This window comes from Vibrio sp., assembly GCF_038138445.1.
GTDB lineage: Bacteria > Pseudomonadota > Gammaproteobacteria > Enterobacterales > Vibrionaceae > Vibrio.
The window spans coordinates 1-90,926 of sequence record NZ_JAYQDQ010000007.1 but is presented as its reverse complement, the minus strand read 5'-3'; the positions used below and the strand labels follow the sequence as shown (position 1 = coordinate 90,926).

At 41.7% G+C, this 90,926-nt stretch carries 67 protein-coding genes and 1 pseudogene; 49 read left to right on the top strand and 19 right to left on the bottom strand.

Annotation, left to right across the window (positions count from 1 at the left end):
• Nucleotides 1–184 precede the first annotated feature (184 nt).
• The 3 genes from AAFM34_RS04085 to AAFM34_RS04075 all read right to left on the bottom strand — a co-directional run bounded on the left by AAFM34_RS04085 (nucleotide 185) and on the right by AAFM34_RS04075 (nucleotide 6,587).
• The gene (locus AAFM34_RS04085; RefSeq protein WP_341660231.1) at nucleotides 185–2,506 is read right to left on the bottom strand and encodes a BspA family leucine-rich repeat surface protein; all 2,322 of its coding nucleotides are present in this window, start codon (nucleotides 2,504–2,506) and stop codon (nucleotides 185–187) included.
• A gap of 330 nt (nucleotides 2,507–2,836) precedes the next feature.
• The gene (locus AAFM34_RS04080; RefSeq protein ID WP_341660229.1) at nucleotides 2,837–5,158 is read right to left on the bottom strand and encodes a BspA family leucine-rich repeat surface protein; all 2,322 of its coding nucleotides are present in this window, start codon (nucleotides 5,156–5,158) and stop codon (nucleotides 2,837–2,839) included.
• A 241-nt stretch (nucleotides 5,159–5,399) separates the two neighbouring features.
• The gene (locus tag AAFM34_RS04075) at nucleotides 5,400–6,587 is read right to left on the bottom strand and encodes a BspA family leucine-rich repeat surface protein (protein WP_341660227.1); all 1,188 of its coding nucleotides are present in this window, start codon (nucleotides 6,585–6,587) and stop codon (nucleotides 5,400–5,402) included.
• Nucleotides 6,588–7,236: 649 nt separating this feature from the next.
• Here AAFM34_RS04075 and AAFM34_RS04070 point away from each other — a divergent pair.
• The 7 genes from AAFM34_RS04070 to AAFM34_RS04040 all read left to right on the top strand — a co-directional run bounded on the left by AAFM34_RS04070 (nucleotide 7,237) and on the right by AAFM34_RS04040 (nucleotide 18,377).
• On the top strand, nucleotides 7,237–8,919 hold the full coding sequence (locus AAFM34_RS04070; RefSeq protein WP_341660225.1) for a hypothetical protein: 1,683 nt from the start codon (nucleotides 7,237–7,239) through the stop codon (nucleotides 8,917–8,919).
• On the top strand, nucleotides 8,916–9,539 hold the full coding sequence (locus AAFM34_RS04065) for a hypothetical protein (RefSeq protein WP_341660223.1): 624 nt from the start codon (nucleotides 8,916–8,918) through the stop codon (nucleotides 9,537–9,539). The genes AAFM34_RS04070 and AAFM34_RS04065 overlap by 4 nt, the downstream gene beginning before the upstream one ends.
• Nucleotides 9,540–9,588: 49 nt before the next feature.
• On the top strand, nucleotides 9,589–11,331 hold the full coding sequence (locus tag AAFM34_RS04060; protein WP_341660221.1) for a hypothetical protein: 1,743 nt from the start codon (nucleotides 9,589–9,591) through the stop codon (nucleotides 11,329–11,331).
• A 45-nt stretch (nucleotides 11,332–11,376) separates the two neighbouring features.
• The gene (locus AAFM34_RS04055; RefSeq protein ID WP_341660219.1) at nucleotides 11,377–13,098 is read left to right on the top strand and encodes a hypothetical protein; all 1,722 of its coding nucleotides are present in this window, start codon (nucleotides 11,377–11,379) and stop codon (nucleotides 13,096–13,098) included.
• A 143-nt stretch (nucleotides 13,099–13,241) separates the two neighbouring features.
• On the top strand, nucleotides 13,242–15,272 hold the full coding sequence (locus AAFM34_RS04050) for a calcium-binding protein (protein ID WP_341660217.1): 2,031 nt from the start codon (nucleotides 13,242–13,244) through the stop codon (nucleotides 15,270–15,272).
• Nucleotides 15,273–15,388: 116 nt separating this feature from the next.
• On the top strand, nucleotides 15,389–17,890 hold the full coding sequence (locus AAFM34_RS04045; RefSeq protein ID WP_341660215.1) for a calcium-binding protein: 2,502 nt from the start codon (nucleotides 15,389–15,391) through the stop codon (nucleotides 17,888–17,890).
• A gap of 160 nt (nucleotides 17,891–18,050) precedes the next feature.
• Nucleotides 18,051–18,377 carry a hypothetical protein gene (locus tag AAFM34_RS04040; protein ID WP_341660213.1) on the top strand — a complete coding sequence of 109 codons (327 nt, stop codon included), beginning with the start codon at nucleotides 18,051–18,053 and terminating at the stop codon, nucleotides 18,375–18,377.
• 195 nt (nucleotides 18,378–18,572) lie between these two features.
• On the opposite strand, the gene AAFM34_RS04035 is transcribed toward AAFM34_RS04040, so the two are convergent.
• Nucleotides 18,573–19,613 carry an alkene reductase gene (locus tag AAFM34_RS04035; RefSeq protein ID WP_371833248.1) on the bottom strand — a complete coding sequence of 347 codons (1,041 nt, stop codon included), beginning with the start codon at nucleotides 19,611–19,613 and terminating at the stop codon, nucleotides 18,573–18,575.
• Between the two features lie 133 nt (nucleotides 19,614–19,746).
• Between AAFM34_RS04035 and AAFM34_RS04030 the strand changes: the two genes are divergently transcribed.
• Complete coding sequence (locus AAFM34_RS04030) at nucleotides 19,747–20,325, top strand: TetR/AcrR family transcriptional regulator (RefSeq protein ID WP_341660235.1); 579 nt, start codon at nucleotides 19,747–19,749, stop codon at nucleotides 20,323–20,325.
• Here the strand turns inward: AAFM34_RS04030 and AAFM34_RS04025 are convergent.
• Nucleotides 20,322–21,404 carry a PQQ-dependent sugar dehydrogenase gene (locus AAFM34_RS04025; protein ID WP_341660212.1) on the bottom strand — a complete coding sequence of 361 codons (1,083 nt, stop codon included), beginning with the start codon at nucleotides 21,402–21,404 and terminating at the stop codon, nucleotides 20,322–20,324. The genes AAFM34_RS04030 and AAFM34_RS04025 overlap by 4 nt on opposite strands.
• A 310-nt stretch (nucleotides 21,405–21,714) precedes the next feature.
• On the opposite strand from AAFM34_RS04025, the gene pheS reads away from it, so the two are divergent.
• The 5 genes from pheS (at nucleotide 21,715) to AAFM34_RS04000 (ending at nucleotide 31,307) form a co-directional block, all read left to right on the top strand.
• Nucleotides 21,715–22,698, top strand: a complete 984-nt coding sequence (gene pheS / locus AAFM34_RS04020; RefSeq protein WP_114785531.1) for a phenylalanine--tRNA ligase subunit alpha — start codon at nucleotides 21,715–21,717, stop codon at nucleotides 22,696–22,698.
• Between the two features lie 18 nt (nucleotides 22,699–22,716).
• On the top strand, nucleotides 22,717–25,104 hold the full coding sequence (pheT, locus tag AAFM34_RS04015) for a phenylalanine--tRNA ligase subunit beta (RefSeq protein WP_341660208.1): 2,388 nt from the start codon (nucleotides 22,717–22,719) through the stop codon (nucleotides 25,102–25,104).
• Between the two features lie 574 nt (nucleotides 25,105–25,678).
• Nucleotides 25,679–26,872, top strand: coding sequence for an alpha-xenorhabdolysin family binary toxin subunit A (locus AAFM34_RS04010; RefSeq protein ID WP_341660206.1), 1,194 nt, complete (start codon nucleotides 25,679–25,681; stop codon nucleotides 26,870–26,872).
• Nucleotides 26,873–26,939: 67 nt separating this feature from the next.
• Entirely contained in the window at nucleotides 26,940–29,309 is a 2,370-nt protein-coding gene (locus tag AAFM34_RS04005) for a hypothetical protein (protein ID WP_341660204.1), read from the top strand.
• Nucleotides 29,310–29,399: 90 nt separating this feature from the next.
• Nucleotides 29,400–31,307, top strand: a complete 1,908-nt coding sequence (locus tag AAFM34_RS04000) for an alpha-xenorhabdolysin family binary toxin subunit A (RefSeq protein ID WP_341660202.1) — start codon at nucleotides 29,400–29,402, stop codon at nucleotides 31,305–31,307.
• A gap of 79 nt (nucleotides 31,308–31,386) precedes the next feature.
• On the opposite strand, the gene AAFM34_RS03995 is transcribed toward AAFM34_RS04000, so the two are convergent.
• Genes AAFM34_RS03995 through AAFM34_RS03985 form a run of 3 tightly spaced genes read right to left on the bottom strand, consistent with a single transcriptional unit; the run spans nucleotide 31,387 to nucleotide 32,830 of the window.
• Nucleotides 31,387–32,013 (bottom strand): queuosine precursor transporter, encoded by a 627-nt coding sequence (locus AAFM34_RS03995; RefSeq protein ID WP_341660200.1) that lies wholly within the window; start codon nucleotides 32,011–32,013, stop codon nucleotides 31,387–31,389.
• 3 nt (nucleotides 32,014–32,016) lie between these two features.
• Nucleotides 32,017–32,337, bottom strand: a complete 321-nt coding sequence (locus AAFM34_RS03990; protein ID WP_341660198.1) for a hypothetical protein — start codon at nucleotides 32,335–32,337, stop codon at nucleotides 32,017–32,019.
• Nucleotides 32,324–32,830: an XRE family transcriptional regulator gene (locus tag AAFM34_RS03985; RefSeq protein ID WP_341660196.1), complete on the bottom strand. Its 507-nt coding sequence runs from the start codon at nucleotides 32,828–32,830 to the stop codon at nucleotides 32,324–32,326. The genes AAFM34_RS03990 and AAFM34_RS03985 overlap by 14 nt, the downstream gene beginning before the upstream one ends.
• Nucleotides 32,831–33,200: 370 nt before the next feature.
• Between AAFM34_RS03985 and AAFM34_RS03980 the strand changes: the two genes are divergently transcribed.
• Nucleotides 33,201–33,650, top strand: a complete 450-nt coding sequence (locus tag AAFM34_RS03980; RefSeq protein WP_341660194.1) for a GyrI-like domain-containing protein — start codon at nucleotides 33,201–33,203, stop codon at nucleotides 33,648–33,650.
• 28 nt (nucleotides 33,651–33,678) lie between these two features.
• On the opposite strand, the gene AAFM34_RS03975 is transcribed toward AAFM34_RS03980, so the two are convergent.
• Nucleotides 33,679–34,131 carry a hypothetical protein gene (locus AAFM34_RS03975; RefSeq protein ID WP_341660192.1) on the bottom strand — a complete coding sequence of 151 codons (453 nt, stop codon included), beginning with the start codon at nucleotides 34,129–34,131 and terminating at the stop codon, nucleotides 33,679–33,681.
• Between the two features lie 21 nt (nucleotides 34,132–34,152).
• Nucleotides 34,153–35,502, bottom strand: a complete 1,350-nt coding sequence (locus AAFM34_RS03970; protein ID WP_341660190.1) for an MATE family efflux transporter — start codon at nucleotides 35,500–35,502, stop codon at nucleotides 34,153–34,155.
• A gap of 103 nt (nucleotides 35,503–35,605) precedes the next feature.
• Between AAFM34_RS03970 and AAFM34_RS03965 the strand changes: the two genes are divergently transcribed.
• Nucleotides 35,606–36,562, top strand: a complete 957-nt coding sequence (locus AAFM34_RS03965) for a LysR family transcriptional regulator (RefSeq protein ID WP_341660188.1) — start codon at nucleotides 35,606–35,608, stop codon at nucleotides 36,560–36,562.
• 2 nt (nucleotides 36,563–36,564) lie between these two features.
• Here the strand turns inward: AAFM34_RS03965 and dld are convergent, their stop codons facing one another.
• Nucleotides 36,565–38,268 carry a D-lactate dehydrogenase gene (gene dld / locus AAFM34_RS03960; protein WP_341660186.1) on the bottom strand — a complete coding sequence of 568 codons (1,704 nt, stop codon included), beginning with the start codon at nucleotides 38,266–38,268 and terminating at the stop codon, nucleotides 36,565–36,567.
• Between the two features lie 431 nt (nucleotides 38,269–38,699).
• On the opposite strand from dld, the gene AAFM34_RS03955 reads away from it, so the two are divergent.
• Nucleotides 38,700–39,323, top strand: a complete 624-nt coding sequence (locus AAFM34_RS03955; protein ID WP_341660184.1) for a bifunctional 4-hydroxy-2-oxoglutarate aldolase/2-dehydro-3-deoxy-phosphogluconate aldolase — start codon at nucleotides 38,700–38,702, stop codon at nucleotides 39,321–39,323.
• A 25-nt stretch (nucleotides 39,324–39,348) separates the two neighbouring features.
• Here AAFM34_RS03955 and AAFM34_RS03950 read toward each other — a convergent pair whose 3' ends face one another.
• Entirely contained in the window at nucleotides 39,349–40,239 is an 891-nt protein-coding gene (locus tag AAFM34_RS03950; protein WP_341660182.1) for a LysR substrate-binding domain-containing protein, read from the bottom strand.
• Between the two features lie 153 nt (nucleotides 40,240–40,392).
• On the opposite strand from AAFM34_RS03950, the gene AAFM34_RS03945 reads away from it, so the two are divergent.
• From AAFM34_RS03945 to AAFM34_RS03920, 6 genes are all read left to right on the top strand, one after another.
• On the top strand, nucleotides 40,393–40,809 hold the full coding sequence (locus AAFM34_RS03945; RefSeq protein ID WP_341660179.1) for a RidA family protein: 417 nt from the start codon (nucleotides 40,393–40,395) through the stop codon (nucleotides 40,807–40,809).
• A 39-nt stretch (nucleotides 40,810–40,848) separates the two neighbouring features.
• Complete coding sequence (locus tag AAFM34_RS03940; protein WP_341660177.1) at nucleotides 40,849–42,309, top strand: aldehyde dehydrogenase family protein; 1,461 nt, start codon at nucleotides 40,849–40,851, stop codon at nucleotides 42,307–42,309.
• A 68-nt stretch (nucleotides 42,310–42,377) separates the two neighbouring features.
• Nucleotides 42,378–43,367 (top strand): membrane dipeptidase, encoded by a 990-nt coding sequence (locus AAFM34_RS03935; protein WP_341660175.1) that lies wholly within the window; start codon nucleotides 42,378–42,380, stop codon nucleotides 43,365–43,367.
• 93 nt (nucleotides 43,368–43,460) lie between these two features.
• On the top strand, nucleotides 43,461–45,038 hold the full coding sequence (locus AAFM34_RS03930) for a BCCT family transporter (protein WP_371833247.1): 1,578 nt from the start codon (nucleotides 43,461–43,463) through the stop codon (nucleotides 45,036–45,038).
• A gap of 59 nt (nucleotides 45,039–45,097) precedes the next feature.
• On the top strand, nucleotides 45,098–46,807 hold the full coding sequence (locus AAFM34_RS03925; protein ID WP_341660173.1) for a hypothetical protein: 1,710 nt from the start codon (nucleotides 45,098–45,100) through the stop codon (nucleotides 46,805–46,807).
• Complete coding sequence (locus AAFM34_RS03920) at nucleotides 46,804–47,556, top strand: DUF3726 domain-containing protein (protein ID WP_341660171.1); 753 nt, start codon at nucleotides 46,804–46,806, stop codon at nucleotides 47,554–47,556. Before AAFM34_RS03925 ends, AAFM34_RS03920 begins: the two co-directional genes overlap by 4 nt.
• A 49-nt stretch (nucleotides 47,557–47,605) precedes the next feature.
• Here AAFM34_RS03920 and AAFM34_RS03915 read toward each other — a convergent pair whose 3' ends face one another.
• Nucleotides 47,606–48,841 (bottom strand): hypothetical protein, encoded by a 1,236-nt coding sequence (locus AAFM34_RS03915; protein WP_341660170.1) that lies wholly within the window; start codon nucleotides 48,839–48,841, stop codon nucleotides 47,606–47,608.
• Between the two features lie 203 nt (nucleotides 48,842–49,044).
• Entirely contained in the window at nucleotides 49,045–49,614 is a 570-nt protein-coding gene (locus tag AAFM34_RS03910) for a hypothetical protein (protein WP_341660168.1), read from the bottom strand.
• A 172-nt stretch (nucleotides 49,615–49,786) separates the two neighbouring features.
• Here AAFM34_RS03910 and AAFM34_RS03905 point away from each other — a divergent pair, with 172 nt between their 5' ends.
• From AAFM34_RS03905 to AAFM34_RS03885, 5 genes are all read left to right on the top strand, one after another.
• Nucleotides 49,787–50,212 (top strand): type III secretion system chaperone, encoded by a 426-nt coding sequence (locus AAFM34_RS03905; RefSeq protein WP_341660166.1) that lies wholly within the window; start codon nucleotides 49,787–49,789, stop codon nucleotides 50,210–50,212.
• Between the two features lie 36 nt (nucleotides 50,213–50,248).
• Nucleotides 50,249–52,156: an ADP-ribosyltransferase domain-containing protein gene (locus AAFM34_RS03900; protein ID WP_341660164.1), complete on the top strand. Its 1,908-nt coding sequence runs from the start codon at nucleotides 50,249–50,251 to the stop codon at nucleotides 52,154–52,156.
• A 194-nt stretch (nucleotides 52,157–52,350) separates the two neighbouring features.
• Nucleotides 52,351–52,797 (top strand): GNAT family N-acetyltransferase, encoded by a 447-nt coding sequence (locus AAFM34_RS03895; protein ID WP_341660162.1) that lies wholly within the window; start codon nucleotides 52,351–52,353, stop codon nucleotides 52,795–52,797.
• 320 nt (nucleotides 52,798–53,117) lie between these two features.
• A complete protein-coding gene (locus AAFM34_RS03890; RefSeq protein WP_341660161.1) occupies nucleotides 53,118–53,774 on the top strand; it encodes a hypothetical protein in 657 nt (218 codons plus the stop codon).
• A gap of 17 nt (nucleotides 53,775–53,791) precedes the next feature.
• The gene (locus AAFM34_RS03885) at nucleotides 53,792–54,172 is read left to right on the top strand and encodes a hypothetical protein (RefSeq protein WP_341660159.1); all 381 of its coding nucleotides are present in this window, start codon (nucleotides 53,792–53,794) and stop codon (nucleotides 54,170–54,172) included.
• Nucleotides 54,173–54,223: 51 nt separating this feature from the next.
• On the opposite strand, the pseudogene AAFM34_RS03880 reads toward AAFM34_RS03885, so the two are convergent.
• Nucleotides 54,224–54,493, bottom strand: a pseudogene (locus AAFM34_RS03880) (carboxypeptidase M32); the annotation flags it as partial.
• A 93-nt stretch (nucleotides 54,494–54,586) separates the two neighbouring features.
• Between AAFM34_RS03880 and AAFM34_RS03875 the strand changes: the two are divergent.
• The 7 genes from AAFM34_RS03875 (at nucleotide 54,587) to AAFM34_RS03845 (ending at nucleotide 61,439) form a co-directional block, all read left to right on the top strand.
• Nucleotides 54,587–56,452, top strand: coding sequence for a recombinase family protein (locus AAFM34_RS03875; protein WP_341660157.1), 1,866 nt, complete (start codon nucleotides 54,587–54,589; stop codon nucleotides 56,450–56,452).
• A 321-nt stretch (nucleotides 56,453–56,773) separates the two neighbouring features.
• Nucleotides 56,774–57,253 (top strand): hypothetical protein, encoded by a 480-nt coding sequence (locus AAFM34_RS03870; protein ID WP_341660155.1) that lies wholly within the window; start codon nucleotides 56,774–56,776, stop codon nucleotides 57,251–57,253.
• 210 nt (nucleotides 57,254–57,463) lie between these two features.
• Entirely contained in the window at nucleotides 57,464–58,387 is a 924-nt protein-coding gene (locus tag AAFM34_RS03865) for a hypothetical protein (RefSeq protein WP_341660153.1), read from the top strand.
• 112 nt (nucleotides 58,388–58,499) lie between these two features.
• Nucleotides 58,500–58,958: a hypothetical protein gene (locus AAFM34_RS03860; protein ID WP_341660151.1), complete on the top strand. Its 459-nt coding sequence runs from the start codon at nucleotides 58,500–58,502 to the stop codon at nucleotides 58,956–58,958.
• Nucleotides 58,959–58,961: 3 nt separating this feature from the next.
• Nucleotides 58,962–59,780: an ADP-ribosylglycohydrolase family protein gene (locus tag AAFM34_RS03855; protein WP_341660149.1), complete on the top strand. Its 819-nt coding sequence runs from the start codon at nucleotides 58,962–58,964 to the stop codon at nucleotides 59,778–59,780.
• A gap of 31 nt (nucleotides 59,781–59,811) precedes the next feature.
• Complete coding sequence (locus AAFM34_RS03850; RefSeq protein ID WP_341660147.1) at nucleotides 59,812–61,140, top strand: hypothetical protein; 1,329 nt, start codon at nucleotides 59,812–59,814, stop codon at nucleotides 61,138–61,140.
• 38 nt (nucleotides 61,141–61,178) lie between these two features.
• The gene (locus AAFM34_RS03845) at nucleotides 61,179–61,439 is read left to right on the top strand and encodes a hypothetical protein (RefSeq protein ID WP_341660145.1); all 261 of its coding nucleotides are present in this window, start codon (nucleotides 61,179–61,181) and stop codon (nucleotides 61,437–61,439) included.
• Nucleotides 61,440–61,591: 152 nt separating this feature from the next.
• Here the strand turns inward: AAFM34_RS03845 and AAFM34_RS03840 are convergent, their stop codons facing one another.
• Nucleotides 61,592–63,979: an AAA family ATPase gene (locus AAFM34_RS03840; protein WP_341660143.1), complete on the bottom strand. Its 2,388-nt coding sequence runs from the start codon at nucleotides 63,977–63,979 to the stop codon at nucleotides 61,592–61,594.
• A gap of 627 nt (nucleotides 63,980–64,606) precedes the next feature.
• On the opposite strand from AAFM34_RS03840, the gene AAFM34_RS03835 reads away from it, so the two are divergent.
• The 15 genes from AAFM34_RS03835 to AAFM34_RS03765 all read left to right on the top strand — a co-directional run bounded on the left by AAFM34_RS03835 (nucleotide 64,607) and on the right by AAFM34_RS03765 (nucleotide 85,817).
• Nucleotides 64,607–67,336, top strand: coding sequence for a DEAD/DEAH box helicase (locus AAFM34_RS03835; protein ID WP_341660141.1), 2,730 nt, complete (start codon nucleotides 64,607–64,609; stop codon nucleotides 67,334–67,336).
• Entirely contained in the window at nucleotides 67,333–67,764 is a 432-nt protein-coding gene (locus AAFM34_RS03830) for a hypothetical protein (RefSeq protein ID WP_341660140.1), read from the top strand. Before AAFM34_RS03835 ends, AAFM34_RS03830 begins: the two co-directional genes overlap by 4 nt.
• Nucleotides 67,765–67,782: 18 nt before the next feature.
• Nucleotides 67,783–68,442 (top strand): hypothetical protein, encoded by a 660-nt coding sequence (locus tag AAFM34_RS03825; protein ID WP_341660138.1) that lies wholly within the window; start codon nucleotides 67,783–67,785, stop codon nucleotides 68,440–68,442.
• A 12-nt stretch (nucleotides 68,443–68,454) separates the two neighbouring features.
• Nucleotides 68,455–69,987 (top strand): phosphatidylserine/phosphatidylglycerophosphate/cardiolipin synthase family protein, encoded by a 1,533-nt coding sequence (locus AAFM34_RS03820; protein WP_236110290.1) that lies wholly within the window; start codon nucleotides 68,455–68,457, stop codon nucleotides 69,985–69,987.
• 2 nt (nucleotides 69,988–69,989) lie between these two features.
• On the top strand, nucleotides 69,990–71,435 hold the full coding sequence (locus AAFM34_RS03815) for a sigma 54-interacting transcriptional regulator (RefSeq protein ID WP_236110291.1): 1,446 nt from the start codon (nucleotides 69,990–69,992) through the stop codon (nucleotides 71,433–71,435).
• Nucleotides 71,436–71,849: 414 nt separating this feature from the next.
• Nucleotides 71,850–72,737: a YafY family protein gene (locus AAFM34_RS03810; protein ID WP_236110292.1), complete on the top strand. Its 888-nt coding sequence runs from the start codon at nucleotides 71,850–71,852 to the stop codon at nucleotides 72,735–72,737.
• A complete protein-coding gene (locus AAFM34_RS03805; protein ID WP_341660133.1) occupies nucleotides 72,730–73,509 on the top strand; it encodes a hypothetical protein in 780 nt (259 codons plus the stop codon). The genes AAFM34_RS03810 and AAFM34_RS03805 overlap by 8 nt, the downstream gene beginning before the upstream one ends.
• A complete protein-coding gene (locus tag AAFM34_RS03800; protein ID WP_341660131.1) occupies nucleotides 73,506–74,054 on the top strand; it encodes a BREX protein BrxB domain-containing protein in 549 nt (182 codons plus the stop codon). The genes AAFM34_RS03805 and AAFM34_RS03800 overlap by 4 nt, the downstream gene beginning before the upstream one ends.
• Before the next feature lie 12 nt (nucleotides 74,055–74,066).
• Complete coding sequence (gene brxC / locus AAFM34_RS03795) at nucleotides 74,067–77,540, top strand: BREX system P-loop protein BrxC (protein ID WP_341660129.1); 3,474 nt, start codon at nucleotides 74,067–74,069, stop codon at nucleotides 77,538–77,540.
• 153 nt (nucleotides 77,541–77,693) lie between these two features.
• Nucleotides 77,694–78,416: a hypothetical protein gene (locus tag AAFM34_RS03790; protein ID WP_341660127.1), complete on the top strand. Its 723-nt coding sequence runs from the start codon at nucleotides 77,694–77,696 to the stop codon at nucleotides 78,414–78,416.
• The gene (locus AAFM34_RS03785; protein ID WP_341660233.1) at nucleotides 78,416–81,082 is read left to right on the top strand and encodes an Eco57I restriction-modification methylase domain-containing protein; all 2,667 of its coding nucleotides are present in this window, start codon (nucleotides 78,416–78,418) and stop codon (nucleotides 81,080–81,082) included. The genes AAFM34_RS03790 and AAFM34_RS03785 overlap by 1 nt, the downstream gene beginning before the upstream one ends.
• Complete coding sequence (locus AAFM34_RS03780; protein ID WP_341660125.1) at nucleotides 81,075–82,880, top strand: DUF262 domain-containing protein; 1,806 nt, start codon at nucleotides 81,075–81,077, stop codon at nucleotides 82,878–82,880. Before AAFM34_RS03785 ends, AAFM34_RS03780 begins: the two co-directional genes overlap by 8 nt.
• Nucleotides 82,880–84,922: a BREX-1 system phosphatase PglZ type B gene (gene pglZ / locus AAFM34_RS03775; RefSeq protein ID WP_341660123.1), complete on the top strand. Its 2,043-nt coding sequence runs from the start codon at nucleotides 82,880–82,882 to the stop codon at nucleotides 84,920–84,922. The genes AAFM34_RS03780 and pglZ overlap by 1 nt, the downstream gene beginning before the upstream one ends.
• On the top strand, nucleotides 84,922–85,638 hold the full coding sequence (locus tag AAFM34_RS03770) for a zeta toxin family protein (protein ID WP_236110298.1): 717 nt from the start codon (nucleotides 84,922–84,924) through the stop codon (nucleotides 85,636–85,638). Before pglZ ends, AAFM34_RS03770 begins: the two co-directional genes overlap by 1 nt.
• An 11-nt stretch (nucleotides 85,639–85,649) precedes the next feature.
• Nucleotides 85,650–85,817 (top strand): hypothetical protein, encoded by a 168-nt coding sequence (locus tag AAFM34_RS03765; protein WP_005376180.1) that lies wholly within the window; start codon nucleotides 85,650–85,652, stop codon nucleotides 85,815–85,817.
• Between the two features lie 58 nt (nucleotides 85,818–85,875).
• On the opposite strand, the gene AAFM34_RS03760 is transcribed toward AAFM34_RS03765, so the two are convergent.
• The 3 genes from AAFM34_RS03760 to AAFM34_RS03750 all read right to left on the bottom strand — a co-directional run bounded on the left by AAFM34_RS03760 (nucleotide 85,876) and on the right by AAFM34_RS03750 (nucleotide 90,563).
• Complete coding sequence (locus tag AAFM34_RS03760; RefSeq protein WP_341660118.1) at nucleotides 85,876–87,735, bottom strand: DEAD/DEAH box helicase family protein; 1,860 nt, start codon at nucleotides 87,733–87,735, stop codon at nucleotides 85,876–85,878.
• 44 nt (nucleotides 87,736–87,779) lie between these two features.
• The gene (locus AAFM34_RS03755; protein ID WP_341660116.1) at nucleotides 87,780–89,777 is read right to left on the bottom strand and encodes a glutathione synthase; all 1,998 of its coding nucleotides are present in this window, start codon (nucleotides 89,775–89,777) and stop codon (nucleotides 87,780–87,782) included.
• 279 nt (nucleotides 89,778–90,056) lie between these two features.
• Nucleotides 90,057–90,563, bottom strand: a complete 507-nt coding sequence (locus tag AAFM34_RS03750) for a hypothetical protein (protein ID WP_341660114.1) — start codon at nucleotides 90,561–90,563, stop codon at nucleotides 90,057–90,059.
• Nucleotides 90,564–90,926 lie beyond the last annotated feature (363 nt).

The window sequence follows — 90,926 nt, the reverse complement described above, 5'->3', positions numbered from 1 at the left end:
GCGCAACCTTGCCAAGGTTGAGGTCACGAGTTCGAACCTCGTGTGTCGCTCCAAAATCAACCGCCTTGAAGGCGGTTTTTTTATGTCTGATTTTTCTCCCCGGAGTGTACATAGAATCACTTAGGTCGCTGCTACCGCTTTTGTATCAATGGCCAGCAAAGGCTGGCCATTATTCAATAATGGTTTAATTTCTGAAACGAGGAAGCTGTGCTGGGGTCAGAGCGCTGCCATTGCTAAAATAAGCGGTATCTATTTCAATGTTTCGCACGTCCCATTTGCTAAGGTTTTGACTAAAGGTCCTAGCTCCATTGAACATCGCAGACATGCTAGTGACATTTGAGGTGTCCCAGTTACCAATATTCTGATTGAAAGCCGTGGCATTTCTAAACATCCAATCCATGTTAGTGGCATTTGAGGTGTCCCACCCTCCAACGTCTTGGTTAAATCGGTAAGTTTGCTGGAACATAAACCCCATACTAGTGACATTTGAGGTATTCCAGTTACCAATATTTTGGTTAAAGCGCTCCGACCTCCAGAACATACCGTACATGTTAGTGACATTAGAGGTATCCCAGTTACCGATGTCACGGTTGAACTGGACAGCCCGATTGAACATCGTAGCCATATTAGTGACATTTGAGGTGTCCCAGTTACCGATGTCTTGGTTGAAGATGGTGTTTCCTTGGAACATCGCAGCCATGTTAGTGACATTTGAGGTGTCCCAGTTACCGATGTCTTGGTTGAATGCTCTTGCTTCGTTAAACATATAGCTCATATCAGTGACATTAGAGGTATCCCAGTTACCGATATTTTGATTGAATGCTGTTGCTCTGTTAAACATAAGTCTGATATCAGTGACATTAGAGGTATCCCAGTTACCGATATTTTGATTGAAAGCTGTGGCATTTGAAAACATAAGGCTCATATCAGTGATATTAGAGGTGTCCCAAGTGCCGATATTCTGGTTAAAGCGCGTCGCCCCCCAAAACATTCCTTTCATATTGGTTACACTTGATGTGTTCCACGCACTTATATCTACATTAAAGTTAGATCCAAACTCATGTTTAGGGCAATAGTTGTCCTTATGTCCGCGGGAATGATTAAACATGTAAGACATATCGGTTACTTGTGACGTGTCCCACTTACTTATATCTTGGCTAAACCTAGAGGCATATTGGAACATATGACTCATATTGGTCACCTTGGATGTATCCCAGCTGCCAATGGCTTGGTTAAAATTTTCCGCACAATGAAACATGCCCTTCATATTAGTCACATTTGAGGTGTCCCAGTTGCTGAGATCTGTAGTAAATTTCTGACTTCTCCTAAACATTTCTTGCATATTAGTCACTTTTGATGTGTTCCAATGACTAATATTTTGGTTAAAGTCCCATAAAAACATGAACATCCGGCTCATATCAGTGACATTGGCTGTATCCCACCGAGTAAGGTTTTGGTTAAAGAAGTAAGCTCCCATAAACATGTCACTCATATCGGTTACTTGGGAAGTATCCCAATTTCCAATATATTGATTAAACTTATAGGGATACATTAAATAAAAAGAGAGCGGTTCCTGATTACTATAAGAAAACATTCCTCTCGTGCTGGTGACATTTGAGGTGTTCCAATGACCAATGTTTTGATTAAATGACACTGCGTAGCGAAACATCTCACTCATATCGGTTACGTTGGCCGTATCCCAGCGTCCGATAGCCTGGTTAAATAGATAAGCGCCTTTAAACATTTCACTCATATCGGTTACGCGATGGGTATCCCATTGACTGATATCCTGGTTAAATGAATGAAAATCCTCGCCCCAAGGTTTGTGGTTTGATCCGATATCTTTGTAGCGATGAATTGGGTTATCGGGCTTGCTGATAGGCACTGAGAACATGGCTTTCATGCTAGTGACGTTAGAAGTGTTCCAACGGCCGATATCTTGATTAAAAGCTTTAGCGTCGGCGAACATGTAGCTCATATCAGTCACGTTAGCCGTATCCCAATTTCCAATATCTTGGCTAAAGGGCGTACCCAAAAACATTTCACGCATATTGGTGACGTTAGCGGTATTCCAGCTGCCAATATCCTGATTAAACGCACTGGCACCTGCAAATAGCCATGCCATGTTGGTAACCTTGCTGGTGTCCCACTGGCCGATATCTTGATTAAATTTCTCAGCGCGGTTGAACATGCCAATCATGGTGGTGACATTTTTCGTGTCCCAGTCACTAATATCAGCGTTAAAGTAAATTTCATCGGCAAATAAGACGCTCATATCGGTAACCTGAGTGGTACAAAACCTGATTGTGCCACCTTGCAGTTGGTTAAGCAGCGTTTCATCTCTGATCAGGACGTCATCGACGACGAGGTAATTAACGCCATTGGCGCTAATGTATGAATTAGGCTCGCTATTGGGGCAAGTGACGGTGCTAGCATAGGCTAAATGAGAGAAGCAGAGTAGTAAGCCACCAAAGGTCGCTTTACTAAGGTAATGTCCGGGTATCATAGAATTTTATCCAGGTTTAAAGTGGGAATCGCTATCAACTATCGGTAAGTCCGAAGCCTAAAATAAGGTGCCCTTTGTTTAGGAGAAAGCAAGGGATCTATCAATATATTGATAACACTAGTTCTAGTTAATAATATATATAACAATGACTTATGAATACACATGGCAGTGTGTAGTTTATCTCTATGTCTTAATATGAGAGCTAGGCTTGGAATTACTCAATACATAATGATTTATATGTCAATTTGGTTGGGTGGAGGAGAAGGCCAGCGCTCGCTGGCCGTTGGTTAGAATGTGTTACCGTTTAAGGTTGAAGAGTGGAGAGATGCTTCAATAATTGAAATGGGGGTGCTGGGCAGAAGTAAGGGCGCTTTGATAGCCGAATAAAAACAGCATATGAGTCGCGTCTACTTTATCTACATTCCAGCCGCTAAGGTTTTGACTGAAGTTTCTAGCGCTCGCGAACATTTGAAACATATTTACCACGTTTGAAGTATCCCAGCGACTAATATCCTGGTTAAAGCGATAAGCTTCAGAAAACATTTCATTCATATTGGTGACGTTTGATGTATCCCAGCTGCCTATATCTTGGTTGAAATTTTTGGCCACAAAAAACATGGAACCCAAATTTGTAACTCTTGACGTGTCCCATCTTCCTATGTCTCTATTAAAGGCCTTTGCTTGTTTAAACATTACTGCCATATTAGTGACACTAGAGGTATTCCACCTGCCTATATCTTGGTTAAACGCGCCAGCATTCCAAAACATTTTACTCATATCTGTTACACTAGAAGTGTCCCAGTTGCTTATATCCCCATTGAAGTTAGATTCGTAATAAGTTGCACTACCCCACATGAAAGGGGGTTTTGCTGCTTGAAACATTCCATGCATAGTTGTGACATTGGCGGTATTCCAATTATTAAGGTTTTGGTTAAACTTGCTCGCACGGTAAAACATCTTACTCATATCAGTGACTTGACCGGTATTCCAATCTCCTATGCTCTGATTGAAGACTTTGGCACCAGAGAACATCTCGCTCATATTAGTAACATTAGCCGTATTCCAGTTGCCGATATTTTGGTTAAAGGATTCGGCATCGTAGAACATCTTGCTCATATCAGTAATGTTATCTGTATTCCAATTCCCTATTGCTCCGTTGAACTTTGCCGCGTACGCAAATATTTCGAGCATATTGCTTACGTTACTGGTGTCCCAGTTGTTGAGGTTTTGGTTAAATTTTTTTGCGAAAAGGAACATTTCCTCCATGTTTGTGACACTAGATGTATCCCAGCCCCCGATAGGTCGGTTAAAAGCCTTAGTTCGTGAAAACATACTCTCCATGTTCGTGACACTAGAGGTATCCCATTCACCAATTTGGCCGTTAAATTTCTCGGCGGAATGAAACATCCTACTCATATCAGTGACCTTTGACGTGTTCCACTTATTTAGGTTGTGATTAAATCTACATGTGTTTTCGAACATATAGCTCATATTCGTAACATTAGAGGTATCCCAATCGCTGATATTCTGATTAAACGAGTTTGGAAGTTCTTGACAGTTATTTCCCACATATACCGTACGTGAATAAAACCCCCCGCCGTATGAATATGAATGCCTTGCAAACATTCCTTTCATATTGCTAACGCTTGATGTAATCCAATCGCCTATGGGCTGGTTAAAGTTAAAGGCGCTTCTGAACATATAACTCATGTCAGTGACATTAGCGGTATCCCAGCTACTAATATTTTGGTTAAATTTCTCAGCATACGAAAACATGTGGGACATATCGGTGACTTTTGAAGTGTCCCATCTCGTTATATTTTGGTTGAATTTTTTTGCGCCAGAGAACATGTGCGACATGTCGGTAACACTACTGGTGTTCCAATTGGCAATATTACTATTAAAAGTATGTCCGTACCTTCGAGATGTAGACTTAAACATTCCTTTCATACTCATAACATTTGAAGTATTCCAATTGCCGATATCTTGGTTAAATTTATAGGCATTAAGAAACATATAGCTCATATCGGTTACATTGGATGTATCCCATTGACTAATATCCTGATTAAATGAATTCATATTAGGAAATTCCAAAAAATTAGTATTGGCAAACATATAACTCGTATCAGTCACTTTAGCCGTATTCCAATTGCCAATATTTTGGTTAAAGGGCGCACCAAAAAACATTTCACGCATATTGGTGACGTTAGCGGTATTCCAGTTACCAATATCCTGATTAAAGGCTTTGGCACCAGCAAATAGCCATGCCATGTTGGTAACCTTGCTGGTGTCCCACTGACCGATATCTTGATTAAACTTTTCAGCGCGGTTGAACATGCCAATCATGGTGGTGACATTTTGCGTGTCCCAGCCACTAATATCAGCGTTAAAGTCAATTTCATCGGCAAATAAGACGCTCATATCGGTAACTTGAGTGGTACAAAACCTGATTTCACCATCTTGTAGTTGGTTAAGCAGCGTTTGATCTCTAATCAGGACGTCATCGACGACCAGGTAATCAGCGCCATTGGCGCTAATGTATGAATTAGGCTCGTTATTGGGGCAAGTGACCGTGCTGGCAAAAGTTAAATGAGAGGAGCAAAGTAGCAAGCCACCAAAGGTCGCTTTACTAAGGTAATGTCTGGGTATCATAGAGTTTTATCCAAATTTTGGAGGGTAAATATTAAAAATATAAAGCTTGGCAAGCTATTAATAAAAGCTCACTACAGGCAATAATAGGGTTGATTTAATTAAATGCATCGTTGTGATTATTTAATTAGTTTTGCGTGATAGCCTATGTTGGCTTTATTCTTTCCGATTGTTAGATGTCTTTTCTGCTATTGATAAATACTAAAATGATGGCCAGCTAATATCTGGCCACTTTCTTACATATTTAGTGATTAAATTGGGGGGCTCTTTTAGCGGATAGAAGACTCATTTCAGAGAAATTATCAAATGACTCTACTTGGTTAACATTCCACTGGCTAATATCCTGATTAAACCCCCAAGCAATAACCATTGGCATACCTGCGTCTACAATTAAGCTCAAAGTATTATTGAACATTTTGCTCATACTTCTTACTTGAGCAGTATCCCAATCACCAATATCTTGATTAAAATTTCGAGCATCGTTAAACATGTCGCTCATGTCTTTTACACTTGATGTATTCCAGTTACCAATATTTTGGTTAAAGCTGGCAGCATTTTTGAACATGGCCTGCATGTTTTTCACCCTAAAGGTGCTCCAGTCCCCAATGTCTTGGTTAAACTTTTTTGCACCGCTAAACATTTTGTGCATGTCTGTAACATTTGAGGTATCCCAGCGACCAATGTTCTGGTTGAACTTATCGGCATTTCTGAACATCATACTCATGTTTTTCACTCGGGATGTATTCCAATTACTAATGTCTTGGTCAAATGCCATGGTATTATCTTGTTCGTCCATAAAGCTATCTGTAATGCCAAACATCGCCTTCATGCTGCGGACTCTTGATGTATTCCAGTCCCCAATATCTTGGTTAAATGCCCTTGCGTTGGCAAACATATAACTCATATCTGTTACTCTGGAAGTAAACCAATTGCCAATATCTTGGTTAAATGGTGTGGCAAAAAACATTTCACGCATATTGGTAACATTGGCAGTATTCCAGCGCCCAATGTCTTGGTTAAAATTGCTCGCTCCTGCAAACATCCATGACATATTGGTGACTTTTCGTGTATCCCAACGACTGATGTCTTGGTTAAATTTCTTTGCACCGTTGAACATACCTATCATGGTTGTTACATTTTGCGTGTCCCAATCACTAATATCGGTGTTAAAGTCTCTTCTATCCGCAAATAGAACGCTCATGTCGGTAACGTGAGTGGTACAAAACTTTATGGTGCCATCTTGTAATTGGTTAAGCAGCTTTTGTTCTCTGACTAGCGTATTATCGACGACCATATACTTGCGATTGCCCTCGATTATCAGTGATTTGGGTTTGGCATCGGAGCACGTGTAGGTCGACGCTAACGCTAGGTTACTACTGGTTAATAAAAGTGTGGCAAGTGCGGTTTTGCAATAGTGTTTTGCAGAATTCATTGTAGTTATTTTCCCCTAGGTAAAGGTCAAGAAAAAATTAGAGAGTCAAATGCATGCTCAACCCTATTCAGCAATAATGGAGACTATTAGTGAGCTAATCTTTGATGGGTTATAGCTGTCTTTATCACTGTTTATTATAAAAATAAAAACAAAATATAATCAGTAGATATTTCTACGATTATATTTTCTAAGCATAAATCCGTGATGCCCGATGCATTAATTTAACTTTTTAATGATTTTTTTATTTTTAATAATATTGGTATTTAATGATAAATGGCAATGGTTTCCTATATATAAGATTTTATAACTAAAAATAATCTTTTTCTTGACCTTAATGATTTTCTATTAAATGAATTACCTGTTTCAATTAAATGAGCTTCAATAAATATATTTATATTAATTTCATGTCAAAAATATTTGCGATGCTTATTTTTTGTTCTTTTTGATTGAATTAATTTTTAGTGATTAATTAAATGTGATTTGGGTTTGTTTATTAATTATTTAGATGAATATAATTATCAGCTAAATTATATGCTAGTTATATAAACACTTAATGTGATGGCTAACCATGAAATAGTGTTGACCACATAAATCACCAACGATTTCAATATTTAGCCGGTTTCTTTTATCTATATATTAAGGTAATTAAATGAGGTTTTACCCAAAGACATTGGCATTACTTACTATTCCTAGTTGGGCTGTGTTTGCAACGCCCAGTTTAAATGACTGTAATCACCTAAACATTCTTCCTGAAGATGGGACTGTATATTTTAACCAGTCTTGTTCAACAGCATATGTACTACCCAAAGATACAGGTGTTTCAACCGAAGGTGTGTTTACGCCAAACTCATATGGGAGGAATGTATGTGGCCATTACCAGTCAACGGAAGATGCCATTGTTCGTGTAACTAATGAAATCAATGGCGTTTATAAAAATGCAGGTCAGTTTATAGAGAGAAAGGCCTCTATATTAAGTAGAATCAATAGTTTAAAATCAGAAGTCTACGCTGTTCGTGACCAGTATGCTGAAGAAGTTTTTCATTATGAGATGGCAAAAGAATATGCGGACCAATGGATGGAGGAATACAGAGTCGCTAGCCGTGCATTATCAGATTGCCGACAGTCATCAAGTCAATGCCAAAGTGAGCAGGACAAAGTTGCAGAAGTGAGAGCTGAGTTGACCTTCGCCACTAAGGAACTCAGTGAAGCGAGAATTGGCTACCGACCGGTCAAGGGTATTACTGACCAAGCACACAGGGCGATTTTAAGTGCGGAGGAAGAACTTTCTCTGCTTACCTACAGAAACAAAGCGCACCTCGATGCCATGAAGAGTTTAGAAGATTCTCTGAGCGAAATGTTAGCTAAATATGCGGTCACAGAAGCAGGAGACGCGGTATTTACTTTTGATATACGCCATCAGGCACATGTGGATGCATTAGCAAATAAATATGCGCATTTAGGTTTAGATTGGCAAAAGATGCCAGCGATGCAAACCGATATCTCAGTATTGTCTCCATTTGACAATATGGATAGTGCTGAAAGAGTTCAATATCAGCTTCCCGTTCTAGGTAGCTATATTGTTGGTAATTCTCAGCAATCACAAGTGGGCTTGAATCAATCGGGTAATACGATTCCACCTCAAGAACAGCCGCTGTCCAGTGATATGTTGACATCATCGTTAAATAATAGAGAAAGCTTTCAAGCTGGAATAAAGCTCAATGCAATTGGAGCATGTCAAGTTCAATCCAGTAGTAACCTAAACGGCTTGGTTGCCACGGTTGCTCCTTCACTCTTTTTTAAATACGGCGTAGAAGTTCCGTTTGGTTATACCGCAAGAGTGGATCGCACTGCTGTTATTGAACATCTGGAAATTCACCGCTCCAAAGGTAGTTGGTTCTGGAAGAAAAAATGGACGGAAATCAGGGATCATCGCAATTTTAGTCACTTGATTGATATTCGTTTTGATGCGGGATCATCTGATGTGGCTGTTTTGTCGCCAGAAATGAAAACTAAGGTGATCCGTTCGATTCTAGACCGCACCGCACTTCACTACATGGACAGTTTAGGAAAGCGTTTGCCCACACCCCCTCAAGCTGCGTTTGATATTGCTGCTGGTAGTGGTGGCTCAGGTATGAGTGCAGGCTATGAAGGTTCATTTGACTCACCAGGCCTGTCTTTTACATGGCAAAGATTTAGTCACAATGCCAAAGATGATTTTGTTTCACGTGGTAATAGTTACAGAAGAGACGTAGCTCAATATTACACAGAGAGTGTCAGCGGCTCTTATCTTGTTCCGCAGGCAAAATTGATCGCATTCGAGGTGGAAAGATGAAAAAGCCATTAGTTGCAATTGTTATTGCGGGTGGGTTAGGCCTAGCTGGGTATCAATGGTTCAGTTCCAACTCTGATATGTCTGAATCGCAGAGTACCAGCACTAATGAACAAACATCGCCAGTAGTACTATCTGAAAAAAGCGTTGAGCAAGAAGCGATCCCGGACGATGTAAATGCACAAAACACATCATCAGTGACCTTGGCGAAAATAGAAGCACAAGATATACAGCAAGCACCTGAGCTTATTGACCAAGCTCAGACATTTTTCAGCGCAGGCACCATGCCGAAAGATTTATCGGACAAAGAACTTGCGGCAGAATTTTCAGCAATTTCTGAGTTTATTGATTCTAGTGGGCTGATTTCTCGCATCAACGAAGAAGCCTTCGATGAATCGCAACTGGAAGTCGTTAAGCAGATTTTTGAACGTCACGATAGCTTGGGTATTGAGCAAGCCCAGCGACAATTTCGAGAGTTAGCTAAATTGTATCCACCAGAGGAATTGGAGCGACTAAATAGCGAGCTGGATGACTTGGAAGCCATGATAAAAGAAGCGGAAGCCCTTATGGCAGAGATTGATAATGAGGAGAAGTTAAACATAGACAATAAATCGCAAAGTTAACAATAACAAATAAAACATACCTCTTTAGGACAAAAGGAAAAATTAACTAATGTTAAGAAAAACAGCAGTGGCATTAGGCATTGCCATGGTAAGTAGTAGCGCATTGGCAGTACCGAGTGTATTTAAGTGTAACGATCAAGTTGGACTACACGATAATATATTTTTTAATGAGGAATGTACTGAAGCATATGTCGGTTTTCCACCGTTTGGTGAAGCAACAGTAGACAACTATTCAAAAACCAATGAGCGCTTATGTGATGCTTACGATAGTGCGATAGAATCGTACGTAGATACTCAGAAAACCTATGAGTATCTAATCGCTCAAAGTAATACTCTTGCAAAACAAGCCCTTGATATGACTCAAAGCATGGATGATAAGCGTTTGGAGCTCAATGTGCTAAAAGCGAATCTTGAGGTCGCTAATACTCACATCATGGAGCTTTCAGAGCAGCAAGCGGTTGCTGATCAAAAATACGTAGATGCTCGAGACACGCTTCTTGAATGTAAAGCAATTGCAATAGACTACAGAGCAGATTGTGCAGATGAAATTACTGAGTTTACTTCGGCAGCCCGAGAGAGGAGAGCAATCAAATCTGATGTCGCTGCAGCAAAAACGGAGCAACGTGCAATCAACCGTAAAATGGTTGTTCTACAGTCTACGCTAGATACGTTGAAGAGTAACTATGACAGCGCAGTAGCACAAATACTGAGTATCAAGACCTCAGTTGCTGGTGCTATGGCCACTTCTTTCGATTTGCTAGACAAATACGCAAAAACTGATGGTGGCAACGCAACCTTGCTGTTTGAAACAAAATATGCCGAATACGTGCGTCAAAAGAAGCAAGAGTTTGAAGGTAAATATGACAATATGACATGGCGAGATATCCGTCCTCGTGAGGCGGGTATCGGCTTTATTGTTCCTTCAGATGAAGTTGCAAAGCGTGAACTTACTGCGCTATTGAGTCCGGTGATTGTGGTGGGTACCCCTGATTTTCCAGTATTTGAGTCAAGTCAAACTGATTATAGCGCCAATACTGATACTCCAAGAGAGCCGGTGCCAATTGCCAAAGCAACGTATTCTGACAATGAGTTTGATAACTTAAGTAAACCATTCCCAGATTCTTTCCCATCAACAGTAAAACTCAGCCTACATGGTGCATGTCCAGTATCACAAGCAGATAAGAAGCAGTTGCTTACTCATATTTCGCCTTATGTTTCGGTTGCGTATGAGCTTAAAGGTAAAGTGTCGTATGAAGCAGTGGTCAATCGAGAGGCGGTGGTCTCTTTCGTTCAAAAGACGACCAATGTCGGAATAGTAGGCCTTAGCTATGTGAAAGATAAAATTCGCGCAGAGCAAGATATTGATGTTTATGTATCAATTAAATTCACTTCTTCAACTTATGAAGGAACTTTGGAACAGCAGCAAGTGAAAAGAACGCTTCAAGAAAACTTACTTGAGCGTGCGACCATTGCGGTTCTTGACACTATTGCTGTTCGTAAAACCGTCGATCCTGCCACGTCGGGCATATTGAATGGTACAGAAACTCCTTCGGAGCAACCTACACCACCGCTTCAGGTTCAGTCAAACTTTGAAAATAATACTGGCGTGTCAAATTCACTGTGTTCAACAGGAAGTGGCTTCGATTGTGCAGTTGGTTGGGTAATTGATAACCTTAGTATCGGTGTGAAAATCACCGACTATAAGCAGAAGATTTCCCATAGATATGAAGAAACTGTAACTGAAGATTTTTATATTCCAATGAATAAAACATTTGGCTTTAAAGCTAAATAACCTTCCATGCCTCCCATTCGGGAGGCTATTTTAAAGGAAATCGTGATGTCTATTCGAACTTTAGGGCTAGTGTTGAGTATGACTAGCTTGAGTGCTTTTGCTATTCCCAGTTTACAAAGTTGTGGTGTACCCAATGCCATAGCAAATAATATGTATTTCGATGAAACATGTTCTACTGCCTATGTAGGCCTGCCTGATATTGGTCAAGTGAAAGTAGACAGTTTATATCGAGCAAATTCAAATTTTTGCGATAATTATCATAGCTCAATGGATGGGTACTCAGGCATTGCAGAGGCAATGCAGCGAGTAAATCAAGAAAGGAATAAATTAGCACGCCAGTCAGTAGAGTTAGAACAAAATTTTGCCGATTTACGGCTTACGCTTAATTCGAAAAAGGCACTAATACCTTTAGCTATGCGTGAATTAGCCGAAGAGCAAGCCGAGTATGAGGTACTTGAAAGCCAATTCTCTTCTGCACAGCAAATATTGCACAGCTGTTTAGACATTGCTTCAGAGGAAGACTGTACGATAGAGCGTCAAAGTGTTGTGACATTGTCCTCCGAAAAAAATGCGTTACGCAGACAAATAAGTCGAATCCAATCTCGAGTAGGTTATCTAAATAGGCAAGTGGATCTAGTGGAGACTCGTATCGTTGACCTAAACATCTCTATGCAAAGAAATAGTGATGAAATAAGTCAGATGGCTATTGAAGTTGACGATTATTTTTCAACCATAGAGCAACGCTTGCTTAAATATACAGAGACTTTTGGTGGTACAGCAAAGTTACTATTTAAAGTGGATCAATCATCTTATTTAGCTGAAAAGAGAGCCAATGCTGAAGATGTGCTAGCAAGTATGCAATGGCGTAGCATCGATCCTAAGCGTTCTGAGATTCAATTTGTTGCTAATTTCCAGTCACCGGACATTAATGATATTCAGCGTATGATGCTGCCAGTAATGTCTATTACCACCCCACAGTTTGAGCGTTATGGTACTTCTACGGTGAATACCGATAAGTCCGAACCAGAACCAAAGTCGATAGACCAACTTACTTCCTCGAGTATCGCGCAATATCGAGAATCGCACTCTGCTTTCCCTGCTGCATTTAACTCTCAAATCAATTTAAACCTGCACGGGGCTTGTTTAATTAACAGTGATAACAAGCAGCAGTTGGCAAGTTATGTTGCTCCATTTTTGTCATACAGTTATGAAATTAAGGGTAGAGCGGGGTACAAAGCTAAAGTACATCAACGAGCCATGATTGAGTTTTTGAAAAAGAGTAAAGGTGGTCGATTTATGAGCTTTAGTTACGTTAAAACTAAAATTCGTGAGCGCCAAGAATATGATACTTTGGTTGAAATTACGCTTACCTCAGACAGCAAGGAAGGTGAAGCAATTACCCAACAGTTCAAACGTGAAATAGCCATCAATGTTCTTGAAAGAGCGGCGGTTGCAATAATGGATTCTATTGCCACACGAAGGATGCCAAGTTTTGCGTTTGAACCTCAAGCATCAGCTAATGATAACCGTAATCTCAGTCACCATATCGCAACATTAGGATCTGGTCTTAATATGACCAGTATGATGTGTAGCTCTGCGGGCTCATTCGCATGTTCAATGGGTTGGGATCTTGACTCTTTTAGCTTTGGCCGACGAGGACTTCATTATATAGGCACGGTAGGTGCAACTTATGAAGAACAAATTGATGATTACTACTTTGTGCCAATGAATCGTGGTATGACTTTTAAGGTTAGTCAAGATAACTAATCTCTATAGAGGTAAACGATAACAAGGCATCAAAACTTTACCTAATCATCTATTTATAAATGTTAAAACTCTAACAGTCATCGTGTTTAATTTTTTAAATGCGGTGACTAGCTATTATTAATAAGAATATATTGGGCATTTAAATGACGAATGTAATTACTGGTACTCCTAACGACGATACATTATTTGGTGATGAGCGAGACGATACAATTGAGGCAGGTCGCGGTAACGACACGGTTTGGGCTGGAGAAGGAAATGATCAGGTTTATGGCGGCACAGGTGACGATAGGCTAGAAGGAGAGAACGGAAACGACATCATTTTTGCGGGTGAAGGAAACGACATCTTAAATGGTGGAGATGGCCAAGATATTCTTCAAGGTGATGAAGGGGATGATCGCCTTGAAGGAGGAGACGGTGACGACCGACTAGCGGGAGGTCACGGACAAGACATTCTTGATGGTGGCAATGGTGATGATATTTTGGTGGGTGGCCAGGGCCGCGATGAACTAAATGGTGGTCATGGCGATGATACCGTGCTTGGCGGTGATGGAAATGACACTATATTTACTGACAATCAATCGGGTATTGGTAACGATAAGGCTGAAGGCGGCGCTGGCGATGATAAAATTTATGGTTTAGGCGGCAATGATAAACTAAGTGGCAATGAAGGCAACGATACCCTCAAAGGAGGAGCAGGGAACGATACACTTGCAGGTGATGAAGGACACGATAACCTCTTTGGTGGAGAGGGTGATGATCTTCTTGATGGGGGTAGTGGTAATGATGTCCTAAGAGGTGAGGATGGAAACGACCAGATAAAAGGTGGGCTTGGTGATGATAAGCTCCATGGAGGCGCAGGCAACGATATTCTCACTGGTGGACATGGAGAAAACGCATTATTTGGAGATCAAGGTGATGACCTGTTCTACGTTGATGAAAATGATGTCGTGGTTGGCGGCTCAGGCAAGGATGTGGCTGACTTTTCACAGGTTACTGAAAGTACGATAACCTTGAAGCATTTCTATGATGGTGTTGAGGAGCTTCGCTTTGGCGATCGAGATAATACCGTTATTGGTACGCAGCATAACGAACGACTATTTGGTGAAGCTGGCAATGATCGTCTGTCAGGTAACAAAGGTGATGACCATCTTTATGGCGGTTCCGGAGATGATGTCCTACATGGTGGAGAAGGTAATGATGTCTTGCATGGTGAACAGGGCTCAGACACGCTAATAGGAGGCGATGGCGATGACGCCTTCTACTTTGATAGTCAGGATACGTTAGATGGTGGAAGCGGATTTGATCAAGCTTACCTCTCCGCCAATAGAGCTGAATTTAACGATAAAAATGCCATTAAAGATATCGAAGTAATTCATGGAACAAGAGCAAACGATACCATACATAGTGTTGTTGATAATGTCACATTTAAAACAGGTCATGGCTCTGATCATTTAGAAGTCAAATTTGGTGAGTATCAGCAGGTTGGGTATCAAGGCGGGGAAGGTAACGATACCGCTGCAGTCAACGGAAGATACAAAAACCTTGTGGTATCTGGTGATAATGGTAATGACACCATCAATGCTGATAAATGGCTATGGATGGACAGTGGCAGTTTATCGGCTGAAAAAATTAACGGCAGTCGGCACCACGATAGAATTATATTTGATGCTTCAGTTCAAGGCGCCACTGTTAATACTGGTAAAGGAAATGACTATATTTTGGCGCAGTCATTAACTGACAATGGTAATGCTGCTAAAGTTTATGGTGGTGAAGGGGTAGATAACCTCTTTATAGCGGACAGCGATATAAAAACAGTTAATGTCTACGAATCTACGGATAATTTTCGTGTCACGGTAACGTTTAACGATAATACGCAGGGCTATCTAGAAACAGGTAAAGATATTGAATTTATTTCATGGGAATGTTTTACACCTGCTTATGCTACTATGTATAGGCTTAATACTAGAACTATGACTACTTCTTTACTTTCGAGTCGCAATTTAAATGGGAGAAATCCTCTTGAAAATCCCATCTTAGGTTCACATTATGAAATTACCGCTCGCTTGGCTCAAGCCATGGCTTCTTTTGACACGGGTGAAGGTATTTCTGCAGAATCGAATAGTGTTCAGCCTCAGGAAAATTCAATTCTAGTGACGTCACCATTGAATCACTAATCTACTTTTTTAATCGATAAGGCCATAAATCTATTATGGCCTTTGCATCCTTACGTTTGGTCCAAATTAAAAATAAATAATTATCTAACACAATTTTTATTCTAAGGAAGAATATTATGACAGTGGAAATTAATGGTACTCCAAATGATGACACATTATTTGGTGATGAAAATAATAATGTTATCGACGGTGGTAGAGGAAACGACTTTATTCTCGCGGGTGAAGGTGATGATAGGGTATTAGGTGGCACAGGTGATGATGAAGTGGAAGGCCAAAATGGTAATGACACTTTATTTGGTGGCGACGGAAATGACCTTTTAAATGGCGGCGATGGTGATGACACCTTGCAAGGCGATAATGGCGATGACTCTTTAAATGGTAACGATGGCGACGACAAATTAGCCGGAGGCCATGGTCAAGATAAGTTAAATGGCGGTAATGGCAATGACATCCTTGTTGGTGGTCAAGGTCATGATGAGCTTAATGGTGGTCATGGTGACGACCACCTGTTTGGCGGTGATGGTAATGATGTTATTTACGCGGATAACGAGTCTAGCAGTGGTAACGATACCGTAGACGGCGGTGCGGGTAACGATGAAATACATGGTCTGAACGGCAATGATAAGCTGAGCGGTAAAGCGGGCAATGACATCCTTAATGGTGGCGATGGTGAAGACGAATTAAGTGGCGGTGATGGCGCAGATATTCTCTCTGGCGGTCGCGACAATGACATCCTAGTTGGTGGTCGTGATAACGACAAGCTTGATGGAGGTGATGGTGATGACAGCCTAGATGGTGAAAGTGGTGATGACACACTTGCCGGTGGTCAAGGTAATGATACTTTAACAGGCGGTTTGGGTACCGATGCCCTTGATGGTGGTGAAGGGAACGACACGTTAAAAGGTGGCAAGGGTAACGATACACTTATTGGTCAAAGTGGCGATGACAGTTTAGCAGGCGAAGCCGGTAATGATGTGCTGGATGGCGGTCAAGGCGACGATACACTTGATGGTGGAGAAGGCAGAGACGAGTTATCCGGCGGTTTAGGTAACGATAAGCTAACTGGTGGCACAGAGAATGACCTTCTCGCAGGCGGTGAGGGTGACGATAAACTCTACGGCGAAGAAGGTGACGATACGCTCACGGGTTTAGAAGGTCGAAACCATCTTGATGGTGGTGCGGGTAACGATATTTTCCATATTGATGGTGATGACAGCGTGGTTGGTGGTGAAGGACATGATATTGCGCATTATCAGGGGGCAACAAGTGAACCGTTAACCTTAACTCAGAATTACCACGGCGTGGAAGAAGTCCATTTTGGCGACCTACACAATACCATTATCGGTAGTGAGAATAGCGATCATATCTATGGTGATGGGGGCAACGACAAACTATCGGGTGGCTTGGGTGATGATGTACTGAGTGGCGGCCTAGGTGACGATGAATTAAGAGGTGGCGCTGGTGCCGATACCCTGCTTGGTGGTCAAGGTAATGACAAGCTCCATTTTGACGCCCAAGATACGATTGATGGTGGTGAAGGGTATGATCAGGCTTACATGACAGAGTCGATGGAACTTAAGTTAACCAGTCAAAGTGCGATTAAAAACGTGGAGCGCATCTATGGCTCAGAAGGTAATGATACCATTACTAGTAGCATCGATGAGATTGCATTTTCTGCGGGGACAGGGAATGACCATTTACATGTTCTCAGTGGTAAAAAGGTACGTTACAGCGGCGGTAGTAGCGGGGATGACACCATGATTGTCGAGCGCGGCAACTACGAAGAGCTTAAATTTACGGGTGGTAACGGCACTAATATGATGGAGTACAAAGGTGGCTATACCAAAAGGTTAGAGTATCAGGGAAGAGATGGCCAAGATACCTTACAAGTGAATGGTCGTTTTAGAACCTTGAATTTTGACGGGGATAAAGGTTATGACAGGGTTGTGTCAACGACAGGTCTCTGGATGACAAGGAAAATGGGCTGGGGAGGATATATCGACGCCGACAACATTCAAGGGAGTAATAATCAAGACCGAATTCTTTTCAAACGGACGAGACAAGATAGTTTAACCGTTAACGCTGGAGGCGGTAATGATTTTCTCTACAATGGCAGGCTTGCAAGTGATCCAGGGAAAATAACGGTTTATGGCGGTGCTGGAGTGGATAAACTCCACATAGGTGATGGTTTGCAATGGACCGACCGCACGGCTGGAGTGAATGAATTCTCAAGAATTACCCGTCAAGATATGGGAAATAAGATACGCTTTACACGAATGGCAAGGTTTGCTGATACCAGCCGAGGCAATAATCCAGTCATCTATGACACAAAGAGCTATATCGATGTGGGTAAGGATGTCGAGTTTGTTTCATGGGGAGGCGGGAATCGTTCGGGAAATAACCCTTTATATACCTATAATATGCGAACAGGAGCTATCCAAACAACGAGATATCATGATGAGATGGATGATCCTTTGTTGGGTGGCCGCTATGAAACTTCTGCTCGTCTGGCTCAAGCCATGGCTTCTTTTGATATGGGTGAAGGTATTTCTGCAGAATCGAATAGTGTTCAGCCTCAGGAAAATTCAATTCTAGTGACGTCACCATTGAATCAATAACTTATTTACCTTAATCGCATAGGCCATAAAATACATTATGGCCTTTGCGTTCCTACGTTAGGTCCTAATTAAAATAAATCATTATCCAAGACAATTATTAGCCATATGTAGAAATATCAATATTTTTACAAGTGCTAGTTATCAAACTTTAAGGAATATCATGAATTATATAAAATGTTCTTTGTTATTTTTATTGACTTTTTCTTGTGCTGTAAATGCAGGCCCTTGGTCAGGTGAAGCAAAGATTCGAAGCTTATATCCAGCCACGGGGGGACTTATTTTTTTCACAGATTATAAAGATGAATCTATAAGCAGTTGCGACGGAGGAACAAGGTTTGTCATTTCAAAGGACCACCCAAATTATCAAGTCATGGTCAGCTCAATGATGGCAGCGTTTGTAGCGGATTTAAAAATAAAATTTTTTATAGAACCCGGCCAAACTAGAAAGTGTGAACCAATTGTCACTCTCCTCCAAGTCTATAAGTAATCGGATACTAATGGTAAGCTGATTTACTTTTAATACTGTCTGATATTTATAAAAAATTATTGGGCGATAATTCTATATGACTGAGCGCATTTTTGCTTTTTTTTGAGTGTCGCCTTTGTCCTAAATTTCGCTATTGCTATGTGGATATGTAGTGGTCAATATTCTTGACCACTACAGTTAGACAATAATGGATGCCTAGACAAGCTGTGCGAGCATATCATCTGAGTAGTCGGTAAGTTCCTCACCGGCTTTGACTTTTGCAACATAGTCTGGATTAGCAATTAGTGGGCGCCCTATGGCTAATAAATCAAATTTCCCAGCGGCTAAAGCAGCATTGCCCGATTCTGGGGTAAAGCCACCAACCCCCATTAGGGTGTTGCTGTAATGAGCACGCATGTAGTCAGATACCTTTCCACCTAAGTAATCAAAAGTCATATTATCGTCGAATATACCCACATGCAGATAGCATAATTCTCTGCTTTCTAAAGCTCGTAGTAAGTAGTCAAAAACCTGTTTGTCCCTTGGGTCAGATTCCATATTGAAATACGCTCCAGGTGAGAGACGAAGCGCAGTTCTTTGTGAACCAATCGCTTCGGATACTGCGTCAACCACTTGTAAGGCAAATCGAGCCATATTTTCGGCATTTCCGCCAAACTCATCCTCGCGCTGATTACTGGCAAAGTGTAAGAATTGATCAATTAAATAGCCATTGGCTCCATGGACTTCTACGCCATCAAATCCAGCTTCAAGCGCATTGATGGCTGCCTGACGATAATCTTCAACCAGCTCTTGAACCTCTTCTCGGCTTGCGGGCTTTGGTGTGATGTATTCAAGTTCTCGCATGCGTGGAACCGTGCCATCAACACCGATTGCTGAAGGAGCAAGTACATAATCACCGTCATAGAAGTGTGGGTGTGCGACTCGACCTGTGTGCCATAACTGAAGGAAAATTTTGCCACCATTTTGGTGAACAGCATCAGTCACTTTGCGCCATCCTAATATTTGTTCTTGAGTGTAGATGCCAGGAGTATTGGGATAGCCTTGCGCATCAGGTCGTATGATGGTTGCTTCACTGATGATAAGCCCTGTATCAGCGCGGCGTGCATAATACTTCACCATGTCATCAGTGGGGACAAGATTGGCATCAGCCATGCAGCGGGTCAAGGGTGCCATAATAATGCGATTATTTAGGGTAATAGCGTCGTTAAGTGTTATTGGTTCAAATAAATGTTGCATGATTTTTCCTTGGTGATTTCTTGAATGTTCATTCAAGTTAGTCTAATTTGAATGAACATTCAACATGTTTTTTGAATGTCTGTTCAAAATCCGTTAAAGTAGGGTGTTGTTGATAATTTAAATATGAGTGATGATGCGCAGCGCAGAATTTGATCGTGAAACAGTGCTACGTTCTGCAATGGAAGCCTTTGTAAATAAAGGGTATTCAAAAACCAGCATGCAGGACCTAAAAGCCGCAACAGGACTACATCCTGGCTCAATTTATTGCGCGTTTGAAAACAAGCGTGGACTCTTGGTCGCAGCGCTTGGCCAGTATCGTGATGATAAATCTCGTGAGTTTGAAGCCTTGTTCAAAGAGCAAGAAAACGTTTTCTATGGTTTAAATCGTTACCTAGATTCTGTGGTTGAAGAGTGTGAGAAAGAGGCAATCAAAGATTGTTTATTGCAAAAGTCCTTGAGTGAATTAGCGCAGCAAGATGCGGAAGTCGAGCAGCTCATTAGCTCTATGCTGCAAGACTGGCATCGCTCGATTGAGAAAAAAATTTCTCAGGCTCAAGATGCAGGATACGTAAATAAGCATAAATCTGCCGGACAACTGACCCAGTTTGTCGTTATGGGTATTTACGGGATGCGCACCCTTTCTCATACCCAACCTAAACCGGGTGTGTTGAAAGAGTTAAAGCAAGAATTGATTCATTATCTTACTAGTTAGTTGCCTTTTACAAGGCGATATATATTGCCTTGATCGGTACTAAAGATAATCTCATCTTTTGGGCTCACAATAACATGTCTGATCCGCTCTTTGAGATGCTCAATAATGCGAGTTTCTTCAATTGCAGATTGAGTATTATCGAGAGTGATAACATTGATATGCGTGAGCTTTAGCGCTGGGGCGAGAAGTTTTCCATTCAACTCAGGGTAGTGGGTACCTCTATAAAGTAGCAGGCTTGCAGGCGCAATTGATGGAATGTAAACCTTAATTGGTGACTCTATTCCTTCTTTTTCTGTGGCATCAGCAACATTAATCGGTCCCCAATATTCCTTACCGTGTGAGGTTATTGGCCAACCATAGTTAGCACCTCTCTTGATAATATTGAGCTCATCACCCCCCCTTGGTCCATGTTCAATTGACCAAAGGGTTTGTGACTTACCATCATAATACAAACCTTGTGGGTTTCTGTGGCCAATGCTCCACAGTGCTTTTTGCGCATTGGGAATTGAGATAAATGGATTGTTCTTTGCTGGGCTGCCATCTGGATTAAGCCTTAAGATAGAACCAGCATGAGTGCCAAAATCTTGCCCGTTTGGCCTTTCTCCTCTGTCACCAACACTCATAAACACATGATCTTTATCAAAAGCTAAGCGACTTCCGTAATGTCGGCTTGTGTCGGAATTAGAGGTTGAGGTAAAAATGGTTTCGAATTGAGAAAGTTTTCCAGATTGATAGAGAAAACTTGCTAATGCAGTGTCTGATCCGGTTTGAGTTTTCTGGCTATACGTGACATAGAAATTATTTTTTTCAAATGGAGATGACGTAATGTCCAGCCAGCCACCTTGGCCTACTGAATACAGGTCAGATGGGTTCTCCATCAGTTTAGATGTCTCTCCCGTTATGATATTAAGGGCAAGTATATGGCCATTTCTTTCAGTGACAAGCAATGTATTAGCATCAAAAAATGCCATGCCCCAAGGTACTTTAAGGCCTGATGCAATTTTCTGAGTTTGGTAACCTTGGCTATGAGCAAAGCTTATCCATGCGGTTAACACCAAGCATAATGCTGTTCTTATCACTGGTAACTCCTCCCTATTGACTCTGAGTATGAACCTCTAACCCAACTCTAGACAGCTTTTTATTTTATACAACGTGTTGCTCTTATGGAGGATGAAATATTGCTCTCAGAAACCTGTTTTTCTGCTGCTAGTATATGTCGTAATGCCAGAGCTTGGTCCATAAGGCAAAAACTTGGACTAAATTACCGTTCAGTGCGTATTTCAGATTGGATTTATACAGCGGTTTCGTTACTATGTAGGGCTATTTACGAAGCCTGAAATCCCTATCGGGAAACCTTATGGAAACTACCAATAGGTAGATGAGGAAACGATGCAACATCTAGAAGAGATTATTGCTAATGCGAACGCTGCTATTGACGCAGCAGATTCATTAGTCGCACTCGACGAAGTGCGAGTTCAGTATTTGGGTAAAAAAGGTGAGCTAACAGCTCAGCTTCAAAGCCTAGGTAAATTGCCACCAGAAGAGCGCCGTAGTGCAGGTCAAGAGATCAACAAAGCGAAAGGTGTTGTCCAGCAAGCGATCGCTGCTCGTAAAGACGCATTGCAGCGTGCAGAGCTTGAAGCCAAATTGGCAGCAGAGACAATTGATGTGACTCTACCTGGTCGCCGCATAGAAAATGGCGGTTTGCACCCAGTAACTCGTACTGTTGAGCGTATTGAACAGTTTTTTGGTGAACTCGGTTTTAATACCGAATCAGGCCCTGAGATTGAAGACGCATTTCACAACTTTGATGCGCTGAATATTGCAGAGGATCACCCTGCGCGCACTGACCATGATACTTTCTTCTTTAATCCAGATCTTATGCTGCGTACGCACACTTCAGGTGTCCAGATCCGCACAATGGAAAATGGACAACCACCGTTTCGCTTCATTGCTCCTGGGCGTGTATATCGTAATGATTACGACCAAACACACACACCCATGTTCCACCAAGTTGAAGGTATGCTGGTTGATGAAAACGTTAACTTTGCCCAGCTTAAAGGGATTCTCCATGACTTCCTGTGTAACTTCTTTGAAGAAGAAGTCGAAGTTCGTTTTCGCCCTTCATACTTCCCATTCACAGAGCCTTCAGCAGAAGTCGATGTGAAAGGTAAGAATGGCAAATGGTTAGAAGTATTAGGTTGTGGCATGGTCCACCCAAATGTTCTTCGCAGTGTAGGCATTGATGCTGAAAAATACTCTGGCTTTGCATTTGGTATGGGCGTAGAGCGTTTAACTATGCTTCGCTATGGCGTAAACGATTTAAGAGCGTTCTTTGAGAACGATCTGCGTTTCTTAAAACAGTTCAAGTAATCTAGGGGAACCATCACTATGAAATTTAGCGAAACTTGGCTTCGTGAGTGGGTAAACCCTTCGGTTTCAACAGATGAGTTGACTCACCAAATTACTATGGCAGGCCTTGAAGTTGATGATGTTCTGCCTGTCGCTGGCTCTTTTACTGGCGTTAAAGTTGGTCATGTTGTTGAATGTGGTCAACACCCTGATGCAGACAAACTGCGAGTAACTAAAGTTGATGTAGGCGAAGCTGACTTACTTGATATTGTCTGCGGCGCCCCAAACTGCCGTGAGGGCCTAAAAGTTGCTGTTGCAACTGTCGGTGCAGTGCTACCGGGCGACTTTAAAATTAAGAAAGCTAAACTACGTGGTCAACCGTCTCATGGTATGCTTTGTTCATTTACAGAGCTTGGTATTGATGTTGAATCAGATGGCATCATGGAGCTTGCTGAAGACGCCGTTGTCGGTACAGACTTTCGTCAATTCTTGGGCCTAGATGATGTTACTGTTGATGTCGATCTAACGGCAAACCGTGCTGATTGTTTTAGCATTCGTGGTCTTGCTCGTGAAGTTGGTGTACTTAACCGTGCAGACGTCACTGAGCCAGCAATAAACCCAGTGGCTCCTGCTATTGACGATACGGTTTCTATTGACGTTAAAGCACCAGCAGCATGTCCTCGCTACCTTGGCCGCGTGGTTAAAAATGTCAACGTCAAAGCCCAAACGCCGCTTTGGATGCAAGAGAAACTGCGTCGCTGTGGTATTCGTTCTATTGATCCAGTGGTTGATATTACAAACTACATCTTGCTAGAGCAAGGCCAACCAATGCATGCTTTCGATCTGAACAAAATCGACGGTGGTATCGTGGTTCGTATGGCAGAGCAGGGTGAAAAACTGACACTTCTCGATGGCAGTGAAGCGGAATTAAATGCTGACACATTGGTTATTGCAGATCATAATAAAGCACTCGGAATTGCGGGAATTTTTGGTGGTCAAGATTCTGGTGTAACATCTGAAACCCAAGATGTGTTGCTAGAGTGTGCCTTCTTCGCGCCTGATCATATTCGTGGTCGTGCTCGCAGTTACGGTTTACACACAGACTCATCAATGCGCTTTGAACGTGGTGTCGATTACGCACTACAAGCAAGTGCGATGGAGCGAGCAACCGAGTTGCTGGTTGAAATCTGTGGCGGTGAAGTGGCTCCTGTGGTTGCTGTTGAATCAGCCAGCGATTTGCCAACACCGAATACTGTCGCGTTGCGCCGCACTAAACTCGACCGCCTACTTGGCCATCATATAGCGGATGCAGATGTGGTTGAGATTTTAGAGCGTTTGGGTATGCAGGTTGCGACAACCGAAACAGGCTGGACAGCGACTGCACCAACGTGGCGCTTTGATATTGCCATTGAGCAAGACTTGATCGAAGAAGTGGGTCGTATTTATGGGTATGACAATATTCCAAATCAGAGCCCAGCTGCTGATCTAAAAATGCACGATCATGTAGAAGCGAATATTCCACTGAAACGTGTTCGTAACTTGCTTGTAGACCGTGGCTTCCAAGAAGCTATTACCTATAGCTTTGTTGAGCCAGAGCAGCAAAAACTCATTGTTCCAGATGTTGAGCCTCTGATCTTACCTTTCCCAATTTCTGCCGATATGTCAGCGATGCGTCTGGGTTTGATTCAAGGTCTTCTCAACACTGTTGTTCACAATCAAAAGCGTCAGCAGCCGCGTGTTCGTTTATTCGAGTATGGCCTGCGTTTTATCCCTTGTGAGTCTGCAGAAAACGGCATGCGCCAAGAACCTATGTTAGCTGGTGTGATAGCAGGCGCTCGCAGTGAAGAGCATTGGGATATAGAAACCAACACGGTTGATTTCTTCGACTTGAAAGGCGATCTTGAAGCCATTCTTGAACTGTCTGCGAATGAAAAAGCTTACTCTTTTGCTGCGGCAAAGCATCCTGCATTGCACCCAGGCCAATCGGCGGCAATCATGGTTGATGGAAAAGAAGTCGGCGTAATTGGTACCGTTCACCCAGAGCTTGAGCGTAAATTTGGCTTAAACGGTCGCACCATTGTGTTTGAAATCGAGTGGTCTGCCATCAACATTAAGGTGATCCCAGAAGCGGTACAACTTTCTAAGTTCCCTTCAAACCGTCGTGATATTGCACTGGTTGTTGAAGAGGAAATTGCATCTGGCGATATCGTTGCAGCGTGTCTCGAAAAAGGAGGAGAATTCCTCACAGATGCTCGCTTGTTTGATGTTTACCTTGGTAAAGGAGTTGAGGAAGGCAAGAAGAGCCTTGCCATTGCCCTAAGTTTACAGTCAGTAGAACGTACGTTGGAAGACTCGGATATTGCAGGCGCAGTTGACGCAATCGTTGCTCATGTTTCCGAAAAGTTTGGTGCTTCTCTTAGAGATTAACCAACCTTATTCCTTATAATAAAAACCTGCCACAAGGCAGGTTTTTTTATTATTACATATTTAAAAATAAGACTAACTTTCCTTTAAAATCACCATGCTTATTAAGCCTTAGGCACCAAACATCCCTCCAGATATACTGTGACGACTCATAAATTTTTATGATGAAATATACAAATACATAATAATTATAGATGACATTATTCTTGACATTAAATAAAGTCATTCGAAAATTTAATTTTAAATTATTAATGATTAAATTTATGAATATAAAGATATATCCATAATCCTCAAAGTATTAATAATAAAGAATAAATTACCTAATTCATCATTCATGTTTATTATTTATATAATAATCTTTCACATTGTTTTAGCTTAAAAATTGATTAATTTACGATCAAAAACACATAAATTTTACGTTTTATGAACATTTATTAAACCGATATCTCATAGTGATATTATTTTTATTTATTTTGCTAAATTGATGAAGAAGTATTTTGAATGATATTTGAACACATAATCTTTTGTTAAATAATCCAATCTATTCAGTAAGAAAACGATCTGATGAGGTATAAATATGAAATTCAAAAGAACTGCTCTCGCAACATTATTGGCTTGTGGTTTTGCTGCAAATGTTCTGGCAGAAAAAATTGGTGATGCTCCAGAAGATTTTACCTACATAAGTGAAGAAGCAAATGAAGAAAGGTTTGTTTTAAGTACAGATGAATGGGCTGCCATTCAAATTTTTGCTGCGACAGCTAGGGCACTCCCTATTACTGAAGATGACATGCGCAACGAGTTTTTATTAGGTTCACTGGATTTTGGCAGTAACTATCAAGAACTTTTGAGAAGTTATCAAAGCGTGCATGATATTTCTGGGCAGTGGCTTAATGCAGGAGGCTATAGAGATCAAATGGTCGGCTTAGCCACAGATATTGTTATTTACTCGGACGATGTGCTGACCGGCAGTGAAAATATATCTTATTTTGTTGATAAATTATATTCAGCTATTAATGACAATAACCTTGCGGTTGGAGATTCGTATCTAACCATCATTCGTAGACTGCTAGATAACATGCTAACCGATACTCAAGAATATTATAATAAGGCAGACGATCTTGGTACAAAACTTACAGAGTTTGTTAATACGTTAGATGCAGAAGATCAAGAACTACAAGAAGTTCAGTCGGCAAATGCGGATATTCTTGAAAATGATGGTTCAGCGACAAAAGATGAGATAGACGCCCTACAAGATAGAATTGAAGAGGTAAATAGGGAATACAGTAAGTGGGTAAAAGTAGCAGCAACGTCTCCCGTCTATTCTACGGTTGCTTTTCCTTTTGGCTTAATCGCGTCGATTGGCGCTGCCTCTGGCGGGACAGCGCAAGCTATTGCATTGAAAAATGAAATCAACTTTATCAAAGAAGATATTGATAGCCTGACCAAACGCCTTAGGACAGAGGAGCTGACTTACGCTTCATGGCAGCTTGCCAATAGCAGTATTACTAACACGCGAGATCAACTATCAGAAGCACTTAATGCGCTAGAGAAACTCAAAGGGGCTTGGGTACTCGTTGTTGCTCAGCTTCAAGCGGCGCTTGACGGAATACAATCAGCAAATAGTGAAGATGTTATCGATAACCCTGATTTGCTTATTGCCATTGCATTAACTGCGACAGAACTTCAAGAGTTAGAAACTCGCTGGGGAGAAATTAAAGAGACAACAGAAGAGTGGGTACGTAATGCTTACGTGACTCAAAGCGACGAATAGCAGCACTAAGGCAGCCACAGATTGGGCTGCCTTTATTTTTCCCGACCAAGTTGATGGAGTAACGCTTATGTTTTTTAAAAAGAGCAAAATTCTTACTGGGTTGCTGCTAGCAAGTTTTGGCGTGGCAGCGAATCCATGGTCTGATTTCTATGATGTTTCTGTACCAAGTTATATGCCTGGTCAAACAAAAGAAGTGACGGACGTTAGTAGCCGAAAAGTGGTTAGACAAGCTATGTTGCTTGATGGAGCAGAGCTCAACAGAACCTTTGAGCAATATCCAGACAGAGGGCGATATATTTTTATTGCCGATACATTATTGCTTGATGAAGTGGTTTCGCAAAATGTCCAAGGTAAGCATATTGTGATACTGGCTCGTTCTATTCAAGGTGAAGGCCTGATTGGTTTTAGTCAATTAGAGGATGCCAATACATCGGTTACTATTATTGCGGATAAGATTGAATCAGGAATACTGATTACCTCACACACAGGAACCGTTACACGAGTTGAAGACCAAGGTGAGAATTTTAAGTTTACCTATAGAAACTTACTTGGTAGGGAATCCGTTAGTTATGATAGCGAAAGTATTGAAAGTATTATTGTACAGTTAAACGAAGATAGAGATTATATTTTTAATCTTGCTTATGATTATGGTTTGTCTACGTATGACAGTAAACCCCAGCTTAGTATTGATATACTAGAATGGTATGCGAATTTGTTAGCAAGCAGTGATGCTCTGATTAATGAGGAAAATGCTTGGAATTTTGACGATACTTTTCGTGCTCTAAAAAGCTTGAGCTTATTTTATTCATCTTCTCAAAAAGATCAGAATTTTGTTCCAGTACTTGATTTAAATTTATATTCCAATAGCTACAGCCAAATTTTGGACGCAATGGAAGCGTTCCAGAGTGAATATGATCAATTTGAAAACCATCAAAATGATATCCAAGCAAGAAAAGACAGTGCACGTTTGATGTTGGATAAGTTGGATAATGCATTGAGTGCCCAGCACGCGATTATTGAAAACCAAGAAAGGCAGATTGCATCTTTCCAAAATAGTATCGAGAACAAAATTGAAGGATTTAAGGAGCAAGAGGGTGTCGTCGAAGTTGCAAAGCAGAACTTCAGACAAGGCATTATTGACTACCAGCGTAAGTTTATCGCTGGTATCGCTATTGAAGTGTTTAGCTCATTGGCCGATCTAGGCTCGTCGGTGATCTCTGCCTTTACGATTGGCCCTGCTGGAATAGAAAGCGCAGCTCAAGCGATAGGTGATGCAGCTCAAGATGCTCAGCAAGCCGTGACGATTTCAAAACGTTTAGAGCAGCTGAGTAAAGATATTAAGAAGATTAAAGATCTCAGTGCCAATCTAGAGACCATATTGAAGCTAATAAAAAGCAATCAACTGACTGCGGAGCTTAATGGACTGATGAGGGAAACAGAGATCGATATCCCTGATCTCGGTTCGTCCAGTACTGGTTGGGAGCTTGCTAGAATCGATATTGATACTGCACTGGGCGCAGCTCAAGAGTTGGGTGTCTTAGGCACAAGAGAGTATAAGAATGAGCTGAATAAACTTATGACTTGGGGAGCGAGTGTTTCAGGTCTGCAAGTCAAAGCTGTGATAGCAACCTATAGATTAACCGAGCTTCAGTTAGCCAAAGAAGCGATTGAAAAAGACTATGATAGCGTTGTCCAATACATAAACGACTTGGATACGGATGAGCAAGCTCTGCAGGAAGTCGAACAGTATCTGTTTAGAGCATACAGTTTGTTTAAACGCCCTCTTTATGGCGCAATGCTCAACTATAACGCGGCATATAAGTATCATACATTCGAAGATAGTACGGTTACTCCGCGTATTAACGCCAGCTATTTAGAATACAACCAAAACTTGGTCTCTATGGATGAACAGCTCACTCATGCTATCGAGGGCTTTTATGAAAATCCACCTCAGAGTTTTTCAATCGATGCAGACATTAATGATCAAGCTATTCTGGATCAATTAAAAGAGACTGGTGAATTCAGCTTTATTATTAATGAGCAAAACCATGAAACCTTTGGTAATGGTATTTTTAATAATAAAGAAAGGGTACGTCTAGACAGTATTGGTGTTGAGATCTTTGGACCTGAGCTAGCAGATGGTAGATATGAGTTTCAATTAACCCATACTGGTGAATTTAGGGACTTTTTTAAAAATCAACCATATATATTCAATACTAAGGAATCTCATCGTATATATTCCTATGACAAAGAGGGAGATGAATATAAGGTTATTACTCCCGGTGATATATCAGAGAACTTTGGGAAGTTCATTTTCAAACCTACGCCATTTTCTACTTGGACGGTCAAATTATTCGAGCATGAAAAAGTCGACTTAAGCAAAGTTGAGAATATTAAGCTTTCCTTCTCTGGAGAGTGGGTAACGCCCGAATTTTAGATTTCAATTTTTATTCTTGCGCTATACAGCAGCGTTATAGCGAAATCTCAACCTCGATATTATTACAACCTTAGATCTTAAGAGGCAACTATGGATTGGTGTAAAGCAGTGTTAGCAGCGTCATGTATGTTGGCAGTACACAACGTATCATTGGCAGAAAACTATAATGGGTTAGGCAATTTGGATGTATTCACATCTGAAAGCGATGACTTCCTATTGAGCGAAGAAGAATGGATTAAATTGAATATGTTGGCTCGCAGCGCGAGTACACTACCGGTTACTCAAGAGAGCATGCGTAAGCGTTTTTATATGAGTAATTACGTGGCCTTCGATGGAGTCTATCAAGATTTGCTGTCTAACTATCAAAATATCAATCATATATCGAGCGATTGGTTAGGAGACTCTGGCTATCGCGATAAGATGATTACTTTGGTTGAAAACTTGATTGAGTACTCTCATGAGGTGAATGATTCCTCTACAGGGATGTTACAGCAAACACAGCTTATTGTTGAAGCGGCGGAGAACGCAGATTATGTCGCGTTTGAACGGGCAAAAGCTGATTTACTCGCAATTTTAGAGGCAATGCTTGAAGATGCGACTAGGTATTACCAAGATGCAGATTCACTCGGTCATGGCTTAACCGACTTTATCAATTCTCTCGATGGTCAGGTACAAGACCTCGATCGGTTGCAAAGTTCAAATCAAGGTATTCTTGGAAATGACGGAAGTGAGGCCAGTAGAGAAATTGATGCACTAAAACAAAGAATCGATGAACTTAATAGTGAATATCGTAAGTGGGTAACTGTCGCTGCAACAACGCCTACCTATGCATGGATCTTTCCTTTTGGAACGATTGCAGCAATAAGCACTGCAGTTGCCGGCTCTGCGAAAGCAGTGGCTTTGAAAAATGAGATTCAGTCTATCCGTGAAGATGTCATCGCTTTGAGAGAGGAGATGGCACACGATCAAGCCGTTTATTTATCTTGGAATATCGCTACAGATAGCATAAAAAGCATACTAGAGAGCACACGTTCTGCGTTGGCGGCGCAGCAAAGGTTGAGAGGCGGTTGGGCACTAATTTCCAGCCAACTGGAAAGTGTCATTAAAGGAATTAATGACATAAACAGTGATGATGTTCTTCATGATCCAGATAACTTTATTGCAGCTTACTTAACTGAACTAGAGGTCCAAAAACTACAATCTCGATGGGAAAATCTCGGCACTGAGGGAGAGCTGTGGCTGGCGAATTCTGATGTGACAGGCATATCTTCAACACAGTTTAGTGTGCCAATTCGAAGCGATCTGGCCGATGAACTGGGCATTTCATACTCAACTGAAATCACAGAATACGCAACGGGCTTATCCTGGCCTACCTATGATTTTCAACAAGCGACTGACCTATGTATAAATCAAGGTATGCGTCTGCCAACCAAATTTGAACTAGAGGAACTACAAGCTTGGTTTAAACAATATGAAGATATTGACCCTAATGTATGGCCAGTAGCCAGCCATTATTGGTCAGCGACGATTGACCCTCAAGGACGTTACTATACGGTTGGCGTAGATGGTGGAGGATCAAAACTCTATCCACACGGCCATCAATACGTTGCTTGTACTAGTGGTGAAATGCTAAATGCACCTGTTCCGCCTCCGCCAGAAGTGTCCAATGAATTTTCGTTGCCTTTAACAAAGGAAGAAGCCGACAGAGAAGGGTACACTTATACTGGCTATAAATCTGAGATAGATTTTGGGCCTAAATGGGTAACCTTTACTTATGAACAAGCGAAGAATATGTGTCAGATCAGAGGTATGCGCTTACCCAATGCTGACGAGCTAAGCGTTTTCTCACAACAAGGGGCTGTGGGCTGGCCAACTCACAGGGTGTATTGGACTGAGAATAACCCCGCAGACTATAACTGGGATTACACCATGTATATCAGTGATGCGAATCCGATTGTATCTATGAAATCTTGGACAGGATACGTTTCCTGTAAGTAATGAGCCCCGTCTTAATCGATTGATTATGAGATAGTAATTGTTAAGCAGTTAGCTTCAAATAAGAGGTTAACTGCTCATTTCAGAAATAGCACTCATCTCTGTCTCTAATGGTATTGATGATGAAAATTGCTGGTGGAAGTAAAACTAACTGTGCAACTAGTTTAGTGATACTGGACCAAAACATAATACTGAGCAGTAGATCATTGTCCTTCACCCCGAAGTAAGCTAACGCAAGAAACAATTTCACATCAACCAAAGAGACAATAATCGTCGATATTGAGATCCTAATACTGATGCTATTAATCTTTAATGACGAGAATATCACGCCAAACATAAACGTAGAGACAAAGTAGGCACAAAGAGATGCTAAATAGACCCGATAATTACTCAAGCTATAGATCAAGTTGAAGCTTTGACTGTAGTTTGAATCAGGACCTGATTCGGGAGTAATTGATGCTAGGTACATCATGCTTATAAAAGCTAGGTACCCAAGGTAAGCCAAGGTTATGCATCTAAAATATGTCTTGGGTGAACGAGTTGCGATAATAATCGAAGAAAAAAAATAAACAAAGGGATAGGTAAAGAAGCCAGCGGTTAAGTGAATACCCAAAGCCTGTATTGCTTTGGTGGAAGCCAAGTTCGATGCTGTAAGGAAACAAAAAAGGCCAAGAGTCGCTGTTATAGTTGAAGTTTCTATCAGCCTCAAAGATTAACACTCCATGATGTGGTAAATGGCGATAAAATTTTCATTGCTTATCTTGAGCTTTCTTCTGACTGAAGGAGCGAGTAAGCTTTTCATCGAGATGATGACTGGAATATCAGATATTTCCATTTCGACGGTTTTATCTTTTACATTGATAGCGCGAATTCTGTCATCAGAAATACAATATTGCCCGCTATGAAGCTTGACGTCATGCCTATCAATATAGGCATGCTCAAACATTTCTTTACCAATAAAACCTACTAACCCATCAATAGAATATAAATTGGATTGTTTTTTTCTTATCTTAAATAAGTTAAATTTTGACATTTTTAAGTTGCATTATTGGATAGTTATCTTCGTGAATTATCCTATTGGAAGATATGAAAATGAACTTATTGTCTTCTTCAATGACTTTCCTAAGAACAACTTCCCCTGATGGTGTGGTACAAATGTAGTGATTTTTGTTTTTCAAAGGAGGAGAGAATTTTTCGAATATCAGTTGACTACTTTTAGGTAACGTGTCTATAAGTGCGTTGTTTTTTATGTATATGTTTGTGTTATTTTGTTCAGATAATGGGATTATATCAGAACCAAGTCGGTCAAAGTGGTATGGGGGAGCTGCATCATCGGATAAGTCGGAGAAAGTAATGTTATAATAGTCACATATTTTCCCTACTGTTTCTATCGTTGGGTTACTATTTTTACCGGAATACAAACTATACAAAGTACTATACTTAATGCCCATTTCTTGAGCGAGAAATTTAACGCCGCCGGTATCATGTTTACTGTCAGTTATAAGTCTTATTATTTTATTTATCATTTTAAGCTAGCCAAAGTGTGATTACATTCATGTTTAGTGTCGATTTAATAGTTATTAATCTATTTTTGACACTTCTATCTTTTTATTTTTAATTAATTCTAATGTTTTCATATAAATTATCCAGTATTAATTTATTCTAAAATGAATATTAAAAATAGAAATTTACTACTTAACTATCAGAAAATAAATTTATGTTATAAAGTAACGTTAAATATAGTTTCAGGTTAAAAACTAAGCTTGTAGTACATATAACAATATTTATTGGATAACGCCTTTGTAGACCTCATTAAATATGATACTGTAAATAAACACAGTGCATGAACGAGGTACTGTATGTTGGTTCGAACACAGAGTAAGAGAGAGTACAATCATGGACATTCGTCATAATGAAGGCTTTACAGTTACAGGATTTGCTGTCCGGACTTGCAACCTATCAGAGCAAGTAACATCGACTGCAAAAATAGCGTTACTTTGGCAGCATTTTTACCAGCAGGCTTCAGTACACCTAGAAGCACAGTCGTGTGTCTATGGTGTATATAGCAACTATGAATCGGATGCCTCAGGAAAATATGATCTGACCGTTGGTGCAACCAGTATGTCTCCTGATTGTTTAGATGACCAAGTAGAGCTCGCCGTACCTGCTGGTAAGTACCTAGTATTTTCTGCTAAAGGTGAGATGCCTGCTGCGGTGATTAATTTGTGGCAAGAGATTTGGACATATTTTGCTGATAGTAATTGTCTGCACATGAGGGCTTATTCATACGACTATGAAAGATATCTTGATGATTCATCCGTTGAAATTTGTATTGCGATTGATTAGCCCTAACACTTTGGTAGGCTGTTGAGTTTTATCTGTTGATGAGATTAATTTTTACTAACTCAAGCCTTTGATAAACTGGCTTTTCTGGTTTTTTGTACCAATCTGCAGGCATCGAATCTCCAAGCCCAGCTTTACTAAGCGCGGCTTTTTCCTTATGAGTAATGACAGCGTAGTCCAATAGCTGGTTAAGAATTCGCTGTAGGGATTGCCTCGTCAGTCGACCGTCGCGCCAATATCGCTTTATTTCTCCGATGATAGTTTGGTAAGGTACTACGGGCTCTAATATGGCGTTTTCGATAGCAGTGACCTTGGCAGAGCGCGCGCTCATCAAGCGTGCGCTTTCCCAGTCAGGTTTGTTTTTGCGAGTTAGGTAGTTTTCTCGAAAGCAAAAATAGCTAAAAAGAAAGCGTTCTATACATTGCCAGCGCTCAGCCTGCGCTTCCATGTAAATATGTTCAAATTCGATATCAAGATCAGTCATGGCTGTTTTATTCTTCTGCGCTTATGACGCATAGCTTGGTTTATTTGTGTTTGCTTTTGGAGTGCTATGCTTTTGTATCACAGATACAAGCTGTGCAAGCAAGAGTATACCAGAAACACCGAGACCAATACCGATTCCACCCCAAACGCCCGCTAAACCATACTCTCTGAGTAACAGCCAAGCTGAGGGTAGGCCGAATAACCAATAACCTATTGCTGTGACGAAAGTCGGGGCTAAGACAATTTTCATCCCTCGAAGTAGGTTAATAGCTAGCAACTGCCATGCATCGACAATAAAGGATAAAGCGACAACCCATATCACTCCAATTAATAAGGTGGATAGTTCAGCATCTAAGTTGAACATTGCGCAGATAGCTTGTGGGTAGCAGATAAAGAGTACAGCAATTACCGTACTTAGACCTGTGGTAATGATAAAGCTGCGTTTGACCGTGCGCTTTATACCTGTATAGTTGTCTGAACCATAATCTTGCCCAACAAGGATGGCTGCAGCTTGAGATAAGCCGAAGTTGATGTTCCAAGTAAAACTCAGACACTGAATAAGGATTTGATGTAGTGCGAGTGCAGCTACACTAATCGCTCCTGCCATTAAAGTGCCACCATAAATCAATCCATGCTCAAGTAATGCCGCAATCATAATCGGTATGCCAAGAGATAATAACGGCTTAAGCAGAGATAGAGAATATTCGTCTAAATTTTTCCAAGGCGAGAAAGCTTGATATTCCGCGCGTTTGAAAACCCAGTAACCATAACCCAGCATTACTATTAGGGAAGCTAGCGCAGTCCCTGCTCCTAAGCCAGCCAAACCAAATCCCAAGGTAAAAGCAAGCAGATAACTTAATGGAACATTGAGCACAACGGTTAAAAGTGACATCACCATGATAGACCGAGTGCTACCGAGTGCACTGGTTAAGCCACGGAGTACAAGTAAAATGAGTGAAGGTAGCATCGCCCATTTGAGTGTATCCAAGTAGCTCATCGCAGGGTCAATTAACTGTTCAGGTTGATTGGCGATGAGAAGCAAGTCAGGAACGTATCTGAAGCTTAGCGTCAGTGCTAGGGTCAAAATAATAGATAGTAATACGGCTCCTTTGACGGCAAAGCGAATTTGCTGATTACCGAAATCCGGTCTCGCGATTCTTTGGCCGTAAGCGATGGCAATCAGGTTTGCAACACAGCCTACACAGCTGCTTGCGATAATAAAGATAAAGCTATAGACAGAGGCACCAAGCCCTCCAGCCGCTAGAGCCGAAACACTGAGTTGTGACATCATCCAAACATCAGTTAAAACCAATGCCATGGTAATGAGTTGTGAAATGATGAGCGGGAATGCCAATGAGAGAATTTTTTTCATTATATGCCTCGTGTCTGAATGGGCATAAGGTATGATTTTACTGTGTGGCGTTCAAATGATATTTATGTCATACTTGCATGAGTTAAGATCATGTGAAAAGCCTATGTCCACTTATCAATTTCTTCCGTATTCGCATAATGGATTGAAAGTATTTGAATCCGTAGCGCGTTTGATGAGCTTTACCAAAGCTGCTGATGAGTTAAATGTCACACAAAGTGCCATTAGTCGACAAATAAAGCAGCTTGAAGATGAGTTAAATGTTTTGCTGGTTGTACGTAAACACAGATCGATTGCCCTAACTGACAGGGGGAATGAGTTATATCAAAGGCTGAATAATAACTATCGTGCATTGGACTCCTTAATTGGAGAGTGGTCTAAAGCGCACAAACAAAGGATTGTGATAAAAAGTGCGCTAAGTTATGCGACTCGAGTTTTACTGCCTAAAGTGGTTAGCCTCAATGAAAAGTACCCAGAACACGAAATTGTCATCATTCCCGCTATTGAAGAAGATCCTGATTTGGATTCAGGAGATTGTGATTTATGGATAGTAAACACATGTAAAAGTGATAAGTATATAGGTAAGAAAGGCGTGACGTTTTTGCGAGAGGAGTATATGGCGCCCGTATACGCCAAATCGCTATCAGAGCAAAATGTACCGCTCCAAGATGTACTCACCTTGCCACATTTACACGCTACGCTCGACCACCAAGACTGGAAGCATTGGTTAACTCAGGCCAACCTTCAAGGAATAAAGAAAGGCAGAGATACGGTTTTTTATAGCTTAGATTTAGCACTCAGTGCTTGTATCGCGGGTCAAGGGGTAACGGTCACTGACTTATTGTTGGTGTTACCAGAGCTTAACCGTGAGTTTCTTAAATGTCCGAACGATATGGTTTTACAGCATAGTAAATGGCAATACTTGTGCTATCAACCTAATCAAAGTTCGATTATTGATGAGATACACCATTGGCTCATTGAGAAAACCCAAAACGAGTTGGGTCAGCTCAAAGCTATGTGTGAAAGTTTTGGTTGGGACAGCCGGCAAGTAAACTGGGGTTAACTCTAGCAGCAATTGCAATTACGCTTATATTTACTCATTTTTCCGATGCCCGGATTAAAGGTATTGGTAGGATCTAACGAATGGTAGAAAGCTTGTAGTTGCTGTTCCGCCTCATAAAGATGTCCCACGTTATGCTCCGCAGGGTATTTGGCACCTTTCTGAGTAAGGAGCTCGAGCATCTTTTGCTTGATCTTTTTCGTGTCAGCGCCTTTTTTAAAGATATAATCCTGATGAAATACATGGCACATAAAGTGACCATAGTAGAGAGCGACTACCAAGTCTTTTGTGATCTCTTTTGGCAGTTGTTCTACCCAGTCAAGATCATTGCGACGTAGTGCAATATCAAGTGCCAATATATCTTCTACTTCATTCGAATGTATGGTTTCATACCGCATTGCTGCCCCTGCTGCAGCAAAACGATGGAGTAGGGCTTTATTACTTTCGTCTTGATTGCAGATGAAAAAGTCACAGTCTTGTTGCTCTGACCATTCCTCTTCTAGGTAGGTTCGCGCTTCTTCGATACCACCATCACTCATCTTAAGAATTAAATGGTGCTCATATTTGTCCCTAAACTCTAACATGCGTTGTGGCAAGTGTTGTGGGAATAGCTTACTCATCCAATACATAAACATATCTGGTAGATTGTGGGAAACAAAGGGAATACGTTTGAGCAAGGTTTCTATCTGAGCTTTAAGCGCGAAGAACTTGGGTAGTCTCTCAGTGCCTAAATGATGAATAGAAAGAAAAACATCTTTACCATAATGTTCAGCAAGGTTAAATATCTCTCGGTGCATGTACTCTCCCATTTCTGGAAGATGATTGAACTTGCTTAACATATCGCGTCTAAGTTTGCTTAGCATCGCGTGGTCATTACAGCCAATATAAAACACTTGCTCTTTATCTGGTATTGGATTGGTATCAACTCTCACCGCAAATACAGCTAATTTGCCTGCGCAGCCACTGGCTTCAAATAGTCGCCTCGAATCTGCATTAAATCGAGAAGGAATATCTGAGTCTATATCGCGTACTCTTTGTTCATATTCCTTATCAGACGCCATGGCATCTGTGTGTTTGATATTCTCTTGTGTGAAGTTTCCGTGTTCTATATTGGTAAGAATATCTTCAGGTGTTTCACCAAGTCCTTCTATTCCAAGGTGGTTAACCAGCTCTAATTCGCCTTCTTTATTAACCTGTCCAAATAGCGCGAGTTCAGTGTAGGCTGGACCGCGTTTGACTAATGCGCCACCTGAGTTGTTGGCTATTCCGCCGACAACCGTCGCGCCAATGGATGAAGAACCAATCACGGAGTGTGGCGCACGATTGACCTTCTTGAGTGTTTTTTCTAGTTGGTGGAGACTGACCCCAGGTAGGCTAACTACTTGTTTGCCGTCATCGATAACATGCAAGGTATTGATGCGCATGATGTTGATCACAACGACCTCACGATCATAATCTTCACCACTAGGGGCGGATCCTTCTGTGAGTCCAGTTTTTGCCGCTTGCATTATGACGATGCAATTGGCTTTGACGGCAGTTTGTAATAGGCGCCACTGCTCGACCAGTGAACCAGGAAAGAGCACCGCAAGCGCTTTTCCTTTCCCAGAACGAAAGCCAGAACGATAGTATTCTGTTTTTTTATCACCTGTTAATACGTGTTGTTCACCAACAATATCTATAAATGTCTGAATTGTTGCTTGTTTGTCCATAATTTTCCTTAACTTCCAGCATGTAGGGCTTTAGTTTTTGACAGTCTAAAGTTGAAATGAAAACAACACCACTGTGTCACTCAAGAACTTGGCTAAGGTCTACTACTGCTAACTCTCTAATTCTTCTTTAAGTTCTTGCATATCAGTCTATTAGAGTGTTTAAGCTATTTGATTAGTGAATCTAATAACAATGTGTTTTTCCCAAAGGAATGTAATCTTTATGGCCAAATAATTAACTTGTGCCTAGCTATCGAGTTATGGCTGTTTTGTTGTCAGTGAAGTGTCTATGCTTCTACCTATCTGATGGATCTGCATTCAATCTCACCTTCTAACTGCTAGGTTGACACTGATATGGGCAATTAGGTTTGAATTCAAAATATTTTAAAGGCACATTATAAGTTAACCATGTCAATTACCGTGAGAACTTGTTAATGACGTCCATAGATCAGCAGTTAGCCAAACTGAAAGTCATCCCTGTTATTGCCATAAATGATCTCAATAATGTTGTTCCTTTGGGGCGCACACTTATTGAAAATGGTCTGCCATGTGCAGAAATCACGTTTCGTACCGATTGTGCCGCACAAGCGATACAAAAGCTTCGAGTTACCTATCCGGATATGTTGATTGGAGCAGGCACTGTATTGACGATAAAGCAAGTGGATGACGCGATTGAGGCAGGTGCTGATTTTATTGTTAGCCCTGGTTTTAACCCTAAAACAGTGCAGTACTGTTTGGATAAAAATGTCACTATTATCCCAGGAATCAATAATCCTAGCTTAGTCGAGCAGGCAATGGATTTTGGTTTGAAAACCTTAAAGTTTTTTCCAGCCGAACCCTCTGGTGGCACCCCCATGCTCAAGGCACTGTCAGCAGTTTACCCAGTTAACTTTATGCCTACAGGTGGAATAAGTATCGACAATATTGATGATTACCTTTCTATCGATTCTGTGCTGGCTTGTGGTGGGACATGGATGGTTCCATCCAAGCTTATTGATCAAGGGTGTTGGCAGGAAATAGGAGAACTTGTAAGACAAGCTTGCTTAAAACTTACCTAAATAACGCTAAATCGTGTTTAAATTATCATAAAACCAGAGTCTCCTCAGCTGAGTGGTCGACACAGAGCTGATGGAATATCTTAGCCTGAGGTGACAGCGTTCGGTTTTTAAGTGTGAAAACGCCTATTTGCCTCTCTATTTTTGGGTCTGATAATGGCAACCAAGTTAGAGATGATGTCTTTGGTGGGAAGGCAAGTTTGGGCAAGGTTGTAATACCAATGCCGAGCTCTAGAACCGAATACAGAGAAGTAATATTTTCCACTGAATACAATGCTTTTTGACTTAATACTCGGGCTGGCGTTGATTCAAGCAGGCTGCAAGTGCCGTTGCGTATAAAAGGCTCGCTTTGTATAGATTGCCAATCTATTTCTTGACGATCGATGGCAATGGGGTTGTCTTTTAGACATACCACACCTATTGGATCAGACAGTAATGGGGTCAAGCTGATCGCATCTTGGTTAAGTATCGAAGGATTGCCTAAGGCTAAGTCAACCTCTCCAGATAGAAGCCTAGCTTCCACACCTGCTGCATTATCATCAATTAAACTCACTTCGACATTGGGGTAGGTTTTATTGAATACACCCAAAATATTCGGGATAAGTTTTGCGGCAACAGAAGGCACGCTAGCAATACGTACTTTTCCTTGTTGGCCACTTGCGATAGCTCGCAAATCGCTATCGAGCGCAGAATATATATTAAGAAACCTTGCTACCTTGGGCAGGCATAGTTCACCGAAGGGCGTTAACTCGCATTTGTTGCCTGCTTCAAATAGTGATTGTCCCAAGATTTTCTCTAGTTCTTTTACTGATGTTGATAGTGCTGCTTGAGAGCGATTTGCTCGATGAGATGCGGCGCGAAAGCCTCCTTCCTCGACGACCATCACAAAATGTCGTAATTGTTGCAGTTTGATACTCACTGATTTTCTTCCCAATTCATTCTAGCTAGTAGCTTTACATCTGTGTGATAAATTTTATTTATCAAATGAATAAAATTTACCGTTGGATTTATCGCATGTCAAAGTGCAGGATTTAACTTTTAGACACAAAGATGTAACAAAGGTTAAAAGCCAGTGAATACAAGAAATAAAAAATATCCCATTAAAACAGAGTTATATGCATCAAAGGCTCCTCTTGAATGGGCTGTCGTGGGGAATGGTACCTTATATACGGCACAAATTCCGATTGATGCTAATGGTGATGTGGTAACGGGTGGTATAGAGGCGCAAACTCGCCAAGTATTTGGCAATCTTATTCACACCCTTGAATGTGCCGGCGAGTCGTTGGATTCAGTGTGCCAAGTCATGATCTATGTGACAGACCGTCAGTATCTCGAGTCCGTCAATCGGCTCTATGCCGAGTATTTTGTGTCACCTTATCCGAATCGAGCAGCTATTGTCGTCGCAGGTCTAGCCCGAGAAGAAATGCTGGTTGAGTTTGTTGTCTATGCATCCGCGACTGACAGCCATCAATTCCAAAGCGGCAAATGAGCCAATCTAGAAGTTATCAAGCCAATTAAGGAAGTTCCTATGTGTTTATTTGACAAAATAAAACCAGAGCAGTCACTTTTTATTCAAGGAGAGTGGCAATCAGGTATAGATACCGTTTCTAATATTAACCCTTCCGACATCAGTGACACTGTGGGCGACTTTGCTCAAGCAAGTAAAGATCAAGTCGAGCAAGCAATTCAAGCTGCCAAGCAAGCTCAGCCTTTATGGGAAAGAACATCGATCGAGCACAAACAATCTGTTTTACAAGCTATTGGTAATGAGTTGATTGCCCGCTGTGATGAGTTGGGTCAGTTACTTTCTAGAGAAGAAGGTAAGCCTTTTGCCGAAGGGCGCGGTGAGATATATCGGGCAGGGCAATTCTTTCAATACTTTGCTGCTGAAGTGTTACGCCAAATCGGTGATACCGCAGATTCGGTTCGTCCGGGAGTTTCCGTGGAAGTGACACGTGAAGCTATCGGTGTGGTTGGCATTATCTCTCCTTGGAATTTTCCAACCGCTACCGCTGCATGGAAAATTGCGCCAGCTTTAGCTTTTGGTAATAGTGTGGTTTGGAAACCAGCTAATCTCACTCCGGCAAGTGCGGTCGCATTAACCGAGATTATTCACCGTCAGGGCCTACCAGCAGGTACGTTCAATTTAGTTCTTGGTTCTGGTTCCGTCGTTGGTAACACTTTGATTCATTCGCCTGATGTCGCTGGTATTAGTTTTACAGGATCGGTCGACACTGGGCGTAAAGTGGCAGCTGCAACTGCGCCTAATTTTGTTCGGTGTCAGCTGGAAATGGGCAGTAAAAATGCGCTAGTCATTGCCGATGACGCGGATCTTCAAATTGCGATTGAAGCGACGATTGCAGGTGCTTTTTCAGGAACAGGGCAGAAATGTACCGCGTCTTCAAGGCTTGTTGTGATGGATAGTATTCATGATGCCTACGTTGAAGCCTTGATACAGAGGATGAGTGAGATAAAAGTTGGGCATGCCTTGGAAGAGGGTATTTTTATGGGCCCTGTCGTGGATGGTGTCCAGCTAGAAGCTAACTTAGGTTGGGTTGAGAAAGCTCGTCAAATAGGGGCTGAGCTTGCATTTGGTGGTGAACAACTCGCACTAAAACATCAAGGCTACTATATGGCACCAACCCTTTTCATAAACACCCAAAGTCATTGGAATATCAACCAAGAAGAAATCTTCGCTCCTTTGGCAAGTGTTATACGAGTGAAGGACCTCGACGAAGCCATTCAAGTGACCAACGATACTCGCTTTGGTTTAACCGGAGGCATTATTACTCAAAGCCTTAAAACCAGCACCATTTTCAAACAGCAATCTCAAACTGGATGTGTGATGGTTAACCTACCCACTGCCGGAACAGACTACCACGTGCCATTTGGAGGACGTAAAGAGTCCAGCTTTGGGCCTCGTGAGCAAGGTCAATATGCAAAGGAGTTCTACACCGTTGTGAAAACCGCTTATCAGCGTCCTTATTAGGGTCTTCTTATCGGCAGCGAAAAGCTACCAATGAGTAGAGAAATGATAGGAACAATATAGGAGTGGTTATGTTCCAAGATAAAATCATCATAGATGGACTGCAGTATTGTCATTGGGATAGAGAATACTTCCAAACTTTATTAGCAAGTGGTATCACCGCTGTGCATGCGACGATCGCTTACCACGAAGATGCCCGTCAAACACTGACCCGTTTTGCTGAGTGGAATAGGCATTTTGAGCAAAACTCGGATCTCATTATGCCAATACACTCTATGGCTGATGTTGAGCAGGCAAAGTTACAAGGAAAAGTTGGTATCTTTTTCGGTGCGCAAAATTGTTCACCGATTGATGATGAGATTGGCTTAGTTGAAGTCATGCGCCGGCAAGGCCTTTTGATAATGCAGCTGACTTATAACAACCAAAGTTTGCTTGCGACAGGGTGCTACGAACAAGAAGACTCAGGAGTGACTCGATTTGGTCGACAAGTCATAGAAGAAATGAACCGGGTCGGAATGATTATCGATATGTCACACAGTGCCGAACGCTCAACACTAGAAACGATAGAACTTTCCTCTCGGCCGATTTGCATTAGCCATGCAAATCCCAGCTTTGCACATAATGCGCTGCGTAACAAATCTCATGCTGTTATTGAAGCTCTTACCAAACGAGGAGGCTTGATCGGCTTTAGTTTATACCCTTTCCATCTGCCCAATGGTAGTCAATGCCGATTGGAAGATTTTTGCCAAATGGTTGCCAAAACAGCGGAGCGATATGGCGTTGATCATTTGGGTATAGGAAGTGATTTATGCCTAAACCAGCCTCAACATGTTTTGGAATGGATGCGTAATGGCCGTTGGTCCAAATCAATGGACTATGGAGAGGGAAGTGCCACAAATTCTGGCTGGCCTGAAGCTCTACCTTGGTTTGATGGCCGACAAGGCTTTGAAAACATCTACACCGGATTACTTAAGTTCGGCTTTAGTGACCATGAAGCGGGAAAAATATTGGGCACCAACTGGCTGACTTTCCTGACAAATGGCCTTAAAGCTCATTCATAAACACAATCCTTATAAGCATGGATTACCTCGCCACCACACTTTCGGTGGCAGGTTCTCTATTGCTGCATAACAAATATAATTTGGAGTCAGTGTATGGCTAATTTTACTCATGGTATCAGTGCAACGTCGTCGGATACCTACCGTATCGAGGATAATGCTCGCTCTGCCGATAGGCTTGGTTTAACCAATCCAGCATTTTGGTATAGCGGTGGATTGATTGCCTTATTTGTTGGTTTAGCACTTTATGATGATCAATTGCTTACTTCAATGGTAAGTACGGGGTTTACTTGGTCGGTAAAAGTGTTTGGGCCGTATTGGCAAATACTATTACTGTTAACTTTTCTGATCGCTATTGGGCTTGCCAGTGGAAGAACTGGCCGAGTCATTTTAGGTGGAACCAATCAGCCAGATATGGATGCATTTCGTTGGACTGCAATCATCTTCTGCACTTTGCTTGCCGGAGGCGGTGTTTTTTGGGCCGCAGCAGAACCAATCGCACATTTCGTTAATCCACCACCTATTTACAGCGCAGGTACTAGTCCTCAACAGACCGCGATTAATGCTCTGTCGCAATCTTTTATGCACTGGGGGTTTCTTGCATGGTCAATTGTTGGAAGTCTAACGTCTATTGTGGTGATGCACCTTCATTACGACAAAGGTCTCCCTCTTAAGCCGCGTATACTCCTATATCCTATTTTGGGTAAACGGGTACTTGATGGTCATATGGGAGCGCTAATTGATGCTTGCTGTATTCTTGCTGTCGCGGCCGGAACTATAGGCCCAATAGGGTTTCTTGGCTTGCAGGTTAGCTATGCGTTAAATGCATTATTTGATGTACCAGATGGTTTTACTACTCAACTGATTATCGTCTTATTTGCGATTACCTTGTACACCCTATCTGCTTTAAGTGGATTGCACCGTGGAATGCAAATGTTGAGTCGTTATAACGTCATCTTGGCAATTGCACTCATGCTCTACATCCTGATATTTGGTCCAACGAGTTTTATTTTTAATGGCTACATTCAAGGTGTAGGGACCATGTTGGATAACTTTATTCCTATGGCTACTTATCGTGGTGACGAGGGATGGTTAAGCTGGTGGACAGTATTTTTTTGGGGCTGGTTTCTTGGTTATGGTCCAATGATGGCCATTTTTATCGCCAGAATTTCCAGAGGTCGTAGTATCCGTAAAGTGATCATGACTATCAGTGTTATTGCGCCATTGGCGACCTGTTTTTGGTTTACCATAGTTGGTGGCTCTGGGCTGGCGTCTGAACTTGCCGAGCAAGGTAGCATTAGTCATGCCTTTGAGGGCTTTAACTTGCCGGGTGCGTTACTAGCCATCACTCAGCAATTGCCATACCCAATGTTGACCTCAGTATTATTCCTAATTCTTACCACTATTTTTATTGTTACCACTGGAGATTCAATGACCTACACCATTAGTGTAGTGATAAGTGGTGATACTGAGCCTAATGCCTTGGTAAGAATGTTCTGGGGCGCCATGATGGGAGTGACGGCCCTGATACTTATCTCTATGGGATCTGGAGGCATTTCGGCTTTACAATCTTTTATTGTTATTACCGCGGTACCTGTATCTTTCATCTTGCTTCCGTCTCTATGGAACGCTCCACAGATTGCACTAAAAATGGCTAAAGAGCAGGGCTTATAAGCTGACCAACATTTCCAATCCCTATATTAAACCAATAACAACAAAAGGTAGTGAGTAAAATGGATGCGCAAAAAACTACTGATACATCAATGTCACTGCGTGATAGAAATATTGTAATGGATGCTAAAAGGCTAGGTGTCATGCATCAAAATAGAATCAGTTTTGCACGCAGTCTAGTCCGGAGAATGTCTCGAGACAAATGGCAGTTGTCCTGTCATAGGTGGTACTTGAATGAACTTGGCTATGGGCACGTGATTTACCGTTTAACAACAAAAGAAAATACGTATCACTTGGTTGTGTTTTGCCAAGAAATTGCTGATCAAGAACGAAATGACCGCGTTATTGCGGAAAAATGGGACGTCACTTTTGCTCTTGTCATTGGTGATGTTGACGATAAACTTTTGGCATCTTTGCGTGATAATGTACCCGTGCAAGAAGCTGGGCGTTATAAAAATTGTGTACTAGTTTTAGGGCGCGCAAACAAGAGTGTCCGTATTTTCGACAAGCTAGTTTCAAGTCTTGCACATGGCGGCCAACCTACTGTCGAGCTGCTTACAGAAACGGGTTATGTACTGCGGACAACGGCTGTATATGGCAACGGAAAGTTTGGGATCGCTGATTTTAAAACACTTGAGAAGAACTCAGACTTTCGATATTCATTTAGTGCACAAATGTGCGCCGTATACCTTCTTCGAGAGTTTAGTTTAGACTGGATTAACTTTTTGGCTAAGCAGGCTGGAGGTAATGAGGCTGTCACGCTGAATAAAGAACTAGCGCGATATCTCGGTATTGGTAATGCGACTGGTTTAGGTATGGCGCCATATCTTATCAATCACCCATGTGTTGTCGATCAATGGATGACCTCAAGGGAAAAGGCACTTTCCAGAGTTTTATCAATACAGCCAGATAAACAAGAACAGAGTTGGTTTTATCAATTAGTAGAGAGAGCGAGTCAACACTTTAATCAAATACGCACTATCAACACTACTCAAGAATCAGCGAATCACCAAACGATTGTGGAACTGAAAGCCATGATTGAACACTCGGGGGACAGCAGTCGTGATAATAAAACTTGGTTGGATGCATTTGAGTATTTTTCTGACTATTCAGAACAAACTCAGGAAGTGGCACTTTCTTGCTTGATGGAACTATATCCCGAAACTGTCGATGAGTTTGAGGAGCTGATGAATGCGCAAGAGGCGCTAACCATAGATGCTACTTATTCGGTAGGCGAGTTAAAGAAACTTATTGAGGAAAAGTATCGTTGGGCGATTGATGACGATTACTCTCAAGCTGAGAATAACTACTGGTTTTGGTATCGCTCGCAAGATAAAGAGGAACCTAGATTGGGAGTTCGTGGTCTCGAAGAGGGCGAAGATAGAGAGCTACCTCTTGATATTGGCCGTCAAGTGAATCGCCTTTATCACAAAATGTGCGGCTACGATTCTCAATCTAGCATTGCTCAATTTTTGTTGCATTTTCCTCAATACCGAACCATCGCTCGCAGAGTATGGACAATGGCTCATCGATCCATGGGAGATATTCAAGTCAACATATTGAGAAAAGATGCCTTACCGATCGACTTGCTGCGTTGCAAATTAGCTATGCTCGGAGCTACTAAATTTGATCCACGCTCTGATCGTTGGGTTCGAGTTACCTTTTTCCAGGGAGCGCCGCTATTTATTGATCATAATACGAAGCAGCTAAATGATGACTGGCTATTTCCGCTCCTACCAAACTGTGAGTTACAAAAGGAGGTGGTAGTATGATTGTATCCTATAACGAGTTGTCTTCAGCGGTTGAGAAAGCCTTTCGCGGAGAGCTGCGCTTATGTGGCGAAGCAGATATCATAGCTGCTATGGTAGTGGATCTGCAAATGCTTGGTCTTGATGGTGTTCGACATTTTAATCAAGCCAGTCGTCGTTATGACTGGGGGCCAGATAATGCTGTGCAAAGCCACCGTGTCAATGACAATCAACTTAGCTTTGACTTGGGATACGGCAGTCTTGCTTGTCATTTTCCGGTTGTGATTGATGTTGCGATGGATTGCCTAATTCAAACTGAATCGCTCTTTATTCATATTACACGGTGCAACCATCCTTGGTTCATTCATGGTGAACTTTCACAATTGGCGGCAAAAGGCAAAGCGTCTAGAGCAAGTTGGTTCGATAAGGACAGCGCTAGGCAAGTCTTCTATGTGTTAAACATGGGGCAGACTGTGCCGGAGATTACCTATCAAAATACCACCAAATTAAATCGAGTAATGAGTGACACTCTCGACATTGAAATTTCTAGCAGCGATTTTGAGTTACCTAAAGATAAATTAGAGGGTAGCCACCATATACATTCTCATCAAATGCTTATGGCCAGAGAGTTAGCGTGGCGAGATGGCATTTTTGTAGAGGATGAAGAATGGGATTACCTTGTTATTCAGTCGAAGCGTAACCTTGTCGCAACCAATGAGCGTTCGGAAAAGGGGGCGGGTGAAACTTTGGCTAAAACTGAGTGCACCAGTTAGGAGAAGGCTTTAAAAGATATAGCCAAGGCATTTGCCTTGGCTTTTGCAATTAAACAGCGGTTGTTTGGTATTGTGGCGTGCTTTGCACAGCAAACTCTCGTCCGTCGAGTAAACCTTTGCCTTTCTTGAGTTCATTTAATCTTGCGTTTACCACACCATCTGTACTGGAAAAGTCGATCTTATAACTACCTACATATTCTTGTACGTATTTTGTTGATAGTGACTTGAGTTTATCAATGTAGACGACTGCTTTGTCAAATTCGCCTTGTGATACCGCTTCAAGCTTTGGTGTCAGGAGCTGGGCAAATCGGTAGGGATGGCCAACAAATCCACTGCCCATAACAAGAGCAGCAATAATTGGAGTGGTTATCACGGCACTTTGGAACCACTCTGAAAACATCTTGTGGTCCTTGAGCATGCTGGCATTAGAGGTACGGTTAAGCCACTCTTTTTTTGCACGTTCTAACGTGTTTTGTAACAATGAACGCTGAACAAAAAAATCGACCAACTTAATAATGCGTTCTAGTACGCTGATGATAAAACTGACTAAGGAACCGACACCCACAGCTGTGGCTCCAGCAATACCAGCCACACTTAATGTAAAGTCTTTTATGCCACCAAGTGCTCCAGCCGCAGAGTGGCGGGCGAGGGTTCTAGATATAATACTTGGATGGCCTCCCAATAGCTCGACACCTCTACCTTGATAGATTTGGGTGATAAGGTCCCGTGATTTTAATACCGATTTTTTTACATCAGAATAGAGAGCGGATGCCCCTCTTACATGACCCCAGCCAGGAACTACATCAGCTAAATTACCAGCAAATTTACTAATAAGCCAAGATCCCACTTCAGACAACCATTCTACCCCGTGAAGCAAGTCGCCATAAATGTGTTTTACTTTATCAAGCAAGGTACGAAAGAAGTCTGCGAACAGTTCCTTAATGCTATTTTTCACCGAGGAAGTGACTTCAGATGCTTTTTTGACCGCCTTAGATAGCTTTTTCGCTGCTTTAGAATTCTTTAACCTCGCCATTGCTTCAGTGTTACTCAGCAGACTGTCTGCGGCATTTTTAAAATCCGAGAAGGGTTCTGTACCGACAACAAATGCGCCGAAAAAATGTGCGTTGGATATGGTGGCAATTTTGGCAATTTCAGTACTGGCAAGCATGTACATGGCGCCCATGCGAGCATCTGCCATTTCAGCAATCTGAACACCTCTTGCCGATTGGGATGTTTTACCAAAAATTTTATCTTTTATGAACCGTTTGAGTAGATTCATTTTCATCTTAACCTCCAGCACAAAGTACAGCAGCATGAGTATGCAAATTCAGTGTTTGTATTAATCAACAGTCTAGGTCTCTAATGACTAATTTAACAGTTTGATGAAATATTGGTTTAGCTGAATTATCTTAGTATTCAGAAAATAGCTGTGTTTGAGGCTTGAATATTGGGCCATCAGTGGCTTAACAGGCATGTAGCTACAGCAGATCACCACATGTATTTCGCATATTCGAGCTGAATTTTTGCTAGATCGGGTCTCTCCATGGTTTCTACTAGCAGATTTAGATTGGTGTTTGGGTTATGGTGAAGCGCTTGACCAAGTTGTATCGCGGTATTTACCACATATCTGCCGCAGTTAGTTCTATCAGAAAGGTCTTGAAATCCAGTGCTCAATGTGGTGATGTTTGTGCTGTAATCAAAGTTATGTAATGGGTTTAACTTTGAATCTAAAACATGCATGTGTCCATTCTGAATAATACCAAGGACGATGTGGTCACAGCTTCTGAAATGCCCCCTTTCTTTAAGGCCGAGTGGAATCAATACAGGTACATTGGGATCTTGCGTATCTCTTAGCGTTTCGAGTATAGAGTTCAGTGTGTTCAAAGGTAGCCAAAAGCCGCTAACGATAGTCAGGTTATGACCAGATAGCTTTTGGTTAATGATGTTATTCACATCACCCATGGCCAGTACACGTGTCTTTTTTGAATCCTCATGGCTTTCAAAAATATCTGAAGTATCAGAAAAATATTTATTAGACCTGTGTAATACTGATTCCATAGATATGACCTGAATGATTTTTGAACACCAAACTCAGACTATTATTCTCAATGGTGTCACTTATATCAATAACTGGTCTTACCAGGTTGGTGGGTAATGTATGGTTTTTTGAAATAAGTATATAGATAAGTATGCAAATGTAATTAATAGGCTGAGATAAAGTGATAATAATATGATAGCTATTGAAAAAATAAAGTATTTACAAGAAGTATTAAGTATTAAAGGCTTATGTTTTGATACAGATGGGTATTGCTCTATCATCGTGGATGAAGTTGCGGTTAGCCTGCAGAAAGATAATGAAGATATTATAGTATCCTCCTATATACACCAAGCTTCTGAAGATTTAGATAAGAGTTTTTATATAAACCTTCTATCTTTAAACTTATTTTGGAAAGTTTCAAATGGCTGTACAGTTAGCATGGAGCCTAATACTCTATCTATACTATCTCAAATAAAATCAGAGCCTTGTGATGATATACTGAGTGATTTAAATATCCTTGTAGAGTTCACAAAAAGAATACGAGACTCAATTGATTTGGTATTAAACGGAAATAAATTGTCATCTTGTAATAAATCGATGAAAATAAAGCTAGCTTAACACCTTACTCCTAATGACAGATTAGAGGTTAATTTAATGAAAATAAATTGTAATCACGATTCTAGTCATGTTGATGGCGGTTATACATATAAAAATGGTGCTCAGCATGAACCTAAGTCCGAATATAGTAAGAAAGGGTTTATGGGAAAAGTAGTGAGCTTTGTACAACATCTTCCGGAGTGGGTTGCCTCGGCATCACGATCAATTAAGGATTCAAATAGTCAACTTTCGTTTATCAAATCTACATCTATAGATAAAGGAGATAAGCTTTCTCATCAAGTTAAACAACACCTGAATGTAACAGAAGCTTCACCACAAAAGATAGGACAATTGGAAGCCTCTAGCATTGCTGACTTTGATGAAATGAAAATTGATGCACTAAGTGACTTTGCTCATTGCTTTGAAATGTGTAATTCTGGTCAAAAGAGTGATGTGACAGATACAAATCAATATCATATTGATAGATTAAGTGAGAGATTCCCTAAGATACAATCTAGTTTGATAATAGCGTCGATAAAGTTATGGGAAAGTGCACAAAAATCTCCTAATGATAGTGTAAAAGCACTATCAATAGATGAGTTTTGTGCACTGAGAATTTACTCTAGCGGCAATTATAAGGAAATAAACCGTGCGTTACGCGAAGAAGTTGGCCTTGAACACTGGAAAAATCTTATATCAGATGCGGAAAGTGGTATTCGTAAACTAGCAAGGTTGTCAGATGAAAAAAATAATTATAGCGTAGTATTCCGAGGTTTTAATGCTTCCGAAGATATGTCTTATCATCCAAATAACTATATAGAGGGCGACATCTTAAAGGACAGTGCGTTTGTGTCTTCTTCTGCTTCTAAAAGTCAAGCTGAATATTTTACATTCGGGGATAATGACTCGGTGATGGCTCGTATTTACAGCGAGCGTGGTGCTGGCATTGAGTCTATTTCTAGAAATCCTGAAGAAAGAGAATTTTTGTTTAAACCCTCAACTGAATTTTCACTTATTTTAAAAGTATACGATAGCAAAAATAAAACGTTTCAGCTGGTTTTAGAGGATAGTGATGCACCTATAGGTAAGGGGTCAAAGGGTGATGCAGACGCATTAATAGATAAACCGATAACTAGTCATGAAGGAGCAGTTGAATCAGAGTCATTATTTTCATCCTTAGATTTGGAGCCGATTAAATTACCTCCATCAAGTATATTTCGAAGTATGAGCGCAACAACCCTAGTCACTATATTAGATAAGGCTGAAGACGCGTCTAACTGGATTGAAATTGCAGGACAAAAAGGCTCAAACCCTGGGCACCTTATGAGGGATCTGGATGGATGTAAGTGGTATGTTAAACAGTCTCTCAAAGGGTCAGATCGAATTTTGAACGAGATCTTAGCTTGTAAACTCTACGAAGCAGCAGGTGTTTCGGTACCTACAGTCAAACTTGTGAAAGAAGGTGATGAATATGCTATCGCATCTCAGTGGATTGATGGAATCAAGAGTGATAAAAACGGTATGAGTAAAGAGTCACAAGTTATGGAAGGGTTTGCTGTTGATGCTTGGTTGGCGAATTGGGATGTTGTGGGATTAGATTATGATAATTTAGTTAGAAGACCTGATGGAAACATACTTCGTCTGGATGTAGGTGGTTCGTTACTTTACCGCGCCCAAGGTGAGCCTAAGGGACATAAATTCGGAGGAAGCGTTGGGGAGCTAAAAACTTTACTTGATGGGACAAACCCGCAATCTTCCCATGTTTTTCGCTCTATTACACAGCAGCAGTTGGATGCAGGAATTCAAAAAATTGCCAGTATTGACGATAAAACTATCGATAACATGGTGAAGGAATTTGGTCCTGGTGAAGTGGAAGAGAAAGAGATTTTAGCCAACATATTGAAAGAGCGCAGGGACTATCTAATAAACTTTGATACCACTAGCCTTGGTCTAAAATCGCTTTGAGTATATGCATTGTATTAAGTGAGTAGTTTTGTATGAGTCAGTATGGATATATCACTAACGATGAATTACTCATACTAGAGATCTAAGAGGTAGGCTCAAAGTTTGGTGTGTCTCATTTTAGAGTTGTGTTCACGGTGGTATGTTTGGGCTTGATAGTAATATTAATCACATCTTAATTAGGCGTTATTCGGTATATGGATATTCAGCTAAAACAAATAATAAGCGATGAGTTTGATAGTCTGTTTTCAGTTGTGAAACAGGGGCTGTTCACTCATGTTGATTCAGTCTTTGGTTGGTGTGATGAATTTCAGTCCAATCGCTTAAAAAATGATTACGAGCCGCATTGGTTTCATTGGGTTTATCTCAATGACATGCGAGTTGGCATATTATGTTTCAAGCCATACGACAATGCACTTCATGTACATTTACTCATTATTTTTCCTGAATTCCAAAGTCAGAAAATAGGTGAGAGGGTTATGAATAGGGTTCACGAAATAGCGCATGAGCAAGGTAGAACTTATGTAACCTTATCGAGCTTTGTTATAAACAAGCCTGCTGTTAGCTTCTATCAATCTCTTGGTTATCAGGTCACGGAAAGTAATGAAACTTTCCTTTCTTTGTCGCTTAACATTACCTCATAGTAAACGGCGGCATCTCTAAGTTTTATACACACAAGAGCATCCAAATATAAGTACGTCCATGCAATCCCTTTGCTGTGGGTCCCAAATTTAGTGAAACTTATTATGTGCACTGAACTTATCATCGAATAATCTTTGCAACGCATAGCTTTTGTTGCTTAATTCTTGTGGTCACCAACCATTACCATTAAGGACATAGTAATGAAAAACACAGCTATCGCAGTGTTAGGTTTACCTATTTTATTTTCCAATACATTGCAGAGCCCAGTGCTGCATGTGATGTTGAGATCCCTTCGTCCCAGCATCTCGTCGATGGCATAGTGATGAATATTAAGCCGGGGGATACGGTCTGTTTAGCTGCGGGTGAACGTGGCCCACTAAGAGTAAAAAATATTCTAGGTACCGAGTCACAGCCTATTATTATTCGTAATACTGATGGGGTAGTGATAACACAACCCTACGAATACAGCATAGCTATTGAGCAATCAAAGTGGCTTAGGCTTACCTCCATCTCGCAAGATCCTGCTAACCCATACGGTATTCGTTTAGGTGGTACATTAAGTGTGGGTAAGTTAAGCGAACAAGTAGAAATCGACAACATCGAAATTTACCGAGCGCGATTTGCTGGTATGTTGATCAAGACCGATCCTAACTGCGATCGTGATACTTGGGCTGAAAACTTCACTATGACCGGTATTCATATTCATGATAACTACCTTCATCATACCGAAGAGGGTGAAGGTATGTATGTGGGATATACCGCTTTAAGTCGTACACTAGAATGCGACGGCGTTCCCACCACAGTTTACCCGCATAAGCTTGAATACGTTCGTATTTACAATAACAAATTAGAGCAAATGGCCGCAGATGGTATTCAGTTAAACGCGGTAAAAGGTGATGCGCAGATTTACAGCAACAAAATTTACCGCACGGGCGTTAGCCTCTTTGCCCCGTATGGCAGAATACCGGAATTCAAGTAGGTGGCGATAATGTATTGGTGAGGGATAACCTTATCTATCGTAGTGGTGGTAACGGTATGATGCTCGACGGTGATAATCTGCAAGTGATTAATAACAAGATAGTTTCCCCAGGTGAAAATGGCATTTTTGCGCGTAATGCGGCGCAACAAAATTCGCAAATTAGCGGTGGTTTACCTCATTTTTACCAAGATAATTTAATCGTTCACCCCGTAACCTATGGCATAACACTGTATGCGATAAATACCGCATCAGCTCATATCATTGGGGATAACACCATTGAAAATGACGGCCGACTCGATGCTGCAAGCCGGCCAATGACTTTCTCGTTTTTAAACGACCAAGTTGAACGCGTGTTGTATAACAATCAGCACTATATTTATGATGCAATTAGCGACTAGTGTATATATGTGCTCGGAAGGTGGGCGCGAGCGCCCACTTAATCAAGATAATCAGAGATAACGACTTCTCAAATGGTTTTGGAAATGCGCCGCATTCAGGGTTTCGCCTGTTGCTTGTTTGACTAACTCATCTGTGGTCAACAAGCTTCCCTTGCTCCAAATGTTATCAGATAGCCAGCTAAAGATAGGGGTGAGATCGCCCGATTGAATGGCAGCATCCACATCGACACTCTTTTGCATTGACGCCATAAACTGGGCCGCATACATAGCGCCTAAGGTGTAACTAGGGAAGTAGCCAAAGGCTCCGTCCCTCCAGTGAACAATAATCACAAAAAGAAAAATCTATATTTGACGATGGTTTAACGAACAATTATAACTAATTTTCTCATCGTGTTGCAGAAAAAGGATTTCAGTATGCATGCTCGTAGTTCACAACCCATGATCTATTCTTATTCACGTTTCTCGAATATCGAACAAGAGAAAGGGCACTCTCTTGAGCGCCAAGCGGATAACGCACAAAAAATAATTGAAGAGGTAAGGGTAGAGTACGGCCTTGAGGTCAACACTGATCTAGTTATGACTGACAAGGGGCTTTCTGCATTTCATGCAGAACACAAGAAAAGAGGAGCTTTTGGCGTATTCTTGAGCCTAGTTGAAAATGGAATTGTAAAACCTGGTTCAGTGCTGATTATTGAGTCTCTGGATCGAATGAGTCGGGAGCAGCCCTATAAAGCACAGTCAACATTAAACGATCTTGTTAATGCTGATATCACAATAATAACAACGATGGAGAAGAAGGTTTATAACAAAGAGGCTTTAGCTAAAGATCCCTTAGGCACTATGATTATGGCCGTCGTAGAGATGGTTCGCGCTCACAAAGAGTCATTGATCAAGCAAGAGCGGTCTATTGGTGCAATTGTTAAACAAATTGTAAGGCATGAAGAAGGTAAAGTTGCTGACGTAGCCGGAGCAATTCCATTTTGGATTAGCCGTAAACCAAAGCCACCAAATACACCCAAAGAAGTAAAGGGCGGATTCAGATTTAACGAACATGAGTCAACAATTCGCCTCATTGTTGATATGTACAATAACCAACGAAAAGGTCTCAGACCAATTAGCCGAGAGCTTCTAGAGCGTAAAATACCAAGTCCGAAAGGTGGTAAGACATGGGGTGTTTCAACCATTTCATCTGTTCTTGCAAATCCAGGTTTGTGTGGTCGAAAGATTTTTAAAATTCGTTATCTCAGCGAAGGTAAGCAGGTCGAAAATGAATATCATCTTGACTCATATTTTCCTGCGATTATGAGTGAAGAAGATTTTGATGCGATGCAAGCAATCAAGAAGCGCAAAGCAGGTTCAACAAGAGGGAGGGGTAAGTGGGTTTATATGCTAACCAACTATGGTGAAAAATCCCGGTGTGCCAAGTGCGGTTCAAGCATTGGTTCACAGCCCGCCCCTCAAAAGGATCGCATACGCCGTCGATTGCACTGTAGTAAGAATAAAGAGACTGGCGATTGCTGCGACAGCATTATTCAAGATTATATTGAAGACGCATTTCTTCGCTCTGTATCTGCTCACATTGATTACAACCTGATCAATAAAAACCTCGATCCGAATGAAGCTATTTTAGTGTCTGAACGCCTCCAAAATATTGAGATTGAAATCGATAATTTGTACGAAATGATGAAAGTCATGCAGCGTGATCCCAAGCGAGTAGCTCGTGCTAGGCAGGATATTCATGAGCTCTATGACGAAAAAGAACGTCTACAAAAGCAAGAGCATGACGTCGCAGAGTTTCAGATTTCATCGGAAGATATTCAAGAGTTTGTGTTGAAAGTAAACGAAGCTAGAGACTTTGAAAACCTTGAAGCACGAAAGTTCGTTAAACATATTTTGTCTCAGTGCATTAGCAAAATTGAAGTTCACATGAGGCCAGAGAATCTCAGTCATTACGGCTATGAGAACATTTGCGAAAATGCCTTGGTGAATCGTGTTGACGTCGAATTTTATAGTGAAAAGTCGCTATCAATTTTTGTACGTGTGAGCGACGGTGAGTTGTTATTTACCAAAATTTGCGATGAGTTTGCTGACAGTGCCTTGGGATCTTTTACAGAAGAAGAATTGCAAATCTGGAACAATCAAGGTGAAGAAGAACTTGATAAACACTTAGCAGAGAATCGCGGAGATAAGCTTGATATTAAAGAGCAAGCCTGGTTCACAATTGATGTTAGCGATGCAATTCTACGTGAAATGTTTGATGCTCTAGGTCAAGATGAATAAAACTAGACCTATTCTGCACAATAGATCAAACACAAAACCAACTTGACGTCAACTAATATCTATGGTAGATTACCCCTCCACACAGCGAGGGGTATGTCAATGCTTAGATTCATTTCTTTCAGATACATTGCTTTGCTTATAATCGTCATTCTCATTGTAGATTACGCCTTTTTCAAATCATCACAAACAGCAAGCTTGCTTGAGACAGCACTGCTCAACAGTAAGTCATATTCTTAATTTTTAATAGTTCAATCAACAAAACCAGACATCATGCGCTTCCAGCGTAGGGCACTTTGCATCCTCACGACAGGAGTTTGAACTATGACAACTAAACCAAGTTTTGATCGCAAGAAGTACGATCGATTGATTGAGATAGCTACTACACAACCGGGCATGCGTGAGACTCTTGAACAAATGGAGACACTTGTTATTCAGCTCTCGCCCAATGTCGATAAGTTTATCAAGATGCACAACTATGTCAGCGTAGATAGATTTCTTAAAGTGCTGCCTCATGTTCATGTTGATGGCGATCTTCGTGGCTTTTTCAAAGTTCAAGCCAGCGATGAAGCTGTGCAGTTCTACATGTGCGCTTATCAAACTCGCATGAGTGCTGAGCATGATACGTTCATCGTCTACATCTGCACTCAAGCTGAAGACGAAGAATACGGCATTATCGATACTCTCTTGCAAATGACACATAACCAGCTTCCGAATCTGCCGCCAGATTCGTTACCGGTCTCCGTTGCTAAGTCGAGTGTCGACTGGGATGATCTGGAGGAGTTCGACAAACTTGGTGGCTGATGTAAATGAAGAAAGCTTGGCTTCAACCTTTAATTTAGAGTCATGGTTGCACACATACCTCAATTGCCGGATAGGTTCTAGGAACTTTATCGGACGGGTGATTTGAAGTCATCGTGATACACCAATAACCATTTTATAAAAGCAGCTGTTCATTGCCTTGAACGGTAGGGATTCGTGCGCCTGAAAAAACTATCAATGGAAGGGATAAACATGAATATGAGACCAAGTCATCACCTAAATACAATTTCCAAACAATACCCTGGTATTTGGAAACATGTGGATCATTTTATAAAGCATAAAGGAAAGGATCTGGGTGACTGGCCAGAATGGTGTTTTCTTCCCATGGCTGCGAGTTGTGCAATCGCTAGCACTGGTGGTGACATTCTTTTCGGTGAAGGATCTGATATCGCTACGATATCATCACTGATTGCATGGAGATATACACAGGGAATCTATTGTTTTGATCCAGAAGTGTACGCCGAAATCGAAAATACAGTGGTTGATAAAAAAATTCCTACCGATGTTCTTTATCGTCTTCCTGAGTGGGGAGTGTATGTCGAACTGCAAGATGTCGAAGGGGCCCACGGATTCTTTGCTCACCTAGAATTCGATATGAACACAAAAAGATCAGAGTTGCGTCTATTAATCGACACTGAAGAAAGGCTATTGCCCATTATACTTCACTTGGGAGATTGGGGAGTTGCCGAGGCAATCAATAAGTCTCTTGATGTTAGTTTTAGTGATGCTTCATGGTTTACGGGTATTAGGGATGTGGTTTTGGAGTGGCAGTGTGAGATGGCTCGTAAGTGTTTAAGCCTTTTGCTCTACATCTGTTCTGAAGAACCAGATATCGAACGTGTTGAGGGAAATTTGCCTGCTCATGCCAGACCCAAAAAAGTGAAAAAAGGCTATAAATTTTTTGCTCCAAGCAAGCCAAAGATTTGGAACGTTGGGAAAAAGATTGCTCATGTTGTTTCATCGGCTTCATTGGATTGGAAGGGGGGAAGTCATACAAGCCCTAAAGCCCATATTAGACGTGCACATTGGCATGGGTATTGGACAGGGCAGCGTAATAGCGTTGACCGTAAATTCATCTACAAATGGATTCCAACAATGATAGTGAATACCAAATAATCAGTAGGCTACTTATTTCGTGGGTTTTGATGCCATTATCGACTGTGTAAAGCGATATATCCAGCATAGTGTGGTGTGGCATTGATTGCTTTGAAAAACTATGGAGGTAGAAATGTTTCTTGAGCAAGCCGCTGAGAGATTGGTTCTGGATGTGAGGAAACTGACTGAATCAGAAACAAAGCTACTGATCTCTGAAACATATCGCGACATACATCGAGCAGTGCTTATGTCGTTAAAGCTCAATCGATACGGAGAGCCGCTTGCCGCGCTGGGTGGCGCTAAAGTTTGCTTTCGTATGTGCAATTTTCTGAGACTTCAACCGTTTTACAAAGAGCGCGACGTGAGAGAAATGTTGGGCGCAATGGTTGATTATCGCAAACCAGAGTATGAGCACGATGTATACCAAGTTGGTTGGCTTCCTTACTATCACTACGCTCTGTATTGGCACATCCAAGCATACAGAAATAAGCGACCAATCAACATGTATCGATTACCCGCTCGAGACTTTTCGAATATCGAATTTCTAGTACATGTGAGCGCAGAAATTGTCAACGATAAAAGAGGGGGGTGATTATTGATTGGTGGAATCATTGGAGATATTGCCGGATCGCTGCTTGAGGGAGCGCAACTACGAACTTATAACTTAACGGAAGCGAAGATGTTTTGCCAAAAGGCACATCCAACAGATGACTCGATACTTTTGGCAGCTACAGCACATGCAATGCTTGATGATAGCGATGATTTTGAAACCTACTATCGTCTATATGCTGGCACCTTTAACGACTGTAAGTTTGGTCCGTCGTTCACCCACTGGATGACAACCGGGAAGCCGAGTGCTAACAGCTATACTAATGGCCCAGCGGCTCGTGCAGGTGTAATTGGCTACCTAGATAACGAAGACGAGGTATTGCTGATTGCCAAGAAATCAGCAGAGGCAACACACATACATCAAGAAGCCATTGAGGGTGCTCAGGCTATTGCGTGGGTTGTGTGGGCAATGCGTAAACGGATTTCTGTTCAAGAAATAAGCGAAGAGCTATATCAGCGTTGGAGCTATTACGTTGATGCTAGTCACTCACATGATTTAAATAAAATTAGACGCGAAACCATTGGCATTGATTGTAGTGCGGAAAATACGGTTCCATTAGCTATTTTCATAGCGCTTTTCCAAGCGCGTAGTGTCGAAACTTCAATAAGACTTTGCCAATACGTTGGTGGCGATACGGACACACTGGCATGCATGGCTGGATTGATAAAAAGTCAGCAATTTGCACCAAACCCGCAATGGGAACACATGTGCAAACAAATCTTATGGCGTAAAGCTCAGCCTATTTTGCAAGTAGTCGAGCAGTTTGAAATGAGATTTGACGACAGTAAGTCATTGCCATTCTGACGAAAAATTAACAACGATATGGAGAACAAATATGCGCAAATTCATGTGTCGCGTAGGGATAGTTGCATCTTTAACTCTTTCATTAGTCGGCTGTGGGGGCGGTGATGGAGCTGGTTCAGGTGTGGATTCTAGTGGTTCAGGTTCAACTAGCATTAGCTCAAACTCTTATGTTAGTGGTTCTTTCAAGAGTTTGTACGATCCAGCAAACTCGTCTTCTGCAATAGCAAGAAATTTGAATCCAGACAACCAAAATGACCTTGGATATTGTGGCTATGGGGAAGGGCTTTCATCAGATCGATACTACGAATCTGCACGAGTTATTGTCGTGGGTTCTGATTCTTTGCCTGCTGACGATTTTCGTTGGGGTGCAACTTTGGGCGAGTTGGCTCTAGATCGTGGTTTGGCAGCAATGAAGATTAGCCACAACCAGTATATCGATATGAAATCTGGTGTATCAATGGCAGCATCTCAGGGGATCACACAAATGATCGAGAGCATTTATGCCAACACTGGCTTTGTTGCTGAGTACAACATAGCTCATTATCGAAGCATTCTTGAGAATGCGTTGGATGGCAATCCTGTGGCTCATTCTTACGGATCTGAGATTGTTCCAGACTTATCAAGCTTTTCAGGAAAGTTTGCAACTGACACAGACTCTGCACGTCGTACAATTCGTATAGCACTTGCTGCAATGCCAGCTGATGAAGAGCTATCGCTTTATAAGGATCTCTACAATGAGATGGTTAATCAAGGGATTGATGTTGAGAACGACCTTAATTTATTCGGCGCAATCCCAGAGAACATTGATAAAATGGTGGTTTGCCTATCTGCTCAGCGCTCAAATTCAGAATGGGGCATGGGTACGCGACAAGGTTTTGAGGTGGCAGCGAAATCGGCTACTCAGCGCAGCGATGACTTACAAATTGCCACTCACGAGGTAATTCACCATCTGCAAGCAACAATCACAGAGCCAACGACTGGCGGTGCATCTCTAGAACGTTGGTTTAGTGAGGGTCAGGCTATTGTCCTATCAGGCATGAAAGTAAACTCTGGAAATCACAATCGCTCTACCCTTGATGTGATTAACGCACAAGATGGAGCTGATTATTATGCGGCTCATGGGGATAATGAGTACCCAGATTATGGACAGGCTTACAACTGGTTCGTGAGCAAATTCGGTTCAAATACTCAATTTGAGTTCCTCTACAAGCTTCGAGCAAGCCATTCAATGGATTTGGACGGCGGTTACAGTGATGCTTTTATTGCAGAGTTTAACAGTCTTCCAGTTCTTAATTGTGATTACGATTGTAGCTTTGAACTAAGTGATTTTAGAGCTGATTACCCGAATCAAAGTAAATAAAACAGAAGAAATGCCCCTAACTGTGAGGAGGTAGAACAATGATTTTCATTATTTTTATTGGCGTTGCTATGTCTTATTGGCAAGTCGATCTTCTGTTCGATTTCATGCGAACATTCAGTGTTTGCGAACCTTATTTGTCTTACAATGACGAATGGACTGACGGTTTTTATCAGTGCTATGGTTTGGACGCTGATTTCGTCAAGCATGCGAGAAGAAACTTGAAAGATCTTTTCTTTTTTCTTTTTGTTCTACCTTATGCAAGGTTTGCTGCACTAACTTTTATCAAGACCGGAGTTTGATTGCAAAAAGTGCAACGTAGGCAGTTTATTGTTGCAAAAAGTGGTGCAATAATCTATAGCAGTGCTATAATCAAAATATAAGGATTGCAGTTAACTCTCTACTGCAATCGGGCGAGTTTGGTCACTCGCCCTTTCTTTTGTCCGTCGTTCAGTTATGCAGCCTTTCCTTGTTTTGCTATCAAACATTCTAGGATGCTGTTGTCGATCTGGTTGATGCGTCTTTCAAGTTCAACCGGCAACGTAACACTATAAGCTCTATGACGCTTTTTCTTTCCAGAAAGCAGGGGCTTGATATTAAACTCTCTTTTTAGAGCAGAGGTGATTGTACTTAAAGGCTGTGCGGTTGATACTTTTGCCCTTTCAAAAGTGTCATGGAAAACATCTAACGCCTTTCTGCTTTGCACTCCAACTGTTAGCTCTGTCTCAAACAAGAAGTTAAGGAAGTCTTTCGCATCAGCGTTGCTGTATTTAAATTCACCTTCAAACAAGCCGACGGTTTCAAACAACTTCAGAATTATTTGCTGTTGGAATTGTTGGTTGATAGTTAATGAAGACGCCTCCGCAGTAGCAAGCTTGAACTTGTTTATGATGCGCCTGCCAGCGCCATTGTTGTCAAAATCCAGCAGCTCTTGATCTACTTCAGGAGTGCAATAGAAGTCACTTAAAGTGTATTTAAAGAGTTTTAGTTTGCTGTCAGTCGTTGCATGCTCGCCTTGCTGTCGGATGCGTTCAGCTTCAGTGTGAGTGATCATTTCGGCATTTAAAACCTGTGCTTGTCGAGTTTCTTTTTCTGCGGAGCTTCCTTTCTTGCTTGCTGCCGAGCCATTTGCTTGCTCTTCTTTGGTCCCGGTCACAAATTCAATCTCATATCCCAAATGTTCGAGAATGGTCAGGACAGTGAATTCGTAGCTTTCGCGCATGTCTTGCTTGAACTTTGCACGCGAAGCGATTTTTTGGAGATATTCATCGTCCAACATAAGTTCGAGCTGCTCTCTTGTCAGATCTTCGCTAAACTCGTCGTTAATCATGCTAGTGAGAATGGATGTTTCACTTTGAGTTTGCTTGTCTCTGACCTTACTGAAACACAGGTTAACGGTTTGAGCTTTTCTAAAGCGACCTGGAGCTTGGATTAAATCATTTGGTGAAACCGTCCCATGCGCTATTACCGAAACTGTGCTGTAGTCGCCATCAAGAATACTCAGACCGTTTTTAGCAGCAGGATTATAAAAAATAGCTTGAACTGACTGGGCTAGTTCCGTTGGTTTGCTTAGCAACTCAGCTTTGCTTGATTGTGTAAACTCAGCGTCAATCTTCTGATAATCTACAAAGTGCTCTAGCTCTTCATCTTGCTCGTATTTTCGGTGTATTCCAGCAATAGTAAAAATCTCAGCATTAAAAACAGAATTTTCTCGGTTTTTAACATCGCTAAACACAGCTAGTTTTTTACCATTTTCAAGTGTTTCTCGAGATTTTTGTATGCAAACAGTAGGAGGCATGACTCTGACAACTGGTTTTTTAAACGGACTTTTTTGTGAGTAAACATAGATAGTTTTGCCACTCTGTTGGGCCAGTTCATAAAGCCATTCAACGGTGTGGTCATTTAAGAAAGCGTCAAATCCAAATACTGTGTGAGAGCGCATGATTTGTTCTTCTAATGTCTTTAGTAGTTCCTTCTTTTCAGCTAACTTGCTTATGAGATTACTCTGGATTTGGTCGCGTACATCTTCCAGTTCATCAATGAAGAGAGTCTCTGATTTTTTCCGAAAGTAGTAGTAGTCATCGCTTAGTAATTTGAGCACAACGCCGAGGACTGCACGAGCCTCTGCGTCGCTATATGCATATCTGTAGTCTCGTGTGTCTTCCTTATTTAGCTGAGAGTATGTCAGAGAACGTGAGGCATTGATCGAGATGGGGTAGCGCTTGTCATCTTTGGCAGCAGCCATTAGTTTTGCTTGGATTTCTGATTTGCCAGTTCCCGGTTCGCCAACGAACAGATGGATGCCTTTTCGATCTATCAATTGATTTAGATCGGCTTTGTAATCTACTTCGACGAACTTGACTTTATTGTTGTCAGGCGAAATCGACGTTGACGAAATGATGGCTTGTTTCTTAGCTTGAATAGCGGTTTTCAGAGTTTCAATAAAAGCCTCGCCCCCAGTTTTCATGTGCTCGCGAATGATACTTTTAAGAGTGTCTAAGCTATTGCTTACCAGAAATTTTAAGCTGTCGCTGATCGCTCTTTTGGTTTCTTTCTCGACCGATTCTTGTGTTTTAGCCAATGACAAGATGGTTAACGACTTTGTTAGAGGAGATTCGCCAAGGCTGATTCTTGTTTCGCCGAGTTGAATTTTCACTTGTTGTGCACGGGCGACACATGCGTCTTTGTAGAGATTATCTGAGTCAGTAACGATAGTGATTTTTGACTTCTTTGTGCCTTCTGCAATCACGTTAGATATGACTGTCGGAATGAAAGGGGTGATGATTTCTTTTGCTTCAGCAGGAATTGTAGGGTTATCAATACGGCTAATGAATGTGCTCATTTTGTTTGCTCTCTTTCTATGTCTAGCACTGGTCAGCGTGCTTGGAGTACATATATGTAACTCTCGACTTATTATTCTGTCATTTTACATAAAATGAGCTTTAAAAACAAAAAGTTATAGCCAATGCTGGTGTTGATATAAATCAACCAAGAGTCAATGGCATACACCCTAAAGTAGCATTTTTTGTCTTTTACCCAGCCTTTTGGCTGGAAAATAATCCAGATTTATTTGCACCTTTCATGGAGAGGGACACTTTTCTGGGAGGTAGGTTTCTGTATATATAAAAGGATAAGTGCGAAAGTGTACCATTTTCACTGGATGGTTTTCTCGCGAAGCGAGGTGAAAATCAAAGGACAAAGAACCATGGTTGTTCAAGAGTAAGGGCTTGGTCAAGGTGTGTCTGGTTTTGTTCTATTGGCTTCCATTTTCCTTTAAATTTCTAGAGAAGTGAAATGTACAAATCGAAATCAATAGGTTATAAAAATTACCTAATGGTGTGATTTTAACAGCTCAATATAAATCTATGTCGATTTTACTATATGAAATGGTTGAACTTTATTTCGTTAAGGTAGTTGGCATGATGCTTGATGTCTAGGGATGACAGTAAATTGGATCATAGGAAGAAACATGGCGTTATTGAGATATGCAAACTTAGGGATTCATCGGCCAGACATTCTGCTTGGTAAAGCGGTGAGTGGTCTAGGAGAGTTTTATAAGTACCTAGATACCACTCGAAAATACCTAGAAAGTACTAATGCTGTTAAAGCTATAGCTTGGGAAAAGCTGGATGATGCTCAAAATGGAGTATGGATACAATTAGTTGAGCCTGCTGATAACTGCGGTGATTTCGAAAAAAACTTAAAGCTCTTTTTAGATGAGAGTACTGATACTGTATACGAAGCCAGCCCTGCAAGATGGAAAGCTGTAGGTAGTGCGGCTAGGGAATGCCCAAACTGTAGAAGTCACGGTAAGCCTAAAATGGCTTATACGACTGAGGAGCACGCGGAAGAAATTGCTAGTGAATTAGGTAGTGGGTTGTCGTCGTATGAGTGCCCGGACGGCTATGGTTGGCATTTGACTGGGAAATCGCCAGGCAATGTGGGATTTAATAAATCCAACGCAATTTCAGTCCTGGACAGAAATGTAGAAAATGACTGCTTACTAGTGGATCGCTTGCCTAAACACGACTATTTGGTGATTCGTCCAAATACATACCAGATAAAGTGTCAGATTAATGCATTGCAAAGTTTACAAGACACTCCTTCTATTCATCATCTCCCTCTATTAAGGCTGTTTGAAGGTAAAGAACATGCTAAATGGCCCAGCGTTCCTTATGACGAACACATATTTAGCGATGAGTATTACGTTCTTACGGATGATACAAGAGAGGGAACACCTCAGCAGCGTGAATTTGTAAATATTGCACTCAATACGCCAGATTTTGCTTTCCTAGAGGGTCCTCCAGGATCGGGCAAAACAACAGCAATTTGCGAACTGATCCTTCAACTTATAAAGCGAGGTAAACGGATCTTACTTTGTGCATCAACTCATGTTGCTGTTGATAATGTTCTTGAGCGACTGATGTCTGATGAAAACATGTATCGCGATATGGTTTTACCAGTACGGATAGGAGATAAATCCAGTGTCTCTCAAAAGACAAAACCATGGCAATTGGAGGAGTTTGTTAAAACTGAGCGAACGAGATTGCTAAAACATCTTCAGCATCAACCAAATATCTCAAACAGCCAGAAGCTACTCAAAAACAAAGTGAACGAAGGAAAACATATTGTTGAACGTCTAGTTCTTGAGGCTGCAAATCTAGTTTGCGGGACAACAATTGGTCTACTTCAGCACCCTGACATCAAAAACAAGCAATCAACATCACCGCTTTTCGATGTGATGATTATTGATGAAGCTTCAAAAACGACTTTTCAAGAGTTTTTGGTGCCAGCTGTACTTGCCAAGCGTTGGATTATGGTGGGTGATCCAAAACAGCTTTCACCTTATGTCGATGACGAGGCTACAGAAGTAAACTTGCAACCATGCTTACCGGATAGGTATCAAAGAGAAGCGTGCGCTGATGTTTTCTCTGCTCAACAAATTAATAGTCAGAAGCGAGAAGTCTCCTTAGTTTGCACTGACGATAGCAATTCTATTGATTTTTATCATCGGCAAGCAGAGGCCAAAAATGTATTGGTTGCATCATCGAAAGAGCAGCAAATAGATCTCCCTTACGCATCTATCGTTATTGGTTCGCAAGCGTTCATTGCTCAGAATGTAAATCATCTGCCCTTAGATTTGACGATGATAAGGGGACTGCCGACTTTACCTAAGCAGTTAGAAATGCGAGTGGCAGCCCATTCGAGATTAACTCGCAAGAAAATCAAAACAGAAACTGATAGCTGGGAATCTCATTTAGCTTGGCGATTGGCGCGTATGTATGAACAGCGCCTAAATTCGGAATCTACCGGAAGTTCTAAAACTACGAACAAGTTAAAGGAGGATATCAAAGCGCTACTACCATTTGACTCAGAAAAAGATACGTTCACAGCAATAGACCGGGTGCGTAGGATCGCATTACCTTCCATCCTTGAATCTCTGCAAGTTGGATTTGAGCGTACAGAGTATCAAAAGAAAGGGACTGCATTGTCTGATGGGCTTCCTATCAGTGTTTTGAATCAACGACAAATACGGCTTAGTTACCAGCATCGAATGCATCCAGATATCGCCGAGTTTTCCCGAGTACACATATACCATGAAAAAGCCTTGCATAGCCCAGATGGGCAGACTGAAAAGCGCAACTGGGGTTACAGAAACGGCTCACATCGCTGTATATGGCACGATGTTAAAGGTCGAAAAGGCAAAGAAGGTGAAATCACCGCTGAAGTAGAGGAAATATTAAAAGAATTAAGTCGCTTTGATTCTTGGGCAAAATCAAACCCAAATATTGAGAAAAACCAACAAAAGACTTGGGAAGTTGCTGTTCTGGCTTTCTATCGGGCGCAAGAGCGAGCTATACGTCGAGCTTTACGAAAGTGGACGGGAAATCATCACGGAGTAAGGCATTTCTATCGAGGTGATAAAACATCGCCGTATATTGATATTCAGATATGTACCGTAGATCGTTTTCAGGGACATGAGGCTGACTTTGTCATGCTTAGTTTCGCAAATAATCATCCCACGAGTTTTCTCGAAAGCCCAAATCGCTTGAATGTAGCACTTACCAGAGCCAAGCATCAGCTCATTGTGTACGGAAACCGCTCTGCAATGCAAAAGGCATCGGGTGTGTTAGGTACTTTTGCGAGTAATTCTTACTGGTCTACATCAATCGAGACTGAATCACAGGGGGCGCTATGAGCCAGGACATCATATTAAAACGGGAAATAAAAACAGAAACGTGGCTCATTCAGGGTGAAATAGCACTGGCAGATAGTCGCCCAGAAATCAACTGCGTGCTGCAATTCCTCCACGATTATCCGAATGCGAATTCTACCGAATGCTCTGAACACTTATTTGGAGACAAATTTGGGCGTAGTGTCGTCGCTGAAAGGTTACTTAATCTTTGTCGATTATATGGACTAGCAGAATCACTTCGAGGCAAATATACATTGACTGAAACTGGAAAAACGGCACTAAACAGAGACCATGTTTTAGTTCCGACTGATGGATGTTGGAAGTTATGTATTTGCGATGAGCCTTTATTGCCTCATCCACTTTTGACAATTGAGGCGCATAAGGAACCAAGTGCAGCGTCAATCGGCCTTGGGAAGAACCGTCATAGCTAAAAAGCGCGAGCTGATAAAATGTTGAAGATACCTCAATCCGTTAAGGAACTCGTTGGTTTGCAAGAACAACCAATAGGTGGGGGAGCGGAAGTGCGCGTGGACAAAATTGAACTTAAAGGTGAGCGCATCTCACCTCAAGGAAAACCGTATCACATCGAGTGGAATGTGACTGATGGCAATATCGATGTAAAGCGTGGAAAGGATCTTATATTTTCACGTCGGGTTGAATCAATCAGCCGCCATCAAGTTTTGAAAGTACTTCTACATAGTGAGGGCTTGCTTGAACAATGGGATGAACAAACGGAAATCTTGTCTGTAGCTTTTGAAAAGACAACTGAATCTGAGCGAATCAATATGAAACGCTCGGTAAGCGTAAAAAGCCCCTCTGTTCCCAAGTTGGGCTCGTTCGATGCTATGAAGTTACCCAATCTATCGATATCAGCATTTACTGAGTCGGATGCTATAAAGTGGGCAGAATGGAGATTAGATAAAAATATCAATACGTACGCCACCAATAACAAGTACCAAGTTTGGAGAGAAAAAGCACTCGAACCTTTTAAAGGTTGGGATTTCACACTACCTGATAGGGCTGAACTGGCAAATCAGTTTTGGATTGAAGAAGACCAGCAAGATCAGCATACCTGGCATGTGATTGCTGCCCATGACTGGAACCTATAAGGAATAATAGTGATGAATCTAATTGAAAAGTTTACTAAAACAGAAACCAAGATTGTTGATCAATCAAATACCAAGTTGCCCCCTGTGCTTTTACCTGTTGTACCAAAACAGGTATCTGATTGGCAGCCTATTAACAGCTCTTTGTTCTGCAATGAACTGCAATCAAGGGTTGTCGAATTAATCGATAATGCTGAGCACTCGGTTATTCTTAGTACGTTTTTGCTTGCTGATGAGAATGTCGAATCGGCGGTCCTAAAAGCTGCTAAGCGAAAAGTTCGTGTGTACATACTATTGGCATGTGAGACTCGTCTTGATGGTGATGTGCCTGATGATGACTTTGGTAAAAAGTGTCTTGTGCAGCATAAGGAAATGTTAAACAAATTGTCTGGACATGTTCACTTTGCATCTGCGCCACATTTCCATGCAAAAGCTGTTGTCATAGACGCATTACATGAAACCGGTAATGCGAAAGGGTTACTATTAACGGCAAACCTTACAGAAGAAGCACTTAAACGTAATGAAGAGTTAGGGGTCTCGCTTTCACAGTATCAAATAGATGAGCTCGTGAAAGTGTTCCGTTGGGCAATCTTCGAGAGTGCGGAGCACCACATGACAAACCGTGGTGAATTCTCAGCATACAAGTCGCCGGGAAACGTCGAGTACCCAAGAAAATTGACTGAAATACTAGTCACGTCTAGTGAGGACGCTCAAATTAGGGAACACGCATTAGCGTTGATTAATAAAGCGGATAAAGAACTCATCATATCAAGTTTTGGATGGCATGAGGATCATAAGCTTGTAAAGGCAATATGTGAACGTGCGAAGTCGGGGGTAAAAGTCACCGTTCTATCCCGCCAAAGACCCGCAGCCATGCCAGCGCTATTGGCTATGAAACAGGCGGGTGCATCAGTGATGTGTTTTAAATGGCTGCATGCGAAAGCGATTGTAGTAGATGGAATGCATGGCATGGTGATGTCAGCCAATTTTCAAACGCATGGCATGGATCAAGGCTTTGAGTTAGGTGTGAAAGTCACTGGTACTCAGGTAACAGAACTGATGAACTGCTTAGATGTGTTTTTAACTAATAGCCACAATGTATTAAACACAGATATGAGTCTAGGGATGATTTCTGGTGGTTTTGAAGCTTGGGAAAATAATGTATTCAAGAAGTATTCAGTTAGCGAAGTAAAGGTTGTTGAGTTATCGCCTATAAAAGCAGGTTGTTTGTCTGATATGGATAAACAACCCCAAATACCCAATGCAAACTGGCGGGAAAATACCTCTCACAAGATTGAGTATAAATGGCGTATAGAGCCGCCTGTTATCACTAACACCAGTCCAGAGTATTTTAGACCTTCAACAGCGAAGGATAAAGCTTCTAAAAAGCAGGATACAGGGGCGTCTAGAAAAAGTTATGAGCCAAAGGTTATTCGTCTGACAAAAAAACAGTTAGCTATTACAGTTCGCCAAGAGCCCGAACTTGCCATGGCAAAAAGGCTGAAGCAAAGTGAGTTGCCAAATGCCCGAATCGTATTGGAGGTGTAACTGTGGATATAAATAACACTCTGCTTTGTTGGCACTCCCAAAGAGCTGGGATTGAGGTATTAGATGAAGCGTTAAAGCGGCTTAAGAACCGTAAAGTTTCTATTGGCAAAGTAATAGTACTAACTCAGTCAGCAGATGATAATGCTCTATATAAGCAGCATGAATTTGGCGATATACAGCTCAGCTTTCGAACTTTAGGTCTTGAGAACCCAGCTAATCACAACGAAATTTATCACGCAATAGAATCTGAGGTTATTCCAGAGCTAAATCTTGAACAACATCTTCATATCAATGTTTCGCCGGGAACACCGGCGATGCATGCGGTTTGGTTGATTCTTCATGCTCGGGGGCGTTTTCCACAGGGAACAGTTCTCTGGTCATCACAATATAACCCCGATACCAAAAGAACTAGCATTGCTAAAGTTGACTTCAGCGTAAACACATATCTTGCAGAGATCTCAGCTATTTCAAGTTCAGAGGGCGGTTACGCCCTTTATGATTTAGACCCTAAATCAAAAGCAAGGCAGGATGCATTGCAAACGTTAAAGCAGTTCTCTTCGGTTCCTAAAGCTCCTTTACTTGTATTAGGTGAGCGTGGCACTGGGAAAACGAGGTTGATTGAAACCGTTGTCAGCAAAGTGAAGCAAAAGTCCGTGGTTACCCTAGCGTGTGGTGGATTAGATTCTCACGTAGTAGATAGTATGTTGTTTGGCCACGTAAAAGGTGCATTCACTGGGGCTGAAAAGGATCGCAAGGGGCTTTTGAAAGAAGCAAATGGCAAAATATTGTTCTTGGACGAGATCCAAGACTTACCAAATTCAGTTCAACGAAAGCTGGTTAGAGTGCTTCAAGATAACCACCACAGTTTTCGCCCCGTTGGAAGCGACACTGAGGAAACATCTGACTTTGAGCTAGTTTGTGCGAGTAACAAATCGCTTAAGCAATTGGCTACTGTGCTCGATGCTGATTTTTTTGATCGTGTATCTATGCTTACTGTAGCCATTCCTCCACTTCGAGTATGCAGAGAAGATCTTTCAGCTGATTGGCAAAGAATCTGGCAGGAAGTCAATACTAACCCTAATCTACCTACGGCTGCTCCAGTTTCAGATGAATTAATCCGGTTTTTTAACTCTTCACATTTGCCAGGTAACTTGCGTGACCTAAAAAAGCTGGCATATATGACGTGTGCGTTTTTAAGTGCCCAAGATACAGAGTCGGCAATCTCAAGTTCATTGGCTTCGCTAGTCGAACAGGTTATCCAAGATGATAGTTCAGAAACAAGATTCACCTTTGGTGACCTATCAGGTACAACTAAGGATGAGCTAACCAAAGCGTTTCATAAGGAATTTGCAGTCGCAGCCAAAAAGCAGTTTGGGACATGGATTAAAGCTGCTGAATCATTAAAGGTGGATCAAAAAACGCTACAAAAATATATGAGAGGTAATTAAATTCATTGTTTACTTGTCGATGTATTGCAGGTACTGGGTGGGTGCTAAAAGGGAGGAAATACATCCAATCTTTCCCAATATTGCAACTGGCTGAAGTGTCGTTCTAAATTTGGCCTGGCTTTCGCCAGCAGGTTAGCCAGTTTTATGATGTGAGAGGGGGGGGCTGAGCATGTGATTACGGCGTTGGTTGTTGTTTTACATTCACGTGTACAGTAAGTTTGAGCGTCGTACTGATCCCTTTTGTGATGATGCATATAACTGGGCTGCTTTCTCGCGAAGCGAGGACAACATCAAAAAATGAAGTCAAAGTAAAAAATCAGGTGTTTTTCTTATCACATCATCTAATCATTTTGATTGCTCCATGCTTGCTTTTAGAGTACATTTGCCGTCAGATATTCTCAACAGAAGTTTCTGATGAAAAAACTCGACCAATTACCTCATGCTCAAAGAGAACGCTTGGCGTTTATCGATTTTAGTTTGAGCTACTTTGGTGAGATTGCTAGAGCCGATCTCATCGCTAAATTCCAAACAGGTTTAGCTGCTGCAACTCGTGACTTCGCCACTTATAAAGAGTTTGCTCCTTGCAACCTAGAGCTAATTCATCAATCAAAGTCTTATCATCGTACAGACCAATTTGTGCCTCTGTTTGACCACGACCCAGATACCGTATTAGTGAGTCTTGCTAGAGGTTTTGGTGATGGATTGGCGAGTCAACTGGAAAACAGCCAAGTTTGTATTCAGCCTCAACAGTTGAACAAACCTTCGACTGATATCCTGTCGGCAGTTATGCGTGCCATACACCAAAAAATGGCTCTCAAGATTAAGTACGTTTCCCTTAGTTCTGGTAACTCAACTAGAACAATTGTGCCTCATAGCCTTGCGAATAACGGCAGTCGTTGGCATGTTCGTGCTTATGATCGTTCGACAAGTTCTTTTCGTGATTTTGTTCTTACTCGCATAAAATCCGCGAGCCTTGCTCCGAATGAAATCGATAGTGTCAAAGAATCGATTTCAGCAGACAAGCAGTGGAACCGCATTGTTGATTTAACCTTTGTTCCTCATCCAACGGCAAAACACCCTGAAGCGATAGAACTTGATTACGGTATGGTTCATGGCAAGCTTCAAGTTGAATGCCGTGCTGCGCTGGCTGGATATTTACTAAACCAATGGAATGTCGATTGCTCAAGTACTTATCAATTAAATCCACAGCAATACCATTTAGCACTAGAAGAAAATGCAGTTATTTATGGTGTTGAGACCGCCAGTTTAGCCCCTGGTTACGAAGGTAATAACAATGAATAATAAAGCTTACCTGAGAGCTCTGGGTTTTAAGTTCGGTAATAGTGGTGCCCATACATCTCGCAGTATGATGATCGAAGAGCTAAAGGTCTTATTATTTGGACGTCCTGAAAACGCAACCTTAGAAGACTACAGAGAAGATATTGAAGTATTCAACGTTCTTCAAAAACCAAGTGAAAATGCACGTAAATACAGTTTCCAACCTCTGGCTTCAATGTATGGTTTATCACCTGATATCTTCCTCTTTAAAGTCCTTCGAGACTGGTGGGAGCAGCATGAAGGATCTCAATCTATTCTAGCGTTGCAACTTGCTGTAGCCAGAGATCCATTGTTGCGTAGTTCTGCTGAAGTGATTTTAAACTTAGAACCTGGTCAACATTTGTCTAGAGAGACAATGGAGACCTTTCTATCCAAAGATGACCCTGAGCGTTTCAGTGCGGCATCCCTAAAATCTTTCGCACAAAACATTAATGGAACCTGGACTCAAGCAGGATACCTATCAGGTAGAGCAAAGAAGTATCGGGAAATCCCAGAAGTGAGCTATGTGAATGTCTCATACGCTCTATTTCTAGCCCACTGCCATGGGCTAAGCGGGCAACGTTTATTCGATAGTTTTTGGTGTCGTATGTTGGCTCAAGATAAAGAACGATTGTTTGAACTAGCACATAGAGCATCGCTAAGAGGAATGATTAACTTCAAGCAGGCAAGTGAAGTCGTTGAAGTAACTTTCCCTGGCCTAGTCATGCCTGAATTAAACGAATCTGAGGACAAATGATGTCAGATCGATTATCCAAGCTACTAACAAGCTTTGAAAAACACATTAGTATTCCATGGCCAGTGGCGGTTTCTGCTGATGAGCGAACCATCTTTCTGGTCTACCACAAAGAAGATGAGCTAAAACTTCGTGCGCGTGTCGAAGAGTTTGAACAAGCATGTGTTAAGCATAGCCACCCTTGGCAACTTCTAGATTTGACTCATAGTTTCGAAAACTGGATGTCGGATCAAGATTACAAAGAAACCTACTTTGAAGATCCTGAGTATCTTAAAGGATTGTACGATGACTTCGCCGATGAACTAGTCGAAGAACTGACCAATAAAGTCGAGTCAAATCAAACAGAAGATGGAGTCATTGCTCTTCTTGGCTGCGGCACTCTATTTGGATTCGCATCTGTGTCTGGGGTCGTCGAATCTTTAGCTGAAAAGGTGACAGGGCGTTTAGTCGTCTTCTTCCCTGGTGAAGTACAAAACAACAACTATCAATTATTAGATGCGAAAGACGGTTGGGGATATCACGCAACCGCCATTTCAGCAACGTCATAAGGGCTTTATTCAATGTTAAACCGCGAAATTTTTGTAAACGATCCTGTTAGCAGCCGCTTGGCTAACAACGGAGTTGCTCAAGTAAAGGATGACCTGTCTAAAGGTGCGCTAGATACGCTTGAATATGAGTTGCGTACATTTGTTTGTGATGGTGCATATGCCAAAGGCATGGACAGCATTCTGAGCAACTATTTGTCAGCGTTTAAGACAAACAATGAGCAACCAGGCGTATGGATCAGTGGCTTCTTTGGTTCAGGTAAATCTCACCTTGCTAAAATGTTGCGTACACTCTGGACAAACCAAACGCTAAATAACGGCTCTGATGCCCGCTCAACCGCAGACTTACCAGAGCACATTGCGAAGCATTTTGATGAGTTATCATCCATTGCCGCAGGTAACGGTGGCCTTTATGCAGCTTCAGGTACTTTAGGTGCAGGTGCTGGCGATAAAGTTCGCATGGCGTTTCTTGGTATCATTTTTAAATCCGCTGGTTTACCAGAGCAATATCACCTAGCACGTTTTGTCATGTGGCTAAAATCGGAAGGCGTTTTTGAACAAGTTAAGTCATTTGTTGAAGCTAAGGCAAAAGTGAAAGAGGGTGTAGACCCTTGGACGAAAGAGCTTAAAAACTTACACGTATCTCCAATCATGCATGATGCGGTTTTACAAGCGATTCCAGGAATCGGCGCAGATATGAAAGAAGTGCGCGAGATGCTACGCGCTCAATATAAAATCATTGATGATGTTACCAACGATGAGATGGTCTCTGCGATTGTTGATGCCATTTCTAATGACGGCGAATTACCACTTACTCTAGTTGTTCTGGATGAAGTCCAGCAGTACATCGGTGACAATGTTCAAAAAGCGTTTGATGTACAAGAAGTAGTAGAGACCTGTAGTGGCGCTAGTGCGCTTAAGTCAAAGTTATTGTTTGTTGCGACGGGGCAAAGTGCCTTGTCTGGTATGGCAAATTTAATGAGATTAATGGGTCGTTTCCAAGTTCCAGTGCAGTTGGAAGACACAGATGTAGATGCAGTTATCCGTAAAGTTATCCTACAAAAGAAATCGTCAGCAGAAAATGCTGTTAAAACGGTTGTCGATGATAACTTAGGAGAAATTTCTCGTCACCTACGTGGCAGCACCATTGAGCACAATAAAGATGATGAAAAGTGGATGGTGCCAGACTATCCACTACTACCTGTCCGCCGCCGTTTCTGGGAACGAATCTTACCAGCGCTAGATAAAACAGGCACAGGTTCGCAACTCCGTAACCAACTCCGTGTTGTGCATGAAGCGTTAAAGACAACAGCAGATAAAGAGTTAGGTTATGTCGTACCTGCTGACTTTCTTTATGATCAGATTTCAACAAACTTGCTGCAAACAGGTGTGATCTCTAAGGAGATTTACGAAACCATCAGTCGTAAGCGTGGTGGTGATGAAGATTCGCAACTGCAAGGTCGTTTATTATCTCTGATTTTACTGATTAGCAAGCTACCAGCAGAGATGGAGTACGGCATTTATGCAACAGTAGATACGCTATCTGATTTGCTACTAGAGGATCTGCAAAACGACAAACACAAGCTTCGCCCGCTTGTGCCTAAAATGCTGCAACAGCTTGAAGATGAGCACCTAATTATGTCCCGCGAGACAGCACAGGGGCGCGAGTTCAGTTTACAGACGGTAGAAAGCCAAGCTTGGTATGACGAGTTCCGTCGCCAAGAAAACGATCTTATGGGTAACCCTCAGACATTAGAGGCGTACCGTTCGAAAGAAATCCAACGTTATATTACAAAGCAAGTAGCTCAAGCTCGAATCACCCAAGGTGAGGTAGCAGAGCCACGAGTGATCAACGTGTCATTTGATTCAGAGTTGCCAAATGAAGCAACAAAACGCATTTATGCTTGGGCACCAGAGCAAACCGAGAAGCAATTTAATGACCTTTCTCGTGGCGCAGATCCAGATGGTGCAACCATCTTTGTTTATGTACCAACGATCCACCGTAGTGAGCTTAAGAATGCCATTGTTGCGCTTAAAGCGGCAGAAAACACGTTAGAGGTTCGTGGTCGAGCAACAACAGAAGCGGGTAAAGACGCCTTACAGGCAATGGAAACTCGTTTGAGTGAAGCTGAGCGTGCCAAGAAAGGCTATTTGAGCGATATCTTTTCACAGATACAAGTGCGTTTAGCTGGTGGTCAAGAAGTTGAAGGCGAGACACTTGCAGAACAAATTCAAAATGCAGGTGCTTTAGCGTGTCAGCGCCTTTACAACAAATTCAAAATGGCAGATAGCCGTGGCTGGGCAAAAGTGTACAGTCAAGCTAGCCAACTTGCCGATCCAAATGCGCTTGAAGCGGTAGGCTTCAACGGAGAAGCAAATCAACAACCAGTGTGTGCTGAGATTTACCGTTTCATTGGCGCAATGAAAACAGGTAAAGACATTCGAGACAACTTCAATGATGCGCCATACGGTTGGGGTAAAGATGTCGTAGATGGTGCGTTGTATGCAATGTTAGCGGCAGGCGTGCTACGAGCGTCTGATGTGCAAGAGCGTGCGATTGATGCCAAAAGTCTAGATCGTAGCTCAGTGACGCAAACTAAGTTCCGACCAGAAAACGTAACGCTATCTAAAGTTCAGCTTATTAAAGTCCGTGGTGTGGTTTCTACCTTGCTTGAAGAAGCCTGCAACACAGGTGAAGAGGCAACGAAGCTACCTTTTTCGATTATTAATGCAAAAAATGTGGCTCGCAGTGCGGGTGGTGATGCGCCACTCCCTATGGCACCAAGTACCGCTTTACTATCAGATCTTGAAATATACTCAGGTAATGACCAACTGCAAAAAGCATTTGATAATAAAGACCAATTGATTAGTGACTTCCAGCAGTGGAAAGATCAAGCGCATAAAGCTGAACTTCGTATGAAGCTATGGAAGAAGCTAACGCAAGCGATGGAGTACTGTTACCCACTTGCGATATTCAAAGAGCTGCAACAAGAACAACAGGCAATCGTAACTAACCGAAGCTTGCTATCTGAACCTTGCCCAGTTAAACCGTTGCTAGACAAAGCGACCAATGAACTTCGCACCGCGCTAACTGCACATCGTGAGCGCTATGAAGAAGAGCATCGCGCTTGTATGTCTGACTTATTAGCAGATGAAAACTGGCAAAAGCTTGATGAAGCAAAACGTAATGAATTTTTGAAGAAGCGCAGCTTAGACGTTATTCCAGCAATTAATATTGCTGACGAGAACTCGGTATTCAACTCGCTAGATGAAACCAGTTTTGATCGATGGAATGACAAAGTTGCCTTGCTTCCTGGCATCTTCGATGCGGTATTAAAAGATGCGATCAGTGAACTTCAACCTAAAACGAAGTACTACAAGCTCAATAAACCATTGCTAGAAACGGAAGATGACTTACAGAAGTGGCTAGCTGAAATAGAGCGAGAGCTACGTTCAGAGTTAGAAAACGGGCCAGTTGTACCACAGTAATATCACTTTGTTTTTAGAAACCACCTTCTAAAAGGACATCGCCTAGGAGGTATTCCCCTAGGCGAATTGAAGTTTGTGGTTAACGAACACTATCTCACTAGTCCAAATGCTCTTATCCAGGTAGGGCAGACTAATAGAATTAAGAAGAACGATATGAGACAAGCATTAGATAAAACACTGCGTAAGAAGCTAGAAGATACGGTAGTTAAAGCCCGCGATATTGTAGAGAAAGCCGTATTTGAAGCGCTACAACGTTTGGGTGTGGCAGAAGCTCAAGCTCCAAGTTATTTAAGTGAAGAAGAACGTGCGCTACGTAATAAGTTGCGTGCCCACGCTCGTCAGCTCGGTGACAAATTAAAAGATGGCAAACAAGAAACTGAGCGACTAATCAACGAAATGGCCTATGAGCATTGGCATCGTATGCTGTTTGCTCGTTACCTAGAGCAAAACAATCTATTGATGTATGACGAGTACACGCCAGTCACACTGGACGAATGTTTTGAGTTGGCAGAAGAAGAGCCAGATTGTAAAGACGGCTGGGAGCTTGCAGGTCGCTTAGCACAAAAAATGCTTCCACAAATTTTCCGTGTTGATTCGCCTGTTTTCGATATCAAGCTATCGATGAACCGCGTTGAGGAACTAGAAAGTTTGATTGCACAATTAGACCCTCAAACCTACCAAGCGCAAGACAGCTTAGGTTGGTGTTACCAGTTCTGGCAAACCAAGAAGAAAGATCAAGTTAACAAGTCTGGTGTAAAAATTGGTGCGCAAGAACTAAGCCCTGTTACCCAACTATTTACAGAGCCTTACATGGTGAGCTTCTTACTTGATAATGCGCTTGGTGGGCCAATAAACGCCTTTCTCAAGATGATTTAATTCGTGCAAACAACGAGCGAGAGCTGCGTGAGCTGGCTTCTATTCCTGGCGTTCCTCTAGAATACCTTCGCTTCTCCAAAGAAGAAGACGGAACTCAATGGAAACCAGCAGCGGGTGGGTTTGAAAAATGGCCTGAGAACTTATCAGAGCTTAAAACACTTGACCCTTGCTGTGGCTCTGGTCACTTCCTTGTTGCTGTTTTCTTAATGCTTGTCCCTATGCGTATGCAACTTGAAGGTCTATCTGAGCAGCAAGCGGTTGATGCGGTACTGCGCGATAATATCCATGGTTTAGAATTAGATCAACGCTGTGTAGAGCTAGCGGCATTTGCACTGGCTTTAGAAGCATGGCGCTACCCAAATGCAGGCGGCTACCGTGTGTTACCTGAGCTTCAATTAGCCTGTTCTGGTATGTCGATTACTGAAGCTCAAAAAGAGTGGAAAGATTTAGCGAAAGGCGATGAAGCATTAACAGATGCAATTGCTTGGATGCAGGAGACTTTTAAAGATGCGCCAATTTTGGGTAGTTTGATAGATCCACTTCAGAGTTTAGATAGCAACTCTAAGGAACCTTGGAGTAGTTTGTTAGAAAATATGGAGTGTAGTCACACAACAGATGCATCTAGAGTTCTAGCTCAAGGTATTATAAATGCGTCTTCGTTGCTTTCCCAAAGATATGACTTAATAATCACCAACCCTCCATATTTGGGTGAAAAGAAGCAAAATCCAATTCTCAGGGATTACAGTAAGAAGCATTTTCACAATGCTCGTGCGGATTTAGCTACTACCTTTGTTTCAAGAGGAGAACGACTAGTATCTAAAAAAACGCAGTGTTTAGTTTTACCTCAAAACTGGTTGTATCAGTCTTCTTATAAACAATTTAGAAGAGAGCTATTGGCTAAAAAGCGTATTTCGTTTATCGCACAACTCGGGAGTAATGCCTTTGAGTCGCAAGTTGGTGCTGATGTAGTGTTACTCATTTTGAATGATTCGGATCAAGACATAGTAGGGTTGGATTCAACTCAATTGAAAGCAATCACTGACAAGCAAGATCTCCTAGCTTCAGACAGTTTACTAACGCTGCAACCTAATTCTCTATTGGAGCATTCTGACTCTAGAATAGTATTGAGTGAGAGAAATACTGATATGGAGCTTCTAGAGCAGCGAGCACAAGCGCTTGCGGGAATCAACAATGGAGACAATCCAAGATTTACGCGTAACTTTTGGGATTTTGATACTTGGAGTAACGAGTGGCAGTTACAACAGACAACATCGGTAGATAGTTGTTTTTACAGTGGACTTACTCAGCTTTTCCGTTGGTGCAATGGCGGAGGCGTATATAAGAAACACGTTGACTCACTGAACGGTCGCTTAGGTGGTTCATGGAAAAGAGGACACAATATTTGGGGCAAAAGAGGCGTTTCAATTAGTCAAATGGGTCAATTGGTTGCGAACCTATATAGTACAGAGTTATATGACCAATCTGTCGCGATGATTGTACCAACAGAAGATTATGATTTACCCGGTATATGGGCTTTTTGTCAATCTTCAAAATTTAATGAAGAAGTAAGGAAAATTGACAAAAAGAAAAATGTTACGAATGCGACCTTGGTAAAAATTCCATTTGACAAAAATCATTGGGGTATGGTCGCGAAAGACAACTTTCCTAACGGCCTTCCTCTACCGTACTCCGATGATCCAACTCAATGGATTTTCCATGGTCACCCATGCGCATCAGTCATTTGGAACGAAGAGTCTAAAACTACTGCTGTAGGTGCTTTACGCCAAGATGACACCGTACTTCAAGTCGCTGTCGCTCGTTTACTCGGTTACCAATGGCCAGCTGAACTTGATCCTGAAATGGAACTTGCACCAGAAATGCGCGAGGTGATGAAGAAGAACGCAGATTTTGCAGGCTTGATAGATGATGACGGTATTGTTTGTATTCCAGCAGTACGTGGTGAGAAAACCGCAGCCAAGCGTTTAGAAGCAATTTTACACAAAGCCTACGGTGACGAATGGACAAGTTCAGTCGAGCAAAACCTACTTAAAGCAGTAAAAGCGAAAGATCTTGAAAGCTGGTTGCGTGATAAGTTCTTTGACCAACACACTAAACTATTCCAGCACCGCCCATTCATTTGGCAGATTTGGGATGGCTTGAAGGATGGCTTCTCAGCACTGGTTAACTACCACATGCTTGATTACAAGGGCCTTGAGCGCCTGATTTATACTTACCTAGATGACTGGATCAGTACCCAGAAACGTGATTTAGCTGACGGCAAAGATGGTGCCGACATTCGGTTAACAGCGGCTGAAAACCTCAAAAAACAACTCGAAGCTATCCTAGCTGGTGAAAAGGACTTGGATATCTTCGTGCGTTGGAAATCGTTAGCAGAGCAGCCAGTTGGTTGGAACCCAGACTTGAATGATGGTGTACGTTTGAACATCCGTCCATTTATGCTAGCGAAAGACGTGGGCAAAAAAGGCGCAGGTGTACTGCGTGGTAAGCCAAACATCCACTGGAAAAAAGACCGTGGTACAGATGTCGCTTATGCTCCATGGTTTGATCTTGGCCCAGTCTACGGTGAGAGTGAGGGTAGTCGTATTAACGATCATCATCTGACGCTTGCTGAAAAGAAAGCGGCTAGGGAACAAGTGAATGATTAAGTCGGTAGAAAACTACGCGGTTTCTGCCTTGTTTAGCGTAGATGAGAAAGTCATCTACGCTATCCCTAGGTATCAGCGTGAATACACTTGGGGTAAATGGCAGTGGGATACATTATTTGAGGATTTGCTCGACAATGATCCAAGCTACTTTTTAGGTTCTATTATCTGTATCAATCAAAGTACTGACGCACTAGCTGTACAATCATTGGAGCTGGTTGATGGTCAACAGAGAATGACTACTCTGTCATTGCTTAAAGCAGCCATATACTCATGCTTCAAGAACCTTGACGTAGAACTTGAATTTGAACAACAACTCGAACTTCATAACTTGAAGCACAAGTTGATTTTGAAAAGCAATGCAGATCAGACTCGTATTGTGCCGCAGGTTCAAAATAGCAATCAGCAGGATTATTTCTGGGTATTAAATCAAGCGGGCGTACTCAAAGAAGCCGACTACCCTTCAAATGCGGGTAATCGGAGAATTGTTCGAGCTTTCCGACATTTCAGCTCTCGAATTAAGGAATATCTCCAAGAATCAAGCGATAGAGTGTCAGCGCTAACATCACTAATAGAAAAAGTGAATACTGCAACCTTAGTCAGGATTGAGGTGGCAAGTCATTCTGATGCGTACACATTGTTTGAATCATTGAACAATAGAGGTGTACCACTTACCGCGATTGATCTTATTAAAAACAAGCTACTTGCTAAGCTTGAAAGTGATGATGAAGGCCAAATTGACAAGCATTTCAATAATTGGACGAAGGTATTAGGTTACCTCGGTGATGATTATGGCGTTCAGGAGCGCTTTTTTAGGCAATACTACAATGCGTTTAAGCCTAAGTTGAAAGACATAGTTAGTGTTCCTGTTGCGACTAAGTCGAACCTAATGCAAGTCTATGAGAAGCTTATCTCACATGATGCAGAGACATTTCTTACTAAGATGATTAAGCATTCTGAGTTGTATGCGCAGATCATTTGCCATAACCAGGTTCCAGAGCAACCAAGGCTTTCTTATTTGCTTGAAGATTTAGAACGTGTTCAAGGGGTGCCTTCTTATCTGCTTTTGATGCTGCTTTTTGCTAAGCAAGAAAAGCTAGGGCTGTCATTTGATCATTTAGAAAACATCACCAAGTTATTGATTGCTTTCTTTGTTAGACGTAATACAACCGACAGACCTGCCACTCGCGATCTTACTCGAATCTTTATGGACTTGACTGGGGTAATACCAACTCTTCAAGGGGATGAAATTGTTGATGCGGTGGCGATGAGCTTAAGCCGAGTTAGTGCTGATGACGAAACATTCAAACGTGATTTGTCAGGCAATTTATACGCAGATAATAAGTCGGTGTGTCGTTATGTATTGTGTGCCCTAGAGCAGAGTCGGATGACACGAGAGACGGAGCGTAACTTGTGGGCTGTAAAAGGTAAGCAGTTTGTCTGGACTATTGAGCATATCTTCCCGCAAGGAGAAAATATTCCTCAGTGCTGGGTTGATATGATCGCACAAAGTGATGAGGCTTTGGCGAAGCAGTATTTGGAAACACACGCTCATAAACTCGGTAATCTGACTATTTCTGGGTACAACAGTACGCTTGGAAACAAAAGCTTTATTGAAAAGCGAGATAGACAGGAGAAGAAAGGCAGCCCTGTGGGATACAATAATGGTTTGTACCTCAATGCTGAGCTTGCTAGAGCTGATTCATGGTCAGTCGAGCAAATCGACAGTCGAACGCAAGATCTTGTGCAACAGATTTTGCAGATGTACCCGTTACCAATTTCTAACAAAGAAAGGCTTTAATGTTAGTCGTTAATTATTTAATCGAGCAGTTGCGAAACTCTGCAACTTTTAATAAATCAGTTCAAGTAGCACCCGCTGCCATTTTGTGGACAGACATTGACTGCCAATGGCAATCCGCAATGCCATACATAAAACAACAGTTGCCTGAACTTATTGAACTCGGTGAATACAAGCCAGAAGAACGTACAGGCCCTGCGATTTGGGTTAAGTGTGCGATTGCCGCAAAACTAGAAGAGTGCGAACTACCTGAAGATAAAACGCCAATTATTTATCTTCCTGGTGTTGGGCGAAAAGATTTGCGAGCTATTGAGCAATGCCCTGAGTATTTACAACCATTGGCTGAGCTGCAATACCGTGGTTGCTGGTGGGCGTATAACACGGCAGGACGTGACTGGTCTGTTGGTTCATTTCTAACTAATCCTAAAGTCGGTTTAGAATTCGATCTTGCAAAAGACACTAAAACTCAAGAGGCGATACTGAAGGTTTTACCCGATCTATTAGAAACCCCAGCAACGAAGTTGATGGGTAAAAAGTTAGAAGCGGAAGATTTCTACTCAATCGTTCTCGATGATCCTATCAAAGATATTTTGGGATGGTTAAACAACCCAACCGAAAAAGCTGAGCAATGGCAAGGCAGTAAGTGGGATATTTTCAACCAGTCCTGCATTTCAAGATACGGTTTTGAACCGAGCGAAGCGAATATGGCACTTGCTTTGGAGCTGCTCTGTGATGCTCAAGGTGAGTGGCAAGGCGTATGGGAACGATTTGAAGAGACTGCAAGTAATCTTCCTGTACTGGTCGACCGCCTAAAAACAGTAGTACCATCGGGGCTTGCTTTTGACGCTCAAAATTACTTATCCGAAAACTTGCGTGATGAATCTGTTATTGAAGATGCATTTAAGCAAATTGCGGGCAGTAATCGTGAGAACCTGAAGCAGACGTTCACTGCACTGTGGAATGGCCAACAATCGCGCCAAGATTGGATATGGTCTCAGCTAGGCTTTTCTCCTTGGTTAGACATTTTAGAGCAAGTTACGATTGTGCTTGAGCATACAGAGATCCCATTTACATCAGGTTCTCCAGAGGGCATGGCTGAGTTGTATATCAGTCGTTTCTGGCAGGCTGATGCAGCAGTGCTGAGTGCGATGGCAAAAGCGAAAGATATTCACCATCAGCAGTTGGTTGCTGATGTGCTGGCTGTTATATACACACCGTGGTTGGAAAGGGTAGCGCTTAACTTCCAAGATCAAGTCCGATTGAATGGTTACCCTGGAGATAAACAGTTAAAAGAAACATCAGCAAACTACTCTGTTGGTAGCCAAGTGATTTTCTTTGTTGATGGGCTACGTTTCGATACCGCTCAGCAACTGGAGAACAAACTTTCAGCCATTGGTGTAAATACCGATCTCACTTCTCAATGGTCTGCGCTCCCGTCATTGACAGCAACAGCCAAAGCCGCAGTAACACCGCTGGCTGATTTGCTAACGGGTTTAGAGGACAACGATGACTTCATTCCTGCACTAGCGAGTACACAAGCGTCTTTTAGTAGTCACTACCTCAAGAAGCTACTTGCCGAGCGAGGCTGGCAATACTTAGATGGACTGGAAACAGGTGAACCGAATGGTTATGCCTGGGTGCAAACAGGAGACCTAGATAACTTAGGTCACAAGCAACAGTTAAAGATGCCACAGTACATTGAGCAGGTATTGGATGATGTGGTCGCACGAATCCGAGGTCTATTGGACGCAGGGTGGAAGCACATCAAAATCGTCACAGACCACGGCTGGCTATGGGTGCCAGATGGCTTACCAAAAGGTGAAATTCACAAGTCATTGGGAACAAACCGCCAACGTCGCTGTGCGATATTGAAGAGTAATGTTCAATATGATGGCTTAGTCGTACCTTGGTTCTGGAACCCGAGTGTTTCTATCGCTATGGCACCTGGTATCTCAGGCTATGTGTCGGGCGATCACTATAATCATGGTGGACTGTCATTACAGGAGTGTTTGACGCCTGTATTAAACGTTAGGAACGCTCAGTAATGTCATCTCGAGAAGAACAGATCACAGAAAAAGCGATTAAAGAAGCTAAGAAGCTCAAAAAGAAGCTTGCAAAAGAAATGGTCGATCACTTACCTCAGGAGGAGTCTGCCGTGTCGGTTTTCATGGCGGGTTCTCCAGGTGCAGGTAAGACCGAAACGGCTCGCAACATGATTAAGACCTTCAAGAAGGAATCTGGCGTAGATCTTGTTCATATAGAAAATGATGAGTTACGCAAGGAGTTTGAGGATTACGATGGAATAAATTCTCCCTTATTTCAAAGGCCTGCTACTCTTTTAGTAGAAGCGATTCATGATAGAGCATTAAAAAGGGATGTTAGTTTTATATTAGACTCTACGCTATCTAGCCTCGAAAAAGCTAAAGATAACATTCAGCGTTCTCTAAAACGTAATCGCTATGTTCTTATTATCTTTGTTTACCAAGAGCCAGAGCAGGCTTGGTGTTTAGTTAAAGCAAGAGAAATTGTCGAGGGTAGAAGGGTTCCTGAAGAAGTGTTTGTGAATCAGTTTATGGAATCACAAAGAGTGGTCAGTGAGTTGAAAAAGCTTTTCCAAGATCAAATTGATATCATTTTTATTGAGAAAAATATTGACGGCAGGAACGAAAGACCTCATTTTAACGTAAGCGATATTGACGCACTTCTGCGTAAAAAGTACAATCGCGAATCTTTAGAAGCCATCGTTGGCTTAAATAAGTAATGGAGGATAGGATGTTTACTACAAAGCGTGAAAAGGTAAAATCAACCCCTTTCTCTGAGTTTGTGCGTAACGCTTCTTCTGGTGAAAAACGTAAGTTTTTTGATAAGGTGGTGAAAGAAACCATCGAAGAGCAGAAGACAATGATAGCGAAAGCTAAGCAGCACGACTGTCACTGTTAAGCAATACTGCAACTAGTGTATTTAAAACAAAGCCGCGAATATCGCGGCTTTGTTGTTCCTAGAAAACACTGTTATGTCGTATCCGAGTGGTTTGGATGTCATGGCTAAGACGTTGTTCATCTTCAGAATTAGATTCCAAGAATGATCCACGTTGGTACAGAACGATAAGAGTATTGTCTTGTTCAACATCGAGTAAGCTACAAATCTCTTCCATATCATCCGAATCTAGAGAACGTTTGAAAGCATCCATCTGACCAGAGAGATTATAAGTACTAAATATACTCGCCATGACTCGCTTATCTTCCGTTTTCTCACCACCACCTGGATTTACTACCTGGTTAAAGGAAACCTTTTCACCTTGATTTAGTTGTGAGGTGAAAGCTAATGCTCTTGCCTTTGCACAACTTTGAGTTCCATCATCATATGTTGCGCCATTTACCCATTGTGCTTTGATCCAATTCTGATGTTCACCACGAAGGGCGCGGTTCTTCTTTCTGTACGGCCCATCATCACCGATTAGTTCTTGACGGATTAAGCTAATAGCTTCTAAAAGTTCTGGGTCAGTAGTAAAGATGGAGAAATCGAAATCAGGGTCTCGAAGTTTACCAGGGACAGCAATATAGCCTTTGGTTGAGTAGGTTTTGCTATCGGTAAGTTTTTTCGTAATCTTGTTTTCAGAAACAGGGGCTATTGTCGTACCACGGTCAAACCCTCTTACTTCATAACGTGAACAAATTTGGTCAAATAACTGATGAAGTCCTTCAAACTCATGGCTGTTATGATTGGACTCTAAATGATCAAGTAGTTCACCATAGGCTCTGACTGCATCGAGGTTGGTGTAGTGCTTTGCTGTAGTATTTTCATGATAGCCACAAGCTCGACCAATATTAGCTTGTACAACCGCTGCAATATTAGCAATTGTGCTATCCCAAGAGTTGATCAGTGTCTCTTTCATCTCTTGACCGAAGTTAACGCCAGCCCTAAATCCCGCTACTGTTATTGCTATCAGTTTGTCATCAAATAATGCAGCAGTTTCGTATTCACGCTTAAAGTCATTGATAGAGCAGAGTTCATGTTCTTCTAGGCCTACTAGTTTTTGACCAATAATATGAATTTGATGTGGCTCAATACCGTTAGAGAGCAAAACATCTCTTGCAATTTTTGCCTGACTGCTAGGTACTCGAATTAATGACCAACCAGAGCCTTCATGTTCTTTGATTTGGCGAATAAAACGGTTTCTCAACAGCGAGCTGTCGCAAAAATCACGTGAATTTTCATCCAGTTTAATGATCTGGTTATTGCGGTGCATTTGGCGAATGCCATGGTACTCATTACTGGTTTTATGGAAGACCAAAGAGGTGTTGAAGTTATGGCGGAGAATGGAGTCTTCACCAGCCGCATAGAGCGCACTAAACGGAGTCGCAGAGACAAAGGCAACATTGCAGTGGCAATTGTCATGCTCAAGGTAATTGAAAACCTTGTCGTATCGCACGCTATCAATGCTTGAACCATAGTGACACTCATCAATAATGATCAGCTTAGGGGCTTGAAACTTGAAGTGTGTCTTTATTGCGGATTCAAAATTTGTAAAATTACTGACGACCACGTTTTTGCTAGCAGACAGGTCTTGTTTAGCCTGCTCTTGAAGCGTAAGGTCAGCCATGGTTACTAAATATAACGTGTCTTTCAGACATTTTCTGTCGATTATCACTTCATCTGAAAGTGAAAGTCTTTGCAAGCAAGATAGGGCAAGTGCAACACCTGATTTACCAGATTGCATTTCCGCAGCAATGACGACTGCTCTAGATCCTGCCTTAAACTGGTTGAATGCTTGTTGTGCTGCTTCGCGTTGGTGTGGATACGTATTATTTGAAATAGTATGCTCAGCAAGTTTGCGGTGCTTATCAGAGTTATTCATGGTTAGTACCAAAAGTGGGAGCTAACAAGCCCCCGCTAAGATTATTAATATACCGATTCGGTTTTGTCTGAAAAATGAGATTCATCGCTTAGATCTCCAGATTTTTCAGGCAATTCATTATGTTGTTTCTTTGCGATGGAACGCTCGATATCGTATTCACCACGTTTGTAGAGTACAAACATTGTGTCGTCTCGCTCGATATCGAAATAATCACACATGTCATAAACATCCTCTAAGGTCATAATTTTTTTATCAACCTGGCGACGAGAGATGTTGTATACACTGAATATGGTCGCGGTGACTAGCTTGTTTTCTGACAGTTCGCCTGAACCAGGAGCGACAACACGGTTAAACTCAAGGTATTCATCGTTGTCTAGCATTGCTGTGTAGAGCTTTGCTTTCTCTTCCTGAGTACCGTCCGCATGAGCTTTCTCAGGGTTGTTGTAACTGTCACCATTGACCCATTGTGCTTTTATCCAGTTCTTCTTTTTGCCACGCATTGCTCGATTGCCTTTGACGCTTGGCGCTCCTTTGGCAGTAAACTCATTGCGAATTATCTCAATAGCTTGAAGAAGGTGTTTATCTCTGGTGTATTGGGTAAAGTCTGCTTCGTCATCCAATAGTTTAGCTGGAACAGCGATATAACTGTCTGTCCGATAGGTTTCAACGTCACCGATAGGTCGTCTACGCTTATATTTGATCGTTAAACCAACATCTAGACCGTTAACTTGATACTCTTGACATACATCTTCAAAGAATTCTTTTAGTCCATCAAAGTCTGAGGCAGCTTCCTCGGAGCACGTTTTTTCTAAGTGATCCAAAATAGAGGCATAAGCTTCTGTTGCATTGAGATTCGTAAAGTGCAGTGAAGAATTGTTGCCATGGTAACCACACGCACGACCTATGTTGGCTTGTACAACTGCTGCAACGCTAGCAACGGTACTATCCCAAGTCGAAATTAGATTGTTCTTCATCATTGCACCAAAGTTGATGCCAGCTCTTGCGCCAGCAACAGTGATTGCAATTAATTTATCCTCAAAGATGAGAGCATCATCAAACTCACGTTTAAAGCGTTCTATACTGCAATGCTCATCCTCGGGAACACCAGTTAGCGAGTTGCCAAGAATATAAACAGAACTTTCATCTACGCCTTGACTGATCAGAAATTCTTTAGCATCCATTGCAAAACCAGCAGGAACTCGGACTAAAGACCACCCCATACCCTCGTGAGACTTAAATTGTTGGATAAACTCGTTACGTTCAGGTGAGTCTACTAGGAAGTTTTTAGTGTCTTGATCCAGTCCTTTGACTTTGCCACTCTTTAACATTTCACGGACACCATAGTATTCATCGCTGGTTTTGTGAAATACTAATCGAGTGTTGAAATCTCGCCTCAAAATAGAGTCTTTAAGTGCACTTTGGGCGGCTTCTTGCGCCTCAAGAATAAGAGCCTGATCGTCTTCGTATTCGGCCTCTTGTTGAATTTCAATAGCCTCTTGATATTCAGTTTCCGCTCCGTACAGAGCACTGAAAGGAGTAGCAGAAATGAATACTACTTTACAGCTATCGTTCTCTTGTTCAAGGTAATCAAAGATCTTACTGTATCTGACAGCAGATACGTTTGAACCGTAGTGACACTCATCAATGATGATCAGCTTAGGTGGGTTTCCTTTAAAGTCATTCTCCAACGCTTTTTCAAAATTAACAAAGTTACTAACGACTACATTCTTCGCTAATCTTAGGTCAGCTTCGGCTTGTTCTTTTAGTGCTGTATCAGGCATGGTCACTAAGTAGAGTGTATCTTTAAGCTGCTTGCGATCACAGATATCGATGTCACTTAAACTGAGTCTTTGTAAGCAGCATAAGGCAAGAGCTATTCCTGATTTACCTGCTTGCATTTCTGCCGCAGTTACAACTGCTCGCACATCACCAATAAGAGCATTAAATGTTTTCGAAGCCGCATTGACTTGGTGCGAGTGAAGAGTGTTACTTTCAAGTATGGTATGAACCATATGACGAAGTTTGTCTGCTTTAGTTGTCAATTTTTCTAGCCTAACTGTCACCAAAATAATAGTTGCATATTATACCGATTAGACCTGCTTTTGTGAAAACTACTTATGAATTAGAGTTAATGACACGGATTGTTAAGCTTGATTATAAGTTGCGGCATTAAACTACGGCAAAGAGCATGTAGCATCGTTCATTCCCGATTCTAATAGGCCAGGCATTAACAATTTTGGGTAATGATCATGTGGGAAAGCTATCGCCTCGGGGTAGTTCTTAATAAGTACAATTAAGACCGTATTTTAGTTCTTGTGGCGTCACACAGAAGTGATAGGGCTTTTAGTCAGTGACGGCTCTTGCTCTTCGCCTTCTTTCAAGCGTTCTATTTGAAAGTGCAGCTTAGCAAGCACCAGTTCAATATCTGCCACTTCTCCATCAAAAAGGTCTTTGCCACAATGATTGAGAACTGCTGCAAAAATGCGCTCAGCTTGAGCCAAGAATCGTTGTTTCGGTTGATTAAGTGAAACAGGAATTTCGCGTATGCTAATTATCTCTTTGTAAAGTTGTGCTGCATATAAGCCATCGCGCTCAATTAACTTGGCAAACACTTGATATTCTGAACTATCAATTTTTCGGTGGTCGATAAGCCGCAATCGGCAAACACGTTTAATCATTTGCGCAGCACCAACGCGAGCTGCTGCTTGTGTATCGCACTTGAGATGTCTAGCAAAAGCAACGAATGCCGCTGCTTCGGTTGTGTGTTCTCTGTAGTTGACTTCACGTTTCATAATTGACACCAGTGATGTTCTTGCAATTGTTTCCATTGCTTATTCATTACAACAATATTACTTGAGTGAATTTTCTTGTCTAATACAAATAAATGCATAAATTCAATGATTTGTGTGAATTTCGAATTCAACCATCTGTATTCTCAGGATAATTATTGTCCTAAAAAAATTTGGGTAAGTATTTTTTAATCGACTCTATCAAGTGACGTTATAGGCGTGGCCCAGCTGCGCTGGAAAGATAGCCAGTGATTTGCTGATAGGGAGGTTCAGATGTCTTAATCAATTCAAATAAACTCATCGAGAAACTAGCCCGTCATTATTCGCACCATAAAACTGGAGTAAATTGTATGCGCCCCATGAACCCACGGGGCGGTGTTGTTAATGTTTGAAGTTCCAAGG

Bases quoted from the DNA above. Each gene is read 5' to 3' on its own strand.
- AAFM34_RS04085 (WP_341660231.1), bottom strand. From the start codon at position 2,506: ATGATACCCGGACATTACCTTAGTAAAGCGACCTTTGGTGGCTTACTA.
- AAFM34_RS04080 (WP_341660229.1), bottom strand. From the start codon at position 5,158: ATGATACCCAGACATTACCTTAGTAAAGCGACCTTTGGTGGCTTGCTA.
- AAFM34_RS04075 (WP_341660227.1), bottom strand. From the start codon at position 6,587: ATGAATTCTGCAAAACACTATTGCAAAACCGCACTTGCCACACTTTTA.
- AAFM34_RS04070 (WP_341660225.1), top strand. From the start codon at position 7,237: ATGAGGTTTTACCCAAAGACATTGGCATTACTTACTATTCCTAGTTGG.
- AAFM34_RS04065 (WP_341660223.1), top strand. From the start codon at position 8,916: ATGAAAAAGCCATTAGTTGCAATTGTTATTGCGGGTGGGTTAGGCCTA.
- AAFM34_RS04060 (WP_341660221.1), top strand. From the start codon at position 9,589: ATGTTAAGAAAAACAGCAGTGGCATTAGGCATTGCCATGGTAAGTAGT.
- AAFM34_RS04055 (WP_341660219.1), top strand. From the start codon at position 11,377: ATGTCTATTCGAACTTTAGGGCTAGTGTTGAGTATGACTAGCTTGAGT.
- AAFM34_RS04050 (WP_341660217.1), top strand. From the start codon at position 13,242: ATGACGAATGTAATTACTGGTACTCCTAACGACGATACATTATTTGGT.
- AAFM34_RS04045 (WP_341660215.1), top strand. From the start codon at position 15,389: ATGACAGTGGAAATTAATGGTACTCCAAATGATGACACATTATTTGGT.
- AAFM34_RS04040 (WP_341660213.1), top strand. From the start codon at position 18,051: ATGAATTATATAAAATGTTCTTTGTTATTTTTATTGACTTTTTCTTGT.
- AAFM34_RS04035 (WP_371833248.1), bottom strand. From the start codon at position 19,613: ATGCAACATTTATTTGAACCAATAACACTTAACGACGCTATTACCCTA.
- AAFM34_RS04030 (WP_341660235.1), top strand. From the start codon at position 19,747: ATGCGCAGCGCAGAATTTGATCGTGAAACAGTGCTACGTTCTGCAATG.
- pheS (WP_114785531.1), top strand. From the start codon at position 21,715: ATGCAACATCTAGAAGAGATTATTGCTAATGCGAACGCTGCTATTGAC.
- pheT (WP_341660208.1), top strand. From the start codon at position 22,717: ATGAAATTTAGCGAAACTTGGCTTCGTGAGTGGGTAAACCCTTCGGTT.
- AAFM34_RS04010 (WP_341660206.1), top strand. From the start codon at position 25,679: ATGAAATTCAAAAGAACTGCTCTCGCAACATTATTGGCTTGTGGTTTT.
- AAFM34_RS04005 (WP_341660204.1), top strand. From the start codon at position 26,940: ATGTTTTTTAAAAAGAGCAAAATTCTTACTGGGTTGCTGCTAGCAAGT.
- AAFM34_RS04000 (WP_341660202.1), top strand. From the start codon at position 29,400: ATGGATTGGTGTAAAGCAGTGTTAGCAGCGTCATGTATGTTGGCAGTA.
- AAFM34_RS03990 (WP_341660198.1), bottom strand. From the start codon at position 32,337: ATGTCAAAATTTAACTTATTTAAGATAAGAAAAAAACAATCCAATTTA.
- AAFM34_RS03985 (WP_341660196.1), bottom strand. From the start codon at position 32,830: ATGATAAATAAAATAATAAGACTTATAACTGACAGTAAACATGATACC.
- AAFM34_RS03980 (WP_341660194.1), top strand. From the start codon at position 33,201: ATGGACATTCGTCATAATGAAGGCTTTACAGTTACAGGATTTGCTGTC.
- AAFM34_RS03975 (WP_341660192.1), bottom strand. From the start codon at position 34,131: ATGACTGATCTTGATATCGAATTTGAACATATTTACATGGAAGCGCAG.
- AAFM34_RS03970 (WP_341660190.1), bottom strand. From the start codon at position 35,502: ATGAAAAAAATTCTCTCATTGGCATTCCCGCTCATCATTTCACAACTC.
- AAFM34_RS03965 (WP_341660188.1), top strand. From the start codon at position 35,606: ATGTCCACTTATCAATTTCTTCCGTATTCGCATAATGGATTGAAAGTA.
- dld (WP_341660186.1), bottom strand. From the start codon at position 38,268: ATGGACAAACAAGCAACAATTCAGACATTTATAGATATTGTTGGTGAA.
- AAFM34_RS03955 (WP_341660184.1), top strand. From the start codon at position 38,700: ATGACGTCCATAGATCAGCAGTTAGCCAAACTGAAAGTCATCCCTGTT.
- AAFM34_RS03940 (WP_341660177.1), top strand. From the start codon at position 40,849: ATGTGTTTATTTGACAAAATAAAACCAGAGCAGTCACTTTTTATTCAA.
- AAFM34_RS03935 (WP_341660175.1), top strand. From the start codon at position 42,378: ATGTTCCAAGATAAAATCATCATAGATGGACTGCAGTATTGTCATTGG.
- AAFM34_RS03930 (WP_371833247.1), top strand. From the start codon at position 43,461: ATGGCTAATTTTACTCATGGTATCAGTGCAACGTCGTCGGATACCTAC.
- AAFM34_RS03925 (WP_341660173.1), top strand. From the start codon at position 45,098: ATGGATGCGCAAAAAACTACTGATACATCAATGTCACTGCGTGATAGA.
- AAFM34_RS03920 (WP_341660171.1), top strand. From the start codon at position 46,804: ATGATTGTATCCTATAACGAGTTGTCTTCAGCGGTTGAGAAAGCCTTT.
- AAFM34_RS03915 (WP_341660170.1), bottom strand. From the start codon at position 48,841: ATGAAAATGAATCTACTCAAACGGTTCATAAAAGATAAAATTTTTGGT.
- AAFM34_RS03910 (WP_341660168.1), bottom strand. From the start codon at position 49,614: ATGGAATCAGTATTACACAGGTCTAATAAATATTTTTCTGATACTTCA.
- AAFM34_RS03905 (WP_341660166.1), top strand. From the start codon at position 49,787: ATGATAGCTATTGAAAAAATAAAGTATTTACAAGAAGTATTAAGTATT.
- AAFM34_RS03900 (WP_341660164.1), top strand. From the start codon at position 50,249: ATGAAAATAAATTGTAATCACGATTCTAGTCATGTTGATGGCGGTTAT.
- AAFM34_RS03895 (WP_341660162.1), top strand. From the start codon at position 52,351: ATGGATATTCAGCTAAAACAAATAATAAGCGATGAGTTTGATAGTCTG.
- AAFM34_RS03890 (WP_341660161.1), top strand. From the start codon at position 53,118: ATGAATATTAAGCCGGGGGATACGGTCTGTTTAGCTGCGGGTGAACGT.
- AAFM34_RS03875 (WP_341660157.1), top strand. From the start codon at position 54,587: ATGCATGCTCGTAGTTCACAACCCATGATCTATTCTTATTCACGTTTC.
- AAFM34_RS03870 (WP_341660155.1), top strand. From the start codon at position 56,774: ATGACAACTAAACCAAGTTTTGATCGCAAGAAGTACGATCGATTGATT.
- AAFM34_RS03865 (WP_341660153.1), top strand. From the start codon at position 57,464: ATGAATATGAGACCAAGTCATCACCTAAATACAATTTCCAAACAATAC.
- AAFM34_RS03860 (WP_341660151.1), top strand. From the start codon at position 58,500: ATGTTTCTTGAGCAAGCCGCTGAGAGATTGGTTCTGGATGTGAGGAAA.
- AAFM34_RS03850 (WP_341660147.1), top strand. From the start codon at position 59,812: ATGCGCAAATTCATGTGTCGCGTAGGGATAGTTGCATCTTTAACTCTT.
- AAFM34_RS03845 (WP_341660145.1), top strand. From the start codon at position 61,179: ATGATTTTCATTATTTTTATTGGCGTTGCTATGTCTTATTGGCAAGTC.
- AAFM34_RS03840 (WP_341660143.1), bottom strand. From the start codon at position 63,979: ATGAGCACATTCATTAGCCGTATTGATAACCCTACAATTCCTGCTGAA.
- AAFM34_RS03835 (WP_341660141.1), top strand. From the start codon at position 64,607: ATGGCGTTATTGAGATATGCAAACTTAGGGATTCATCGGCCAGACATT.
- AAFM34_RS03830 (WP_341660140.1), top strand. From the start codon at position 67,333: ATGAGCCAGGACATCATATTAAAACGGGAAATAAAAACAGAAACGTGG.
- AAFM34_RS03825 (WP_341660138.1), top strand. From the start codon at position 67,783: ATGTTGAAGATACCTCAATCCGTTAAGGAACTCGTTGGTTTGCAAGAA.
- AAFM34_RS03820 (WP_236110290.1), top strand. From the start codon at position 68,455: ATGAATCTAATTGAAAAGTTTACTAAAACAGAAACCAAGATTGTTGAT.
- AAFM34_RS03810 (WP_236110292.1), top strand. From the start codon at position 71,850: ATGAAAAAACTCGACCAATTACCTCATGCTCAAAGAGAACGCTTGGCG.
- AAFM34_RS03805 (WP_341660133.1), top strand. From the start codon at position 72,730: ATGAATAATAAAGCTTACCTGAGAGCTCTGGGTTTTAAGTTCGGTAAT.
- AAFM34_RS03800 (WP_341660131.1), top strand. From the start codon at position 73,506: ATGATGTCAGATCGATTATCCAAGCTACTAACAAGCTTTGAAAAACAC.
- brxC (WP_341660129.1), top strand. From the start codon at position 74,067: ATGTTAAACCGCGAAATTTTTGTAAACGATCCTGTTAGCAGCCGCTTG.
- AAFM34_RS03790 (WP_341660127.1), top strand. From the start codon at position 77,694: ATGAGACAAGCATTAGATAAAACACTGCGTAAGAAGCTAGAAGATACG.
- AAFM34_RS03780 (WP_341660125.1), top strand. From the start codon at position 81,075: ATGATTAAGTCGGTAGAAAACTACGCGGTTTCTGCCTTGTTTAGCGTA.
- pglZ (WP_341660123.1), top strand. From the start codon at position 82,880: ATGTTAGTCGTTAATTATTTAATCGAGCAGTTGCGAAACTCTGCAACT.
- AAFM34_RS03770 (WP_236110298.1), top strand. From the start codon at position 84,922: ATGTCATCTCGAGAAGAACAGATCACAGAAAAAGCGATTAAAGAAGCT.
- AAFM34_RS03765 (WP_005376180.1), top strand. From the start codon at position 85,650: ATGTTTACTACAAAGCGTGAAAAGGTAAAATCAACCCCTTTCTCTGAG.
- AAFM34_RS03760 (WP_341660118.1), bottom strand. From the start codon at position 87,735: ATGAATAACTCTGATAAGCACCGCAAACTTGCTGAGCATACTATTTCA.
- AAFM34_RS03750 (WP_341660114.1), bottom strand. From the start codon at position 90,563: ATGGAAACAATTGCAAGAACATCACTGGTGTCAATTATGAAACGTGAA.